This window comes from Cupriavidus sp. 05T41 (genome assembly GCF_056396525.1).
This window is the reverse complement of sequence record NZ_JBFTLQ010000002.1, coordinates 111,266-204,777: the sequence shown is the minus strand read 5'-3', so window position 1 is coordinate 204,777 and position 93,512 is coordinate 111,266. Positions and strand designations below refer to the sequence as shown.

At 66.8% G+C, this 93,512-nt stretch carries 79 protein-coding genes and 1 tRNA gene (1 of these 80 cut by a window edge); 51 read left to right on the top strand and 29 right to left on the bottom strand.

The window, feature by feature from the left end:
* Both AC1DKV_RS02250 and bamE read left to right on the top strand, forming a co-directional pair.
* A partial coding sequence (locus tag AC1DKV_RS02250) for a translocation/assembly module TamB domain-containing protein (RefSeq protein ID WP_477137356.1) occupies window positions 1-3,088 on the top strand: 3,088 nt, incomplete at its 5' end.
* A gap of 52 nt (window positions 3,089-3,140) precedes the next feature.
* Window positions 3,141-3,689, top strand: a complete 549-nt coding sequence (gene bamE, locus AC1DKV_RS02245) for an outer membrane protein assembly factor BamE domain-containing protein (protein ID WP_441613316.1) — start codon at window positions 3,141-3,143, stop codon at window positions 3,687-3,689.
* A 27-nt stretch (window positions 3,690-3,716) separates the two neighbouring features.
* Here bamE and metG read toward each other — a convergent pair whose 3' ends face one another.
* Entirely contained in the window at window positions 3,717-5,786 is a 2,070-nt protein-coding gene (gene metG / locus AC1DKV_RS02240; protein WP_441613315.1) for a methionine--tRNA ligase, read from the bottom strand.
* Window positions 5,787-6,122: 336 nt separating this feature from the next.
* Window positions 6,123-6,755 carry a YiaD family glycine zipper/OmpA-like lipoprotein gene (locus AC1DKV_RS02235; RefSeq protein ID WP_441613314.1) on the bottom strand — a complete coding sequence of 211 codons (633 nt, stop codon included), beginning with the start codon at window positions 6,753-6,755 and terminating at the stop codon, window positions 6,123-6,125.
* A 309-nt stretch (window positions 6,756-7,064) separates the two neighbouring features.
* Between AC1DKV_RS02235 and apbC the strand changes: the two genes are divergently transcribed.
* The 6 genes from apbC (at window position 7,065) to AC1DKV_RS02205 (ending at window position 14,012) form a co-directional block, all read left to right on the top strand.
* A complete protein-coding gene (gene apbC / locus AC1DKV_RS02230) occupies window positions 7,065-8,153 on the top strand; it encodes an iron-sulfur cluster carrier protein ApbC (RefSeq protein WP_441613313.1) in 1,089 nt (362 codons plus the stop codon).
* Between the two features lie 50 nt (window positions 8,154-8,203).
* Window positions 8,204-8,854: a TorD/DmsD family molecular chaperone gene (locus AC1DKV_RS02225; protein WP_441613312.1), complete on the top strand. Its 651-nt coding sequence runs from the start codon at window positions 8,204-8,206 to the stop codon at window positions 8,852-8,854.
* A 131-nt stretch (window positions 8,855-8,985) separates the two neighbouring features.
* The gene (locus tag AC1DKV_RS02220) at window positions 8,986-9,525 is read left to right on the top strand and encodes a superoxide dismutase family protein (protein WP_441613311.1); all 540 of its coding nucleotides are present in this window, start codon (window positions 8,986-8,988) and stop codon (window positions 9,523-9,525) included.
* Window positions 9,526-9,907: 382 nt separating this feature from the next.
* Entirely contained in the window at window positions 9,908-10,474 is a 567-nt protein-coding gene (gene dcd, locus AC1DKV_RS02215) for a dCTP deaminase (protein ID WP_441613310.1), read from the top strand.
* A 153-nt stretch (window positions 10,475-10,627) separates the two neighbouring features.
* On the top strand, window positions 10,628-12,892 hold the full coding sequence (locus AC1DKV_RS02210; protein WP_441613309.1) for an Orn/Lys/Arg family decarboxylase: 2,265 nt from the start codon (window positions 10,628-10,630) through the stop codon (window positions 12,890-12,892).
* Between the two features lie 139 nt (window positions 12,893-13,031).
* Window positions 13,032-14,012 (top strand): quinone oxidoreductase family protein, encoded by a 981-nt coding sequence (locus tag AC1DKV_RS02205; protein WP_441613308.1) that lies wholly within the window; start codon window positions 13,032-13,034, stop codon window positions 14,010-14,012.
* A 72-nt stretch (window positions 14,013-14,084) separates the two neighbouring features.
* On the opposite strand, the gene AC1DKV_RS02200 is transcribed toward AC1DKV_RS02205, so the two are convergent.
* From AC1DKV_RS02200 to AC1DKV_RS02180, 5 genes are all read right to left on the bottom strand, one after another.
* A complete protein-coding gene (locus AC1DKV_RS02200) occupies window positions 14,085-15,827 on the bottom strand; it encodes a TRAP transporter large permease (RefSeq protein WP_441613307.1) in 1,743 nt (580 codons plus the stop codon).
* Window positions 15,824-16,366, bottom strand: coding sequence for a TRAP transporter small permease subunit (locus tag AC1DKV_RS02195; protein ID WP_441613305.1), 543 nt, complete (start codon window positions 16,364-16,366; stop codon window positions 15,824-15,826). The genes AC1DKV_RS02200 and AC1DKV_RS02195 overlap by 4 nt, the downstream gene beginning before the upstream one ends.
* 187 nt (window positions 16,367-16,553) lie before the next feature.
* Entirely contained in the window at window positions 16,554-17,963 is a 1,410-nt protein-coding gene (gene argH, locus AC1DKV_RS02190) for an argininosuccinate lyase (RefSeq protein ID WP_441613304.1), read from the bottom strand.
* A 107-nt stretch (window positions 17,964-18,070) separates the two neighbouring features.
* A complete protein-coding gene (locus AC1DKV_RS02185; protein ID WP_441613303.1) occupies window positions 18,071-18,811 on the bottom strand; it encodes an anti-sigma factor in 741 nt (246 codons plus the stop codon).
* A complete protein-coding gene (locus AC1DKV_RS02180; protein WP_441613326.1) occupies window positions 18,808-19,329 on the bottom strand; it encodes a sigma-70 family RNA polymerase sigma factor in 522 nt (173 codons plus the stop codon). The genes AC1DKV_RS02185 and AC1DKV_RS02180 overlap by 4 nt, the downstream gene beginning before the upstream one ends.
* Window positions 19,330-19,634: 305 nt before the next feature.
* Between AC1DKV_RS02180 and AC1DKV_RS02175 the strand changes: the two genes are divergently transcribed.
* Window positions 19,635-20,261: a ferritin-like domain-containing protein gene (locus tag AC1DKV_RS02175; protein ID WP_441613325.1), complete on the top strand. Its 627-nt coding sequence runs from the start codon at window positions 19,635-19,637 to the stop codon at window positions 20,259-20,261.
* 110 nt (window positions 20,262-20,371) lie between these two features.
* Here the strand turns inward: AC1DKV_RS02175 and ppc are convergent, their stop codons facing one another.
* Window positions 20,372-23,416: a phosphoenolpyruvate carboxylase gene (gene ppc, locus AC1DKV_RS02170; protein ID WP_441643198.1), complete on the bottom strand. Its 3,045-nt coding sequence runs from the start codon at window positions 23,414-23,416 to the stop codon at window positions 20,372-20,374.
* Window positions 23,417-23,487: 71 nt separating this feature from the next.
* Here ppc and hemC point away from each other — a divergent pair, with 71 nt between their 5' ends.
* The 3 genes from hemC to AC1DKV_RS02155 are packed head-to-tail and all read left to right on the top strand — an operon-like array spanning window position 23,488 to window position 27,978.
* Window positions 23,488-24,489 carry a hydroxymethylbilane synthase gene (gene hemC / locus AC1DKV_RS02165; RefSeq protein ID WP_441649657.1) on the top strand — a complete coding sequence of 334 codons (1,002 nt, stop codon included), beginning with the start codon at window positions 23,488-23,490 and terminating at the stop codon, window positions 24,487-24,489.
* A gap of 9 nt (window positions 24,490-24,498) precedes the next feature.
* The gene (hemDX, locus tag AC1DKV_RS02160) at window positions 24,499-26,784 is read left to right on the top strand and encodes a fused uroporphyrinogen-III synthase HemD/membrane protein HemX (RefSeq protein WP_441613300.1); all 2,286 of its coding nucleotides are present in this window, start codon (window positions 24,499-24,501) and stop codon (window positions 26,782-26,784) included.
* Window positions 26,785-26,787: 3 nt separating this feature from the next.
* Window positions 26,788-27,978 carry a heme biosynthesis protein HemY gene (locus tag AC1DKV_RS02155; protein WP_441613299.1) on the top strand — a complete coding sequence of 397 codons (1,191 nt, stop codon included), beginning with the start codon at window positions 26,788-26,790 and terminating at the stop codon, window positions 27,976-27,978.
* Window positions 27,979-28,042: 64 nt separating this feature from the next.
* Here the strand turns inward: AC1DKV_RS02155 and AC1DKV_RS02150 are convergent, their stop codons facing one another.
* On the bottom strand, window positions 28,043-29,590 hold the full coding sequence (locus AC1DKV_RS02150) for a cryptochrome/photolyase family protein (protein ID WP_441613298.1): 1,548 nt from the start codon (window positions 29,588-29,590) through the stop codon (window positions 28,043-28,045).
* Window positions 29,591-29,735: 145 nt separating this feature from the next.
* Between AC1DKV_RS02150 and AC1DKV_RS02145 the strand changes: the two genes are divergently transcribed.
* The 7 genes from AC1DKV_RS02145 to AC1DKV_RS02115 all read left to right on the top strand — a co-directional run bounded on the left by AC1DKV_RS02145 (window position 29,736) and on the right by AC1DKV_RS02115 (window position 35,410).
* Window positions 29,736-30,449: a 16S rRNA pseudouridine(516) synthase gene (locus AC1DKV_RS02145; protein WP_441613297.1), complete on the top strand. Its 714-nt coding sequence runs from the start codon at window positions 29,736-29,738 to the stop codon at window positions 30,447-30,449.
* Between the two features lie 111 nt (window positions 30,450-30,560).
* Complete coding sequence (locus AC1DKV_RS02140) at window positions 30,561-31,133, top strand: YqgE/AlgH family protein (protein ID WP_035863791.1); 573 nt, start codon at window positions 30,561-30,563, stop codon at window positions 31,131-31,133.
* A complete protein-coding gene (gene ruvX / locus AC1DKV_RS02135) occupies window positions 31,126-31,563 on the top strand; it encodes a Holliday junction resolvase RuvX (RefSeq protein ID WP_441613296.1) in 438 nt (145 codons plus the stop codon). Before AC1DKV_RS02140 ends, ruvX begins: the two co-directional genes overlap by 8 nt.
* A complete protein-coding gene (gene pyrR, locus AC1DKV_RS02130; RefSeq protein ID WP_441613295.1) occupies window positions 31,560-32,087 on the top strand; it encodes a bifunctional pyr operon transcriptional regulator/uracil phosphoribosyltransferase PyrR in 528 nt (175 codons plus the stop codon). The genes ruvX and pyrR overlap by 4 nt, the downstream gene beginning before the upstream one ends.
* Window positions 32,088-32,211: 124 nt before the next feature.
* Window positions 32,212-33,183, top strand: coding sequence for an aspartate carbamoyltransferase catalytic subunit (locus AC1DKV_RS02125; protein ID WP_441613294.1), 972 nt, complete (start codon window positions 32,212-32,214; stop codon window positions 33,181-33,183).
* Between the two features lie 64 nt (window positions 33,184-33,247).
* Entirely contained in the window at window positions 33,248-34,522 is a 1,275-nt protein-coding gene (locus AC1DKV_RS02120; protein ID WP_441613293.1) for a dihydroorotase, read from the top strand.
* 21 nt (window positions 34,523-34,543) lie between these two features.
* Window positions 34,544-35,410: a lysophospholipid acyltransferase family protein gene (locus tag AC1DKV_RS02115; RefSeq protein ID WP_441613292.1), complete on the top strand. Its 867-nt coding sequence runs from the start codon at window positions 34,544-34,546 to the stop codon at window positions 35,408-35,410.
* 22 nt (window positions 35,411-35,432) lie between these two features.
* On the opposite strand, the gene AC1DKV_RS02110 is transcribed toward AC1DKV_RS02115, so the two are convergent.
* Window positions 35,433-36,287, bottom strand: a complete 855-nt coding sequence (locus tag AC1DKV_RS02110; protein ID WP_441613291.1) for a symmetrical bis(5'-nucleosyl)-tetraphosphatase — start codon at window positions 36,285-36,287, stop codon at window positions 35,433-35,435.
* 211 nt (window positions 36,288-36,498) lie between these two features.
* Here AC1DKV_RS02110 and rfbB point away from each other — a divergent pair, with 211 nt between their 5' ends.
* The 23 genes from rfbB (at window position 36,499) to AC1DKV_RS01995 (ending at window position 61,920) form a co-directional block, all read left to right on the top strand.
* Window positions 36,499-37,548 carry a dTDP-glucose 4,6-dehydratase gene (gene rfbB, locus AC1DKV_RS02105; protein WP_441613290.1) on the top strand — a complete coding sequence of 350 codons (1,050 nt, stop codon included), beginning with the start codon at window positions 36,499-36,501 and terminating at the stop codon, window positions 37,546-37,548.
* Window positions 37,545-38,486, top strand: coding sequence for a dTDP-4-dehydrorhamnose reductase (gene rfbD / locus AC1DKV_RS02100; protein ID WP_441613289.1), 942 nt, complete (start codon window positions 37,545-37,547; stop codon window positions 38,484-38,486). Before rfbB ends, rfbD begins: the two co-directional genes overlap by 4 nt.
* Window positions 38,483-39,034 carry a dTDP-4-dehydrorhamnose 3,5-epimerase gene (gene rfbC, locus AC1DKV_RS02095; protein ID WP_441613288.1) on the top strand — a complete coding sequence of 184 codons (552 nt, stop codon included), beginning with the start codon at window positions 38,483-38,485 and terminating at the stop codon, window positions 39,032-39,034. The genes rfbD and rfbC overlap by 4 nt, the downstream gene beginning before the upstream one ends.
* A gap of 68 nt (window positions 39,035-39,102) precedes the next feature.
* A complete protein-coding gene (locus AC1DKV_RS02090) occupies window positions 39,103-41,022 on the top strand; it encodes a polysaccharide biosynthesis protein (RefSeq protein ID WP_441613287.1) in 1,920 nt (639 codons plus the stop codon).
* Window positions 41,023-41,465: 443 nt separating this feature from the next.
* Window positions 41,466-42,827, top strand: a complete 1,362-nt coding sequence (locus AC1DKV_RS02085) for a UDP-glucose dehydrogenase family protein (RefSeq protein ID WP_441613286.1) — start codon at window positions 41,466-41,468, stop codon at window positions 42,825-42,827.
* A 15-nt stretch (window positions 42,828-42,842) separates the two neighbouring features.
* Window positions 42,843-43,793 carry a UDP-glucuronic acid decarboxylase family protein gene (locus AC1DKV_RS02080; protein ID WP_441613285.1) on the top strand — a complete coding sequence of 317 codons (951 nt, stop codon included), beginning with the start codon at window positions 42,843-42,845 and terminating at the stop codon, window positions 43,791-43,793.
* A gap of 32 nt (window positions 43,794-43,825) precedes the next feature.
* The gene (pseB, locus tag AC1DKV_RS02075) at window positions 43,826-44,827 is read left to right on the top strand and encodes a UDP-N-acetylglucosamine 4,6-dehydratase (inverting) (RefSeq protein WP_441613284.1); all 1,002 of its coding nucleotides are present in this window, start codon (window positions 43,826-43,828) and stop codon (window positions 44,825-44,827) included.
* Window positions 44,824-45,972, top strand: a complete 1,149-nt coding sequence (pseC, locus tag AC1DKV_RS02070; RefSeq protein WP_441613282.1) for a UDP-4-amino-4,6-dideoxy-N-acetyl-beta-L-altrosamine transaminase — start codon at window positions 44,824-44,826, stop codon at window positions 45,970-45,972. The genes pseB and pseC overlap by 4 nt, the downstream gene beginning before the upstream one ends.
* A complete protein-coding gene (locus AC1DKV_RS02065) occupies window positions 45,969-46,865 on the top strand; it encodes an aldo/keto reductase (protein ID WP_441613281.1) in 897 nt (298 codons plus the stop codon). Before pseC ends, AC1DKV_RS02065 begins: the two co-directional genes overlap by 4 nt.
* Window positions 46,862-47,632, top strand: coding sequence for a cytidylyltransferase domain-containing protein (locus tag AC1DKV_RS02060; protein WP_441613280.1), 771 nt, complete (start codon window positions 46,862-46,864; stop codon window positions 47,630-47,632). The genes AC1DKV_RS02065 and AC1DKV_RS02060 overlap by 4 nt, the downstream gene beginning before the upstream one ends.
* Before the next feature lie 5 nt (window positions 47,633-47,637).
* On the top strand, window positions 47,638-48,927 hold the full coding sequence (locus AC1DKV_RS02055) for an aminotransferase class III-fold pyridoxal phosphate-dependent enzyme (RefSeq protein ID WP_441613279.1): 1,290 nt from the start codon (window positions 47,638-47,640) through the stop codon (window positions 48,925-48,927).
* Between the two features lie 5 nt (window positions 48,928-48,932).
* Window positions 48,933-50,021 (top strand): UDP-2,4-diacetamido-2,4,6-trideoxy-beta-L-altropyranose hydrolase, encoded by a 1,089-nt coding sequence (gene pseG / locus AC1DKV_RS02050; RefSeq protein WP_441613278.1) that lies wholly within the window; start codon window positions 48,933-48,935, stop codon window positions 50,019-50,021.
* The gene (pseH, locus tag AC1DKV_RS02045; RefSeq protein WP_441613277.1) at window positions 50,014-50,580 is read left to right on the top strand and encodes a UDP-4-amino-4,6-dideoxy-N-acetyl-beta-L-altrosamine N-acetyltransferase; all 567 of its coding nucleotides are present in this window, start codon (window positions 50,014-50,016) and stop codon (window positions 50,578-50,580) included. The genes pseG and pseH overlap by 8 nt, the downstream gene beginning before the upstream one ends.
* On the top strand, window positions 50,577-51,626 hold the full coding sequence (gene pseI / locus AC1DKV_RS02040) for a pseudaminic acid synthase (protein ID WP_441613276.1): 1,050 nt from the start codon (window positions 50,577-50,579) through the stop codon (window positions 51,624-51,626). Before pseH ends, pseI begins: the two co-directional genes overlap by 4 nt.
* 58 nt (window positions 51,627-51,684) lie before the next feature.
* Window positions 51,685-53,244: a hypothetical protein gene (locus AC1DKV_RS02035; protein WP_441613275.1), complete on the top strand. Its 1,560-nt coding sequence runs from the start codon at window positions 51,685-51,687 to the stop codon at window positions 53,242-53,244.
* A 324-nt stretch (window positions 53,245-53,568) separates the two neighbouring features.
* Window positions 53,569-54,744: a lipopolysaccharide biosynthesis protein gene (locus AC1DKV_RS02030; RefSeq protein ID WP_441649656.1), complete on the top strand. Its 1,176-nt coding sequence runs from the start codon at window positions 53,569-53,571 to the stop codon at window positions 54,742-54,744.
* Window positions 54,745-54,886: 142 nt separating this feature from the next.
* Window positions 54,887-56,116, top strand: coding sequence for a hypothetical protein (locus AC1DKV_RS02025; RefSeq protein ID WP_441613273.1), 1,230 nt, complete (start codon window positions 54,887-54,889; stop codon window positions 56,114-56,116).
* The gene (locus AC1DKV_RS02020; protein WP_441613272.1) at window positions 56,113-57,348 is read left to right on the top strand and encodes a glycosyltransferase family 4 protein; all 1,236 of its coding nucleotides are present in this window, start codon (window positions 56,113-56,115) and stop codon (window positions 57,346-57,348) included. Before AC1DKV_RS02025 ends, AC1DKV_RS02020 begins: the two co-directional genes overlap by 4 nt.
* Window positions 57,349-57,357: 9 nt before the next feature.
* Entirely contained in the window at window positions 57,358-58,002 is a 645-nt protein-coding gene (locus AC1DKV_RS02015; protein WP_441613271.1) for an acyltransferase, read from the top strand.
* 86 nt (window positions 58,003-58,088) lie between these two features.
* The gene (locus tag AC1DKV_RS02010; RefSeq protein ID WP_441613270.1) at window positions 58,089-59,243 is read left to right on the top strand and encodes a DegT/DnrJ/EryC1/StrS family aminotransferase; all 1,155 of its coding nucleotides are present in this window, start codon (window positions 58,089-58,091) and stop codon (window positions 59,241-59,243) included.
* 2 nt (window positions 59,244-59,245) lie between these two features.
* A complete protein-coding gene (locus tag AC1DKV_RS02005) occupies window positions 59,246-59,839 on the top strand; it encodes a sugar transferase (RefSeq protein ID WP_441613324.1) in 594 nt (197 codons plus the stop codon).
* 33 nt (window positions 59,840-59,872) lie between these two features.
* A complete protein-coding gene (locus tag AC1DKV_RS02000; RefSeq protein WP_441613269.1) occupies window positions 59,873-61,003 on the top strand; it encodes an acyltransferase family protein in 1,131 nt (376 codons plus the stop codon).
* 248 nt (window positions 61,004-61,251) lie between these two features.
* Window positions 61,252-61,920, top strand: a complete 669-nt coding sequence (locus AC1DKV_RS01995) for a class I SAM-dependent methyltransferase (RefSeq protein WP_441613268.1) — start codon at window positions 61,252-61,254, stop codon at window positions 61,918-61,920.
* Window positions 61,921-62,019: 99 nt separating this feature from the next.
* On the opposite strand, the gene AC1DKV_RS01990 is transcribed toward AC1DKV_RS01995, so the two are convergent.
* The 6 genes from AC1DKV_RS01990 to AC1DKV_RS01965 form a co-directional block, all read right to left on the bottom strand.
* Window positions 62,020-62,868: a Wzz/FepE/Etk N-terminal domain-containing protein gene (locus AC1DKV_RS01990; protein ID WP_441613267.1), complete on the bottom strand. Its 849-nt coding sequence runs from the start codon at window positions 62,866-62,868 to the stop codon at window positions 62,020-62,022.
* Between the two features lie 110 nt (window positions 62,869-62,978).
* Window positions 62,979-64,088: a glycosyltransferase family 4 protein gene (locus AC1DKV_RS01985; protein ID WP_441613266.1), complete on the bottom strand. Its 1,110-nt coding sequence runs from the start codon at window positions 64,086-64,088 to the stop codon at window positions 62,979-62,981.
* Window positions 64,085-65,335 (bottom strand): lipopolysaccharide biosynthesis protein, encoded by a 1,251-nt coding sequence (locus AC1DKV_RS01980; protein WP_441613265.1) that lies wholly within the window; start codon window positions 65,333-65,335, stop codon window positions 64,085-64,087. The genes AC1DKV_RS01985 and AC1DKV_RS01980 overlap by 4 nt, the downstream gene beginning before the upstream one ends.
* Entirely contained in the window at window positions 65,335-66,459 is a 1,125-nt protein-coding gene (locus AC1DKV_RS01975; RefSeq protein ID WP_441613264.1) for a glycosyltransferase, read from the bottom strand. The genes AC1DKV_RS01980 and AC1DKV_RS01975 overlap by 1 nt, the downstream gene beginning before the upstream one ends.
* 35 nt (window positions 66,460-66,494) lie before the next feature.
* Entirely contained in the window at window positions 66,495-67,811 is a 1,317-nt protein-coding gene (locus AC1DKV_RS01970; protein ID WP_441613263.1) for a sugar transferase, read from the bottom strand.
* The gene (locus AC1DKV_RS01965; protein ID WP_441613262.1) at window positions 67,808-68,965 is read right to left on the bottom strand and encodes a glycosyltransferase family 4 protein; all 1,158 of its coding nucleotides are present in this window, start codon (window positions 68,963-68,965) and stop codon (window positions 67,808-67,810) included. Before AC1DKV_RS01965 ends, AC1DKV_RS01970 begins: the two co-directional genes overlap by 4 nt.
* 215 nt (window positions 68,966-69,180) lie before the next feature.
* Here AC1DKV_RS01965 and AC1DKV_RS01960 point away from each other — a divergent pair, with 215 nt between their 5' ends.
* The 4 genes from AC1DKV_RS01960 to AC1DKV_RS01945 all read left to right on the top strand — a co-directional run bounded on the left by AC1DKV_RS01960 (window position 69,181) and on the right by AC1DKV_RS01945 (window position 74,008).
* The gene (locus AC1DKV_RS01960; RefSeq protein ID WP_441613261.1) at window positions 69,181-70,566 is read left to right on the top strand and encodes a phosphomannomutase/phosphoglucomutase; all 1,386 of its coding nucleotides are present in this window, start codon (window positions 69,181-69,183) and stop codon (window positions 70,564-70,566) included.
* Window positions 70,567-70,570: 4 nt separating this feature from the next.
* On the top strand, window positions 70,571-71,656 hold the full coding sequence (waaC, locus tag AC1DKV_RS01955; RefSeq protein ID WP_441613260.1) for a lipopolysaccharide heptosyltransferase I: 1,086 nt from the start codon (window positions 70,571-70,573) through the stop codon (window positions 71,654-71,656).
* A complete protein-coding gene (waaA, locus tag AC1DKV_RS01950) occupies window positions 71,656-72,981 on the top strand; it encodes a lipid IV(A) 3-deoxy-D-manno-octulosonic acid transferase (protein WP_441613259.1) in 1,326 nt (441 codons plus the stop codon). Before waaC ends, waaA begins: the two co-directional genes overlap by 1 nt.
* Before the next feature lie 184 nt (window positions 72,982-73,165).
* A complete protein-coding gene (locus AC1DKV_RS01945) occupies window positions 73,166-74,008 on the top strand; it encodes an META and DUF4377 domain-containing protein (RefSeq protein ID WP_441613258.1) in 843 nt (280 codons plus the stop codon).
* Between the two features lie 97 nt (window positions 74,009-74,105).
* Here AC1DKV_RS01945 and AC1DKV_RS01940 read toward each other — a convergent pair whose 3' ends face one another.
* From AC1DKV_RS01940 to AC1DKV_RS01915, 6 genes are all read right to left on the bottom strand, one after another.
* The gene (locus AC1DKV_RS01940; RefSeq protein ID WP_441643194.1) at window positions 74,106-75,602 is read right to left on the bottom strand and encodes a TolC family outer membrane protein; all 1,497 of its coding nucleotides are present in this window, start codon (window positions 75,600-75,602) and stop codon (window positions 74,106-74,108) included.
* 210 nt (window positions 75,603-75,812) lie between these two features.
* On the bottom strand, window positions 75,813-76,136 hold the full coding sequence (locus tag AC1DKV_RS01935; RefSeq protein ID WP_441613256.1) for a rhodanese-like domain-containing protein: 324 nt from the start codon (window positions 76,134-76,136) through the stop codon (window positions 75,813-75,815).
* Between the two features lie 14 nt (window positions 76,137-76,150).
* The gene (locus AC1DKV_RS01930) at window positions 76,151-76,804 is read right to left on the bottom strand and encodes a protein-L-isoaspartate O-methyltransferase family protein (protein ID WP_441613255.1); all 654 of its coding nucleotides are present in this window, start codon (window positions 76,802-76,804) and stop codon (window positions 76,151-76,153) included.
* A gap of 209 nt (window positions 76,805-77,013) precedes the next feature.
* Window positions 77,014-80,208: an efflux RND transporter permease subunit gene (locus AC1DKV_RS01925; RefSeq protein WP_441613254.1), complete on the bottom strand. Its 3,195-nt coding sequence runs from the start codon at window positions 80,206-80,208 to the stop codon at window positions 77,014-77,016.
* A 10-nt stretch (window positions 80,209-80,218) separates the two neighbouring features.
* Window positions 80,219-81,352: an efflux RND transporter periplasmic adaptor subunit gene (locus AC1DKV_RS01920; RefSeq protein ID WP_441613253.1), complete on the bottom strand. Its 1,134-nt coding sequence runs from the start codon at window positions 81,350-81,352 to the stop codon at window positions 80,219-80,221.
* A complete protein-coding gene (locus tag AC1DKV_RS01915; protein ID WP_441613252.1) occupies window positions 81,349-82,143 on the bottom strand; it encodes a TetR/AcrR family transcriptional regulator in 795 nt (264 codons plus the stop codon). Before AC1DKV_RS01915 ends, AC1DKV_RS01920 begins: the two co-directional genes overlap by 4 nt.
* Window positions 82,144-82,322: 179 nt before the next feature.
* Between AC1DKV_RS01915 and AC1DKV_RS01910 the strand changes: the two genes are divergently transcribed.
* The 3 genes from AC1DKV_RS01910 (at window position 82,323) to AC1DKV_RS01900 (ending at window position 84,176) form a co-directional block, all read left to right on the top strand.
* Window positions 82,323-82,616: a YkgJ family cysteine cluster protein gene (locus AC1DKV_RS01910; RefSeq protein ID WP_441613251.1), complete on the top strand. Its 294-nt coding sequence runs from the start codon at window positions 82,323-82,325 to the stop codon at window positions 82,614-82,616.
* A 20-nt stretch (window positions 82,617-82,636) separates the two neighbouring features.
* The gene (locus tag AC1DKV_RS01905; RefSeq protein ID WP_441613250.1) at window positions 82,637-83,197 is read left to right on the top strand and encodes a DUF1439 domain-containing protein; all 561 of its coding nucleotides are present in this window, start codon (window positions 82,637-82,639) and stop codon (window positions 83,195-83,197) included.
* Between the two features lie 97 nt (window positions 83,198-83,294).
* Window positions 83,295-84,176, top strand: a complete 882-nt coding sequence (locus tag AC1DKV_RS01900; protein WP_441613249.1) for an undecaprenyl-diphosphate phosphatase — start codon at window positions 83,295-83,297, stop codon at window positions 84,174-84,176.
* A gap of 105 nt (window positions 84,177-84,281) precedes the next feature.
* On the opposite strand, the gene trmB is transcribed toward AC1DKV_RS01900, so the two are convergent.
* The 5 genes from trmB to AC1DKV_RS01875 form a co-directional block, all read right to left on the bottom strand.
* Entirely contained in the window at window positions 84,282-85,040 is a 759-nt protein-coding gene (gene trmB, locus AC1DKV_RS01895; protein ID WP_441613248.1) for a tRNA (guanosine(46)-N7)-methyltransferase TrmB, read from the bottom strand.
* Between the two features lie 76 nt (window positions 85,041-85,116).
* A tRNA-Gly gene (locus tag AC1DKV_RS01890) sits at window positions 85,117-85,191 on the bottom strand.
* A gap of 480 nt (window positions 85,192-85,671) precedes the next feature.
* Window positions 85,672-86,154, bottom strand: coding sequence for a hypothetical protein (locus tag AC1DKV_RS01885; RefSeq protein ID WP_441613247.1), 483 nt, complete (start codon window positions 86,152-86,154; stop codon window positions 85,672-85,674).
* A gap of 520 nt (window positions 86,155-86,674) precedes the next feature.
* On the bottom strand, window positions 86,675-88,300 hold the full coding sequence (locus AC1DKV_RS01880) for a methyl-accepting chemotaxis protein (protein ID WP_441613246.1): 1,626 nt from the start codon (window positions 88,298-88,300) through the stop codon (window positions 86,675-86,677).
* A gap of 169 nt (window positions 88,301-88,469) precedes the next feature.
* The gene (locus AC1DKV_RS01875; protein WP_441613245.1) at window positions 88,470-89,414 is read right to left on the bottom strand and encodes an aldose epimerase family protein; all 945 of its coding nucleotides are present in this window, start codon (window positions 89,412-89,414) and stop codon (window positions 88,470-88,472) included.
* Between the two features lie 273 nt (window positions 89,415-89,687).
* Here AC1DKV_RS01875 and AC1DKV_RS01870 point away from each other — a divergent pair, with 273 nt between their 5' ends.
* Window positions 89,688-90,176 (top strand): cupin domain-containing protein, encoded by a 489-nt coding sequence (locus tag AC1DKV_RS01870; RefSeq protein WP_441613244.1) that lies wholly within the window; start codon window positions 89,688-89,690, stop codon window positions 90,174-90,176.
* Between the two features lie 16 nt (window positions 90,177-90,192).
* On the opposite strand, the gene AC1DKV_RS01865 is transcribed toward AC1DKV_RS01870, so the two are convergent.
* Window positions 90,193-91,407 (bottom strand): polyhydroxyalkanoate depolymerase, encoded by a 1,215-nt coding sequence (locus AC1DKV_RS01865; protein WP_441613243.1) that lies wholly within the window; start codon window positions 91,405-91,407, stop codon window positions 90,193-90,195.
* A 434-nt stretch (window positions 91,408-91,841) separates the two neighbouring features.
* On the opposite strand from AC1DKV_RS01865, the gene AC1DKV_RS01860 reads away from it, so the two are divergent.
* Complete coding sequence (locus tag AC1DKV_RS01860) at window positions 91,842-92,495, top strand: glutathione S-transferase family protein (RefSeq protein ID WP_441613242.1); 654 nt, start codon at window positions 91,842-91,844, stop codon at window positions 92,493-92,495.
* 70 nt (window positions 92,496-92,565) lie between these two features.
* On the opposite strand, the gene AC1DKV_RS01855 is transcribed toward AC1DKV_RS01860, so the two are convergent.
* Window positions 92,566-93,512: the final stretch of an acetoacetate--CoA ligase gene (locus AC1DKV_RS01855; protein ID WP_441613241.1), read on the bottom strand. 1,075 nt of this gene lie beyond the right edge of the window; only the last 947 of its 2,022 coding nucleotides appear in the window; its start codon lies off the right edge, out of view; the stop codon is at window positions 92,566-92,568.

Sequence of the window (93,512 nt, the reverse complement as noted above, 5' to 3'; positions counted from 1 at the left end):
GCGCGTGGCCTGCGAGGTACGCGTGGTCAACCACGAGGCCGGGCCGATCGACGCGCAGCGCCTGCCGGTGGAGTCGGTGCAGGCGCGCGTGGAGGTCAGCGAGGCCGCGCAGATCGTGCGCGACCTGCGCGTGGCGCTGCCGGGCCGCGGCGAGATCCGCGGCAGCGGCGCGCTGCGCGACGGCCGCGGCGGCTTCGACCTGGATGTGCGCGACCTGGACCCGAAGGCCTTGCACGGCAGCCTGCACCGCGTGCGGCTGTCGGGGCCCGTGATCCTGCGGCTCGAGCCGGGCCGGCAGAGCGTGGCGGTGGACCTGTCCGGCGGCGGGCTCAAGCTGTTCGCCGATGCGCACCTGGATGCGGATGCGGTGACGCTGACCGCGCTGCGCGCGGGCATCGGCACCGGCTCGCTCAATGCCGAAGGCAAGCTCTCGCTCAAGGACGGCCAGCCGTTCAGCTTCAAGGGCAAGCTCGCCAATTTCGACCCTGCGCGGCTGGCCGAAGTGGCGCCCGGGAGCATCAATGCCGATTTCACCACCAGCGGTACGCTCGCGCCCGAGCGGCGCATATCGATCGAATTCGCGGTGCGCGACAGTGTCTATGCCGGCCTGCCGATGCGCGGCGAGGGCAAGCTGCGGCTGGCCGGCGAACGCCTGCTGCCGAGCCAGGCCACGCTCGACATGGCCGGCAACCAGGCGCAGCTCAGCGGCAGCTTCGGCGCGCGTGGCGACCGCCTCAGGCTGCATGTGGATGCGCCCCAGCTCGACCGGCTCAAGTTCGGCGTGGCCGGCGTGCTCAAGCTCGACGCCGACATCACCGGCACGCTGGCCAGGCCCGAGGTGGTGGGCAGCTACAACGCCCAGTCGCTGGTGGTGGGCCCGCACCATGTGGCCAGCGCCAGCGGCACCGCGGAGTTGCGCGGCGGCCTGAACGGCACGCTGGCGCTGCAGCTCAATGTGCGTGACTACCGCGGGCCGGCCGCCTCGCTGCGCACGCTGGACGCCACGCTCAGCGGCACGCAGGCCAGCCACACCTTCGACCTGAAGGCGGCCGGCGCGATGCACGACCGGCCGCTGCAGCTGACCCTGGCCGGCCAGGGCGCCTGGCAGGGCCAGCAGGGCTGGAGCGGCACGATCCGCACGCTGGACGAGCGCGGCACCGTCAACGTCCGGCTGGTGGCGCCCACGCAGCTGCAGGTGGCGGACCAGCGCGTCAAGCTGGGCGCGGCCGGCTTGCAGTTCGAGCAGGCGCGCGTGAACGTGGACAGCTTCGAGTTCGACCACGGGCGCATCCGCACCCAGGGCAAGCTCGACGGGCTTCAGGTGGCCAACCTGCTGCGCCTGGCCGAAGCCCTCACCGGCGAGGCGCCGCCGGTGCGCTCGGACCTGGTGCTCGACGGCAGCTGGAACATCACGCTGGCGGAGACCGTGGCCGGCTTTGCCGAACTGCGCCGGCGCAGCGGCGACGTCTCGGTGAGCGCGGGCCGCGGCATCACGACGCTGGGGCTTGGCGAGAGCGCGCTGCGTGCCGACTTGTCCGGCAACCACATCAGCGTGCGCGGCGGCGTCACTGCCTCGCGGCTGGGCAAGCTGGTGGTGGACGCCTCGGCCGGCCTGGTGCTGGAGCAGGGCCTGATGACGGTGACGCCGGCCTCGCCGCTGGCGGGCAAGGTGTCGATGGACGTCCCGCGGCTCAAGACGCTGGAGGCGCTGACCGGGCCGCAATATGCGTTCGACGGCAAGCTGGCGGCCACCATGCAGCTGGCGGGCACGGTGGGCCAGCCGCTGCTGACCGGCACCATCGACGGCGACGGCATCGCCATCACGATGTACGACGAAGGCATCCGCCTGACCGACGGCATCGTGCGCGTGGCGCTGGACCAGAACACCATCGAGCTCAAGCAGGTCGAGTTCCACGGCGGTGACGGCAAGATCGTCGCCACCGGCAATGTGAAGCTGGGCGAGACCGATCCCAACCTGAGCGGCAGGATCGTCGCCGACAAGCTGCAGATCTTCGCCAGCCCGGAACGCACCCTGATCATCTCGGGCGATGCCAATATCCTCAACGAGAACCGCCAGATCGTGATCCGCGGCAAGTTCCGCGTGGACCGCGGCCTGTTCGACCTGCCCAAGGCCGGCGCGCCGGTGCTGGGCGACGATGTGGTGGTGGTACGACGGCGTGACCAGCGCGAAGTGAAGACCGCCGCGACGCCCGCGCCGGAAGCCAAGCCGGCCAGCCGCTTCAGCCCGCTGATCGACCTGACCCTGGATCTGGGCGATAACTTCCGCTTCCGCGGGGCCGGCGCCGACCTCAGGCTGGCGGGCCAGCTGGGCGTGCGCAGCGCGCCGCTCACGCCGGTGCGCGCCACCGGCACCATCCGCGTTACCGACGGCACCTACGAGGCGTTCGGGCGCAAGCTAAACATCGAGCGCGGCATCGTCAACTTCAACGGCCCGGTGGACAATCCCAACCTGAACATCCGCGCCATGCGGCGCAACCAGGAGGTCGAGGCCGGCGTGGAAGTCACCGGCACGGTGCGCCTGCCGCGCGTCAGGCTGGTCTCGGAACCCAATGTGCCGGATGAGGATAAGCTGTCATGGCTGATGTTCGGCTACGGCGCGGAGAGCAATACCACCGGCCAGTCGCAGCAGCTCAATGCGGGCGCCCTGGGTGGCGCGGCGCTGGGCATGCTGGGCGGACGCGCCGGCAAGGGCATCGTGCAGCATCTGGGTATCGACGAGTTCTCGATCGGGCCGAGCACGGCGGGCCTGAACGAACAGCAGGTGGTGAGCGTGGGCAAGGCGGTGACCGAGCAGATCTCGGTAGGCTACGAACAGAGCCTGACCAGCTCTTCCAACGTGGTCAAGCTGACCTGGGCCTTCTCGCGGCGCTGGTCGCTGATTGCCAAGGGTGGTTCGATCAACGGGCTTTCGCTGCTGTTCAACCGCCGCTTCAACAACTGGGGCAACCTGTTCAGCGGTGCCTCGAGCGCAAGGAGCCAGACCGATGCCAGCCAGCAGGCCGACAGTGACAGAAGCCCGGCGCCGGGCAATCCCGCCTCGGATGCGGCGGCGCCCGCGCGGCCCTGACGCCCATGGGCGCCTTCCATCCACGATTGCGCCGTACCGGCGCCTTGCCGCCATGGGACTGATTTCCTCCGTGCTCGCCCTGCTCGGGTGCGACCAGCAGAAGGTCGACGAAGCCATGAAGAAGGCGGGCGATACCGCGCGCGCGACCTGGAACTCGGTCAAGCCCGACAGCCAGCTGTTCAAGGGCATCGTGGTCGGCGAGTCGGGCGAGGAGGACGTGCGGCGCCAGGCCGGGCGCCCGGAGATCGTGTGGGAGGAAGACGCGGGCGGGCGCCGGCTCGAATATCCGCGCGGCCCGGAAGGCGCCACCACGTGGATGGTGACGATCGGCGCCGACGGCAAGGTCCGGGCCATCGAGCAGGTGCTGAACGCGGAGAACTTCGCCCGCGTGCGCGCCGGCATGAGCCGCGACGACATCCGCCGCCTGCTCGGCAAGCCCACCAAGGTGGAAGCCTTCGCGCTGAAGAAGGAAGAAGTGTGGGGCTACCGCTGGTGGGAGACCTCGCAGGACAAGGCCTTCTTCAATGTGCACTTCGACGCCGCCGGCAAGGTGACGCACACCTCGCGCAGCGATGATCCTTCGAAGGTGCAGGGCGGCTGATCCTGTCCTGCCGCCCCGGCGATCCGCCTAGCGGATGCGCATGCCCGGGACCGCGCCTTCGTGCGGCTCCAGGATCCACAGGCCCGGCGTGGCCTTCTCGTCAGCGGCGGAGGCGGCCAGCACCATGCCTTCGGACAGGCCGAACTTCATCTTGCGCGGCGCCAGGTTGGCCACCATCACCGTGAGCTTGCCCACCAGCTGCTCCGGCGTGTAGGCAGACTGGATGCCGGAGAAGACGTTGCGGGTCTTGCCTTCGCCCAGGTCCAGCGTGAGCTGCAGCAGCTTGTTCGAACCTTCCACCTTCTGGCAGGCCACGATCTTGGCCACGCGCAGGTCCACCTTGGCGAAGTCGTCGATGGTGATGGTCTCGGCGATCGGCTCGATGGTGGCGGTGCCGGTGCCCGCTTCGGCGGCTGGCGCGGTGGCCTGCAGCGAATCGCGGTTGGCGGCCAGCAGCGCGTCGACCTGCTTGGCGTCCACGCGCGTCATCAGGTGCGAGTACGGCTGCACGGGGCGCGCCGCGCTGAGCTGCCGGTCGATGGCACGCCAGTCCAGCGGCTCGATATTGAGGAAGCGCTCCACGCCGGCGGCCATCAGCGGCACTACCGGCTTGAGGTAGACGGTGAGCAGGCGGAAGGCTTCCAGCGAGACCGAGCAGGCCGCGTGCAGGGCCGCGCGCTTGCTCTCGTCACGCGCCAGCTCCCAGGGCTTCTCGGTGTCGACGAAGGCGTTGACGGCGTCGGTCAGCTCCATCACCAGGCGCAGCGCCTTGCTGTATTCGCGGCTCTCGTAGAGATGCGCGACTTGCGGCGCGGCTTCGCGCAGCTGCTCGAGCAGCGGGTGCGCGAGCGCGGCTTCGTCCACCACGCCGTCGAAGCGCTTGACCAGGAAGCCGGCGGCGCGGCTGGCAATATTGACATACTTGCCGATCAGGTCGCTGTTCACGCGCGCGATGAAGTCCTCGAGGTTGAGGTCGAGGTCTTCCATGCTGGCGTTGAGCTTGGCGGCGAAGTAGTAGCGCAGCCATTCCGGGTTCATGCCGGTGTCGATATAGCTCTGCGCGGTGATGAAGGTGCCGCGCGACTTGCTCATCTTGGCGCCGTCCACGGTCAGGAAGCCATGGGCGAACACGTTGGTCGGCGTGCGGTAGCCCGAGAAGCGCAGCATGGCCGGCCAGAACAGCGTGTGGAAGTAGAGGATGTCCTTGCCGATGAAGTGATACTGCTCGGCGGTCGAATGCGGGCCCACCCAGGCATCGAAGTCGATGCCCTTCTTTTCCGCCAGGTTCTTGAAGCTGGCGTAGTAGCCGATCGGCGCGTCCAGCCACACGTAGAAATACTTGCCGGGCGCGCCCGGGATCTCGAAGCCGAAGTAGGGCGCGTCGCGCGAGATGTCCCAGTCAGACAGGGTCGAGGCCTCGCCTTCGCCGCCCAGCCATTCCTGCATCTTGTTGGCGGCTTCCGGCTGGGCCAGGTCGGCCACCCACTCGCGCAGGAAGCTCTCGCAGCGCGGGTCGGACAGCTTGAAGAAGTAATGCGCGGACGACTTGCGCACGGGCGTGGCGCCTGAGACCACCGAGTACGGGTTCTTCAGGTCGGTGGGCACGTAGGTGGTGCCGCACACCTCGCAGGAGTCGCCGTACTGGTCCTTGGCGCCGCACTTCGGGCACTCGCCCTTGATGAAGCGGTCCGGCAGGAACATGTTCTTGACCGGGTCGTAGAACTGCTCGACGTCGCGCTCGGCGATCAGGTCTTCGGCCTTCAGCGACAGGTAGATCTTGTCGGAGAGCTGCTTGTTCTCTTCCGAATCGGTGCTGTAGTAGTTGTCGAACGACACCTGGAAGCTGTCGAAATCGCGCTTGTGCTCGGTCCACACGCGGTCGATCAGTTGCTTGGGGGTGATCCCTTCCTTCTCCGCGCGCAGCATCACGGGCGTGCCGTGCGTGTCGTCCGCGCCCACGTAGTAGACCTCGTTGCCCATCATGCGCTGGAAGCGCACCCAGATGTCGGTCTGGATGTACTCCACCAGATGGCCGATATGGATCTGGCCGTTGGCGTATGGCAGGGCAGAAGTGACGAGGATGCGACGTGCGGTCATGGAAGAATTGCCGGTCAGGGGGTAAACAAAGTGGCGGGCGGGCGCCGGAGCATGCGTCAGGGCGCGCGCCGCAAGACGGCTATTCTAACAAGCGGTGTGGCCAGCGCGCGCGGGCACGGGGCCCGCGCCGCCGGGCGGGACAGGCCCGGCGGGAATTCGGTGCCTTCTCGTGTGATCCAGGGATAACTCGAAATCATCGGGACAAAAAAAGCGCCGGTCAGAGCCGGCGCAGCTTTCCACAACGGAAAAGGAGGAGAAATCAGGTACCGCCCGGGAGGTCAGTCACCCATCGCGAGCCAGCAACGGTGACAAGCGGTACCTGTTTCTATGACTCCATCATCCTTGAATTGGTTTCAAAAAAATTTCGACGCGGCGATTTTGTGCGCGGCCCGCCTCGGTGGCGTTATCCGCCACCGGCTGCGTCTGCCCGCGTCCTTCGGCTGCCAGGCGGTTGCGCGAGACGCCGCGGTCACCCAGGTAGCCGGCCACGCTCTGCGCGCGGCGCTGCGACAACTGCATGTTGTAGCTGGGGTTGCCGGTGCTGTCCGTATGCCCCACCACGGTCGCCGTTACGTCCTGGTGCTGGCCAAGGGTCTGCGCGACCTGGTCCAGCACCGAGCGGAACGACGGCTTGATGCTGGAGCTGTCCGTATCGAAGGTCACCTGGCTGGGGATGTTCACCTTCAGCGAGCCGTCCGGCTGTTCGGTGATCTGCGTGCCCGTGCCCGCTGTGTCCTTGTTCAGCTTGCCGCGGATGGTGTTCCAGTTGTAGCCGGTGGCCCCGCCCAGGGCACCGCCCACCGCCGCCCCCACCAGCGTGCCGGTGGTATTGCCGCCAATCAAGTTGCCCAGGCCCGCGCCGACCGCAGCGCCCACGCCGGTGCCGACCGCAGTCTGGGTGCCCTGTTCGGTGGCGCAACCGGCGGCGAGCGCGGCGACGATGGCAAGGCTGACGAACTTGAGTTTCATGCTTTCTCCTTCAGGACGAATCTTTCTGGCTGGATTTGATTTGACGGGGTGCGTACAACACCGCTAGAAATAACGCGGACGGCACGTGAATACAAGTGCCCGGCGGCATTACGCCGGGGCAGGCGTTTCTGGCGCACTACAATAAAGACATGGTGCCGGCTGCACAAGCATGCGCCTGTGACAGTTGTAAGTGCGTGTAAATCCATGTGCGATGCAGGGACTTGTCGCCCCCGCACCACCCTCGACCAGCGCGTGGTCCATACTTTGATACAGTACGCGGCTTCCCCATATTCAGTAGCGGAGATTGTCTTGAGCCTCACCATCGACCAGGTTACCGAAGTCCTGCGCACCGTGATCGACCCGAACACGGGCCGGGATCTGGTGTCCACCCGTTCCGCCCGCAACGTGCGGGTCGATGGCGGCGATGTGTCGCTGGAGGTCGAGCTGGGCTATCCCGGCAAGAGCCAGCTGGAGCCGATGCGCAAGGCGGTCGTTGCCGCGTTGCAGCAGCTGCCCGGCCTGACCAATGCCAGCGTGGCCGTCACCACCAAGATCGTTTCGCATGCGGTGCAGCGGGGCGTCAAGCTGCTGCCGGGCGTCAAGAACGTGATCGCGGTGGCCTCCGGCAAGGGCGGCGTGGGCAAGTCCACCACCGCCGTCAACCTGGCGCTGGCCTTGTCCGCCGAAGGTGCACGTGTCGGCATGCTGGATGCCGACATCTACGGGCCCAGCCTGCCGATGATGCTCGGCATCGCCGGCCGCCCCGAGTCATCGGACGGCCAGACCATGGAGCCGCTCGAAGGCCACGGCCTGCAGGCCAACTCGATCGGCTTTCTGATCGAACAGGACAACCCGATGGTGTGGCGCGGCCCGATGGTGACCTCGGCGCTGGAGCAGTTGCTGCGCCAGACCAACTGGCATGACCTCGACTACCTGATCGTCGATATGCCGCCGGGCACCGGCGACATCCAGCTGACGCTGTCGCAGAAGGTGCCGGTGACAGGTGCCGTGATCGTCACCACGCCGCAGGACATCGCGCTGCTCGATGCCAAGAAGGGCCTGAAGATGTTCGAGAAGGTCGGCATCCCCATCCTTGGCATCGTCGAGAACATGGCGGTCTACTGCTGCCCGAACTGCGGGCACGTAGAGCATATCTTCGGTGAAGGCGGCGGCGAGAAGATGTGCGCGGACTACGGCGTGGAACTGCTGGGCAGCCTGCCGCTGAACCGCTCGATCCGCGAGCAGGCCGACACCGGGCGCCCCACGGTCGTGGCCGATCCCGACAGCCCCGTCGCCGAGCTGTACCGCGCCATGGCGCGCAAGGTGGCGGTGAAGGTGGCGGACCGCGCGCGCGACATGACCAGCAAGTTCCCCAGCATCGTGGTGCAGAACACCTGAGCACCATTGGGCCGGGCGGCTGCGGCCGCCCGCGCCAGCCAACACCCCATATGACGGATTTCCAGCCGATCCAGTTGATCCCGCCGGCGGCAGACGCTGCCGCCGATTTCACCGCTGATTTCGCCGCCGATGCCGAGCAAGCGGCACGCGCCGACTTGTACGGCCTGCTGGCCACGCTGTTGTACCGTGCGCCCGATGCCGTGCTGCTCCACCATATCGCCGCGAACCGTGCCCATGGCGACGATGCCGCGACGGCGCTGGGTGAAGCGTGGAACCGTTTGTGCGATGCGGCGTCCGCCACCACCGTCGCCGAGGCCGCGGGCGAGTACCAGGCCATGTTCGGTGGCGCTCCCACTCCCGCCGTCTCGCCGCAGGGCGCCCGCTATGCGCGGGCCTGCCCGCTGCCGGCGCTGCGCGACGAGCTGGCGCGCCATGGCCTCGTCCGGCGCGAAGGGGTCGGCGAGAGCGAGGATCATATCGGCACGCTGTGCGAGGTGATGCGTGTGCTGGTGGCGGGCGGGCAGGCCGGCGCCGGCGGCCTTGCGGCCCAGCAGCATTTTTTCGCGAGCTACCTGCGGCCATGGGTGGGCGACTTCGCCGATGCCGTGGCGGCGCACCCTCAAGCGCGTTTCTACGCGCGCGTGGTGCGGCTGCTTTCGGCATTCATGGCGGTCGAGTCCATCGCGCTCGAACCCGCCTGACGCCGGCGCGGCCGCCCGGCGGCTTGCCGCCCGATGTCGGTCACGGCGCGCCAACTGGCAGCAAACTCACCACAGCGCGTCACATTGGAGCGGTACAATCAGCCGCACAACACCGTGAGAGGAGGTTCGGCATGAAGCATGTACGCGTACTTTTCGGTCTGGCGCTAGTGGGCACCCTGGTGGGCACCCTGGCGGGCTGCGGCGGCATGGGGACAAACGGCGGGGACAGCGCCGTCGCCAGCCTGGACGCCAAGAGCGGCACCGCCACGCAGGGCACCGTGACCTTCACCCAGCGCGGTGACCGCGTGCTGGTCAAGGCCGACGTGACCGGCCTCCCGCCCAACACCGAGCACGGCTTCCACGTACACGAGAAGGGCGACTGCTCGAGCCCCGACGCCATGAGCGCAGGCGGCCATTTCAACCCGACCGGCAAGCCGCACGGCTCGATGTCGATGCCCGACCACCATGCAGGCGACATCAACAACCTCCGAGCCGATGCCAGCGGCCGTGCCCAGGCCAGCTTCGAGCTGAGCGGCGTGACCGTCAGCCCCGGCCCCACCAGCGTGGTGGGCCATGCCGTGGTCGTGCACAAGGACCCGGACGACTACCGTACGCAGCCGACCGGCAATTCCGGCGGCCGCATCGCCTGCGGCGTCGTCGCCAAGTCCTGACGAGCGGGCGCGGGGCGGGCCGCCGCCCTTGCTTGCCCGCGCGGTCGCTGCGGCCGACGGGCGCCGCGTCCCGCGCGCAACGGGCACAACGGGCGCAACGGGCACGCGCGACATCGGCGCCGCATTCCCGATCCTCCCTTGCGCACCGCGTTTCCCGCGCTGCACCGGCCCCGGCCGCCCGGATTCCCCGCTGCGGCGGGCTGTCCCGCCTGAAGCCGGGAGCACCGGCAATTGGTTGTACAATGCGGCCCATCGCGAGGCCCCGGCAGGTCCGGCGTGCCGTGAGCAAATGCGAGCAGCGTTCCCCGGCTGCCCGGCGCGGCAAGGCCGCCGCCCGGCCGCGCCCCCGAGCCTGCCCTCATTTGTTCATCCCGGTACCCTTATGAGCATCAAATCCGATAAGTGGATCCGCCGCATGGCGGAACAACACGCCATGATCGAGCCGTTCGAGCCCGGTCAGGTGCGGGAGTCCGACGGCCGCAAGATCGTTTCGTACGGCACCTCGAGCTACGGCTACGACATCCGCTGCGCCGACGAATTCAAGATCTTCACCAATATCAACAGCACCATCGTCGATCCCAAGAACTTCGACGAGAAGTCCTTCGTCGACTTCAGGGGCGATGTCTGCATCATCCCGCCCAATTCCTTCGCGCTGGCCCGTACGATGGAGTATTTCCGCATCCCGCGCAGCGTGCTGACCATCTGCCTGGGCAAGAGCACCTACGCGCGCTGCGGCATCATCGTCAACGTGACGCCGTTCGAACCGGAATGGGAAGGCTACGTGACCCTGGAGTTTTCCAACACCACGCCGCTGCCCGCCAAGATCTACGCCGGCGAAGGCTGCGCCCAGGTGCTGTTCTTCGAGAGCGACGAGATCTGCGAGACTTCCTACCGCGACCGCGGCGGGAAGTACCAGGGCCAGCACGGTGTCACACTGCCGAAGACCTGATCCCTTTACAATGCGCGCGTCGCGGCGCGGCCGGCTCCACGGGGAGCATCGACCAGCCGCACGCCAAGCCTGAACGCCGAGCCACATGCAGCCCAGGGGAGTGCGTCCCCGGGCCATGTGGCTCAAGTCCTTCTTGCCGCCCAAGGATGCCCTATGAAATTCCGCTTTCCCGTCATCATCATCGATGAAGACTTCCGCTCCGAGAACATTTCCGGCTCGGGCATCCGTGCGCTAGCGCAGGCCATCGAGCAGGAAGGCATGGAGGTCATGGGCCTCACCAGCTACGGCGACCTGACTTCGTTCGCGCAGCAGTCCAGCCGGGCGTCCTCGTTCATCGTGTCGATCGACGACGACGAGTTCGTCAGCGAGGACGACCGCCCCGAAGCGGCGGCCATCGAGAAGCTGCGCGCCTTCGTCAATGAAGTGCGCCGCCGCAATACCGACCTGCCGATCTTCCTGTATGGGGAGACCCGTACCTCGCGCCATATCCCCAACGATATCCTGCGCGAGCTGCACGGCTTCATCCACATGTTCGAGGACACGCCGGAGTTCGTGGCGCGCCACATCATCCGCGAAGCGAAGGTCTATCTCGACTCGCTGGCGCCGCCGTTCTTCAAGGCGCTGATCGCCTACGCGCAGGACAGCTCCTACTCGTGGCACTGCCCCGGCCACTCCGGCGGCGTGGCCTTCCTGAAGAGCCCGGTCGGCCAGGTGTTCCACCAGTTCTTCGGCGAGAACATGCTGCGCGCCGACGTCTGCAACGCCGTGGACGAACTCGGCCAGCTGCTCGACCACACCGGCCCGGTGGCGGCCTCGGAGCGCAATGCCGCGCGCATCTTCAACTCCGACCACATGTACTTCGTCACCAACGGCACCTCCACCTCGAACAAGATGGTGTGGCATGCCAACGTGGCGCCGGGCGACATCGTGGTGGTGGACCGCAACTGCCACAAGTCGATCCTGCACGCGATCATGATGACCGGGGCGATCCCCGTCTTCCTGATGCCCACGCGCAATCACTACGGCATCATCGGCCCGATCCCCAAGAGCGAGTTCGATCCGGAGACCATCCGCCGCAAGATCGCCGCGCACCCGTTCGCCAGCCAGGCCAAGAACCAGAAGCCGCGCATCCTGACCATCACCCAGGGCACTTACGACGGCGTGCTGTACAACGCCGAACAGATCAAGGAAATGCTGGCGAGCGAGATCGACACGCTGCATTTCGATGAAGCCTGGCTGCCGCACGCGGCATTCCACGAGTTCTATCACAACATGCACGCGATCGGCAAAGGCCGCCCGCGCAGCAAGGACGCGCTGGTGTTCGCCACGCAATCCACGCACAAGCTGCTGGCCGGCCTGTCGCAGGCCTCGCAGATCCTTGTGCAGGATTCGGACACGCGCAAGCTGGACCGCTACCGCTTCAACGAGGCGTACCTGATGCACACCTCGACCAGCCCGCAATACTCGATCATTGCCTCCTGCGACGTGGCGGCGGCGATGATGGAAGCCCCCGGCGGCACCGCGCTGGTGGAAGAAAGCATCCAGGAAGCCATCGATTTCCGCCGCGCCATGCGCAAGGTGGAAGGCGACTACGATGCCGGCAATAACGGCGACTGGTGGTTCAAGGTATGGGGCCCCGACGCGCTGGTCGAGGACGGCATCGGCGACCGCGAGGAATGGATGCTCAAGGCCAACGAGCGCTGGCACGGCTTCGGCGACCTGGCCGACGGCTTCAACCTGCTCGACCCGATCAAGGCCACCATCATCACCCCGGGCCTCGACGTGGACGGCGAGTTCAGCGAGCGCGGCATCCCGGCCGCCATCGTCACCAAGTACCTGGCCGAGCACGGCATCATCATCGAGAAGACCGGGCTGTACTCGTTCTTCATCATGTTCACCATCGGCATCACCAAGGGCCGCTGGAACTCGCTGGTGACCGAGCTGCAGCAGTTCAAGGACGACTACGACCAGAACCAGCCGCTGTGGCGCGTGCTGCCCGAGTTCGTGGCCAAGCACCCGCAATACGAGCGCATGGGCCTGCGCGACTTGTGCGATGCCATCCACAGCGTCTACAAGGCCAACGACGTGGCCCGCGTGACCACCGAGATGTACCTGTCGGACATGGAACCGGCGATGAAGCCGTCGGACGCGTGGGCCATGATGGCGCACCGGGAGATCGAGCGCGTCGCGGTGGACGAGCTGGAAGGCCGCGTCACCGCCATCCTGCTCACGCCGTATCCGCCGGGCATTCCGCTGCTGATCCCGGGCGAGCGTTTCAATCGGATCATCGTGCAGTACCTGAAGTTCGCGCGCGATTTCAACAAGCTGTTCCCCGGCTTCGAGACGGACATCCACGGGCTGGTGGAGGAAGAGGTCGAGGGCGGCGGCAGGGCGTATTTCGTCGATTGCGTGAAGTAAAGCGGGCTGAAGCGGGCTGAAGCGGGCCGCAGCGAAGCCAGGCGAGGGGCTGAAGCCGCCGCAGCGGCACACGACGCCGTTTCCGGGAATCCGTTAGAGTTGCCTTCGTAGCGATCCATGCAACCTTGACGGAGAGAACATGACTTCAGCGCGTGCGGTGGAACTCACCGAATTCGGCGGCCCGGAGGTGATGCGGCTGGTCACGACCGATTTGCCGGCGCCGGCGGCCGGCCAGGTGCAACTGCGCCAGACCGCCATCGGCTTCAACTACCTCGACGTGTACCAGCGCTCGGGCAAGTATCCCTTGCCCAGCCCGACCGGGCTCGGCCATGAAGCGGCCGGCGTGGTCGAGGCGGTGGGCGAGGGGGTGACCAGCCTGCGCGCGGGCGACCGCGTGGTCTACATGCATGCCGGCATCGGCGCCTACGCCGACCGCCGCAACGTACCCGCCGACAAGCTCGTCAAGCTGCCCGACGGCATCGACGACGTGGCCGCCGCCGCGGTCTTCTTCAAGGCCATGACCGCGCAGTACCTGGTCAGGAAAACCCACCGCGTGGAGCCTGGCGACATCGTGCTCGTGCATGCCGCCGCCGGTGGCGTGGGCCAGATCCTCAGCAGCTGGGCCAAGGCCCTCGGCGCCACCGTGGTCGGCACGGCGGGCTCGGCGGCCAAGTGCGAGATCGCGCTGGCGGCCGGCTGCGATATCGCCGTCGACTACTCGCAGGCGGACTGGGTGCGGCAGGTGATCGACGCCACCGGCGGGCGCAAGGCGCGCGTGGTCTACGACTCGGTGGGCAAGCACACTTTCCTCGGTTCGCTGGACTGCACGGCGCCGTTCGGGCTGGTGGCGCTATATGGCGCGGCGTCCGGTCCCGTGGCGGCCATCGAGCCGGAACTGCTCAACAAGAAGGGCTGCCTGTTCCTGACGCGGCCCTCGGTGTTTCCGCACAACGCCGATGCGCAGACTTTCCGCGCCAACGCGGCCGATGTGTTCCAGGCGCTCGGGCAGGGTGCGATCCGCGCCGCCATCGGCGCGCGCTATGCGCTGGAGCAGGTCGCCGAAGCGCACCGCGCCGCCGAGGCGCGCGCCACGACCGGCGCCATCGTGCTGTTGCCGTAGGCGCGCGGCTCGCGCCGCAAAAGAAAAAGGTCCCGCATGCGGGACCTTTTTTCATGGCGGCTGCCAGCCGGTTCAGTTCTTCTTGTCGAACTCGAACTGCGGCGCGGCCGGTTCGCTCTGCGGTGCCGAGGGCAGTTCGAGCGTGCCCGGGCTGCTGGCCCCGCCCGCACCGCCCGCTGGCGGCGCCGAGGCCCCCCCGCTGTCGCCGAGCGGGATCGTGACCTCCGCCGAGTTGCTATGGTGCAGCGAGCCCTTGTCGAGGAACATGGTGACCATGCCCGGCCAGAACATCACCATCACCACCATGATCATCTGCAGGCCCACCCAGGGAAGGGCGCCCCAGTAGATGTCCGAGCTCTTCACTTCCTTGGGGGCGATCCCGCGCAGGTAGAACAGCGCGAAACCGAACGGCGGGTGCATGAACGAGGTCTGCATGTTCACGCACAGCATCACGCCGAACCACACCAGCGCCGCCGTGGCCGCCGCTTCCGGGTTGCCGCCCATCGAGGCCGCCACCACCGGCGTCAGCACCTTGACCGCAACCGGCGCCAGCATCGGCACCACGATGAAGGCGATCTCGAAGAAGTCGAGGAAGAACGCCAGGAAGAAGATGAACAGGTTCACCACCAGCAGGAAGCCGATCCAGCCGCCCGGCAGCGAGGTGAACATATGCTCAACCCACGCGCCGCCGTCCACGCCCTGGAACACCACCGAGAAGCAGGTGGAGCCGATCAGGATGAACACCACCATGGCGGTGATGCGGGCCGTGGACTGGTAGGCCTCGACGATCAGCCCGCGCAGGTCGGTCAGTTGCCCGGCGCGCAGGATCAGCCAGGCGATCACCAGGTAGACCACCGCCAGCGGGATGCGGAAGGCGTGCGAGCCGAAGGCGAAGAAGCCGGCGACGATGGCGACGCCGGTAGCGACGATGCCGGTGCGATAGAGCGTGCGGTCCAGCTTGCCGAAGCCGGGGTCGCGCAGCACCGCCAGCACCAGCGCGCCGACCGCGCCCATGGCGCCGGACTCGGTGGGGGTGGCAATGCCCAGCATGATGGTGCCCAGCACCAGGAAGATCAGCACCGCGCAGGGGATGATGCCGCGCAGGCATTTGCGCCACAGCGGCCAGCCGCGCAGCGTGCGTTCTTCCGGCGGCACCGGCGGCAGCCAGTCAGGCTTGATGCGCGCCAGCACGAAGGTGTAGAGCGCGAACAGCGCGATCTGGACCAGCGACGGGCCCCAGGCGCCCAGGTACATGCTGCCCACGTCGGCGCTGCCCATCGGCGTCTTGAGCTGGTCGGCCAGCACCACCAGCACCAGCGAAGGCGGCACCAGCTGCGTGATGGTGCCCGATGCCGCGAGCACGCCGGTGGCGTACTTCATGTTGTAGCGGTAGCGCATCATCACCGGCAGCGAGATCATCGCCATGGCGATCACCTGGGCCGCCACCGTGCCCGTGATGGCGCCGAGGATGAAGCCGACGATGATCACCGAATAGCCCAGGCCGCCGCGCACCGGGCCGAACAGCTGGCCCATGGAGTCGAGCATGTCCTCGGCCAGCCCGCACTTCTCCAGGATCGCGCCCATGAAGGTGAAGAACGGGATCGCCAGCAACAGCTCGTTGGCCAGCACGCTGCCGAACACGCGGCTGGGCACCGCCTGCAGGAAGCTGACCGGGAAAAAGCCGAACTGGATGGACAGGATGCCGAAGGCCAGGCCCACGGCAGACAGCGAAAATGCGACCGGGAAGCCGATCAGCATGAATACCACCAGGCCGCCGAACATGAGCGGCGGCATGAATTCCAAAGGAATCGTCATTGCACCGGCCTCTCGTATTTCGATTCGATGCGCACCAGGCCCTGGAGGGCGGCAATGCGCTTGATCAGCTCGGACACGCCCTGCAAGCCAAGCAGGGCGAAACCGAGGGGCACCACCAGCTTGATCGGATAACGCGGCAGGCCGCCGGAATTACCCGATTGCTCGAGGATGCGCCACGAGGGCAGGAAGAGGGATTCCCACGACAGCCAGGCGAACAGCACGCACGAAGGCAGCAGGAAGAAAATGATGCCGAAGATGTCGATCCAGTGCTGCGCGCGTTCCGATACGTTGCCGTAGATCAGGTCCACGCGCACGTGCTCGTTGCGCTGGAAGGTGTATGACGTGCCGAACATCACGGCAATGGCAAACATATACCACTGCAATTCGAGCGGCCAGTTATCGCTAAGGTTGAAGCCGTAACGCAGCAGGGCGTTGCCTGCGCTGATCAGACACGAAAGCAGGATCATGATGTTTGCAAGCCTGCCCGTATGCTGATTCAACCTGTCGATCTGTCGTGACAGACCAAGCAAGTAATACATGGGTTGTCTCCCCGGTTTTTGCGGCGATTAGTTTATCTGTAACAAAATGCATCGGCGCTTGGGGCTAATACCTACCGCATTGCGCAAAAATCGCGGATAAAGAAAAAAAGCCGCCAGGACGCATGCCCTGGCGGCTTTTCTCTACTGCGGAACTTACGTGAAACTTACGGCTGCGTGCGGCGCTTGCTCAAAGGGCCGCGCGCGCGGCGGCGATCGCCGCGCGCACCTGCGCCGGCGCGGTGCCGCCGATATGGTTGCGCGCCGCGACCGAGCCTTCCAGCGTCAGCACTGCATGCACGTCGTCGCCGATCAGCGCGGCCTTGTCGCCGAGGCCGGTGGCGTCGCGCAGCTCGGCCACGGTGAGGTCGGCCAGGTCGCAGCGGCGGTCGTCGCAGGCGCGCACGGCGTGGGCCACGGCTTCGTGGGCGTCGCGGAAGGGCAGGCCGCGCTTGACCAGGTAGTCGGCCAGGTCGGTCGCGGTGGCGTAGCCCTGCAGCGCGGCGGCGCGCATGGCTTCGGGCTTGACGGAGATGCCCGGCACCATGTCCGCGAAGATGCGCAGCGTGTCGGCCACGGTATCCACCGTGTCGAACAGCGGCTCCTTGTCTTCCTGGTTGTCCTTGTTGTAGGCCAGCGGCTGGCCCTTCATCAGGGTCAGCAGGCCGACCAGGTGGCCGTTGACGCGGCCGGTCTTGCCGCGCGCCAGTTCGGGCACGTCCGGGTTCTTCTTCTGCGGCATGATCGAGCTGCCGGTGCAGAAGCGGTCGGCGATGTCGATGAAGCCCACGCGCGGGCTCATCCAGATCACCAGTTCTTCCGAGAAGCGCGAGACATGGGTCATCACCAGCGCCGAGGCGGCGCAGAACTCGATGGCGAAGTCACGGTCGGAGACGGCGTCGAGCGAGTTGCGGCACACGCCGTCGAAGCCGAGCTGCTGCGCCACGAACTCGCGGTCGATCGGGTAGCTGGTGCCGGCCAGCGCGGCCGCGCCCAGCGGCAGGCGGTTGACGCGGCGGCGGCAGTCAGCCATGCGCTCGGCGTCGCGCGTGAACATTTCCACGTAAGCCAGCAGGTGATGGCCGAAGGTGACCGGCTGGGCCACCTGCAAGTGGGTGAAGCCCGGCAGGATGGTGTCGGCGTTCTTCTCGGCCAGGTCCAGCAGCGCGCCGCGCAGCGCGCCCAGCAGGCCGATGATGGTGTCGATCTCGCTGCGCAGCCACAGGCGGATGTCGGTGGCCACCTGGTCGTTGCGCGAGCGGCCGGTGTGCAGGCGCTTGCCGGCGTCGCCCACCAGCGCGGTCAGGCGCGCCTCGATGTTCAGGTGGACGTCTTCCAGGTCGAGCTTCCACTCGAAGCTGCCCGCTTCGATCTCGCCGCGGATCTGCGTCATGCCGCGTTCGATCTCGGCGCGGTCGGCCTCGGCGATGATTCCCTGCTTGGCCAGCATGGCGGCGTGCGCGAGCGAACCCTGGATGTCGAACAGCGCCAGGCGCTTGTCGAAGAACACCGAAGCGGTGTAGCGCTTCACCAGGTCGGACATCGGTTCGGAGAAGCGGGCGGACCAGGCTTCGCCTTTCTTGGCAAGTTGGGAGGTCATGGGCGGTAAGGCTGGGTTGGCTCGCAGGCCGGCGGCAGCACCGCGGCGCGAGCGGAAAAATCGGGGAAACAACGATTATATCGCTGCCGCCGCCTTCCCAGCCGGGTCTACAGGGTGTTGTCGATGACCCGGCCCTTGAACACCACGGGCCCGGTCGGCCCGTTGGGGTCCGGCGAGCCGCCGCGCGGCTCCACGCTGATGGCCAGCGCCGGCACCTTGCCGAGCTGCTGGGCGACCGTCAGGCGCAGCTGTCGCTGGTGGCCGAGCACGCCCAGCGATTGCGGCTTGCCGCCCGCCGGCAGCGCCCACAGCTGGAGCGCCTGCGCATCGGTCAGTGCCAGGTGATCCAGGCGACGCAATGTCAGCGCCTGCGAACGTGCGTCCCACGTCACCAACACAGCCGCCTCGGCGCGGTCGTCGTTGAGCACCGCCACGGCGTTGACCAGCGGCGCGGTATCCAGCTCGCGGGCCATCCGCACATTGAGGGCGATGGCGGCCACGGCCAGCGCCCCCGCGGCCAGCGTGGCGCCGCGCCAGAAGCCGGCCGCGCCCCACAGGCGTTGCCACCAGCCGGCGGCGGCCTGGCCCGGCGCTGCCGCGGCTGCGGGAGCCGGCTGCCAGCCCAGGCGCTGCTCGATGCCGCACCAGAGCTTGTCCACCGGCTCGGAGCCTGCCTGCACCTCGGCGATGCCCGCCAGGCGCGCCTGCCACTGGCCGATGGCGGCGCGGATGGCGGGTTCCTGCCGCGCCAGCTGCTCGAAGCGGCGGCGCGCGCCGCCGCGCAGCACGCCCAGCGCGTACTGGGCGGCCAGGCGATCGATCAGGTCGGGGTGGCGGCCGAGGTTCATGACAGGCTTTCCAGGCACGTGCGCAGGCGTTCCAGGCCGCGGCGTATCCATGATTTGATGGTCCCGAGCGGCACCCGCAGCTGCTCGGAAAGTTCGCTATGGCTCATGTCGCGCAGGTAGGCCAGCGCGATGGCCTGCCGCTGGGGCTGTTCCAGCCGCTGCAGGCACCGGTTCAGCGCCTGGGCCTGCTCGCTGGCCAGCGCCAGTTCGGCCGGGCCGGCCGCGTCGTCGGCGAGCCATTCGCCGAGGCTGTCGTCCAGTTCCACGGACTGGCTGGCGCGCGCGGCTGCCTGCCGGCGCAGGCAGTCGAGCGCGCGGTTGCGCACGATGGCTGTCATCCACGTCATCGGGGCGGCCAGGTGCGGCCGGTAGTCGCCGGCGTGATGCCAGATGCTGACAAAACTCTCCTGCACGACATCCTCCGCCCAGTCACGCCTGCTGGTGATACGCAGCGCGAGGCCAAACAGTTTCGTTGCCGTCTGGTCGTAGAGCTGGCGCAGGGCGTGCCGGTCGCCCATGGCCGTGCCCTGCAGCAGCGCGGCGAGCCGGTCGGCGTCGGCCGGCCTGGGGGCGAAGGTGGAATCGTCGGGGGAGGACACCGGGGGCGGAACTCGCAAGTGACGTTGCCGGATTATAGGCACGGCTTGCGCGTTTCATGGGTGCGGCACACCGCCAATCGCCGCATCCCGCTGCATCCGATCGGCAGGGCGCTGCGTAGATGGGTCAGGTGCCCGGGTTGTACCCGCCGCAGCCCGAGCGGGCGCGCGGCAGAACGAGCAGGGCACCACCTACCCCCAAGAGACAGGAGAAGACCATGGAACGCATGCAGTCGAAGCCCGGGCAGGCGTCGCGCCTTGCCGGCGAGGACACGCAGGACCGCATCCTTGTGGCACCGGATGCGCGCCGGCGCGGCCTGCTCAAAGTGCCCGGGCTGTTCGCGCTGGGCTCGCTGGCGGTGATGAGCCTGGGCGAGTCGATGCCGGCATGGGCGCAGGCCCAGTCCGGCAGCACCAAGGACGATATCGCCATCCTCAACGTTGCCCTCGGGCTGGAATACCAGGCCATCGCCGCCTATCAGGTGGGCGCCGAGAGCGGCCTGCTGCAAAAGCCGCTGCTGGACACCGCGGTGCGCTTCCAGACGCACCACAAGGCCCATGCGCAGGTGCTGGCAAGCACGGTGTCCAAGCTGGGCGGCAGTCCCGTCATGACCAAGAAGCCGGGCGAATACGGCTTCCCCGCCGACCAGCTCAAGACCCAGGCGGATGTGCTGCGCTTCGCCGCGGGACTGGAGAAGGGCGCCACCGCGGCTTACCTGGGCGTGCTGCCGAATTTCCACAACCGCGAGCTGACCAAGGCCGCCGGCAGCATCCTGGGCGACGAAGCCATGCATTGGGCGGTGCTGCTGTCCGCGCTCGGCGAAGACCCGGTCCCCGGCGCCTTCGTCGGCTGAGCGCCTCCCTCTGCGCCGTCCGGCCTGCGGGCCGGGCGGGTTTCCGCCGCCATGGTCAACCACCATGGCGGCTTTTTTACGCCGGCATGCGGCCGCCGGCGCCTGCTGCCTCAGCCGCTGTTGCGCAGTCCCGCCGCCACCCCGTTGATGGTGAGGTGGATGCCGCGGCGCACGCGGATGTCGTCGCCGTCCTTGCCCGAGCGGTAGCGCTTGAGCAGCTCCACCTGCAAGTGGTTGAGCGGGTCGAGGTAGGCGAAGCGGTTCTTGATCGAACGCGCCAGCAGCGGGTTGTCGGCCAGGCGTTCCTGGCGCCCGGTGATCAGCGCCAGCATCTCGCTGGTCAGGTGCCACTCCGCGCTGATGCGCGAGAACACGGTCTTGCGCAGCGCCGCGTCCTCGCACAGCCCGGCGTAGCGCGATGCCACCGCCAGGTCGGTCTTGGCCAGCACCATGTCCATATTGGACAGCAGCGTGGAGAAGAACGGCCAGTTCCTGACCATGCGGCGCAGGGTGGCTTCGACCGCCTTGCGGGCCTTGTCGTCCGGCGCCGCGTCCAGCACCGCCTTGACCGCGCTGCCGAAGCCGTACCAGCCCGGCAGCAGCAGCCGGCACTGGCCCCACGAGAAGCCCCAGGGAATCGCGCGCAGGTCTTCGATGCGGCGGTGCTTCTTGTCCATCAGCTTGCGCGAGGCCGGTCGCGAACCGAGGTTCAGGTCGGCGATCTCGGTGATCGGCGTGGTGGCGAAGAAGTAGTCCTTGAAGCCCGGCGTGTCGTAGACCAGGTGGCGGTAGGAGGAGAAGGCGCGGTCCGAGAGCTGCTGCATCATCGCCTCGAACGCGGCCAGCTCCTTCGGCGCGTTCTGCGTGGGCAGCAGCGAGGCCTCCAGCGTGGCGGCGATCACCGTCTCCAGGTTGCGCCGGCCGATCTCGGCGTTGGCGAACTTGCTGTTGATGATCTCGCCCTGTTCGGTCAGGCGGATCTGCCCGTTGACCGTGCCCGGCGGCTGCGACAGGATGGCCTGGTAGGTCGGGCCGCCGCCGCGCCCGACGGTGCCGCCGCGCCCGTGGAACAGGCGCAGCTTGACGCGGCGCTGCTCGAACAGCTGCACCAGCGCCAGCTCGGCCTTGTACAGTTCCCAGTTCGAGGTCAGGAAGCCGCCGTCCTTGTTGGAGTCCGAGTAGCCCAGCATGACCTCCTGCTCGCCGCCGTGGTGGGCGATCACCGAGGCGAAGCCCGGCAGCTCCAGCAGCGACTGCATGATGCCGGCGGCGTTGCGCAAGTCCTCGATGGTCTCGAACAGCGGGATCACCATCAGCTCCATGCGGGCCGGATCGGCCTTGCTGCCCAGCGTGCCGCGCAGCATGCCGGCTTCCTTCTGCAGCAGCATCACCTCGACCAGGTCGGAGAGCGTCTCGGTGTGCGAGATGATGTAGTTGCGCGCCACGCGCGCGCCGTAGCGTGCCCGCAGCTTGCGCGCCATCTCCAGGATGGCCAGTTCGCTGCGGGTCTGCTCGGAATAGGTGTGCCACGGCAGGGTCAGCAGGCGCGGCTGGCGCAGCTCGGCCAGCAGCAGCTCCAGCTTGCGCGGCTCCGGCAGGCTGGCGTAGTCGGCCTCCACGCCGGCGGCGGCGAACAGCTCCGCGATGACCGCCTCGTGCACGTCGGAGACCTGGCGCATGTCGATCGACGCCAGGTGGAAGCCGAACACGGCGATGGCCTTGGCCAGCGCATCGACGCGGGTGCGCGCCAGCGCCGCGCCGTGGTGGGCGCGCAGCGAGTCGATCACCACCTGTACATCGGCGCCGAACGACTGCGCATCGGCATAAGGCGCGGCGTCGGCCACCGCATGGCGCGGCGCGGCCTGCCCGGTCACCGCCAGGCAGGTTGCCGCCAGGCGCGCGTAGATGCCGATCAGGGCGCGGCGATAGGGCTCGTCGGCGCGGTGGTCGGAGTGGTCGGGCGAGGCTTCGGCCAGGGCCAGCAACTCGGGGCTGGCCTCCACCATCAGGCTCGACATCGACAGCTCGGCGCCGAGCGCGTGCACCTCGTCCAGGTACCACTCGAGGATCAGCGACGATTGCTTGCTGGCGGCCTGCTCCAGCGTATCCGCGGTGACGTTGGGATTGCCGTCGCGGTCGCCGCCGATCCACGAGCCCATCTGGAAGAAGGGCGCGAGCTGCGTGCCGCCGGCGGCCGGCGCGCCCTTGTTCTTGCGCGAGGCGGGGAACACCGCGGCGATGTCCTCCTCCAGCTCGCTCATCAGTTGCGGGATGCCGTGCAGGAAGCAGGTGCGGTAGTAAGAGAGCGCGTTCTCGATCTCGTCCACCACCATCAGGCGCGTGTTGCGCAGCATGCGGGTCTGCCACAGCGTGGTGACGCGCGCGCGCAGCAGTGCGGTGTTGTGGTCGCGCTCGCGCGCGGTCATGGGCAGGTCGCGCTCGGCCAGCAGGCGCGCGATCTCGCGCTCGGCGTCCAGGATGCTCTTGCGCTGCACCTCGGTGGGGTGGGCGGTGAGCACCGGCACGATCAGCGCTTCGTCGAAGAACTTGCGCAACGTCTTGCCGGTCACGCCGGCGGCGTCGATCGCCTCCAGCGCGCGCGCCAGGCTGCCCGGCTGCGGCGGCGAGCCCGCCAGCGCGTGCACGCGGCGGCGGCGGTTGTGGTGCTGGTCCTCGGCGATATTGGCCAGGTGCGAGAAATAGCTGAAGGCGCGCACCACCCAGTTGGTCTGGTCGCGCGACAGGCGCTTGAGCAGGCGGTCCAGCTCCGCGCCGGCGGCGCGGTCGTTCTCGCGGCGAAAGCGCACCGCGGTCTGGCGGATGGTCTCGACCAGCTCGAAGGCGGCTTCGCCTTCTTGCTCGCGCACGCACTCGCCCAGCAGGCGGCCCAGGAAGCGGATGTCCTCGCGCAGCGGCAGGTCCTTGTCGCTGGCGCGGCGCGCCGGCGCGCCGGCCAGCGGGATGGCGGCAGCCGCGGGCGCTGCGGCCCGCGTGCTTGCCCGGCCTTTTGCCCGGGCTGTCTTGGCGGCTTTGGTGGCGGGCGCGTCGGGGGTGCTTGCGGGAGCCGGGGCCAGGGCCAGGGCGGCGTCGGGGGCGTCAGCCCGGGCGGCGGTGGGCTTGCGCCGGCCGGCAGGGCGCGCAGCTTGCTGCGTCATGCAATCTCCTGTTGTCTCATATCTCTTATTCGTGGCCTGGAGTGGCTTGGGGTGCGTGCTAACATGCGCGGATGCAAGCATCCGTCCCCCCGACTCCTTCCAGCGGCTCGCCGCGCAAGCTCGTCATCGCCTCCCGCGAGAGCCGTCTGGCCATGTGGCAGGCCGAGCATGTGCGTGCTGCGTTGCAACAATACTATCCCGCGTGCGATGTGTCCATCCTCGGCATGACGACGCGCGGAGACCAGATTCTAGACCGTACGCTGTCGAAAGTCGGCGGCAAAGGGCTGTTCGTCAAGGAGCTGGAGATCGCGATGGCCGAGGGCCGCGCCGATCTCGCCGTGCACTCGCTCAAGGATGTGCCGATGGAGCTACCCGAGGGTTTCCTGCTCGCCGCCGTGATGGAGCGCGAGGACCCGCGCGACGCGCTGGTCTCGAGCCAGTTCGGCTCGCTCGACGAGATGCCCGCCGGCACCGTGGTGGGCACCTCCAGCCTGCGTCGCGAAGCCGCCCTGCGCACGCGCTACCCGCACCTGGAGATCCGTCCGCTGCGGGGCAATCTCGATACCCGCCTGGGCAAGCTGGACCGCGGCGACTACGCCGCCATCATCCTGGCCGCGGCCGGGCTCAAGCGCCTGGGCCTGGCCAGCCGCATCCGCGCCGTGCTGGATCCCGTCAGTTCGCTGCCGGCCGCGGGGCAGGGCGCGCTGGGCATCGAGATTCCCGCTGGCCGCCCTGAACTGGCCGCCTGGATCGCCCCGCTCAACCATGCGCCGAGTGCGCTGGCCGTGACCGCCGAGCGCGCCGTGTCGCGCATGCTGGGCGGCTCGTGCCAGGTGCCCTTGGCCGCGCATGCGCAGTGGGACGGCACCCGGTTGAGCATCGACGCCTTCGTGGCGCTACCGGACGGCACGCGCGGCGTGCGCGCCAGCTCGGCGGCCGTCGTGGCGGGTGCCGACGCAGCCGCCCAGGCCGAGGCGCTCGGCAAGGCCGTCGCGCAGGACTTGCTGGACCAGGGCGCAGCGGGGATCCTGGCTGCGCTGGCCGATCCGGCTTCTCCGCAAGCCCCCGCCTGAGGCCGGCCCATGCCCCGCCCGACCGTCGTTGTGACACGACCCGCCGGGCAGTCCCGGCAGCTGACCGAGGCGCTCTCGGCAGCCGGCCTGGACGTGCTCGGCTTTCCCCTGCTGGCGATCGGTCCCGCGGCCGACGAAGGCCCCCTGCGCGCCGCGCTGGCGCGGCTGGCGGACTTTGCGCTGGTGGTCTTCGTCAGCCCCAATGCGGTGGCCTTTGCACTCGACGCGCTGGCCCAGGTGCAGGACAAGCCCGCGCCGCAGTGGCCGCCATCCGTGCCGCTCGCGCTGGTGGGGCCCGCCAGCGTGGGTGCCCTGGCCGAGCGCGGGATCGCCTCGCCCGACTACCGGGTGATCGCGCCGGCGGGCAGCCATGCGCATGAAGCGGATGGCGCCAACGGGGGCGCAGACAGCAACGACATTCCCGATAGCGCGGATAGCATCGACAACGGCGATGCGCGCTTCGATTCCGAGGCCCTTTGGCAGCAGATCGAAAGCCGGCTTGGCATGCAGACGCTGGCCGGGCGCCAGGTCCTGATCATCCGCGGCAACGGCGGGCGCGACTGGCTGGCCGAGCGCCTGCGTGGCGCCGGCGCAGAGGTGAGCGCAGTCGAGGCTTACCAGCGCTCCGTGCCGACGCCCGGCAGCATGCAATGGCAAGCCGTGCGCGATGGCCTGAAGCCGGGTGCATCCCCGCAGGCGTGGCTGCTGACCAGCTCCGAAGCGGTGCGCAATCTCGACCGCATGGCCCGCGAGGCACTTAGCCCGCAGGAGCTGGCCGGCCTGCGCCAGGTGCAGTGCATTGCCCCCCATGCGAGAATCGCCGAACAGGCCGCCGCACTGGGCTTCGCCCATGTGCGGCGCGCCGCACCGGGCGACGGAGGGCTGCTCGCCGCGTGCCGCCGGTGGGCCCAGGCGCACGCCGGACCACCGGCGCCGATGCCGGCGGCGCCCCCGCTGGCCGTGGCCACGGCTGCGGTGGTGCCGGGGCCCGGGGCAACAGTGGCATTCGCGGCATCCGCGGCGTCTGCGGCGTCTGCCGCGGCAGCGGCGCCGGCCGCACCAGCCGCGCTGCCGACACCGGCGGCGCCCGAGCCCGGGCAAGACAATCGATCACCCGCAACATCGTCATCAACGTCAACGAAGGCCGATCGCGTGACGCAAGAACATACCGCTCCTCCCGCCGCCAGCCCGCCGTCCGCGGCCCCGGTGATGCCCGTCCGCGGCGCGTCGCGTTTCAATCCGTGGTGGCTGCTGCTCGCGCTGCTGATCCTCGCCATCGGCGGGGGCTTCTGGTGGCTGCAGCACCGTGTCGAGCACCTGACCCAGGAGCTGGCGCGGCGCCAGCAGAACAACGATGCGCTGGTGCAGGAGACGCGCGTGCTGTCGCGCAATGCGCAGGACACCGTCAAGGAACTGCAGGCCAAGGTCGGCGCGCTCGACGGCCAGGTCGGCGAGGCGCGCGACAAGCAATCCGCGCTGGAACAGGTCTACCAGGACCTGATGCGCAACCGCGACGACTGGGAGATCGCCGAGATCCAGCAGTTGCTCACCAACGCGGGCCAGCAGCTCCAGCTGACCGGCAATGTGCAGGTGGCGCTGGCCGCGCTGCAAAGTGCCGACACGCGCCTGGCGCGTACCGACAAGCCGCAGTACAACCTGCTGCGGCGGGCCATCGCGCGCGATGTCGCGCGCATGAAGGCGGTGCCCGATACCGACCTGACCGGCGCCGCCATCAAGCTCGACGAGGCCATCAACCAGATCGACGTGTTGCCGCTGCTGTCGAGCGAGCGCATGCTCGAGCGCAGCGAAGCCGATGCGCGCAAGGCCGACATCAAGGCTGACGTCAAGGCCGATCCCAGGACGGAGAAGGGCGCCACCGGCGCCAGGAACGGCGCGCGCGCCGATGCCGCGCCCCAGGCGGGCAACGCCATCGTCAACTGGTTCGGCGGGCTGTGGGGCAGCGTGCGCGACGAGCTGATGCAGGTCATCCGCATCCGCCGCGTCGACGATGCGCAGGCGCTGCTGCTGACCGGCGACCAGGGCTGGTTCCTGCGCGAGAACGTCAAGCTGCGCCTGCTCAATGCGCGCCTCGCGCTGCTGTCGCGCAACGAGCCGGTGTTCCGCAACGACCTGGCTGCCGCGCAAGCCATGATCGGCCGCTACTTCGATACCAAGTCGCGCCGCGTGCAGGCGGTGCTGACGCTGCTCAAGCAGGCCCAGGCCGGCGCCGTGTCAGTCCAGCTGCCGACCATGGCGGAAAGCCTCGGCGCGCTGCAGGCGCTCAAGAAGGAGTAGCGCATGCGGCTTCTGTTCTGGGTGGCGATCCTTTTTGGCGGCGCGGTCGGGCTGGCGCTGTTTACGCAATTCAATCAAAGCAACGTGGTGCTGTTCTACCCGCCGTACCGGGTCGAACTCTCGCTGAACCTGGCGCTGGCCCTGCTGCTGCTGGCGTTCTTCGTGGTCTGGACCATCCTCACCACCGTGCGGCATCTGTCGGAAATGCCGGGCCGCGCGGCGGCCTATCGCGAGCGCAGCCGCATGAACCGCGCGCAGGCCGCGTTGCGCGAGGCGATCGAGAACCTGTTCGCCGGCCGCTTCGCCCGGGCCGAGCGCACCGCGCGCGAAGCCCAGGCCTGGCCCGACCAGGCCCAGACCGCGGCGCTGATCGGTGCGCGCGCCGCCCACCGCATGCAGGAGATGGAGCGCCGCGACGCCTGGATGGCACAGGTCACCGGCGCCGAGCGCGAACAGGCGCGGCTGGTGTCGATGGCCGAGATGCTGGTCGACGCCCGCGACGCGGAAGGCGCGCTCGACACCATCGCGCAGCTGCAATCGCAGGGCTCCCGCCAGATCCACGTGCAGCGTATCGCGCTGCGCGCCCACCAGCACCTGAAGAACTGGTCCGAAGTGCTGCGCCTGGCGCGCTCGCTGGAAAAGCGCAATGCCCTGCATCCCGTGCTGGCGCTGCGCCTCAAGCAACTGGCCTGCGAGGCCCTGCTGGAAGAATGCCGCCACGACAGCGAGGCACTGCATGACCTGTGGCGCTCGCTGTCCTCCGACGAGCGCCGTGCCGCGCGCATCGCCGAGCCAGCCGCGCGCTACTTCGCGGCGCTGGGACGCCAGGACGAGGCGCGCAAGATCGTGGAAGACGCGCTCAAGGTCAACTGGGACAGCCGCCTGGTGCTGCGCTATGCCGAATGCGCCGAACCCGGCCACGCGCTGCCGCAGATCCAGCAGGCCGAGAAATGGCTGGCGCAGCATCCTGTCGATGCCGACCTGTATTTCGCGCTGGGCACGCTGTGCCTGGGCGAGAAGCTATGGGGCAAGGCCCAGTCGAGCTTCGAGCGGGCGCTCAAGTATGCCGACGACGAATCACAGCGCAGGCTGCGGGTGCGCGCGCACCTGGCGCTGGGCCGCCTCTACGAGGAGACCGAGCGGCCCGAGGAAGCGCAGAAGCACTATCGGGAAAGCGCCATGCTGGCAGCGTGAAGGCTGGCGCCGCGGGCTGCAAGGCGCGCGGTGCCGTGCGCCGGCGAACCTCATCGGGCGAACCTCATTCCTCCCCGCCCTGACCGGATTCCGTCCGGTTCTCCTTCACCACCGCATACCGCGCCAGCGTTTCCTTGCGTGCCACATCGTGCTGCACGAGCGGGCGTGGATAGTCCTCGCCGAGCGTCACCCCGGCGCCCGCCAGGACATCGTCGGGTGCCGTCCAGGGTGCGTGGATGTACTTGTCGGGCAGGCGCGCCAGTTGCGGCAGGTACTTGCGGATGAAGCGCCCCTGCGGGTCGAACTTCTCCGACTGCGTCACCGGATTGAAGATGCGGAAATACGGCTGCGCATCGCAGCCGGTGGAGGCGGCCCATTGCCAGCCGCCGTTGTTGGCGGAGAAATCGAAATCGTTGAGCTGGTCGGCGAAATACTGCTCGCCGCGCCGCCAGTCCACGCCCAGGTCCTTGACCAGGAAGCTGGCCACCACCATGCGCAGGCGGTTGTGCATATAGCCGCTCTGACGGATCTGCAGCATGGCCGCATCCACCAGCGGGTAGCCGGTGCGGGCGTCGCGCCAAGCCTCGAAGTAGCGCTCGCCGGTGGCGCCGGCCGCCCAGCGGATGGCATCGTAGGCCGGATGGAAGGCATGCCCGGCGGCCACGCGCGGATGGTGATGCAGGATCATGAAATAGAAATCGCGCCAGATCAGCTCGGACAGCCAGGTGGCTGCGCCCGCGCTGTCGGCGCCGCCGCGCAGCGTGGCGGCGTGTGCGGCGCGGGCCAGCGTGCGGATCGACAGCGTGCCGAAGCGCAGGTGCACAGACAGGTAGCTCGGGCCGCGCAGGGCGGGAAAGTCGCGCCGCCGCGCGTAGTCGCCCATGCGTTCGCAGAACTCCTCGAACAGGGCGTGGGCGCCTTCGCTCCCCGTCGGCATGGCGATCTCGGCCAGGTTGGACGGCGCGAAGCCCAGCGCCTGCAGCGTGGGCAACGCCCGCGCATGGGCCTTGGGCACCGGGGCGAGCGCCGAAAGCCAAGGCTCGACCGGATAGGGCCGCAGGTCGAACGGCAGCAGCGCCTTGAGCCAGGCGTTCTTGTACGGTGTGAACACCGAGAACGGCTTGCCCTGGCCGGTCAGGATCTCGTCGCGCTCGAAGATCACCTGGTCCTTGAAGGTGAAGAAGACGCGGGACGCATCGGCCAGGGCTTGCCTGACATGGGTGTCGCGAGCCTGCGCGGCGGGTTCGTAGTCGTGGTTGACGAAGACGGCCTGGGCATCCAGTTCGGCGGCCAGCGCGGGGATCGCCGCGCGCGCCGTGGCATTGAGCACGATCAAGCCGCCGCCGGCTGCCTTCAGGGTGGCCTCCAGCGAGGCCAGCGAGGCCAGGATGAACGCCACCCGGCGGTCGGCGGCCAGGCCGCGCGCGAGCAGCGGATCGAGGATCTCGCGGTCGAATACGAACACGCACCACACCCGGCGGCAGTGCTTGAGGGCATAATGCAGCGCCGCGTGATCGTCGGCGCGCAGGTCGCGCCGGAACCAGACCAGGCCGCGCTCGAACTGCCTGTCGATCCGGTAGGGCTGGCGCGCGCCGGCAGGGGAGAGGGGCAAGATCGGACGCTCCGCGGGATGAAGCCTGCTACCCTACCATACGGATGCGTGCAGGCGGCCGAGGCGCCGCATTGCCGCAATGCGCTGTGACGGACGCGTCCGAATTTCCAGTTTTCCAAGATTTCCAGATAGCAAGAAGCAAGACATGGCCACCACACTCGACCGCATCCTCCAATCGCAAGGCTTCGGCACCCGCCGCTACTGCGGCGACCTGATCGGCGCTGGCCTGGTCGAAGTCGACGGCGTGTTGTGCGAGGACCCGCGCGCGCAGTTCGAGGTCGAAGGGCTGCGCCTGACCGTGGACGGCGAGGCGTGGATCGGCCACGCCAAGGCCTACCTGATGCTCAACAAGCCGGTCGGCTACGAGTGCTCGCAGCGCCCGCGCCACCATCCCAGCGTCTACAACCTGCTGCCGGTGCCGCTGCGCCAGCGCGAGGTGCAGGCGGTGGGCCGGCTGGACCAGGACACCACCGGGCTGCTGCTGCTGTCGGACGACGGCCAGTTCATCCACGCGCAGACCTCGCCCAAGAAAAAGGTGCCCAAGGTCTATGAGGTGACGACGGCCGAGCCGGTCACGCAGGCCCAGGTCGACGCGCTGGTGGCCGGCGTGCAGCTGGAAGACGAACCCGCGCCGATCGCCGCGGTGGCTTGCGAGGCCACCGGCGAGCGCAGCCTGCGCCTGACGCTGTCGGAGGGCAAGTACCACCAGGTCAAGCGCATGGTGGTCGCGGCCGGCAACCACGTGGACGCGCTGCACCGCAGCGCCATCGGCGGGCTGGTGCTGGAAGCGGCGCTGGCGCTGGGCGAATGGCGCTGGCTGACGCCGGACGACCTGGCCGCGCTGAAGCGCATGGAATAGGGTGCGCGCGGCGACGCGCACCGGGGACCGGAGCGGAAGCGCCGGCATGCTGCGATGCGGCATGGGCGAATCTTTTCCGGACGGACGGCTTTGATTTGATAAAATGCAGGGATGGCGACGCTGGAAGCCCCAATCAATCTCACCAATCAGTTCCTGATTGCCATGCCCGGCATGGCAGACCCGACCTTTTCGGGTTCCGTCGTCTACTTGTGCGAGCACAACGACCGCGGCGCGCTGGGCCTGGTGATCAATCGGCCTATCGACATCGATATGGCCACGCTGTTCGACAAGATCGACCTCAAGCTCGAGATCCAGCCGGTGGCGCAGCAGCCCGTGTACTTCGGCGGGCCGGTGCAGACCGAGCGTGGCTTCGTGCTGCATGATCCGGTCGGCATCTACGTCTCTTCGCTGGCGGTGCCTGGCGGACTCGAGATGACCACCTCCAAGGACGTGCTGGAAGCCGTGGCCAACGGCAGCGGCCCGCATCGCTTCCTGCTCACGCTGGGCTATGCCGGCTGGGGCGCGGGGCAGCTCGAGGAGGAGCTCAGCCGCAACGGCTGGCTGACAGTCCAGGCTGACCCCGAGATCATCTTCAGCGTGCCTCCCGAAGAGCGCTTCGCCGCCGCCATCCGCCTGCTGGGCATCGACTTCACCATGCTCTCGGGCGAGGCCGGGCATGCCTGAGGGCGCAGCGGCGCACGTGCCGCGCCCGCTGCCCACCGACGGCACCGTCCTGGCATTCGATTACGGCGAAAAGAAGATCGGCGTCGCGCTTGGCAATTTCATCACGCGCGAGGCGCGGCCCCTCACCATCCTGCCCAATCCCACCGTGGAAGCCCGCTTCGAGGCGGTGACGGCGCTGATCAAGGAATGGGCGCCGGTCCAGCTGGTGGTGGGCATGCCCATCAAGCCGGATGGCGGCGAGCAGCCTTCCATGCGCCTTGCGCGCCGCTTTGGCAACCAGCTCAACGGCCGCTTCGGCTTGCCGGTGGAATGGGTGGACGAGCGCTACACCTCGCGGCTGGCCCAGATGGCCGGTTATCGCCCGGGCGAGCTCGACGCGGAAGCCGCCCGCCTTATCCTGCAACAGTACTTCGACCAGCATCCCCTATGACCCAGACTTCCTCTCCAGACGCCGAGGCGCTCTACCGAACGCTGCGTGACCAGGTGCAGGCAGCGCTGCCTGCGGCCGAGCGCGCGCAATGGTCGGTGGCCGGCATTTATTCCGGTGGCGCCTGGATTGCCGAGCGGCTGGCCGCCGACCTGCAACTGGCCGGCCACGGGGTCATCAACGTCGCCTTTCACCGCGACGACTATGCCAAGAAGGGCCTGCACAGCCAGGCCCAGCCCACCACGCTGCCGTTCGACGTGCAGGACCGCAAGATCCTGCTGATCGACGACGTGCTCGCCACCGGCCGCACCATCCGCGCCGCCGTCAACGAACTGTTCGACTACGGCCGCCCGGCCCGCGTGGCGCTGGCGGTGCTGGCGGACCGCGGCGGGCGCGAACTGCCGGCCGCCGCCGATTTCGTCGCCGCGCATATCGAGCTGCCGCCCGGCACCACGCTGGTGCTGTCGCACCAGGGCGCCGGCGCCGACATGCGCTTCGCCTTCGCCGTCGAGGCCACCGGCAACTGAGGCCGCCCGCTGCCGGGCTGGCGCGCGGGGATCCACCCCGGCACGCCAGCCTGGCTTGCAAGCTCAGCAACACAAGTCCGCTCCAGACCAGCCAATCGCCGCCGCCCGGCCCTCTCCAACTGCCATGATCAAGACGTTCCGCAACCCGCAACTGACCAAGAACGGCGAGCTCAAGCACCTGCTGTCGATCGAAGGCCTGTCGCGCGAGATGATCGCGCACATCCTCGACACCGCCAGCCAGTTCGTCTCGCTGTCCGACTCCGACCGCGACGTGAAGAAGGTGCCGTTGCTACGCGGCAAAAGCGTGTTCAACCTGTTCTTCGAGAACTCCACGCGCACCCGCACCACCTTCGAGATCGCCGCCAAGCGGCTCTCGGCGGACGTGCTCAACCTGAACATCAACGCCTCGTCCACCAGCAAGGGCGAGTCGCTGCTCGACACCATCAACAACCTGTCGGCGATGTCGGCCGACATGTTCGTGGTGCGCCATGCCAGCTCCGGCGCGCCCTACCTGATCGCCGAGCATGTCGCGCCGCATGTCCACGTGATCAACGCCGGCGACGGCCGCCACGCGCACCCCACGCAGGGGCTGCTCGACATGTACACGATCCGCCATTACAAGCAGGACTTCACCAAGCTCACGGTGGCCATCGTGGGCGACATCCTGCACTCGCGCGTGGCGCGCTCCGACATCCACGCGCTGACCACGCTGGGCGTGCCCGAAGTGCGCGCCATCGGCCCGCGCACGCTGCTGCCGTCCGGACTGGAACAGATGGGCGTGCGCGTCTTCCATAACATGGAAGAAGGGATGAAGGGCGTCGACGTGGTGATCATGCTGCGCCTGCAGAACGAGCGCATGAGCGGCGCGCTGCTGCCGTCGGCGCAGGAATACTTCAAGGCCTATGGCCTGACGCCCGAGCGGCTGGCGCTGGCCAGGCCCGACGCCATCGTGATGCACCCGGGTCCGATGAACCGCGGCGTGGAGATCGACTCCGCCGTGGCCGACGGCCCGCAATCCGTGATCCTCAACCAGGTGACCTTCGGCATCGCCGTGCGCATGGCGGTGATGGGGATCGTGGCCGGAAACCACGACTGAATCGCGCCGTAGCCGCACCATTGCGTCCCAGCCAGAACAACCGAAACAAGCCAAGCGACACGATATGAAGATCCACATCAAGGGCGGCCGCCTGATCGACCCGGCCGCGAACATCGATGCGCAGCAAGACCTTTACATCGCCGCCGGCAAGGTCGTCGGCGTCGGCAGCGCGCCGGCGGACTTCCATGCCAACAAGACCATCGACGCCAGCGGGCTGGTCGTCTGCCCGGGCCTGGTCGACCTGTCCGCGCGCCTGCGCGAGCCCGGCTACGAATACAAGGCCACGCTGGAGTCCGAAGTGGCCGCCGCCACCGCCGGCGGCGTGACCAGCCTGGTCTGCCCGCCCGACACCGACCCGGTGCTCGACGAGCCCGGCCTGGTGGAAATGCTCAAGTTCCGCGCGCGCACGCTCAACCAGACCCACGTCTATCCGCTCGGCGCGCTCACGCTCGGCCTCAAGGGCACGACCCTGACCGAGATGTCGCAGCTCACCGAAGCTGGCTGCATCGGCTTCTCGCAGGCCGAGGCCCCGATCCACAACACCCAGGTGCTGCTGCGCGCGCTGCAATACGCGCAGACCTTCGGCTTCACGGTGTGGCTGCGCCCCGAGGACCCCTACCTTGGCGGCGGCGTGGCCGCCAGCGGCGCGGTGGCGTCGCGCCTGGGGCTGTCCGGCGTCTCGGTGATCGCCGAAACCGTGCGCCTGCACACCATCTTCGAACTGATGCGCAGCACCGGCGTGCGCGTGCACCTGTGCCGCCTGTCGTCCGCCGCCGGTATCGAACTGGTGCGCCAGGCCAAGCGCGAAGGCCTCGCCGTCACCTGCGACGTCAATATCCATCACGTCTCGCTGACCGACATGGACATCGGCTACTTCAACTCGCAGATGCGCTTCTCGCCGCCGCTGCGCAGCGGCCGTGACCGCGACGCCATCATCGCCGGCCTGGCCGACGGCACCATCGATGCCCTGTGCTCCGACCACACCCCGGTGGACGACGACGAAAAGCTGCTGCCCTTCGCCGAAGCCTCGCCCGGCGCCACCGGCCTCGAACTGCTGCTGCCGCTGACGCTGCGCTGGGCCGCGGAACACAAGGTCCCCCTGGCCAAGGCGCTCGCCCGCATCACCGCCGAACCCGCCCGCGTGCTCGGCCTGCCGGCCGGCACCCTGACCAGCGGCAGCACCGCGGATATCTGCATCTTCCATCCCGAACAGGAATGGAAGGTCGAGCGGCGCGCGCTCAAGAGCCAGGGCAAGAACTCGCCATGGCTCGGCTATGACATGCGCGGCCGCGTACGCACCACGCTGGTCAGCGGCCACGTGGTCTACGAACTGCACTGACGTCATGCCGGAGAGCCTTGCATGATCTGGCTGCGCAAGACCGCGCTCATCCTGCACCTGCTGCGCGGCCTGCTCACGTGCGCGCTGCTGTTCCCGTGGCTGGGCACCGAATCGCGTCAATGGCATATCCGGCGCTGGTCGCGCCGGCTGCTGCGCATCTGCGGGATCACGGTCGAAGTGCAAGGGCTCAAGCCGGGAGAAGCGCCGCCGCGCGGCGCCATGGTGGTGTCCAACCATATTTCCTGGCTCGACATCTACGTCATCAACACCTGGCAGCCGGTGCGCTTCGTCGCAAAATCAGAGATCCGTGACTGGCCCGTGATTGGCTGGCTGTGCGCCCAGACCGGCACCATCTTCATCGAACGGGCCCGCAAGCGTGACGCACACCGCGTTTTGCACGCCATCACCGACGTGATGCTGCAGGGCGACCTGGTATGCGTGTTCCCGGAAGGCACCACCACCGACGGCACCAGCGTGCTGCCGTTCCACGCCAACCTGATGCAGGCGCCGATTTCGGGCGGGCTGCCGGTGCAACCGGTCGGGCTGGCTTACCTGGACACCGCCACCGGGCAGCCCACCCTGGCACCGGCGTATATCGGGGACCTGAGCTTGCTCGATACGCTCGATGCGGTGCTGCGGGCGAGGCCGATCACGGCACGGCTGTGCTTTGCTCCGGCCATCGCCGCGGCCAGTGCCAGCCGGCGGGAGCTGGCGCAGGCGGCGTGGGAGGTGGTGGGGCATCTGAGCCAGGGGGCGCAGCACCATGCGCTGGAGGTGGTGGGGCGGGTCAATGGCGGCGTGACTCCGCCTGCCACCGACCTTCCCGGCCTTCCCGGCCTTCCCGAACTCACGGACGAAGGCACGCCCGCGCCAGCCACCTCGCAGTAGGCGGCAAGCCGCCCGGATGGCATTACGCCAGAGGGTCGCAATACTGCGGGCACTCGACCTGCACCAAGGTCCGCTCGGCCGGATCCGCCGCCAGCCGCGCGGCCGTCAGCTTGCCGCCCCAGACGCAGCCCGTATCCAGCGCCATCAGGTTCGGCCGCATTACCAGCCCGAGGGTCGACCAGTGCCCGCACACCACGGTGGTGCCCTCCGTCCGGCGGCCGGGGATGTCGAACCAGGGCATGTAACCCGCCGGCGAGCCGCCCGGGCCTTCCTTGGTCTTGAGGTCCATCACGCCGTCCGTACGACAGAAGCGCAGGCGGGTGAGGGCGTTGACAACGACCCGGTGGCGGTCGATGCCGCGCAGGCTGTCGTCCCAGTGGTCCGCGGCGTTGCCGAAAACATCGGCCAGGAAGGTTTTCCAGTCGGGGCCCTGCAGCTCGCGCTCGACTTCCCGGGCCAGCTCCATGGTCTGGTCGGCGCTCCACTGGGGTAGCACGCCGGCGTGGACCAGGAGAAAGCCGTTTTCATGGATGGCCATCGGGCGGTGGCGCAGCCATGTGATTAATTCATCGCAATCCGGCGCGCCAAGAAGATCGTCCAGCGTATCGCTGCGCCCGCGCTTGCGCACGCCCGCGGCCACCGCCAGGAAATGGATGTCGTGGTTGCCGAGGACGGATTCGGCGCGGGCGCCGAGTTCGCGCACGGTGCGCAGGGTACGCAGCGAGGCGGGGCCGCGGTTGATGAGGTCGCCGACAAAGCGCAGGGCGCTGTCCTGGGGCAGGCGAGCGACCAGTTCGTCCAGCGAACCGGCACAGCCCTGGAGGTCGCCGATGGCGAAATGATGTTTTTGGGTCACAAATAGGGGCCGGTTAAGCATTGCGCCAGGTCTTCACCCGGTTGGCATTTGGTGGCACGGATACGTTACAACACGCTACAAAAAAAAGGGGGAGCATCTCAAGCAGGGGGGGTCTGTCGGATAGAATACCGCCACTTCTGCAAATACTTAACATGACGCCGCCCGTTTCGGGCCCGGCGGAGACTTGGCATTCGCCGTGTTCTCGAATATCAGATAGCAGGGAGCCCTGGTCTTGTCCCAAATACTTGTCACTGGTGGCGCCGGTTTCATCGGTGCCAATTTCGTTCTTGACTGGCTGCGCGATGACAGCGCGGACGCGGTTGTCAACGTGGACAAGCTGACGTATGCGGGCAACCTGGAATCCCTGGCATCGCTGCAGGGCAATAGCCGCCACACCTTCTCCCGCACCGACGTCTGCGACCGGGCGGCGCTGGACCGGCTCTTCGACAGGCACCGGCCCCGCGCCGTGATCCACTTTGCCGCCGAAAGCCACGTCGACCGCTCGATCGAAGGACCGGGCGCATTCATCCAGACCAATGTTGTCGGCACGTTCACCTTGCTGGAGGCCGCGCGCGCCTATTGGCAAAGCCTTCCGGTCCCGGAGCGCGAGGCTTTCCGCTTCCTGCACGTCTCCACGGACGAGGTATTCGGTTCCCTGAAAGATAGTGATCCTGCCTTCACGGAGACCACGGCCTACACTCCGAATAGTCCGTATTCGGCATCCAAGGCCGGTGCTGACCACCTGGTGCGGGCTTATCACCATACCTATGGCTTGCCGGTCCTGACCACGAACGGTTCAAATAGCTATGGCCCCTATCACTTTCCCGAGAAGCTGATCCCGCTGGTCATTACCCGGGCCCTGGCTGGCGAGCCGTTACCGGTCTACGGCGACGGACTTAACGTAAGGGACTGGCTCTACATTGCGGATCATTGCGCTGCTATCCGCGCGGTGCTGGCCCATGGGCGGCCTGGGGAGACCTACAACGTCGGGAGCGGAAACGAGAAGGCCAACCTCGACGTGGTCGGGGCCCTGTGCGATCTCCTCGACGAACTGCGGCCGAAGGCCAGCGGTTCCTATCGCAGCCAGATCACCTTCGTTGCCGACCGTCCCGGCCACGACCGGCGCTATGCGGTCGATTCGCACAAGCTCCGGACAGAACTAGGCTGGATCTGCGAGGAGACCTTCGAGTCGGGACTGCGCAAGACGGTTCAGTGGTATCTGGACAATCCGCAGTGGATCGAGCGCATGACCTCCGGAGAGTATCGGAAGGCGCGAGAATGACCGATGTGCGCAATAATCCATCTCACGTGCCGACGCTTCTTGTAACAGGAAGCAACGGCCAGGTGGGGTTCGAATTGCGGCGTGCCCTGATGCCACTCGGGCGCGTGATCGCGCTCGACCGCGCTGCCTGCGACCTGGCGCGTGCCGACAGTATCCGCCATGCCGTGCAGGAATATCGCCCCGACGTCATCGTCAATGCCGCGGCCTGCACTAGCATGGATAAGGCCGAAGTCGACGCGGAGGGCGCATTTGCCGTGAATGCCACCGCCGTCGGTATTCTTGCCGAGGAAGCGAAGCGGCTCGGCAGCCTCTTCGTGCACTATTCAACGGATTGTGTTTTCGATGGGCGGCAAGACGTTCCTTATACGGAAACGGATGCGGTGAATCCCATTTCCGTCTATGGGCGGAGTAAGCTGGCAGGGGAGCAGGCCATCGCAGACGTGGAGCCAGCCGCACTTGTTTTGCGAACAAGCTGGGTGGCTGGCGCGCACGGCCGCAATTTTGCCAAGACCATGCTGCGCTTCGGCCGCGAACAGGCCTCGATCCGAGTGATCCGGGACCGTTTCGGCGCACCCACGGGCGCCGCCCTGATTGCCGACGTGACGGCGCAGATCGTGGCGCGGCAATGGCTGTTCGGCGACCGGCAGGCGTTCCCGCACGGTATCTACCATCTTGCCGCGGCGGGTGAAACCAGTCCTTATGGCTATGCCAGCGAAGTGCTGCAGTATGCGGCGGACAAAGGTCTGGCGCTGAAGACCGGCCCCGCGCAGCTGCAGGCGATTCCAGCAAGCGAATACCCGTTGCCGGCGGCCCGGCTGGCCAGCGCCCGGCTCGATACCGGCAAGCTGCGCGCTACCTTCGGCATTCATTTGCCGGACTGGCGCGAAGGCGTGCATCACCTGCTCGATCAGATCCTGCCGGAGGTGGGCCAGCCATGAACCTGAAAGCGACGCCTACGGCCCTGCCGGAAGTGCTGATACTTGAACCGAGGGTGTTTGCCGACGATCGCGGGCATTTTTTCGAAAGCTTCAATGCGCGCGAGTTCGAAAATGCAACGGGTTTTAGCGGTGTTTTTGTGCAGGATAATCACAGCCTGTCGGCAAGAAATGTGATTCGTGGCCTGCATTACCAGATCGGGCGCCCGCAAGGAAAACTGGTCCGGGTTGTGGCGGGGGAAATTTTCGACGTGGCGGTGGATCTGCGGCGTCAGTCGCCGCGCTTCGGGCAATGGGTAGGAATGACGCTGTCACGAAGGAGCGGCCAGCAATTGTGGGTCCCACCGGGTTTTGCGCACGGCTTCCTGGTTTTATCGGACACGGCGGAAGTGATTTATAAGACAACAGAATACTGGAGCCAGAGCCATGAACGGACCATCGCGTGGGACGAACCGCAGTTGGGCATTTCCTGGCCTCTCGAGGGGCGGCCGATTCTGTCGGAGAAGGATCGCCACGGCGCTCTCCTTGCCGAGGCGGATGTCTTTGCCTGAAGCCAGCGCGGCCACAGTGCCGGCGCGTGTGCCGGCAGTCCGTTGTGACGACTAATTCAAGAACAATCATGCTGCTCAAGAAAATCTCGGAGATGTCGCGTCAGAAGAAGATTCTGCTGATGCTGGTGCTCGATTTCTTTTTACTGCCGCTGTCGCTCTGGTCGGCGGTCGGATTGCGCACGGATCATTGGCAGGTCAGCTCGCAATACCCCATCGGCCTGTACTTCGTCACCTCCCTCGTTGCGATTCCGGTCTTTATCAAGCTGGGCTTGTACCGGTCGGTGGTGCGGTATATGGAGGACCGGGCCATTCTGACCATCGTGGCCGCAGTCACCATTTCGATCGGTATATTCGGGTCGCTGATTTTCTTCCTGGGCCTGTCCAACGTGCCGCGCGGGGCATTGCTGATCTACTGGCTGCTTGCCATCGTCTATATCGTCTGCAGTCGGTTCTTCGTGCGGGCGGCGTTCAGGATGCTGCCATCGTTCGGGCACCAGGGGCAGAAGGTCGTGATCTATGGCGCCGGCGACGCCGGCCGGCAGCTTGCCGTCGCGCTGGGCGTCGGCACGGAGTACGAGCCCGTGGCGTTCGTTGACGACGACGTGGCCAAGCGCGGGCTGAGCATCGCCGGGATCAAGGTCCACGGCGCGGACGAACTGCCGGCGCTGGTCAGGCGGCTCGCGGTCCAGCAGGTGCTGATCGCCATCCCGTCGGCATCGCGCAGCAGGCGTATCGAGATCGTCAACGCGCTCGAGCCGCTGGCTGTCGAGGTGCGCGCCGTGCCCGGCATGGCCGAGATGGTTTCCGGCGAGGTGCGCCTGGACGACGTGCGCGAGGTCGAGATCGACGAATTGCTGGGGCGCGACGTGGTGGCGCCCAACAAGAAGCTGTTGATGGGCAATATCGACGGCAAGAGCGTCATGGTGACCGGCGCGGGCGGCTCCATCGGTTCCGAGCTCTGCCGGCAGATCATCAAGAACAATCCGTTGCGGCTGGTCCTGTATGAGCAGTCCGAGTTTGCCTTGTACGCGCTCGAATACGAGTTGCAGCAGACCATCCTGGCGAAGGGGCTGTCGATCGAACTGGTGCCGGTGCTCGGCTCGGTGCAGAACGGCGAGCGGGTGTACGGGATCATGTCCCGCTACGGCGTGCAGACGATCTACCATGCGGCGGCCTACAAGCACGTGCCGATCGTCGAGTTCAACATGACCGAGGGCATCCTGAACAACACCGTTGGCACGCGGGTCACGGCGGAGGCGGCGATCCGTGCCAACGTCGAAGCGTTCGTGCTGATCTCGACCGACAAGGCGGTGCGCCCGACCAATGTCATGGGGGCAAGCAAGCGCATGGCCGAGCTCTGCCTGCAGGCCTTTGCGCAGGAGCCGCACGTGCGCACCCGCTTCAGCATCGTCCGCTTCGGCAACGTGCTCGGGTCGAGCGGGTCGGTGGTGCCGCTGTTCCGGACGCAGATCGCGAGCGGCGGTCCGGTGACCGTCACCCACCCGGACATCATCCGTTATTTCATGACGATCCCGGAGGCGGCCCAGCTTGTTATCCAGGCCGGCGCGATGGGGGGCGACGGCGAGGTATTCGTGCTCGATATGGGCCAGCCGGTGAAAATCGTCGACCTGGCCCGTCGCATGATTCACCTGAGCGGATTCCAGGTGCGCGACGAAAACAATCCGGATGGGGATATCGAGATTGAATTTACCGGCCTGCGCCCGGGCGAGAAGCTTTACGAGGAACTGCTGATCGGCGACGCCGTCAGCGGCACGGGCCATCCGCGCATCATGAAAGCGGACGAGTCCTGCCTGAGCCGCGAGAAACTCGACGAAGAAATGCGCAGCCTTATCGCGGCCTGCGATTGCAACGACTGCGAGGCGATCCGCACCATTCTCCTCGAATGCGTATCGGGTTTCCGTCCCGACCGCGACATCAAGGACCACCTGCATGAAGAGCCGGCACCCCGTATCCGCCTGCTGCGCTAAGGCCGGAACGTTGATCCGGCCGCAAGGCGCAGGCATGCGCGGGCGGGCGCACCCCGTGTGCCGGCAACGCCGCGCCACGGCGCCATTTCGTTTCGGAGCACTGAAACTATGGCAAAATGCCGGGAGTTTTTGTCCTGTGCCAGCCATTGGGCAAGTGGGCAAGAGACGGAGGCAGGACGCAGTCTTGCGTCCCGTCGCAATCGCTCGCGCCGCCTTCCCCCTCGTCTTCCTCACCTGGCCCGCAGATTCCTGCATGCCAGGCTGCAACGCCCCAATCGTGTCATGAGCCGTCAATGCCCGATTGCGCATCGGAAGATGCCTGTATTTAGAAATGTGAAGATATGTAAGGCGACGGCGGATTATTTTCGGGAATGCGGAGTCATGGCGACGGAGCAGAGTTTTTTCCGGCCGCCGCTTTGTGTAAGCAAATATTGGCTTGAGAAATGAGAATTACTATTATCGGAACCGGCTATGTGGGGCTTGTGACAGGTACCTGCCTGGCCGAATTGGGAAACAATGTTTTCTGCCTTGACGTAGACGCCAAGAAAATCGATTTGCTGAACGGTGGCGGGGTGCCCATCTACGAACCGGGTCTCAAGGCCCTGATCGACCGGAACCGCGCGGCAGGCCGACTCAAATTCTCGACGGACGTGGCCGCCAGCGTGGCCCATGGCGAAATCCAGTTCATCGCCGTCGGCACGCCGCCGGACGAAGACGGCTCGGCCGACCTGAAATACGTCATCGAGGCCGCCCGCAATATCGGCCGCCACATGGACGCGTTCAAGGTGATCGTCGACAAGTCGACGGTGCCGGTCGGTACCGCCGACAAGGTCAAGGCCGCGATCGCGGAAGAGCTGGCGAAGCGCGAAGCGTCCCATCTCGGCTGCGCGGTCGTCTCCAATCCGGAGTTCCTGAAGGAAGGCGCGGCCGTCGAGGACTTCATGCGTCCCGACCGTATCGTGGTTGGCGTGTCGGCCGACGAGGCCGGCGACAAGGCAAAGGCGATGATGCGTACGCTGTATGCCCCGTTCAACCGGAACCATGAACGCATGTATTTCATGGACGTGCGTTCGGCGGAGTTCACCAAGTATGCGGCCAACGCCATGCTGGCCACCCGCATCAGCTTCATGAACGAGCTGGCGAATCTCGCCGACCGCGTCGGCGCGGACATCGAACTGGTGCGCCAGGGCATCGGCTCCGACCCCCGCATCGGCTATAGCTTCCTGTACGCCGGCATCGGCTACGGCGGCTCGTGTTTCCCGAAGGACGTGCAGGCGCTGGCGAGGACGGCGGCGCAGTTCGGCCAGTCGATGCATGTGCTGGACGCCGTCGAGCAGGTCAACGAGGCGCAGAAGCGCGTGCTGATCGACAAGATCCTGGCGCGTTTCGGCAACGATCTCGCGGGCAAGCGCTTTGCCATCTGGGGCCTGGCGTTCAAGCCGGAAACCGACGACATGCGCGAGGCGCCGAGCCGCATCATCATCCGGGAACTGCTCGAGCGCGGCGCCGTGGTGCACGCGCACGACCCGGTGGCCACCGAGGAGGCGCGCCGCGTGCTGGCCCAGGACCTGGCCGATATGCCGGAGGCCTTGCCGCACCTGCATTTCGCCGACCAGCCCGAGGCCGCCCTGGACGGCGTCGATGCGCTGGTGATCGTCACCGAGTGGAAGGCGTTCCGCAGCCCCGACTTCGAGGCCATGCGCAGCGAAATGAAGACCCCCCTGATTTTCGATGGCCGCAATCTGTTCGACCCGACTTCGATGAAGAAACAGGGCTTCGAATATTTCGGTATCGGCCGCTCCTAGAACAAAGTCTTGAACATGCGAAATTACAATTCCCGCCAGCGTATCCTGGTGACCGGTGGCGCCGGCTTCCTCGGCTCGCATCTTTGCGATCGGCTGATCGAGCAGGGCAACGAAGTGCTGTGCGTCGACAACCTGTTCACGGGCGCCAAGCAGAACATCGAACACCTGCTCGGCAATCCGCGCTTCGAGTTCATGCGCCACGACGTGACCTTCCCGCTGTTCGTGGAAGTGGACCAGATCTACAACCTGGCTTGCCCGGCCTCGCCCGTGCATTACCAGCACGATCCGGTGCAGACCACCAAGACCTCGGTCCACGGCGCCATCAACATGCTGGGCCTGGCCAAGCGGCTCGGTGCCAAGATCTTCCAGGCCTCCACCAGCGAGGTCTACGGCGACCCGGTCGTGCATCCGCAACCCGAGGCATACTGGGGCAATGTGAACCCCATCGGCATCCGCTCCTGCTACGACGAAGGCAAGCGCTGCGCCGAAACCCTGTTCTTCGACTACTACCGCCAGCACGGCCTGGAGATCAAGGTCGCGCGGATCTTCAATACCTACGGCCCGCGCATGCACCAGAACGATGGCCGCGTGGTGTCGAACTTCATCATGCAGGCCTTGCGTGGCGAGCCGATCACCGTGTTCGGCGAAGGCAAGCAAACGCGTTCGTTCTGTTTCGTCGATGACCTGATCGACGGCTTCGTCGCCATGATGGACACGCCGAAGGAATTCACTGGCCCGATGAACCTGGGCAACCCGCACGAGATGACGATGCTCGAGCTGGCGACCCACGTAATCGAGCTGACCGGCTCTCGCTCGACCATCGAGTTCAAGCCGCTGCCGGCCGACGATCCCACGCAACGCCGCCCCGACACCCGCCTTGCCGAGGAAGTGATCGGCTGGAATCCTTCGGTGCATTTCCGCGACGGACTTGCCAAGACGGTCGATTACTTCAAGCGCTTTGTTTAAGCGCCCCAGATCATATTCGGAAGAGATACGCAATGTTTGATAACAAGTCTATTTTGATCACGGGCGGTACGGGCTCGTTTGGCAAGAAGTACGCGCGCACCATTCTCGGTCGCTACAAGCCCAAGCGCCTGGTGATTTATTCGCGCGACGAACTCAAGCAGTTCGAGATGCAGCAGGAGATCGACGCGCCGCCGATGCGCTACTTCATCGGTGACGTTCGCGATGGCGAGCGCCTCTCGCAGGCCATGCGCGGGATCGACTACGTCATTCACGCCGCCGCGCTCAAGCAGGTGCCGGCCGCGGAATACAACCCGCTCGAGTGCATCAAGACCAATATCCACGGCGCCGAGAACGTCATCAACGCGGCGATCGCCAATAACGTCCACAAGGTGATCGCGCTGTCGACCGACAAGGCCGCCAACCCGATCAACCTCTACGGCGCGACCAAGCTGGCGTCGGACAAGCTGTTCGTCGCGGCCAACAATATGGTCGGTGCCAACCAGACCTCGTTCGCGGTGGTGCGCTACGGCAACGTGGTTGGCTCGCGCGGCTCGGTGGTTCCGTTCTTCGAGCAACTGCTGGCCAAGGGCGAGAAGGAATTGCCGATCACGCACGCGGACATGACCCGCTTCTGGATCAGCCTGCAGGACGGCGTCGATTTCGTGCTGAAGAATTTCGAGCGCATGCATGGCGGCGAGATCTTCGTGCCGAAGATCCCTTCGATCCGCATTACCGACCTGGCCGAAGCGGTTGCGCCTGGCGTGGCCACCCGCGTGATCGGCATCCGCCCCGGCGAGAAGCTGCACGAGATCATGTGCCCGGCCGACGACTCCCACCTGACGCTCGAGTTCAAGGACCACTATGTCCTGCGCCCGACCATCAAGTTCCATCACTCGGACATCGACTACACCGTCAATGCGCTGGGCGAGACGGGCACGCGCGTCAGCCAGGGCTTCGAGTACAACTCCGGCAACAACCCGCATTTCCTCACCCCGGAGGAAATCCGCGACTTCAACGCCAAGGCGATGGCATGATTCCCTACGGCCGGCAAGACATCTCGGCAGACGACATCGAGGCGGTGGTTGCCGTCCTGAAGTCCGATTTCCTGACGCAGGGCCCGGCGGTGCCGGCTTTCGAGGCTGCTGTCGCGGCCTATGTCGGCGGCGGGCACGCGGTCGCCGTCAACAGCGCGACTTCCGCCTTGCACATCGCCTGCATGGCGCTTGGCGTGGGACCCGGCGACACGGTCTGGACTACGCCGAATACCTTTGTCGCGTCGGCCAACTGCGCGCGCTACTGCGGTGCCTGTGTCGACTTCGTCGACATCGATGCGCGCACCTATAACATGTGCGCCGATGCGCTCGCGGCCAAGCTCAAGGAGGCCGCGGCGCGCGACGCCCTGCCCAAGGTGGTGATCCCTGTCGCCTTCGCCGGCCAGTCCTGCGACATGAAGGCTATCCGCGCGCTGGGCGACGAGTATGGCTTCGCCATCATCGAGGATGCTTCCCACGCCATCGGCGGGCGCTACCTGGACAAGCCGATCGGATGTGGCGACTACGCCGACATCACCGTCTTCAGCTTCCATCCGGTCAAGGTCATCACGACCGCCGAAGGCGGCCTGTGCATGACCCGCCGGGCCGACCTGGCCGAGGCGATGCGCAAGGCGCGTTCGCACGGCATCACGCGCGATCCGGCCGAGATGACGGGGCCTGCCGACGGCGCGTGGTACTACCAGCAGATCGCGCTGGGCTACAACTACCGCATGACCGACATGCAGGCGGCGCTCGGTGTCAGCCAGATGCATCGCCTGGACGCCTTCGTGGCGCGGCGCCACCAGATCGCGCACCGCTACGGCGAGCTGCTGGCCGGGGCGGCGCTGACCGTGCCCTTCCAGCATCCCGACGGCCTGTCCGGCCTGCACCTGTACCCCGTGGTGCTGCACGACGCCACGCGCCGCAAGGCCGTGTTCGACGCGCTGCGGGCCGCCGGCATCCACGTCAACGTGCACTACATCCCGGTCCATACGCAGCCGTACTACCGCGAGCTTGGTTTCAAGCCGGGCGATTTTCCCAAGGCCGAGGCGTACTACGCCGGCGCGATCAGCCTGCCGATGTTCCCGGGGCTGAGCGACCAGCAACAAGAGTACGTCACCTCCACCCTGCGCGGGATCCTTGCATGAAGCTGGCACTGGGAACCGTGCAGTTCGGGTTGCCCTACGGCATCACGAATACCGCGGGGCAGGTCTCCGAAGACGAGGTGGTACGCATCCTGCGCCGCGCCCGCGAGCTTGGGCTGGCGGTGCTGGATACGGCAGCGGCATACGGCCAGAGCGAAAGCGTGCTGGGCCGCCGCGGCGGCGAGGCGCACGCCTTCCGGCTCTATACCAAGACGCTGCCGCTCGGCGGGGCGGCGGCGGATGCTGCCGCGGTCCGGCGCGTGGTGCAGGGCGTGCACGATTCCCTGCGCAATCTCGGCGTCGGTCGCCTGGACGGCCTGCTGGTGCATCACGCCGGCGACCTGCTGGGCGAGGGCGGGCAGGACCTGTACACCGCGCTGCAGGCGCTCAAGGCGCAAGGGCTGGTCGAGCGTCTTGGCGTATCGGTCTACAGCGTCGAAGAAGCGCGCGCCGCGACGCAGCGTTTCGGCATCGACGCCATGCAGTTGCCGCTCAATGTCCTTGACCAGTCTTTCACCGCCTCCGGCGAACTGACGCGCCTCAAGGCAGCCGGCGTGGAGATCCACACGCGCTCGGCGTTCCTCCAGGGAGTCCTGTTGTCCGAGCAGCTGCCGGCATTCCTGCAAGCGCTGGCGCCTGGCTTTGACCGCTTCCGGGCAATATGCAGGGAGGCTGGCGCGAGCCAGCTCGAAGGCAGCCTCGCGTTCCTGCGCCAGCAAGGCGCGATCGACCACGTCGTGGTCGGCGTGCTCGACCAGGGTCAGCTCGAACAGATCGCCGCGGCATGGGAGCGTAGCGCGGCCTGTCTCTCCCTTGATTTCGCAGAATGCAATATGGCGCCGTCGGCGGCTGTCACGCCGTCGAACTGGCCCGCGCTGAAGAAGGAGCACCAATGACCGTGATGGCACTGCTGCAAGCGCGCACGAGCTCGACGCGCCTGCCGGGCAAGGTCCTGAAGCCGTTGCTCGGCGAGCCGATGATCCTGCGCCAGATCGAACGCCTGCGGCGCGCCCGCACCATCGACCGGCTGATGGTAGTCACCAGCGACAGCCCCTCCGACGACGCGCTCGCTGCTTGCTGCGCCGAGGCCGGCGTGGATGTGTTCCGCGGCAGCCTCGACGATGTGCTGGACCGCTTCTACTCGGCGGTGAAGAACATCCGGCCCGAGCACGTGGTGCGGCTGACCGCCGACTGCCCGCTGACCGACCATGAAGTGATCGACGCGGTTGTCGATTTCTATCGCGACGGCGGCTACGACTACGCCAGCAACGTTTTGCCCCCCACCTATCCCGACGGGCTGGATGTGGAGGTGTTCCGCTTCAGCGTGCTCGAGACGATCTGGCGCGAAGCCAGCCTGCCTTCGCAGCGCGAGCATGTGACCTCCTTCATCTACCAGCATCCGGAGCGCTTCCGGCTGGGCGGCCTCACGCGCGAAAAGGATCTGTCGTCGCTGCGCTGGACCGTGGACGAGCCCGCCGACCTGGTATTCGTCGAGGCGGTCTACGAGGCGCTGTACCGTGACACCCCCGGCTTCCTGATGGCCGACGTGCTGCAACTGATGGCGCGGCGGCCCGAGCTGCTGGAGATCAACTCCGGCCAGGTCCGCAACGCGGGCTACCTGAAATCTCTTGTGCAAGACGACCAACAACCTCGAAGGGTCTGAACATCATGTCGCAACGCTACCAACAGTCCGAAGCCTTGCTCGAGCGCGCCTTGCGCACCATTCCGCTCGGCTCGCAGACGTTCAGCAAGAGCCGCACGCAATACCCGTTCGGCGTTTCGCCGTATTTCATCGAACGCGGCCGCGGCAGCCACGTGTGGGACGTCGACGGCAACGAGTACGTCGACATGATCAGTGGCCTGTGCGCGTTGACGCTGGGCTACAGCGACCCTGACGTCGACGCCGCGGTCAAGGCCCAGCTGGAGGACGGCATCATCTTCTCGCTGCCGCACCGCCTCGAGATGGAAGTCGCCGAGCAACTGGTGTCGATGGTCCCCTGCGCGGAGAAGGTCCGCTTCGGCAAGAACGGTTCCGACGCCACCGCCGGCGCCGTGCGCGTGGCGCGCGCTTTCACCGGCCGCGATCACGTGGCGGTGTGCGGCTATCACGGCTGGCAGGACTGGTATATCGGCACCACCGCGCGCAACCGCGGCGTGCCGCAGGCCACGCGCGACCTGTCGCATTCCTGGGCATACAACGACATCGCCAGCCTCGACGCCATCTTCAAGGCGCATCCGGACCAGGTTGCCGCCGTCATCCTCGAGCCGATGAACGTGGTCGAGCCGGCCCCGGGTTTCCTGCAGGCAGTCAAGGAACTGGCGCACAAGCACGGCGCGTTGCTGGTGTTCGACGAAACCATCACGGGTTTCCGCTATGCCAACGGCGGTGCCCAGCAGCTGTTCGGCGTGACCCCCGACCTGGCCACCTTCGGCAAGGGCCTGGCCAATGGCTACCCGGTTTCCGCCGTCGCGGGCCGCGCCGATGTCATGCAGTTGATGGAGGAGATCTTCTTCTCGTTCACGTTCGGCGGCGAAACGCTGTCGCTGGCGGCAGCACTTGCCACCATGAAGAAGCTCGAGCGCGAGCCGGTCACCGCCACCCTGGCCCGCCAGGGACAGGTCGTGATCGACGGCCTGCGCCAGCGCATCGCCGCGCTGGGCGCCGACGATTTCCTCTCGGTTTCCGGGCATCCGAGCTGGAGCTTCCTGCTGATCAAGGACACTGCGCGCTACCCGATGTGGCACCTCAAGACCCTGTTCATGCAGGAGATGCTGGCCCAGGGCGTCCTCACCTTCGGCACGCACAACATTGGCTACAAGCATACCGACGCGGACATCGCCAAGCTGTTCTCCGCCTACGACCATACCCTGCCGATGCTGGTCCAGGCAGTGCGCGATGGCGGCATCGAGCAGATGCTGAAGTGCGCTCCGCTCGAGCCGCTGTTCAAGGTGCGCTGATTGCCATGAAGGTTGCGATTCGCGCCGACGCTTCCGTGCAGATCGGGTCGGGCCACGCCATGCGTTGCCTGACGCTTGCCGATGTCCTGCGCGCGCGCGGGGCCGAAGTGCGTTTCGTCAGCCGTGCGCACCAGGGCGGCGCGCAAGCACTGCTCGAACAGCGCGGCTACGCATGCCATGTGCTGCCTCCGGCAACGCTGGCGGCGCCGGCCGGCGACCTGGCCCACAGCGCGTGGCTGGGCGTCGCCTGGGAAACGGATCTCGAGCAAAGCGCCGCGGCCCTGGCGGGCTGGTCGCCCGACTGGCTGGTGGTTGACCACTATGGCATCGACTGGCGCTGGGAGCAGGCGATGCGCAGCCATGCGCCGCGCATCATGGCCATCGATGACGTCGCCGACCGGCGCCACGATTGCGACCTCCTGCTCGACCAGAATTACTACAGCGACATGGACCAGCGCTACGCCGCGCTGGTGCCGCCGCACTGCACCTGCCTGCTGGGCCCCGGCTACGCCCTGCTGCGGCCGGAATTCACCGCCGCGGCCAGCGCGCTGCACCGCGAGGAAGGCCCCGTCAGGCGCATCCTGCTCTTCATGGGCGGGATGGACCAGGACAACGCCACCGGCACCGCGCTGCTCGGCCTGCAAGACGCCGCGCGCGATGGTGTCGCCATCGATGTGGTGCTGGGCGCGGCCGCTCCGCACCGCGAACAGGTTCGGGCCCTGTGTGGCAGCATGCCGAACACGCACTTGCATGTGCAGGTGGACAATATGGCCGAGCTGATGGCACGGGCAGACTTGGCTATCGGCGCCTGCGGCTCCGCCACCTGGGAGCGCTGTTTGCTCGGCCTGCCGACGATCGCCATCGTGCTGGCCGACAACCAGCGCAAATCGGCCGGCGACCTGGCGGCGGCAGGCTACATCGTCAGCCTGGGCGACGTCGCGTCAGTCACGCCGGAAGCCGTCGGCCAGGCGGTGGCGGCACTGAGCGCGGATGCGGCCGCCCGCATGGGCTTGTCCCGCCGCAGCCGCGAACTGGCCGGGCGCCATCCCAAGACCGCGGCCGACCTGATCTGCGAAGGCATGCCCCATGCATAGATTCGAGGACTGCGAGCTGCGCCCGATCCGTCCGGGCGACAAGGATATCTTGCTGGCCTGGCGCAACAGCGAGCCGGTGCGCAGCAATATGTACACGGACCACCTGATCAGGCCCGAGGAGCATGAGCGCTGGTTCGCCTCGGCGCTGCAGCATCCGAGCGCATCGTTCATGGTGTTCGCGCTGCAAGGCGTGCCGGTCGGGTTCAGCTCGTTTACCGGCATCAGCCGCGAACACCAGCGCTGCACCTGGGGCTTCTACCTGGGCGAGCAGAACCTGCCGAAAGGCACCGGCTCGGCGCTCGGCTATCTGTCGCTGGCCCATGCGTTCGACACGCTGGGCATGTACAAGCTGGCCTCGGAGGCGTTCGCCTTCAACCAGGGTTCGGTGGGCCTGCATCGCAAGCTCGGCTTCCGGGAAGAGGGCCACCTCGTCGAGCACTACGTGAAACAAGGCCGGCGCGAGGACATCCTCTGCTTCGCCAAATTCAGCAATCAATGGGAGAGTGACCGGCAGACGCTGCGCGCGCTGTGTTTCTCGCCCGAAGGAGCATCGAAATGACGATCAATATCGGCGGACGCCTCATCGGCCGCGAGCACGAGCCATTCCTGATCGCGGAAATGTCCGGCAACCATAACCAGTCGCTCGACCGCGCACTGGAAATCGTCGATGCCGCGGCTGCGTCCGGCGCGCATGCGCTGAAGATCCAGACCTACACGGCCGACACCATGACGCTGGATATCCGGGAGCGCGAGTTCTTCATCTCGGATCCCAAGAGCCTGTGGAAGGGCAAGTCCCTCTATGAGCTGTACCACGAGGCGCATACGCCGTGGGAATGGCACAAGGCCATCTTCGAGCGCGCGCGCGGGCACGGCATGATTCCGTTCAGCACGCCGTTCGACGACAGCGCGGTCGATTTCCTCGAAGGGCTCGATGCCGCCGTCTACAAGATCGCATCGTTCGAGAACACCGACATTCCGCTGATCCGCAAGGTGGCGCGGACCGGCAAGCCGATGATCATCTCCATCGGCATGGCCAGCATCGCCGAGCTCGACCTGAGCGTGCGCGCGGCGCGCGAGGCGGGCTGCAAGGAACTGATCCTGCTGAAGTGCACCAGCACCTATCCGGCCTCGCCGGAGAATACGAATATCCGCACGATTCCCCATATGCGGGAGCTGTTCGGCTGCGAGGTGGGACTGTCGGACCACACCATGGGCGTGGGCGTGTCGGTGGCGAGCATCGCCATGGGCGCAGCCGTGATCGAGAAGCACTTCACGCTGGATCGCGCCGACGGCGGCGTGGATTCGACGTTCTCGCTCGAGCCTGCCGAATTCAAGTCGCTGGTGGTGGAAACGCGCCGTGCGTGGCAAGCCCTTGGCGGCGTCAGCTACGGCCCCACCGAAGCGGAGCAGAAATCGCTGGTGTTCCGCCGCTCGCTCTACATCACGCGCGATCTCAAGGCCGGCGACGTACTCGATGTGTCCAGCGTGCGTGCCATCCGCCCGGGCTTCGGCCTCGCGCCGCGGCACCTCGACCAGGTGCTCGGCCGTGCCGTGAAGCGGGACATCAGCCGCGGGACGCCGCTTGCATGGGACCTGCTCGCCTGAGCCCGGTCCTTCCCTGTCTTGCCGAGCCTGTCTCGTTTGGCCCCATAACTATTACTATATGCGTCTCGGTTTCGCCACAATTTACGCTTATCGCCCGCACGTCGAGCACGTCTACTTTCTCTCGTCGATGATGCAGGCGCGCGGGCACGAGGTGTTCTACCTCAGTTGCGACAGCGCGCTGTCGGAGTGCTACACGCGCGAGCTGCGCGACGATTCCAGCGCGGCCAAGGAATGCCTGAAATGCACGATGGGCGGGATTCGCTCGTTTGCACCCGGGGTCGATTCGATGCGCCGTTATCGTGATCCCGCGGGTGCCGCGGCAGCCGCGGCGCCCGCCCAGCAGTGGGGTTTTTCGGGTGCTTGCACCATCTTGCGTACCGAAAGCCAGTCCGACAAGCAGACCGGGGAATTCCACGCGCTGCACCAGCGGCTCGCCACCGGCTCGGCCGAAGCCTTCGCCGCGGCCTGCCGCTGGATCGAGGAGCGCAAGCTCGACGGGATCATCTGCTTCAACGGCCGCATGGAAGGGCCGCGCGCGTTGCTGGAAGCCGCCAAGGCCAAGGGCATTCCGTTCATCTCGGTGGAACGCACCTGGTTCGGCGACGGGCTCCTGCTGATCCCTGACCAGAATTGCCTGGCGCTCGACGAAGTGGGCCGCGTGGTTGCCGCGTACAAGGACAAGCCGCTCACCGAGCCGCAGGCGCGCGTCGTGGCTTCGCTGCTCGCGGCCCGCTTCCTGCGCACCAATACGCTGGAGTGGCGCGCCTACAACCGGAATGCCGAAGACCTCGCATGGCCGGCGCAACGCAAGGGCCTGAAGCTGCTGATCACACCCAGCAGCCTGAACGAGTTCGACGGGCATCCCGACTGGCGCACCAAATGGCCCAACCAGATCGCCGCGCTGGATTTCCTGTTCGACCATCTCGAAGTGGATCCGGCCAGCTGCATCTTGCGCTGCCACCCGAACTGGGGCGAGAAGATCGGCCTGCGGGACGGCGGCCTTGCCGAGCGCATGTACACCGAGTGGGCGCAGCGGCGCGGCGTGCATATCATCGGCAGCAAGGAGCGGGCGAACACCCTCGGCCTGATCGCCCAGGCCGATGCCGTGGTGGTCAACGGCGGCAGCGCCGCCTTCGAGGCCGGCGCGCTGGGCAAGCAGGTCATCGCGCTCGGCACTTCGATCTACCAGACCGCCGGCTTCCAGATCCAGCTCTATGGTCCTGAAGATGCGCCCAATCTGGCCATGGTCGGGCAGCAGACGCCGGACGAGATCGCGCGGCAGGTTCTGCGCTTTGCCTACACGTTCAATTTCCGCTTCAACCAGTACGTGGACGACATCCGCGCCAGGACGACCACGCAGTATGCGTACAATCCGGAACCGGACGCCACGCGGCTCGAGCGCCTGCTGCGCACCCGCCGCATCGAGGCGGACGATGCGCAAGTCGCATCGGATACCATCGGCGAGGACCGTGTTCTCAAACTGCTGCACGAGCGGCGCTGGGAGGAATTGCGCGAAGCGCAGAAGCCGATTCCGCAGAACTACCGTGCGGTGCATCGCCGCGGCGTGTTCCGCTACCTGGACGCGATCCGCGAGCGCATGCCGATCGGCGATAGATAAGCCCGGCCGGAGCTACCGCGGAAAGTATGCGAGATGCGTTGGTTTCGCATTTTCATATGCTCCTTGGCCGGGTTACCGGCGGAGGGATAAATGGAAGTGTGGCAGCAGCGAAGAGTAATTCACGGCGAACCCGGCGAATTTCCCTGGGACTGTTTCGGAGTGCCCCAGTACGGCTGAGTCGTCTTGGGGAGCATTACCTGCCCGATCTAAGTATGGCCCTGGTTGCCTGCGAGGGAGTCAATATCGTGACATCTCATGAGCCATAAGCGAAATCTCGGAACCACGTGCCTGAACGGATTTGCGGCCGTATTGATGATGTGTCGCATGTTCGCGTACGCCAAAGTGCTCGATGTGGAGCAGTTTGGCGTTCTCAGCATCGGTTTGCTGATTTCCGCTTCGCTCGGCATGGTCAATGCGTTCGGCCTCTATTTGCTGATGCAAAGGGACATGCCGCGATTGTTCGCCGCTGGTCGTGTCACCCGCGGCATGGTGCTGATGGGGAAAGTCTCGCTCGTTACCATCGCTTCGGCCATCCCGCTCATTGCTCTGAGTTGGACGGGCGTCTCTCTCGCGGGAGGCGCCGGGATGTTGTTGGCCCTTGCGACGCTCCATGGTTTGAGTAATCAGCTGTTTGGCGTGATCTCTACGGAAAGCAAGAGCCGTTTGCGGCAAGTCGAGTTTGCCGTCACATTGTTCGGCCGCAGCTGCCTCGTCTCGATAGCGGGTTTCTGCGCCGCGTTGATGTGGGATAGCGCAGAGGCGGTCCTGGCGGCGGAACTGGGGCTCACTGCCGTTGTAGTGGCAATTGCTTCGGTGCAGGCCGCGGCGAGGTTCCGGCAGAAGTTCCGTCTGTTGCCAATGCTGGCCGTTCGCCATCTGCGCCGCTCGGAATGGCGGGTGGCGAGTGGATTGCTTGTCAGTGTGATTCTCGCCTTTCTGATTCAGAATATTGATCGCTGGTTGGCAGTCGACGCATTGGACAAGCGGGTTTTTGCGCAGTTTGCATTCGGCTGGACGTTGCTTTCGATGGCATCCACTTTTCAGGCGACCATCAATGCAAACCTGTTTCCCGGACTCGCGGCGCGCATCTACCATGATGGGCCCGGGGCGGTGCTTGCGCAGACTCGCAGGGTGTCGCTTGGCATGTTCGGGATCTTGGCGGCGTGCGCCGTGCCCGGCTTTTATATCATTAAGTGGGGTATCGAGGCATATTACCCGCAGTACATCGAGGTGATAAGTTATATACCGCTGTTCCTTGCTGCGGCGGCGCTCCGTGCTTCCGATTTTTGGTCGAATTATCTGATCATTTCGAGAAAAACACGCCTGTTATTCATAAGTCAGGGTGCGGTCCTGTTTGGTGCGATTTTTCTCTGGTTTATTGCGACCCGCTATACTGCTTCACTTTCGATGCTGTTCAAACTGTCATTGCTGACGTTCATGCTCTCGTGCCTGTCGTTCGTCTTTGGTTTCGCTGCATTGAGGATCGGAGGTGCCAAGTGATTTCGGGCGTGCCGGCTTTAGTCGCATGTGCTTCTTCTGTCGCGGTCATCGGCGCGCAGCCACTGCCTTCGATGAGGGAATGTCGCCCGTGCACGTGCTACGCCCCATTTCTTACAAGTAATGTCTTGTCGGTGAGTTTGTTGTGAAAATCCTGAAGAGCTTCCTTGTTGCCTGGATCTTCTATTGGCTGCTGCAGGTGATCCTGCCTGTGCGGCCAATGGGGGAGTCCGTGCTCGTGGGATTGATGATCCAGATGTCCTTCGTGCTGACGGTGGTCTTCAGCTATCTGATGGTGGAACGCTGGCCGGTCGGCCCGGCTGCTGCCCGGGAGTGGGGTGTCGACAGCCGGCTGGTTCTGTTCGCCCTGGCCCTTTCGGCCTTGGGCACCGCGGCGCTTGCCTACGACAAGATTGTGGTTCAGGGTATCGATTACTCGGCCGGCCTGGCCGTGGCGCGGGAGCAATGGCGGGAACTCGGAGCGGAGCGCGAGGGGGCGATCTCATCGCCGGCGAGCGCGCTCGGGTATCTCCTGAGTTCGTGCTACATCGTAGCGATCGTCATGTTCCCGCGGGCCGACCTTGGCAGGAGAATGTTCGCCTACGGAGCATTCGCGGGCCTTCTTGCCTTTGCGAACACCATGCTGACTGGGGGGCGATCCACGCTGATCCTGACGCTGCTGTTTTATATTGCCGCGCGGATCCTGGCCGGCAAGGGCATGCCCGCCGGTCGCACGATCAGCCGGAGATCGCTGAGTTTGATGCTGGTGCTCATATTCGTCAGCGGTTTGTATTTCGTGTTCATTTTCCTCCAGCGTGCGGATGCAGCTGGAATATCGATAACGGACTATTCCAGCGGGGTTATCCAGGACCTGGGCTTGCTTCCCAACGCCTGGCTGGAAGATCTGGATCCGCGGAATCCCATCACCAGCCTGCTTAACCTGTTGGTGATGTCGGTTTCCTACTTTTCGCATAGTTTCGCAACTACAGTCGCGATTGCCGACTATGGGCATGAGAACAATTTTGCGACGGTAGTCTTTATCACGGCCCTGGGTCTGGCTGCAAAGCTGCATATCATCCAGGCTCCGGATACCGATTGGTTCCTCGCAGGCGCATTTCCCTCGTTGCCTGGCGCACTGTACCTGCAGGGCGGATGGGTTATGCTGATTCTGACGGGCGCGGCGCTCGGCATGCTCGCCGCTTTGTGCCAGAGCTGGTATCGCAGCGTGCCGTCGATACTGTCTCTCGGGTGCCTGACCGCGTTGATGTGCGTGCTGCTGGCCAGCCCGATTCTCTTTGTGGCAGACGTGATGATGTTTCCCTTCGTCATGTTCCAGTTCGGCCTTATTTACTTGATTGCAAAATTCATCAAATGAAAGTCTGGATTGTCAATCCCTACGGAAGCTTGCCTGGCGAAGCCTGGCGCGAATACCGCAGTTCCATGCTGGCGGAAGCCTACGCGCGTGCCGGGCACGAGGTGACCTGGTGGCTCTCGAACTTCGAGCACCGCTCCAAGAAATTCCGCAGCGAGGGCTACAGCGAGCAGCGGCTGGAGACCGGCGTCAACGTCCGTATCGTGCCGACCACCCCGTACAGCAGCCACGTCTCGATGGCGCGCATCCGCAGCGAGCGCAACTTCGCCAGGAACGTTGCGCAGCGGGTGAAGGCCAATCCCCAGGACAAGGCCGACCTGATCGTCCTGGCGGAACCTTCGATCTTCTACGGCAAGTACGTGGTCGACATGGCGCGCAGCATCGGTGCCAGGCTGGTGGCGGACATCATCGACATCTGGCCGGAAGTGTTCGCCATGATCCTGCCCAAGCCGCTGCGGCCGTTCGAGCGTCTGCTGCTGGCGCCACTCTACATGCGGCGGGCGGCGATCCTGCGCGCGTGCGACGGCATCGTCGGCGTGTCCGAGGACTACCGCGACGTGGGCGTGCGCTCGGCGCCGTCGGTGCCGTCCGATGTCTCATACTGGGGCGTGGACGTCGCGCAGATGCGCAACGCCATGGCCGAGGAGAACGGCGGTGTCCTGCGCAAGCTCGGTCTCGAGCAGAAGAAGCCGGACGAAGTCTGGGTGATCTACGCCGGCACGCTCGGCGCGGGCTATGACATGGAGTCGATCCTGAAGGCGGCCCGCTCTGAGCGGTTGCGCGGCAAGCCGGTCAAGTTCCTGTTTGCCGGTGACGGCCCGCAGCGCGGCTTGCTCGAATCCGCCTGCGCCGAGCCCGGTGGCAACGTGGTCTACCTGGGCCGGCTCGACCCGAACGACCTCAACCTGATGTACAAGTATTGCGATATCGGGCTGAGCACGTACCTGGCGCATTCGACTGTGTCGATGCCGATCAAGTTCTACGATTACCTGGCGGCCGGGGTGGCCACCGTGAATTCGCTCGAGCGCGAGATCCAGCGCCTGATCGCCGGCCAGCAACTCGGGCGGCAGTACACGCCCGGCGATGCCGACTCGCTGGCCGCGGCCATCGAGGCCCTGGTGGCGGACCGCAAGCTGCTCGACGCCTGCAAGGCCAACTCCGCCGCGCTGGCTCCGCGCTTCGACCAGTATGTGCAGCACGACGCGTTCGTGCGCTTTACCGAAACGCTGCGTTGAGGAAACGCCATGTTCCGTAGGCTCTATCTCTCTCCTGCCGGCTACGCGATATCGGCCGTGCTGAATTTCCTGGGCATGTTGTTGCGCCCGTTCATGGTCTACGGATATTTTTCCCGGCGAGACGGCAGGTTCCTGCGTTTCACGCGGGTCAGCTCCAGCGCCAAGATCCTGTCGGAGCGCGACCTGGTCATCGGCGACCACTGCTGGATCGGGCCACATTGCCTGATCGACGCCAGCGGCGGCGTGGAGATAGGGGAGGGCGTGCAGATCAGCTCGCTCAACGCCGTGTTGTCGCACAGCAGCCACGTGTCGATTCGCTTGCTGGGCAGGCACTTCATCTCCACGCCGACCCCGCAGCGCGCCGGTTTCATCCAGTCGCCGGTGGTGATCGGAGCCTTTACATTTGTCGGGAGCGGCGCGATTATTCTGCCGGGCACGAAGATAGGCAAGGGCTGCGTCATCGGCGCCGGGAGCGTGGTACGGGGCGAGATTCCGGATCACTCCGTGGTGGTCGGCAATCCTGGCCGCATCGTCGGCACCACGGAAAAATACGATCTCGAGTTCGTCCGCAACGGCGGGCTCGACGACACCTATTTCGACCCCGACAGGCTGGCGGAGCTGCACCGCGCGGCCCAGCCTGGCGCCGGATCATAAGCGCTGCCGCGCTGCCTCACGGCGCTGTCCGGCGGGTCGGCGCGCGGCCCATTTTCGATGCAATCAAGCCAAGGGATGGCTTTACCATGAACACTAATTTCCTTCCATTCGCACAGCCGGAGATCGGCGAAGAAGAGATCGCTGAAGTCGTGGCAACGCTGCGCTCCGGCTGGGTGACCACGGGGCCGAAGACCAAGCAGTTCGAGAGCGATTTCTCGGCGTTCCTGGGCGGCGGCGTGGAATCCATCGCCGTGAACTCGGCCACGGCCGGCCTGCACCTCGCGCTGGAAGCCGTGGGCGTCGGCCCCGGCGACGAAGTCATCACGACCACCCATACCTTCACGGCCACGGCCGAGGTCATCCGCTACCTGGGTGCCCACCCGGTGTTCGTCGATGTCAGCGCCGAAACGCTGTGCATCGACGCGGACGCGATCGAGCGGGCCATCACTCCGCGCACGCGCGCCATCATGCCGGTGCACTTCGGCGGCCGCGCGGCGGACATGGGGAAGATCATCGCGATCGCGAAGAAGCATGGCCTGCGCGTGGTGGAAGACGCGGCGCACTCGCTGCCCGCGACCAGCGGCGGCAAGCTGGTTGGCACGCTCGACACCGACGCCACCGTATTCAGCTTCTACGCCAACAAGACGATCACCACCGGCGAAGGCGGCATGGTGGTCACGCGCGACCCGGAGATCGCCAAGCGTGCCAAGGTCATGCGCCTGCACGGCATCAGCCGCGACGCGTTCGACCGCTTCGTGTCGACCGCGCCGAGCTGGTACTACGAGATCGTGGCGCCCGGCTTCAAGTACAACATGACCGACGTCGCTTCCGCGATCGGCATCCATCAGCTCAAGAAGGCGGACGCATTCCACAAGCGCCGTGCCGCGATCGCCGCCCGCTATGACGAAGCACTGTCCGACCTGCCGCTGGTCCTGCCTCCGCACGCAGCCGAAGGCGACATCCATTCCTGGCACCTCTATGTGATCCAGCTCGCCGAAGGCGCGCCGCGCACGCGTGATGCGCTGATCGACTACCTGTTCAAGCAGGGCATCGGCTGCAGCGTCCACTACATCCCGCTGCACCTGCAGCCGTACTGGCGCGACACCTACAAGCTCACGCCCGAGATGTTCCCGGTCAGCCAGCGCATCTATGAGCGCACGCTCACGCTGCCGCTCTACACGCGCATGCGCGACGAAGACGTCGAGCGCGTCGTCCGGACCGTTCGGAGCGCGTTCAACTAATGCTGATCAAGAGGCTCTTCGACCTGGTCGCCAGCGCGGCCGGCCTGCTCGTGATGGCGCCGGTGTTTGCCGCCATTGCCATCGCCATCAAGCGCGAGTCGCCCGGCCCGGTGTTCTTCCGCCAGGAGCGCGTGGGCCTGCACGGGCGTACGTTCCACATCCACAAGTTCCGCACCATGGTCGTGTCGGGCGAGGGGAAGGGGCCGCTGATCACGATCGGCGCGGATCGCCGCATCACCGCCAGCGGTGCATTCCTGCGCAAGTACAAGCTCGATGAACTGGCCCAGCTGATCGACGTGTTCACCGGCGAGATGAGCCTGGTCGGGCCGCGGCCGGAAGTGCCCAAATATGTAGCGCTGTACCCGGCCGACGTGCGCGAGACCGTGCTGAGCGTAAGGCCGGGCATCACCGACCTGGCTTCGATCGAGTACAAGGACGAGAATGCGCTGCTCGGCAAGAGCGCGGATCCGGAGCGCACCTATGTCGAGGAAGTGATGCCGGCCAAGCTGCGGTACTGCGTGGAGTATGTGCGGAACCGGTCGCTCTGGCTCGATCTGCGCATCATTTATCGCACTGTCGTGGCTGTGCTCACGTAATGTACGGACAGCAAGCGGGAGCCTAGGTATCACATGACGTTCAGACCCCTCACTGGTGCAGAATCCGACCAGCTTGACTCGCTGCGGGGGATGTCGGCGTTTGCCGTGGTCGTCGGGCACGCGAATCAGATCCTGGTTGCGCCAGCGTCCGACAAACTCAGCCCGCTAATGGGGCTGCTGGCCCAGAGCGCGGTCATGGTGTTCTTTGTTTTGAGCGGCTTCCTGATCGGCAAGTCCGTGTCAGGCAATGTGGCCCGGCACGGTGGCACGTTTTCGCTGGCGAGGTATCTCGGCGATCGCATCATCCGGATCTGGCCGCCGCTGTTGGTTTCCCTGCTGCTCATCTTCTGTCTGTTCAAGCTTGCGCCGCTGCTGTTTCCAAGCGGAACCAACGCATTCTTGCCGGCGCCCGGACATGCGCTGGCCCGGTCCGCCTTTATCAGCGACAACACCCAACTGCTTGGCTCGGCGCTGATGCTCAATGGTTTTGTTACCGACACGCCGAACGCCAACGGTCCTCTGTGGAGCCTTTCCATCGAGGTCTGGTACTACGTTCTGGCAGCGCTTCTTGCCGTGCCGCGAGGATGGTGGAAACTGCTGGCACTACCGCTGATCGGCACCGTGATCTGGCATGGCGCGAACAACGAACAATTCCTCTATTACCTTCCTGTATGGTGGGCAGGGTACCTGCTTGCTGTGCTGCACGACGACGGGCTCTTGCGTCGCGCAAAGTTGTGGTGGTGTGCGGTGGCGGTTTTCTTTGCGGCGGCGCTATGGTTCGGGCTGCGTTTCCTGTGGGCAAGCTATGCTCACGATCCTGTCGCGGACCAGCTGATCACCATAGCGCGATTCAACATTGCCATAGGTTTTGGTGTCTTTGCGCTGCTTGCATTGATGCTGCAGGGCCGTATCCGGGTTCGCGCCTTTGCTCGCAAGGCGGCCAGGTACTCCTACACCTTGTATATCATTCACGCACCGCTTCTTCTTTTTGCGTTCGGCGTCCTGCAACCGCATGTGCAAGATTCGATCGGCCGCAGTGTCCTGGCCTCGGTCATTGCTATCCTCGGCGTCAGCCTTCTCTCTATAGCCGTCTCGCGGGTTGTTGAGAACCGCGCGCTGCTCGTGTCATTGTTCTTCTCCTGGCGAACCCAGGCGCAACGCTAGTCGCCTGTCGATCGTCACCGGAAAATGTTCTCCGCGCAACGCACGGCGGACCTTGCCGGCTGATTCTTCCTGGGCGGTTGCATTCTGGTGAACCCGCGAGCCCTTCCACGCTTTGCATTGTTCTGGTACGCTCATTTGTCAGGCCTGTAACATGTCTGCTATAAAAGACATGGGTGTTGCGCTGGGCGCATAGCCTCCCGGCAACCCCTTCGATCGGCCTTCGCATGACCACACCGGAGCATTCCTCAATGGCTGCAAGACAGAGCGAAATTTTTTCGACAGGCGGGGAAGGTGACCGCTACTTCCAGCGCAACCGCGCGTTCTATTCAGACAAACGCTCGGCCGACGAATTGAGCGCGGCCGCGGTGCTCTACAGCAAGTACATCAAGCCAGATGATCTGGTGCTGGAAGTCGGAAGTTCGACGGGCGTCAATCTTGCAGCGATCTGCCAGGAGACTCGGTGCCGCGGCGTCGGCATTGACCCTTCGGCCGACGCAGTCGGCAAGGGCCAGCAACTGTTTCCCCATCTGGACCTGCGCGTCGGGACTGCCGACCGGCTGGATTTTGCCGACCATTCCCTCGACTTCATCCTGTTTGGATTTTGTCTTTACCTGGTTGACCGCGAGCACATCACACGCGTCGTGGCGGAGGCAGATCGTTGCCTGCGCGACGGCGGCTGGATCGGCATCACGGATTTCATGCCGGACGTGCCGACCGCGCGGCCCTATGCGCACCGCGCCGGGATTACCTCGTACAAGCTGGACTACAGCCGACTGTTCACGGCGTTTCCACATTTCCAACTGGTGGAGTCGTCCTGCTTCAATCACACTGACAACCGTTATTCCTCGGATCCGCAGGAACGGCTCTCGGCGCAGGTGATCCACAAGCAGACGAGCGGAGGATATCAGCGGATCTAGATGGCCGCCGCCGGGCCGAGGCCATCTGGCCCACAACGGGCGGATCCATGGCCACGCCCCGGGCTCTATTCTGCTATGGGGCTCGCGTCGGAGTAACGCCTACGAACGACGCGAATTGCGCGCCAGCGCGATCAAGAGGCCGGCCATCAGCCCGATGGCCGCACCGGCTACCGCGTACAGCAACTTACCGGGCGAGGAGGGACGCTGGGGAGCGTAGTATTCGCCCAGCACCCGTGTCGGGTAGGTCCTCAGGGTCGCAAGGCCGTCTTCTAGTTGTATCTTTTGCTGCCCCAGGGCCAAAACCCGCGCGCTGACGACGGCTAGGATATTGGTAGTGAAAAGATCTTGCGTGGTCGTTCGGCTCTCGCTTGACTTCAACGCCGTGTAGGTACGCTGATAGTCCTGTTCCGCTACGGCAAGCTTTGTCAACGAGTTGGCGAGATCGGCTTTCATACGCTCCACTGCAGGTGCGTATACCTTCTCATGTTCCGCGGACAGCGTCTTGAATGAGACATCAAGCGCACGAATGGCCTGCTCGCGGGAATATCCGGAGACCTGGACGTTGATCAGGTCGATGCTTTTCGCTGGCGCTGAGCGCAGCGAATCAAACAGCAGCGCCGATTCCGGGGAATTGGCATCCGGTGCGGGCAAACCCATGTTCTTGAGCACGTCCAGGCGAAAGCTTGGCAGGTTATAACGGTCGGATGCCGTCAGCTGTGCCTCGATGAGCTTGCTGATATTGCTCCCGCCCGAACTGGGAGTCGTCACTTGGCCGATCTGGACAGTCATCTTGGCAGTCCACTGAGGTGGCTGGAAGAAGGAATATCCGATCGCGCCGGCAACACCAATGACGGTGGTTGCTAGCAGGAGCTTTGCTGATTTCGCAAAAAACAGTTGCAATGCTTTCGATGAGAGGTTCTCGGGCGAGTTTTCTGGTGTCAACGGCATGGGGGGGACAAGCCTAAGAAGCTTTGTACGTATGAGTCATTGATTGTAACGCGGATCACAACAACGCCCTGATTTGATGCGCATTTCCTACTTTTGTTGGTGCAAGCTTGCTAGACGGTGCTGATTCGGGATGTGCGCCCCGCCATGGCAAGCAGTGACTGCCAGTTTTTGGAGATCGTGTCGACCCCGAAGGGGGTGGCAAACTGTCTGGCTTCTCGGGCAAGCGACTCTTGCAGAGATACGTCGCCCATCAGTAGTGAGAGTTTTTCTCCTAACGATCCAGAATTCTCGGGGTGCGCAACCAGCCCGTTCTCCCCATCCCGTACCAGTTCCCTCGGTCCTGTCTCGCAATCGGTCGACACCACGGGCAACCCGAACGCCATCGCCTCCAGCAACACCAGTCCGAAGCCCTCATAGCGCGAACTCAGGCAGAAGATCGCCGCGCTCCGGTAGCACGATTCCATGTCCGCGCGCGTTCCCGGCATGCTGACCGAGCCGGCGATATCCAACTCGCCGGCCAGTGCTTCGAGCGCTTCACGCTCTTCACCTTCGCCGATGATCTCGAGTCGCCAGTCGGGGTGGCCAGCTGCTACCCGCGCCCAGGCGTTCAGCAGGACATCGAAGCCCTTGGCGCGCACGAGGCGGCCGACCGCGAGGACCGTCTTCGACTCCCGGCTGGCGGGCATCTCGGGGAACGGGAACGGCAATGGGTTGGAAATGACCTCGATGCGGCTGCGCGGCGTCAAGGCAGTCTGCCACCGCCGCTTGTCGCGCTCCGTCAATACCACCACCGCTTCGCAGGTCCGGGCGGCGAGCCGCCGCGCAATCCGTCGCGCGCGCTTCCCGAGATCTTCATCGAAATGACAATGCTCCCACGCAATCCTGCGTACGTTCAGCCCCAGCGTCGCCGGCAGTGTGAACAAGGTCAGCATGGTGTCGACTTCGATCAGTACGTCGATGCCCTGTTGCGTGACAAAGCGCCGGATGCCGAGCACCGTTGAGAAGTAGGCCCGCTTGAATGAGGGCCGCTGCGCGAACAGGGCGTGGTGCCTGACGGCGGGATGGAGCGTGAAGCAACTGCGCTCGTCCCACAGGCTCAGTATGCTGACCGGATAGCCGCGCTCGGCGAGCGCGTTGGCGATGACCGCGGTCATCCGCTCTGCGCCGGCAAAGGCATTGAGCGTGCCGGTCAGGAAGCAGATCGTCGGAAGTGATGTCATGTCGTTGCCAGCGCCGGCGCCTTCCTGCTGCGCCACCAGAGGAACACGCCAAAGGCAACCGCGATGGCGTTGCCAACCGTATAGCCGCCGACCGCGCCCCAGGCGCCATAGGTGGGCACGGTGGCCAGGTCGAACACGAGCGTGACGCCAAGCACGCCCGCCCACTTGATGGCGATCCAATCCGGCCGGCGCAGGTAGACCGGCAACAGGGTCAGGCCCACGTCGGCGAAGATGAGCGTGGAGGAGACGGCCGCGGCGCGCAGCAGCGACGCGGTGGGCGCGAACGCGTGACCGTACAGGAGTTGCACGATCCAAGGTGCGCCGACGGCGATCAGGATTGCGCCGCACAGGCCGGTCGCCGTCATGCCCAGCACAATGCGGGCAATGTTCGCACGCGCGATTGCCAGCTCGGCCTTGCCGTACACATACATCGGCGCGACGCCTGCCGCCAGGATGGTGGCCACGACCGTGTAGTTGTCCAGTATCTGCATGCAGGCCGCGTATGCGCCGAAGTCGGCGAGCGGCACCGCGGGCTGCAGCACGAGCTGGTCGATCCGGCGCGCGCCCATCATCAGCATGAAGCTGACCCAGAACAGCGCGCCGCTGCTCATCAGCTCGCGCGTGACGCGGTAGTCGTACTGCACGCTGCCGCGCTGTGCGTGCGTGTAGTAGTGGATTGCCAGCAGGCAGGCCATGATGACGGCTTCGATTGCGAAGGCGCCGGCATACAAGGGCACGCTGTGCTTGCCCGCGACGAACAGGGCTGCCACGAGGCCGGCCTTGACGGCCAGCGATGCCAGGCTGAACAGCGTGTTGGGCCGGTTATTGGTGTGCGCCTGCATCCAGGCCACCACGATGCCGAACGGCTCGCGTAGCAGGATGGCGATGCCGAGCAGCAGGGCAGCGGTCCAGGTCTCCTGTGCCGGATGTTGCAGCAGCAGGTAACCGCACATCAGCAGGTAGCCAAGGATGGCGCCGCCGAGGCGCAGCGAGAAGGCGTGCGCGAGCAGGCGGTGCTGGGCCTGCGGCAGGGTGGTGGCGACCAGGCGGGGCACAATGACTTCGCCGCCGCAGATGAGCGCCACCGAGGCGGCGATCAGCACGACGGCCTGCGCGTACTGGAAGTGGGCGAAGCCCTCTGGGCCCAGCGCGCGCGCAAGCATGGCGACGATGCCGATGCCGGCGGCGACCTGGATGCCGCGTTCGGCCAGCATCCAGAGCAGGTTCCCGGCGACGCGGCGCCGCATCAGGCGGGCTCCGCGCAGCTTGCGGCGCCGGCGGTGGCGAGCCTGGCGTAGCAGGCCAGCCATTGGCGGGCAACGGCTTCGATGCCGAAGCGCGCGGCGATGCGCTGGCGGCGCGCGGCTTGTGCCGCGGGGGAGCCGGTGCCGGCGGCCAGCGCGGTGCGGATCGCGGCTGCCAGCGCGGCGGCGTCGCCCCGCGGTACGACCTGCCCCGCATCGCCGAGCATGTCGGCGACGCCTGGCGCATCGGTGGAGACGACCGGGCATCCGCATGCCAGCGCTTCGGCAATCGCCAGCGGCATGCCTTCGATCTGCGAAGACAGGACGAAGAGGTCGGCAGCGTTCAGTAGCGCGGGGATATCGCGGCGCATGCCGAGCAGCGATGCGCGCTCGGCCAGGCCGCGCCGGCCGATGTCATCGGCCAGCGCCGCGCGGGCCGGACCGTCGCCGGCAATCATGAGCCGCGGGCTCGCCTGCGCATTGTCTTCGAGGCGGCTGAACGCATCCAGGAGCAGGTCCTGTGCCTTCTCCGGCACCAGCCGGCCGACATTGAGCACAAGTGCCGTGCCCGGCGGCACGCCGAGGGCGCTGCGCGTAGCCTGCCGCAGCCCGGGCTGGGGGCGGAAGCGCTCGATGTCGATGCCGTTCGGCACCACGACGATGCGACCGGGCGGCACCGCGCCGGCATCGATCATGCCTTGCCGGCCGTCGGCACTGACGTGGGTGGTGAGCGTGGCCCAGCGGTCGGTCAGCCGGTACGCGAGCATGCGCAGCCGGCCGCCTTCGCGATAGCTGTGCGCGGTGCAGACCACGGGCGGCGTGCGCGAAACCCGCGTCAACACCCGCGCGAACACATTGGCATGGATCATGTGCGCGTGGATGACATCCGGCCGCCAGTCGCGCACGAAGCCGCGCACGCGCCACAGCGCGCGTGCCATCGACCACGGTGTCTTGCGCATGTCCACGCAGAACAGCGTTGCCGCTTCGGGCAGGTCGACCTCGCGCCCGGGCGCGAGGCTGACTACGGCCACGGCGTGGCCGAGCGCGATGAACTGCCGCGCGAGCGCGGCTACCTGCTGTTCGGCGCCGCCGATCCTGAGGCCGGTGCTAAGCAGCAGGATGCGCATTGGGGGGGGAGGATGGCCGGGACGGAGTGGCTGGTTCACCGTGCCCCATACCCCGTCAACAACGTCCGCAAGGTCTTCACCGCGATCAGCAGGTCCAGCGCGAACGAGCAGTGCTTGACGTAGTACAGGTCGTAGCTGAGCTTGGTCACGGTTTCTTCGTGCGTGCCGACGTAGCCCTGCTGCACCTGCGCCCAGCCGGACAGGCCCGGCCGCACCAGGTGACGGTAGGGATAGTAAGCGATGGTGCGGGCGAACTCTTCGACCATCGGCACTTGCTCGGGGCGGGGGCCGATGAGGCTCATGTCGCCAACCAGCACGTTCCAGAGCTGCGGGATTTCGTCGAGGCGGTACTTGCGGATGATGCGGCCCACGCGGGTCACGCGCGGATCGCGGCGGGCGGCGAACTGGGCGGGGGCGCCGATGTCGTATCCCATGCTGCGGAACTTGAACATGGTGAAGGGTTTGCCGAACAGGCCGACACGGGCCTGGCGGAACAGCGCCGGGCCGGGCGACTCGAGGCGGATCGCGGCGCCCACGGCCAGGCCCACGGGCAGCGCGAACGGCGCCAGGCACAGCACGGCGGCCAGGTCGATCATGCGCTTGGCGAAGCTGTAGAAGTAGTGGGCGGCGTAGTCGTCGAGGAAATTCTCGTCGATGTGGGCCAGGCCGACGCGCCCGGTCAGCATCTCGCCGATCCGCTCCACGGAGTACATGCGCACGTGGCTGAGCTTGAACTGGGCGAGAAGGCGGGTGCGTTCGGGGTCCGCGGTGGCGTTGCGCTCGAGCATGAGGCCGTCGCAGTGCACGGCTTCGTCGAGCGAGCTGATGGCCTGGAAGCGGGTGGGGCTGGCCGGCGCGGCGCCGGGCATGGCGAGGATCTGTTCGAGCTGCGCGAGCGTGGCGGGATCGGAGTAGCCGAATACGGGCACGTAGTTGCGCACGTAGCGCCGGTAGCCGAACCAGATCCAGCCCAGCGTGGTGAGGTAGCTGAGCAGCAGCGCGCCGCGCGAGTATTCGAGGTGGAAGGCGGCGAAGACGAACAGCAGCGCGGCGAAGGGCAGGGTGGTGGCGAGGCCGACCAGGCTGTTGCCTTCCATCGCGGGCAGGTGCAGCGAGCGGTGCAGCAGCACGAAGGCGAACAGGTAGGGCAGCACCGACCACAGCAGCGTGCGGGTGAACACGTAGGTGACCAGTCCGGCGTGGTGGGCCAGTTCGGCCAGCGCGGTATTGAGGGCGAACAGCAACAGGCCGAACAGCGCCCAGGCCAGCATGCGGCTGGCGCGGCGGACGGTTTCGGAGCCCTGGGCGCGGCTGAGTTGCGCCGGGCGGGCGACGCTGTGGGTCTTGTTCATTGTCCGCTCGCTGAGCTGCTGGCCGCGGTGCGGACGGCCGGGCGCCTGCTGGCCAGCGCCTGTTGGTAGACCTCCCAGGTGGCCTCGGCCATCGGCGCCAGGCCGAACTCGCGCGCCCAGCGCGCGCGGGCGGCTTGTCCGAGGTCCTCGCGCAGCCCGGCATCGCTTGCCAGCCGGGTGAGCGCCGCGCTCCAGGCGTGTTCGTCGTTGCCGGGCACCAGCAGGCCGCAGGCGCCGTCGCCGAGCTGCTCCCGGATGCCGGGGAGATCGCTGGCGACGACCGGCAGGCCGGCGCGCATGGCTTCGAGCACCGAGAGCGGGAAGCCTTCGTGGTCCGATGCCAGCGCGAAGGCCTGGGCGGACGCCAGCAGCGCCGGCACATCGCTGACCGCGCCGGCGAAGCGGACCCGGGCGGGCGCCTCGGTGTCGGCCAGGGCACGCAGGGCGTCGGCCTGCGGGCCAACGCCGGCCAGCACCAGTTCGCAGTCAGGCAGGGCGGCGCGCGCGAACGCGCGGATGATCAGGTCCGCGCGCTTGGGCGCGGCCAGGCGCGCCACCATGACGATGCGCCGCAGGGGCGCGCCGGGCGTGGCACGGGCCGGCGTGTCGGCAATGCCGTTGCGGATCACGCTGATGCGCGATGCGGCCATCGGCAGCGTCGCGGCAAGCGTGCGTTCGGCCCGGGCCACGCAGATCAGCCGCGCGGTGAGCGGGGCTAGCAGCCATTCGGTCGCGCGCGCAGCCAGGCGCTGGCGCGCCGGGGCGGCCGCCTTGAAGGCGAAACCGTGCACCGTATAGACCACCGGCACGCCCAGCAGCCAGCCCGCGACCCGGCCCAGCGCGCCGGCCTTGGCACTGTGCGCGTGGATCAGGTCGGGCGCGGTGGCGCGCAGCGCCCCCAGCAGCTGGCGCAAGGCGGCCAGCGCGCGCAGCGGCGACAGCGCGTTGTCCAGCAGGGTCAGGCGCTCGGTGCGCGCGCCCAGGGCCCGCGCATGGTCCAGCAGCGGGCCGGTGCCGCCGGCCAGCAGCACCGGCTCGACCCTGTCGCGCAGCGCCGTCAGCAGGTCTGCCACGTGCGTCTGCGCTCCCCCGATCTCGGAGTTCGTGATCAGGTAGGCAATGCGAGGACGGGTAGCGGGCAGGGGAGAAGACACGGGTGGCACGGGGCAAGGACGGACTACCGGCAACGGCGGCCGGGACGGTACGCGGCGCCATTTTCAAGCATAGCCAGTCGATTATAACTGGCGCGCCCTGCGCATTCCGGCAAAATACGGTCTTTGGCGCGATTGCCCGCCGCTCGGCCCGCCGCGGCCGGCAATGGCGACCCGCAAGATGGCAAAACCTACCGATTACCCAGAGGATGTGACCCATGCAAGTTGATCCCTCCATTTTCAAGGCCTACGATATCCGTGGCATCGTCGACAAGACCCTGACGCGCGAAGTGGCGCGTGCGATCGGCCTGTCCTTCGGCTCTGCCGCGGCCGAACAGGGCGAACGCGCGGTGGTGGTCGGGCGCGACGGGCGCCTGTCGGGGCCCGACCTGCTGGGCGGCCTGGTCGAAGGCCTGCGCGCGGCGGGCATGGATGTGATCGATCTCGGCATGGTCGCCACGCCGATGGTCTATTTCGGCACCAATGTCGAACTGGCGGGCCGCCGGGCCGCCTCGGGCATCATGGTGACCGGCAGCCACAATCCGCCGGACTACAACGGCTTCAAGATGGTGCTGGGCGGCAAGGCGATCTACGGCGAGCAGATCCAGGCCCTGCGCCAGCGCATTGAATCCGGCAAGTTCGCAAGCGGCGCCGGCGGCTACCAGCAGGTCGACATCCGCCAGCAGTACCTGGACCGCATCGTCGGCGACGTCAGGCTGGCGCGCCCGATGAAGATCGCGCTCGATGCCGGCAACGGCGTGGCCGGCGCCTTCGTCGGCGACCTGTTCCGCGCGCTCGGCTGCGAGGTCACCGAGCTGTTCTGCGAGGTCGACGGCAACTTCCCCAATCACCATCCCGATCCCGCCCATGTGGAAAACCTGCAGGACCTGATGCAGTGCCTGCGCGAGACCGACTGCGAGCTGGGCCTGGCCTTCGACGGCGACGGCGACCGCCTCGGCGTGGTGACCAAGGACGGCCAGGTGATCTTCCCCGACCGCCAGCTGATGCTGTTCGCCGAGGAGATCCTGGCCCGCAACCCGGGCCAGCAGATCATCTACGACGTCAAGTGCACCGGCAAGCTGGCGCCGTGGATCCGCCAGCATGGCGGCCAGCCGCTGATGTGGAAGACCGGCCACTCGCTGGTCAAGGCCAAGCTCAAGGAAACCGGCGCGCCGCTGGCCGGCGAGATGAGCGGCCACGTGTTCTTCAAGGACCGCTGGTACGGTTTCGACGATGGCCTGTACACCGGCGCGCGCCTGCTCGAGATCCTCTCGAAGGAGGCCGACCCGAGCGCGGTGCTCAACGCCTTGCCCAACTCGAACTGCACGCCCGAGCTGCAGCTCAAGTGCGCGGAAGGCGAGGCCTTCACGCTGCTGGACAAGATCCGCGCCAATGCGAAGTTCGATGGCGCGCGCGAGGTCATCACCATCGACGGTGTGCGCGTGGAGTATGCCGACGGCTTCGGCCTGGCGCGCCCTTCCAACACCACGCCGGTGGTGGTGATGCGCTTCGAGGCCGACAGCGATGCCGCGCTGGCCCGCATCCAGGCCGAGTTCAAACGCGTGATCCTGGCCGAAAAGCCGGACGCGCAACTGCCGTTCTGAGCGGATGCCGTTGACCGCGCCCACGAAGGGCGGAACGGGTGGCGTGGGTGAAACGGGCGTGGCCGCGCCGCCGCATGCGCTGCCGGCTCGCCCGCGCATCCTGGTGGTCAAGGTTTCTTCGCTGGGTGACGTGGTGCATAACATGCCGCTGGTGCATGACCTGCGCGCGCGCTGGCCGGAGTGCGAGATCGACTGGGTGGTGGAAGAGGGTTATGCCGAGCTGGTGCGCCTGCTGCCCGAAGTGCGCAAGGTGATCCCGTTCGCCCTGCGGCGCTGGCGCAAGCGGGTCTACCAGGGCGCCGCGTGGCGCGAGATCGGTGCCTTCCGGCGAGCGCTGCGCGAACAGGCCTACGATGCCGTGATCGAAACCCAGGGCCTGCTCAAGACCGCCGTGGTGGCGCGCGTGGCGCGCCGCCGCCCGGGCGCGCCGGTGATCGGACTGGGCAACGCCACGCAGGGCTCGGGCTACGAGCCGGCCGCGCGGCTGTTCTACACCGAGCCGGTGGCGGTGCCGCTGCAGACCCATTCGGTGCGGCGCTCGCGCTTGCTTGGCGCGGCGCTGACCGGCATCGCGCCGCCCGAACCGCCGCAGTTCTTCGGGCCGCAGGCGCGCAGCCTGCATGTCGACGATCCGTTGTGGTCGGGCTTGCCCGGACGCTATGCGGTGTGCTTCCACGCCACCGCGGGCGCGAAGAAACGCTGGCCGCTGGCCAGCTGGCATGAACTCGGCCGCCGCCTGGTGGCCGAAGGCCTGGACATGCTGCTGCCGTGGGGCAGCGAGGCCGAGCGGCGCGCGGCCGAGGAGATCGCCGCCGGCGTGCCGGGCGCGCAGGTGCTGCCGCGTTTCAGCGTGATGCAGGGCTTCGGCCTGATCAACCGCGCCGAGGTAGTGATCGGCGTCGATACGGGCCTGGTCCATATCGCCGCCGCGCTGTGCCGTCCTACCGTGGAAATCTATACCGCCACCTGGCGCTGGAAGACCGAAGGCTATTGGTCGGACAGCATCGCCAACGTGGGCGACGACGGCGTGGTGCCGCCGCCCGGCGAGGTCTACGCGGCCGCGCGGCGCGTGCGCGGGCTGGGGCGCTGATGCTGCGCGCCCTCTACAACCTGCTATGGCTGATCGCGCTGCCGGTGGCCCTGTTGCGCCTGGTCTGGCGCGCGCGCAAAGAGCCGGGCTATGTGCAGCACGTCGGCGAGCGCCTCGGTGCGTACGGCCGGCTGCCCGCGGCCGGCCCCTGGCTGTGGGTCCATGCGGTGTCGGTCGGCGAGACGCGCGCGGCGCAGCCGCTGATCGAGGCGCTGCTGGCAGGGTATCCGTCTCACCGTCTCCTGCTCACGCACATGACGCCGACCGGCCGCCAGACCGGCGCCCAGCTGTTCGGCAACCAGCCGCGCGTGACGCAGTGCTACCTGCCCTACGACCTGCCCTGGCTGGTCCGGCGTTTCCTGCGCCATTTCCGTCCCGCGGCGGGCATGCTGATGGAAACCGAGGTGTGGCCGAGCCTGGTGCGCGGCGCGCGGTTGGAGGGCGTGCCGCTGTTGCTGGTCAACGCCCGGCTGTCGCCGCGCAGCTATCGGCGCACGGCCCGCTTCGGGCAGGCCGCCACCGCCATGTATCGCGACTTCACCGCGGTGCTGGCGCAGACCCAGGGCGATGCCGAACGCTTCCGCGCGCTCGGCCTGCCCTCCGTGCAGGTCACCGGCAACCTCAAGTTCGACATGCAGCTGCCCGAGGCCGGCCTGCGGCGCGGCCGCCTGCTGCGCCAGGGGTTTGGCGAGCGCGCCGTGTTCGCCGCCACCAGCACGCGCGAAGGCGAGGAGGCGCTGGTGCTGGCGGCATTCGCACGCTGGCAGGCGCTGGCCGCGACGGCACCGGTGCCCGTGCCGCGCCCGGCGCTGCTGCTGGTGCCGCGCCATCCGCAGCGCTTCGATGAAGTAGCGGGGCTGGTCGCGCGCAACGGCTTCTCGCTGGTTCGCCGCAGCGCTCTCGGCGATGCCGCGGCATGGGAGCAGGCGGGCCTGCCGGAGCCGGTCGCGGCGGATGTGCTGCTGGGCGATTCGATGGGCGAGATGGCGCTGTACTTCGCGGCCTCGGACATTGCGTTCATCGGTGGCAGCCTGCTGCCGCTGGGCGGGCAGAACCTGATCGAGGCGTGCGCCGCAGGCACGCCGGTGCTGATCGGCCCGCACACCTTCAACTTCGCGCAGGCGACCGAAGACGCCATTGCCGCAGGTGCCTGCCGGCGCGTGGCCGATGCCGACGAACTGATGCGCACCGCAGCGGCGGTGCTGGGCGATGCGCCCGGGCTGGCCGCCATGCGCGATGCCGCGCGCGAGTTCTCGGTGCTCCATCGTGGCGCCACGCAGCGGACCATGGCCGCTCTCGCCCAGGTGATCGGCGCGGCGCATTAGGCCTGCAGGGGGACGCGGATGGCACGGGCTGCCTTCATGTAGGCGCGCGCCCGATGGGCCGCTCCCGCGCGGTTCGCTACACTATTCGGCGTGAGGGCCCGTCTGGCGGCCCCACCAGGCCCGCAAGCCGCCGTCGAGCAGCGCGGGCCGGCCAAGCCGCGCGCCCCCTACCAGGAGCTTCCAGATGCAGAAAACCTCTCGTGATCACTCCCGCATGCCCGCCGCGTGGGCGGTGCGTGCCGCCTGCGCCGCGCTGCTCTGCGCCGCCGTGGGTGCCTGCGCCACCGGCCCCGCGCCCGACTCCCCGGGTGCAAGCCCCAGCCTGAACCAGGCGCAGAGCGGCGGCCCCAGCCGCTGGGAACTGACGCGCTGGCAGCAGCCGGACGGCACGCTCAGGCAGATCCCGCATGGCGACAACGGCCAGCCGATCATCTTCGAGTTCAATAGCGGCATCGACTCGGCGCAAGGCACGGTCAGCGGCTACAGCGGCTGCAACCGCTTCACCGGCGGCTACGGCAAGACGGCTACCGGCATGCGCTTCGACAGGATGGCCGGCACGCGCATGGCCTGCGTGCCGCCGCGCGGCGAGCTGGAGGCCGCGCTGCTCAAGGCCATGCAGTCGCCGTTCACCACCGTGGGCACGCAGCCGTCGGCGGGGTCGACGGGGCGCCAGATTATCTGGAAGACCGTCGATGGCGACCTGCTGCAGTTCGTCGAGCGCGAGGGGGTGGGCAGGCGCGGCGAGAAGATGGATGCGCAGCAGGCCGGCGGCGTGGAGAAGATCGTCTACGTGGATTCACAGCGCGTGGAATGCAGTGGCGTCGGCAAGCAGACCTGCTATCGCGTGCGCGAGAATCCCGATGCGCCGTGGTCGCTCTGGTACGGCCCGATCGAAGGGCTCGATTTCGAGCCGGGCATGGCGTACAAGCTGCGCGTGCGCGAGACGCGAGTGGACAATCCCCCCGCGGATGCTTCGTCGGTCCGCTGGCAGCTGCTGGGGGTGGAGTCGCGTACGCGGGTCAACTGAGCGCTTCAACTGAGCGCTGCAGGCGCCACTGGCGCCCGCCAGGAAAAAACGCCGCGGTGGTAGCCGCGGCGTTTTTGTTTTCTGCCGGCGCGGGCGATCAGCTGCGCGGCGCGGGCGTGCCGGCGATGGCTTCCCGGCGCTGCGCGGCGCGCTTGCCTGCCGGCGCGCTTGCCGGCGTGGTGCCCGGCGCCGTGCCCAGCTTCAGCCTCTCCGGCAGCTTGTACATCGAGCCCGGCGACGAGGTCAGCAGGGTGTTGATCTGCAACACGTCTTCCTCGACCAGCGCGCCGGTGGCGGCCTTCAGGCGCAAGCCGTTCATGATGGTGTCGTAACGCGCCTTGGCGAGATCGCGGCGCGTGGAGAACAGCTGCGCCTCGGCGTTCAGCACGTCGATATTGATGCGCACGCCCACCTCGTAGCCGAGCTGGTTGGATTCCACCGCGCTTTGCGCCGAACGCTCGGCGGCTTCCAGCGCCTTGACCTGGGCCAGGCCGTTGAACACGCCGGAATAGGTCTGGCGCGCACTCTGGGCGGCGGTGCGGCGGGCGAACTCGAGGTCGCTGGCGGCCTTGTCCGCCAGCGCGGCGGTCTCGCGCACGCGCGACTGGACCTGGCCACCGCTGTAGATCGGCACATTCAGCTGCACGCCGATCTGGGCGCTGTTGTAGCGGCTGGAAATATTGACCTGCTGCGCCGCGCTGCCGGTGGAGTTGACGAAGCCGTACGATGCCACGAGATCGACCGAGGGCAGGTGTCCGGCTCGCGCCTTGTTGTATTCGCGCTGTGCGGTGTCGAGGTTGTAGCGGGCCAGGCCGACTTGCGGATTGGTGTTCTCGGCCTGGCTGGCCCAGGTATTGACGTCGGCCGGAAGCGGGCCGGGGAGCTCGGCGGCGGTGCGCAATCCCGGCAGTTCGTCGACCGGCTTGCCGGTGATCTGCTGCAGGTTGGCGCGCTTGATTTCGAGGTCGCTCTGCGCCGCGATCTCGGTCGAAATGGCCAGGTCGTAGCGCGCCTGCGCATCATTGGCGTCGGTAATGGTGGCGGTACCGACCTCGAAGTTGCGCTTGGCCTGCGCCAGCTGCTCGGCGATGGCCTTCTTCTGCGCGCCGGCCAGGTAGAGGTTGTCCTGCGAGGCCAGCACGTCGAAGTAGGCCTGCGAGGTGCGCGTGATCAGGTCGAGCTGCGCCTGGCTGAACGTGACTTCGCCCGCCAGCGCGGCCAGCTCGCCCTGCTTGTAGGTTTCCCAGCGATCCCAGCGGAACAGCGGCTGGACCAGTTGCAGCGACCAGTTGTTGTTGTTGAGAAAGCGGTCCGCCACGATCGGGACCGTCTGGTCCACATTGGTGCGCGTGGCGCCGAGCGTGCCGTTGATCTGCGGCAACAGGCCGGAGCGTCCTTGCGGCAGCTTTTCCTGGCTGGCCACCAGCTGCGCGCGCGCGCTGGCGAACTGTGCATCGTTGGCCTGGGCGTCGCGATAGACCTGGAGCAGGTCGGCGCCATGCGCGGCCGGCAGGTGCAGCAGCGCGAGCAGCGAGCCCGTCAGTGCCAGGCGCGTCGTGGGCAGGCCCCGCGCAGGGAACAGCGCAAACCTCATGACATCTCCAGTCGGCCGGGCAGCAGTCGCCAGGCTTACGTTTTTCGATCAGCGTTCAGGGGGAGCCGGCGCCGCCAGCCTGCCGGCGCCGTGCAAGGGGCTACTGCTCAATGCTTGCTGGTACTGCTGGTACTGCTGGTCCTGCCGGTACTGCTGGAAATACTGGTGCTGCTGGTACTTTCCGGTGCTGCCTGGTGCTTTCCTGGGCCGTCAATACTTCGGCATGGCCGGGTCCACCTGGCTGGCCCAGGCGTCCACGCCGCCGGTCAGGTTGTAGACCTTGGCGAAGCCCTGGCGCTCGAGGAAGCCCGCCACCTGCATGCTGCGCATGCCGTGATGGCAGATGCAGACGATGTCCGCGTCTTCGTCGAGTTCGGCGGCGCGCGCCGGGATCTGGCCCATCGGGATGTGGGTGATGCCGGGCATGGCGCAGGTCTGCACCTCCCAGCCTTCGCGCACGTCGAGCAGCACCGGTTGCGGGCGGCCGGCATCGGCCAGCCACTGCGCGAGTTCGGGAGCGTTGATGACCTGCATGTGGCTCGCCCCGTTCAGAAGTGGAAGCGCGAGGGCTGCTCGGCACCGCTCAGCGGCGTGACAGCGGTCTCGAACAGGTTGACGGTCTTGTACTCGGTCTCGCTCACGCGCGTGATGATCTGCGCTTCCATCGCGGGCAGCGCGCCCACGAAGGCGGCGATGCGGCCGCCGACCTTGACCTGCGACAGGATCGACGAGGGTACCGAGGGCAGGGCGCCGGAGATGCAGATCACATCGTAGGGTGCGCTGGCGGCCCAGCCGGCGGCGGCGTTGCCTTCGGCCACGTCGACATTGGTCACGCCGGCATCGGCCAGGTTCTTGCGGGCAAGCGCAGCCAGTTCCGGCAGGATGTCCACGGTCACCACGTGGCGCGCGCGGTGGGCCAGCAGGGCGGCCATGTAGCCGGAGCCGGCGCCGATCTCGAGCACCTGCTCGTGCTTGCGCACCGCCAGGTCCTGCAGGATGCGGGCCTCGACGCGCGGCGCCAGCATGTTCTGGCCGCCGGGCAGCGGGATTTCCATGTCGACGAAGGCCAGCGCGGCGTAAGCCTGCGGTACGAACTGTTCCCGCTTGACCACGGCCAGCAGGTCCAGGATTTCCTGGTCCAGCACATCCCACGGGCGGATTTGCTGTTCGATCATATTGAATCGGGCTTTCTCGAGATCCATCTTGCCATTCCTTCCAGTGCCAACCGCTTGTTCAGTTCTGAGTCCGGCCGCGCGGTGCCAGGGGCCGGGGAAATCCGTGAAACCTGCCATTTTAACCCCTTGCCAAGGCAGTTGCCGAAGCGCGTGACAGGAATTGTCGCCTCCATGCCGCAATCCGGCCCGGGAAGCGGCATTGCGGGCGACCGGCGGGGGCCGGGCCGTGGCCGCTGTCATTCGGCGCTGGCCGGCTCGCGCACCGGCACGTGGGGGCTATCCGCCGCCTGCGCGGCGGGCTTGCCGCGCCAGCGCCGCCCCAGCCAGGCGCTGAAATCGTCCAGGTAGGTGTAGATCACCGGCACCACCACCAGCGTCAGGATCGACGAGGTGATGATCCCGCCGATCACCGTCTGCCCCATCGGCGCGCGCTGCTCGGCGCCTTCGCCCAGGCTGAAGGCCAGTGGCACCATGCCGAAGATCATGGCCAGCGTGGTCATCAGGATGGGGCGCAGGCGCACGCGCGCGGCGGCCACCAGCGCGGCTTCGCGCGACATCGGCGGCTGGCCGTCGGCGCCACGCCGGGCCTGGTTGGCGAAGTCGACCAGCAGGATGGCGTTCTTGGTCACCAGCCCCATCAGCATGATGAAGCCGATGATGGAGAACATGTTCAGCGTGGAGCGGAACAGCAGCAGCGCCGCGAACACGCCGACCAGCGTGAGCGGCAGCGAGGTCATGATGGCGATCGGCTGGAAGAAGCTGGCGAACTGCGAGGCCAGGATCATGTAGATGAAGATCACCGCCAGCGCCAGCGCCGACACGGCGAAGCCGAACGATTCGTTCATCGACTTGGTGGAGCCGCCGAAGCGGTATTTGTAGCCCACCGGCCAGTTCATGCCGTCCAGCGCGGCCTTGACCTCGCGCGCCACTTCTCCCTGCGAGCGGCCCGCGGTGTTGGCGGTCAGTTCCACCTCGCGGCTGAGGTCGCGCCGGCTGATCTGGTTGGCCCCGGTGGTGGGCACCAGTTCGGCGATCTGGCGCAGCGGCACCATGCGTGGCGAGCCGTCGCTGCCCACCTGGCTGCTGGCGATCATCAGCCCGCTGAGGTCGGCCATGCCGGTGCGGGCGTCCTTGGGCAGGCGCACGCGCACGTCGTAGTTCTGGTCGTCGGGCGCGCGCCACGAGCTGATGGCGTCGCCGGCCAGCAACGGGCGCAGCGCATTGCCGATCTGCACGATGCCCACGCCGAGGTCCGACGCCAGCTCGCGGCGGATGCGGACCTCCACGGTAGGGCGGTCGTCCTTCATGCTGGAATCGAGGTCGGCCAGGCCGCGGACGGCATTCATGCGGCGGCTGGCCTCCAGCGAGAGGCGGCGCAGCGTCTCGAGATCGTCGCCCTGGATCGACACCTGCAGCGCCTTCTGCCCGCCCGCGCCATCGGGCATGCCGACCATGGTCAGGGTGATGCCGGCGATGCCCGCGAGCCGCTCGCGGATCATCGGGTTGAGCTGGGTGGTGGTGAGCTTGCGCATGCGCCGCTCGGTCAGCCGCACCGACACCAGCGCGTTGTTGCGGCCCGAGGTGTTGCCCGAGTTGATGGTGGCATAGGTATAGGCCACTTCCGGGAACGCCTTGAGCGCGGCCTCCACCTGCCTGACCTTGGCCTCGGTGACGGCGATCGACGTGCCCACCGGCGTGGTGAAGCCGACCTGGGTTTCGCCGAGGTCGGCGGCGGGCACGAACTCGGTGCCGATCAGCGGCACCAGCGCGAAGCTGCCGAAGAAGGTCGCCGCGGCGATGATGGCGGTGGCGAGGCGGTGCTTCAGTGCCCAGCCCAGCATGCTGCCATAGCCGTGGCCGAGCGCGTCCATGCGCGCCGAGAACCAGTCCAGCAGGCGGCCCACGGTGCGGCCGTACAGGCTCTTCTTGTTGCCCGTGCCGTGCAGGTCGGGGTCATGCCAGACCGACGACAGCATCGGGTCGAGCGTGAACGACACGAACATCGAGATCAGCACGGCCGCCACCACGGTGACGCCGAACTGATGGAAGAAGCGGCCGATGATGCCGCCCATGAAGCCCACCGGCAGAAACACCGCGACAATGGAGAAGGTGGTCGCCAGTACCGCCAGGCCGATCTCGTTGGTGCCGTCCAGCGCCGCCGCGCGATGGTCCTTGCCCATGAGGTTGTGGCGCACGATGTTCTCGCGCACCACGATGGCGTCGTCGATCAGCAGGCCCACGCACAGCGACAGCGCCATCAGCGTGATCACGTTGAGCGTGAAGCCGAACATGTACATCACGCCGAAGGTGCCGATCAGCGCGATCGGCAGCGTCAGCCCCGTGATCACCGTGCTGCGCCAGGAGCCGAGGAACAGGAAGACGATGGCCACGGTCAGCATGGCGCCTTCAAGCAGCGTCGAGCGGACTTCCTTGACGCTGCTGCGGATGCCGCGCGCGGCATCGTTGACCACGGTGAGCTGCACGCCCGCGGGCACCAGCTTGCGCACTTCGTTGGTCATCCTGATCAGGCCGTCGACGGTGTCCACGGTGTTCTGGCCCTGCGCCTTCACCACCGCGAGGAACAGCGCGCGCTTGCCGTCGAGCATGGCCAGGCTTTCCTGCTCTTCTTCGCCGTCGCGTACGTCGGCCACCTGCTCCAGCGTGACCGGCTGGCCGGCGCGGCGCGCCACGATGATCTTGCGGAAGGCGTCCGGCGTGAGCATGCGGCCCTTGATCTGCACCACCGTCTCGGTGGAGGTCGAGCGCAGTTCGCCAGCCGGCAGCTCCTGGTTCTCGTTGCGGATCGCGTCCATCACCTGGTTCACGCCGATGCCGAGTGCTTCGAGCTGGGCCGGGCGGATGCGGATCTCGACTTCGCGCTTGGTGCCGCCGACGAGGCTGATGGCGCCCACGCCGCGCACGGTTTCCAGGCGCTTGCGCACGATCTGGTCGGCGATCGTGGTCAACTCCCGCTGCGTGCGCTCGGCGCCCGGCGCGTTGGACACCGACAGGTAGAACACCGGCGCGTCGGACGGGTCGTAGCGCAGCACGCGCGGGTCCTTCACCTCGTCGCGGAACTGCGGGCGGATCAGCGCGATCTTGTCGCGCACGTCCTGCGCGGCCTGGCCGACGTCGACAGAGAGATCGAACTTGATCACCACCACCGAGGTGCCCTGGTAGGAGTGCGAAAAGATCTCGTCGATGCCGGAGATGGTGTTGACGATCTCCTCGATCTTGCGGGTGACGTCCGACTCCACCGATTCGGGCGCGGCGCCGGGATACTCGGTCTGCACCACCACGATGGGAAAGGTGATGTCCGGAAACTGGTCGACCGACAGCCGCTGGTAGGAGAACAGCCCCACCACGACGAAGGCCATCATCATCATGGTGGCCAGCACCGGGTTATGGATTGACAGGCGAGTGAACCACATGGCGGGCGCCCTATGCCTTGACCAGCTTGACGCGGCTGCCCGCGCGCAAGGTGCCGAGGTTGTTGCGCACCACCTGTGCGCCGGCCGACAGGCCGCCGGCGATCTCTACCAGCCCGCGCTCGTCGTCGCGGATGCCGGGCTTGACCTCTCGCTCGGCCAGCATGCCGTTCTCCACGGTGTAGACGAAGGCGCGCTCGCCGTCGCTGCGGATCGCGGTGGCCGGCACCGCCACCACGCCCGCGTGCTGGCCCAGCACCAGCGCGCCCTGCGCGAACATGCCGGCGCGCAGGCGGGCGCCGGGATTGTCCACGCGCACATAGACCATGATGCTGCGCGAGCCGGGCACGGCCGAGGGATTGATGCGCACCAGCCTGCCTTCGAAGCGGCCGCTGCCTTCCACGTCGAGCCGCACGGCCTGGCCGATGGCGGCGCGCGCCACGTCGGCGGTCGGGATCGGCGCCTCCAGCTCCAGCGAGCGCAGGTCGACGATGTCGACCAGGCGCGTATCCGGCGAGACCTTCTCGCCCGGCTGCACCGCGCGCGCCGCCACCAGGCCGTCCAGCGGCGCCTTGACCACGGTATCGGCCAGCGCCTTCTGCGCGACGTCGAGCCCACCCTGGGCGGCATCGAGGTTGGCGCGCGCCACGTCGAGATTGCTCTGGTAGTTGTCGAATGCCGTCTTGGAGATGAAACCCTTGGCAACCAGCTCGCGGTTGCGCTCGAAGGTCTGCTTAGAGTTCTCGTACTGGCCGCGCGCCGCCAGCATCTGGCCGCGCGCCTGGGCTACCTTGGCCTGGTATTCGGTGGCGTCGATGCGCACGATGACCTGGCCGGCGCGTACGGCCTCGCCCTCGCGCACCAGCACTTGCTGCACCTCGCCCGAGACCTTGGCCTTGACCGAGGCCTGGTTGAGCGCGCGCAGCCCGCCCGACAGCGGCAGTGCAACGCGGAGATCCTGCGTGGCGGCTTCGGCCAGGTCGGAGTGGAGGAATTCCACCAGGCCTGGCGCGGCCGGCTGCACGGCCGCCGGGGCCGTGGCCGGCTTGCCGGTGCCGTTCTTGCGCACGGCCGCGGTGGCGCTGAGCACCGCGATCACGGCCACCGCGGCGAACGTGCCAATCAGTATCTTTGTGCGTCGGGTCATGCTGTCTCCGGCGGCCGCGCCGGAGAGTCCGCCGCGTCCTGCTGCGCTTGCGCTCGTGCGAGCGCTTCTAGTTGTTCTTGCCGTATCCGCTCCCAGACGTAGGGGCCGACCTTCGGCGGCAGCGGCGTATCGCGCGCGGCGCCGGTGGTGAGCCCGAACAGCAGCATCTGGAGCAGGTTGTCGATAAAGGCCTCGGGGTCGATCACGATGCTCGACGAAGCCCCGAAGCCGCGTTGCCACAACACCAGGAACACCAGCGGCGCGCAGATCAGCGCGCTGTTGGGGTTGGCCGGCACCGCGCGCAACTCCCCGCGTGCCGCGCCTCGCGCCAGCACGCGCGCGAACAGCTCGTCGCCCGGTACCGTCACCTCCTCGTGGTAGAAACGGGCGATGTCGGGGAAGTGATTCGCCTCCGCCAGGACCAGCCTGGTCAGGCCTGCCACCGAGGTGGCGCCGATCAGGCCCCACCAGCCGCGCAGCAGTTCGCGCAGCAGCTCGGCGGTGGTGCCTTCGAAGGTCTCCACCAGGTCGACGCCCCGGGCCAGCGCCGGCCCCAGGTTCTCCCGCACCACGGTCTTGAACAGCTCTTCCTTGTTGGCAAAGTACAAATACACCGTGCCCTTGGACACACCTGCGGCGGCCGCGACATCTTCCAGGCGGGTGGCCGCATAGCCTCGCTCGACAAACAGTTCGAGCGCCGCGGCCACCAGTTCCTGCGGGCGCGCGGCCTTGCGGCGGGCCCAACGCTTGGGATTCGCCTCGGCCTTGTTCTGGTCTTGGGACTTGTTCACTGGGGCGCTGCGCACCTATGCCGGTGCGTTCTCCGCGGATTTTGCCAATAAATAACTCTTGGGTCAGTAATGTAGTGGAGTGGATTGGGGCGGTCAAGCTGGGGCATTCACGGTCTGGCGCCGCGGGCATGGGGCACAATACGGCCTGCCGGACGCCCGTCCGCGCCTGAACCTTTGCCATGTCCGTCCAGTCTGAACTTTCCTGCCGCCCGGATTGTGGCGCTTGTTGCACTGCGCCCTCCATTACGTCACCCATTCCGGGCATGCCGCACGGCAAGCCCGCCGGCGTGCCGTGCGTGCAGCTGCTGCCGGATCGCCGCTGCGCGATCTTCGGGCAGCCTTCGCGGCCGGCGTTCTGCGCCGGCCTCAAGCCCGCCGCCGACATGTGCGGCGACTCGCGGGGGCAGGCGCTGGCATGGCTGGCGCGGCTGGAGGCCGCCACGGCGCCCGCGCCGGCTGCCATTGCCCGCTGAACCGCAAAGGAAACCAACCCATGGTCATGATGAATCGCCGGCGCTGGCTGGCAGCAAGCGGTGCTCTCGCGTTCGCCGCGGCACTGGCGGGCTGCGCCATGTTCGGCAACGACTACACCTTCTCGCAAAGCCAGCTGCAGGCAGCGCTGGAGCGCAAGTTCCCATTCAACAAGCGCTATATGGAGCTGTTCGACATCCAGCTCGCCAACCCGCGGCTCACGCTCGACCCGGAGCGCAACCGCGTGAACGTGCAGTTCGATGCGACCATCGACAACCGCCTGTTCTTCGGCCAGCCGCTGACAGGGCGCTTCGCGCTCGATAGCGGCCTGCGCTACGACCCGCCCAGCCGCTCGCTGGTGCTGCAGGATCCGCAGGTCCAGCAGTTCGACATCGGCGGCCTGCCGGCGCAGTTCACGCGCCAGCTCAATGCGCTGGGCGGCATCCTCGCCGAGCAGCTATTGCAGGGCTATCCGCTCTATACCTTCCGTCCGGATCAGCTGCGCCTTGCCGGCTCCAGTGTCGAGCCCGGTACAATCACCGTTTTGCCCAACGGGATCAACGTCAAGATCAACCGTCCGTGAGTGCGCGTGCGCGCATGACGGGCGCGCGGCCAACGGTGGTCCGTACCCTGCGGCTTCCTTTTTTCCTTTTTCGTTTTCCTTCGCCCCACCAATCAGCATGGATATTGCGCTCGCCCTGAAAGCCGTGATCCTCGGCATCGTCGAAGGACTGACCGAGTTCCTGCCCATCTCCAGCACCGGCCACCTGATCCTGGCTGGCCAGTTGCTCGACTTCAACGACGAAAAAGGCAAGATCTTCGAAATCGTGATCCAGTTCGGCGCCATCCTGGCGGTGTGCTGGGAATTCCGCCGCCGCATCACCACCGTGGTGGGCGGCCTGGCCACCGACGAGAAGGCGCGACGCTTCGCCGTCAACGTGATCGTCGCCACGGTGCCGGCGATCGTGCTGGCGCTGGTGTTCGGCAAATGGATCAAGGCGCATCTGTTCAACCCGGTCACCGTGGCCACCGCCTTTATCGTCGGCGGCGTGGTGATCCTGTGGGCCGAATGGCGCGAGGCGCATCGCGGCCGGGTCTCCCACCCCGCAGGCAATGCCCTGCTGGAGGCCGCCAAGGCCGGCGCGCCGCGCATCGAGTCGGTGGATGACCTCAACTGGCGCGACGCCATCAAGGTGGGCCTGGCGCAATGTTTCGCGCTGATCCCCGGCACCTCGCGCTCCGGCGCCACCATCATCGGCGGCATGCTGTTCGGGCTGTCGCGCCAGGTGGCGACCGAGTTCTCGTTCTTCCTGGCGATCCCGGTGATCTTCGGCGCCACGGTGTACGAGCTTTACAAGGCGCGCGCGCTGCTGTCCGCCGACGATCTCGGTGTGTTCGGCGTCGGCTTCGTGTTTGCCTTCCTGTCGGCCTTCCTGTGCGTGCGGTGGCTGCTGCGCTTCGTGGCCACCCATGACTTCAAGCCGTTCGCCTGGTACCGGATCGTCTTCGGCGTGATCGTGCTGGTGACCGCCTACACGGGACTGATCGCCTGGCACGCCTGATCGCGCCAAGCCGCGGCCGCGCCTGGCCGTTCACGCGGGGCGCGACGCAAACAAGAAAGGCGTGGCCACTGGCCACGCCTTTTCTATTGGGCAAGCGGCCAGGCCTCAGGCCCGCTTGCGGAATACCACGTCCCACACGCCATGGCCGAGCCGCACGCCGCGGCGTTCGAACTTGGTGACGGGGCGGTAGTCAGGCCGCGGCGCAAAGCCGCCGGCCGCATCCGACGTGTTCTCCAGCGCCGGTTCGCCCGACAGCACTTCCACCATCTGGTGGGCATATTCTTCCCAGTCGGTCGCGCAGTGCAGGTAGCCGCCCGGCTTGAGCCGGCTGGCCAGCACCTTCACCAGGGGCGCCTGCACCAGGCGGCGCTTGTTGTGGCGCTTCTTGTGCCAGGGGTCGGGGAAGAAGATATGGATGCCATCCAGGCAGCCGTCGGTCAGCATATGCGCGATGACCTCGACCGCATCGTGCGGCATGATCCGCACATTCCCGATGCCGCGCTCGCCGATCAGCTTGAGCAGGGCGCCCACGCCGGGCTCGTGCACCTCGCAGCCCAGGAAGTTGTCCTGCGGCCGCAACTGCGCGATATGCGCGGTGGTTTCGCCCATGCCGAAACCGATTTCCAGGATCGCCGGCGCGACGCGCCCGAAGGTGGCTTCCCAGTCCAGCGGCTGCGGCGCGTAGGGCAGGATAAAGCGCGGGCCGAGGTCATCGATGGCGCGCTGCTGCCCGGTGGAGGTCCGCCCGGCGCGGCGCACGAAGGAGCGGATGCGGCGCGGATGCGCCACGGCGGCGGCCTGGTCGGGCGCGTTGCCGGCCTCGTCGGCTGGCGTGGGGTCGGAACTGGGGTCTTGGGGAAGCATGGCAACAAAAAAGCCGCCGGGCGAAGCCTGATCGGTCAGTGACCAGGTGGCGAAGGCGGCTCGTATCAATCCGAGGTGGAGCGGGCGATGGGAATCGAACCCACGTCTTTAGCTTGGGAAGCTAAGGTAATGGCCATTATACGACGCCCGCAAGAGCCGGGATTTTACGCGGGATTCAGGCGGGAGCGCAAGCGGTGGAAGTGGGCGCGGCATGCGAAAGTGGATGCACTGCAACTCGGCTTGCTGGGTGCGCTGGCATCATTTTGGGCGGCGATGGAGGGCGGAATCCGGCATGCGTGTGCATGGCAATGTCCGCACCCTGTCCTTGCGATCGTAAGGCTGCGGAGAGGGAACTCCCATCTTTGTAGAGATGGTTCGGCATTTGAGGCTCGGCCGTAGAGGCCGACTATGCCTTTTCTATCGCGACCCACCACCTGGCAATCTGCTTCCCGGTGCGAATGGGTACTTTCGACCCGAAACGGGCGTCAACTCTGCTACCGGCGAATGGCCGCTGTTGCCATGCGTGCCCAGTTACTAGGCCTGGCCGTCCGGCCGACCGCTGACGGTCTGGTACGGGCCATCTGTTCCATCATCATTCGGTCAAGCACGAGGGTTTTTCGGAAAGCCCCTCCTATTCTCCATCGGGTGCGCGCTCCTTGAGGGTGGCTAGGGCGTCCATCAATCGCTTGGCATTCAGTTCATCCTCGACATAGATCTGCGCCAATGTCCGGCCGCCGGATGATCGAGGCTCGACCACGAACCAGTTACGCTTGCTGAACAGGCGCGTTTCAGCAATCGATCGGTAATATAGCCTGGTGGCTTTCCGAATGGACGTGGTAGTAACAGATGTCAAGCCAGGAGCGGACACAGCTCTGGCGCCGCTCCCGAACTCCACATACCGGTCCGTGACCTGGACTGACTCCGGACGCTTCTTGTCTGGCTGCTCGTACAGCACGCGCTCCACAATGACCTGAGGATTGCTGACGGTGGCGGGTTGGTAATCAATGCGGGTAGCACAGGCAGCCAACAGTAGGATCGGAACGAGTAAGCAGGTTCTCATAGCAGTGAGCGGAAGTTCGGGCGCAATTCTGAGTGGATTCTTGCGGGTTGTCACGCTTGTTAGGCGAGCAACTCCAGCATCCGCGTCTTTTACAATTGGAAGCGGCTATATCCAGCAGCCAAGAGCGCGGCACCTGCTTGCGACGAGTCGCGGTGGCGTGCGAGCCGCGCCTAACCCGTCGGGGAAAGCGGCCATTCGACACGGATGACGGTATGACTGTTCCTGGCCCGGACTCGGCTGCGAATGGCGACCGGCTCAGACCGCCCCGCTTCTGCCTCTGTGCGCCTCGGTAACCCTCCCATTTCTAGCAGTCTCTGGAAGTTGAGGCTAGGCCACGATGGCCGATCGTTGTTTCGGGTCATGCCGCCGAGCGCCATGTTCGGGCGCTCGTGATTGTAAGACCATAGCCATTTGGTGGCGTAATCCTGGAAGTCGCGGGCTGTCTCAAACAGTTAGTGCGCCAAGATGTACGGCGGCAATCCATGTACCCTGAGGGACACTCTTCCCGGATTTTTCCGGGACGTTACCCTGGCACCTTCTTCAGGTAGGCGGGTGCGTGGGGCGGGAGTCGGGATCACGCGGCGTGAACCGCCATGCGCGCCGCTACCGGTGCCGCCCCCTGCGCCCGCGGCTCCCGGGCGCCGTCGCCGATCCGGAACACGGCCACCGCCGCCGACAGCCTGCGTGCCTGCTCTTCCAGCGACCCGGCGGCCGCTGCGGCCTGTTCGACCAGCGCCGCATTCTGCTGGGTGACCTCATCCATCTGGGTGACCGCGACGTTGACCTGGTCGATGCCGGAGCTCTGTTCGGCGGCGGCGGCGGCGATCTCGTTCATGATGCCGCTGACGCGGGCGATGGCGCTGACGATCTCGGCCATGGTGGCGCCGGAGCGCTCGACCAGTCCGGCGCCCGCTTCCACGCGTGCGGTGGAGGCGTCGATCAGGCCCTTGATCTCTTTGGCGGCGCCGGCGCTGCGCTGCGCGAGCGAGCGCACCTCGCTGGCGACCACCGCGAAGCCGCGGCCCTGTTCGCCGGCACGGGCGGCTTCGACCGCGGCGTTCAGGGCCAGGATATTGGTCTGGAAGGCGATGCTCTCGATCACGCCGACGATCTCTCCGATCTTGCGCGAGTCGCCGACGATATGCTGCATGGTGCCGACCACCTGCTGCGTGAGTTCGCCGCCCTGGGCGGCCAGCCCCGAGGCGCCTTGCGCGAGATGGCTGGCCTGCCTGGCGTTCTCGGCGGTCTGTTTCACGGTGGAAGTGAGTTCTTCCATGCTGGCGGCGGTCTGTTCCAGCGATGCGGCTTGTTCTTCGGTGCGTTGGGAGAGATCGGTGTTGCCGGCGGAGATCTCGCGCACGCCGACGTTGATTGATTCGGTGCCGCCGCGCACGGTGCCGACCGTTTCGATCAGCGACGCCTGCATCTTCTGCAGGCCGGCGCTGAGCTTGCCCATCTCATTGTCGCTGTCGACCGGGACATGGCCGGTCAGGTCCCCGCTGGCGATGCGATTGAACTGCGCGATGGCGGCGTTGACCGGATCGACGATGGCGCGCATCAGCGCGGCACGCCCGAGCCACGACAGCAGCAGCGCGGCGGCGAGGCCGATGGCCACTGCCATGCTGACCGCCTTGAAGCGTTCCTGCGCCTCCTGGTAGCGCTGCGCGCCGCGCTCGAGCTGGAGCTTCTCCAGTGCCAGCATGGCCTTCTCATACGCACTGTAGAGCGGCGGCAGCTTGTGCGCCTGCTGCTGCAGGAAGGCTGGCTTGTCGCCTGCCTTGAGCGCCGCGAGCGCCGGCTCGACGCCTTCGCCGAGGAACCTGGCGCGCTTGTCCTGCATGTCCTTGATCAGGCGTTGCTCCTCGTCGCCGTTGCCGGCGCCGGCAAGGTAGTGCGCCTGGCGTTCGTTGGAGGCCTTCAGGTATTGGTCGGAGCGCTTGAGCACGGCGCTGGCGCCTTCCTGGTCGTTGAGCTCGGTGAGCGAGGCGTAGGTCGCGAGCGCCAGGCGCAGGCGCAGCAACTGCCCGGCGCTGCCTTCCAGGTCTGCCACCGCGGGCGTGTCGACGGTGTACATCTGCTTGAGCGATTCATTGCCCGCGCGCATGGACAAGAGTCCCGCCGCGGCCCCGACCACCAGGGCGAAACCGAAAAAGGCGACCATGAGGCTGAGATAGCCTCGGATGGACAGGTGCTTCAGCATTGTCTTCCTCTCGTTGAGTATGGCACTCGGCTTCCGTGTCGCCTGCACATGCGCCGGCGCATAGCACGGAGAACGCCTCTGATCATGGGGCGCTATTTCGGTCAACGGCGGGCCGGCGGAAAACTTGAAGCGGGAGGGCGTTGCCTCGTGCCGACGATGCGGAAGGCGGTCAGGCCACGATGCGCAGGCGGCAGGTCGCGGTTTCTTCCTGGCCGGGCGCGAGCCAGCGCAGGCCGGTGCCATGATGGATGGCATCGGGCAGGCCCAGCCATGGTTCCACGCAATAGAAGTCGGAATCGGCGTGCTCGGACCACGTGGTGACCGCGAACCAGGGGGCCGTCGCCGGAGCGGCGGCGACGTCAAGCTCGATCGCCAGCTTGCGCCCGCGCGGCGCCGTGGCGTCGGGCGGGATGGCAAGGGTGCAGGCGCGCGGCGCCGTGTGCGGCTCGCGCAGGACGTGGAAGGCGTCCTGCAGGCGGGAATCGTCGAGCCGATAGGCCGGAGCGCCGGGGCCGAGGTCCTCGGGCGAGCCGTCGGCGCGCTGGCGCATGCGCCGCGCGTCGGGCATATCCAGCACGGTGGCGCCGCGCACTTCGTGGGCGACGGCAAAATAGAAATGGTGGCCCGCGTAATACGGCAGCGGCTGCGCACCGGTATTGCGTGTGCGCAGCGTGGCCTCGATGCCGTCCTCGAGCAGGCGGTAGCCGGCCTCGAACGCGAATTCGAACGGATAGCCCGCGCGCGTCGCGTCGCAGGCTTGCAGTGTCATCGCGATGCGCCGGTCTGCCTCGTATTGCGAGACCGCGAACGGCAGGTCGCGAGCGAAACCGTGATTGGGCAGGGCGCGCACTTCGCCGCCGGCATCGCGCCACGCGCCCGGCACGCCATCGACAAAGTGCCGGGCAATGAACGGAAACAGCAATGGATTGCCGCCGCGCACGCGGGAAGGCTGGGACCAGTCGGCGCCGTCCGGCCAGAACAGGATGTCTTCGCCGCGATGCACCCAGCGCACCAGGCGTGCGCCCGCGTGCGGCGCGAGCAGCAGGTAATCATCCTGCCCGCCTACGCGGACCAGGTCCTGACCTTGGAAATTCGTGAGTGCGACGGCTTGCATGCGGTGTATCGTGTCCGGTGAGGGGACGACGAGAATGACGAGGGCAACGGCGCATCATAACCGGCATGGCACCGGCACCGCACCGGTGCCGGCTCCCGGCGAGCCGGGACGTTGCACGCCCTGCGCGAGTGCATGCGGCGGATTGCGCAAGGCAACCGCGGCGGGCACGGAGCCGGGCGCTTCACATTCGTCGCCGCGTTCGACCTTTGCCGCGCTGGCGCGGATGTTGCGTCGCCACGCAGCGCGTTCTCTCCCTAGCGAAAGGAGCTTGTCATGGCCGAGTCCACCAGCAAGTCCGGCAGCGCAACCGCCGGCGAGCCCGCCGCGGATTTTTCTCCCACGCGCTTCTCCCATGTGCGTCCGCAGGATACGGCCTTCGTCGACCAGGGCCTGCGCGACTTCTTCCTCTACCGCGACCTCGGCGTGGCCGATGCCACCGGCGGCAAGCTGCTGGTACAGCTCGTCAAGGCCAACCTCCCGCCCGAGCAGGGCACCGGCTGGCACCGGCACCAGGCGGCGTTCCATGTGGTGCTGATGCTCAAGGGCTGGGCGCGCTTCATGTACGAAGACAAGGAAACGCTGGTAGCCGCCGGCGACTGCGTGCACCAGCGTCCCGGCATCACGCACTACCTGTTCGACTATTCGCCCGACATGGAATACCTGGAGATCGTGGGGCCGGCCGACTTCGGCACGGTCGATGCCGAGGGTCCGTGCGCGGTGCCGCCGGTGACGCCATGGCCGGCGGACCGCACCGCCGCCTAGGAAGGAAGGGGCCCCTTCACCCGCTCATGTGCACGGTGTTGCGCACCAGCGGATAGACCTGCGCATCCCAGCGCTTGCCGTTGAACACGCCGTAGTGGCCGACACCGGTCTGCACATGATGCATGCGCATATAGGGCCGCAGGCTTTCGCACAGGTCCTGCGCGGCCATGGTCTGCCCGATGGCGCAGATATCGTCGCGCTCGCCTTCCACGGTCAGCAGTACCGTACGGTGGATGGCGCGCGCGTTCACGCGGCGGCCGGCCACGTCGAGCAGCCCCTGCGCCAGCAGGAAGCGCTGGAACACCATGCTCACGGTCTCGAGATAGAACTCGGCGCTGAGGTCCATGGTGGCGAAGTATTCCTCGTAGAACGTCTGGATCGCGTCGGCGCGCTTGTGCTCGCCGTTGGCGCGCAGGTCGTAGAGATCGCGGAAGGCTTGCTGGTGGCGCTCGCTGTTCATGCTCATGAAGGCCATGAGCTGCACGAAGCCGGGGTAGACCCGGCGCATCGCGCCGGCGAAGCGTAGCGGCACATGGCTGGTGAGCGAATTCTCGAACCACTCGATCGGCTGGCTGGTGGCCAGTTCGTTGACCTTGGTCGGGTTGATGCGCGCGTCGATCGGGCCAGCCATCAGGGTCAGGCTGGGCGGCTGCGCCGGGTCGTTGTCTTCCGCCATCAGGGCCACCGCCGCCAGCGCCGCCACGGTGGGCTGGCACACCGCCATCAGGTGCGTGCCGCCGCCGAGCACGTGCAGGAAGTCGATCAGGTGCTGGACGAATTCGTCAAAGCCGAAACGGCCGTGCATCAGGGAGATATCGCGCGGGTTGTGCCAGTCCGTGATGTAGACGTCATGGTCGCGCAACATGGTCTGCACCGTGCCGCGCAGCAGCGTGGCAAAGTGGCCAGACATCGGCGCGACCAGCAGCACGCGCGGCTGCCTGCTCACGCCGTGCTTGCGAAAACGCAGCAGTGAACAGAACGGCGTGCGCGCGGTGACTTCTTCCGTGACCTGCATCGGCACGCCATCCACGGTGACGCTGTCGATGCCGAAGGGCGGGCGGTGGTGCGTCAGCCGGCTCAACGCCAGCACCTCGCAGGCTGCGCGCGTGGCACGCATGGGATCGCAGCCAGCCATGCGTGGATTGGCGGCCAGCGACACCGCAATCATGTCGGCCAGGCCGCAGGCAGGCTGCATGAGGTCCGCGTAGCTCTGGTACACCTGATACAGCATGGCCGCCCCCCTTGTTATGCATTGACTTCATTCGCCGCAATATGCGTGCCACGGCGTATTGTTGGCATGAGGCTTGCGGGCTTGGGCCTGTGGAATGGCGGGTGACCTGTTCTGGTTCGTTTGCGGCGTGCACGCCGCGTGCGGCAAAGGCCCGCATCGCTGCTGCACCAGCGTGGCTTCATGCTGGTGCGGCCAGGCGCACCGCGCAGGTGCGGCGTCTTTTGTAGCGTATCCGGCGCGCGCGCAAGCAGGCGGACCGTGCCGCGATGCTCGCACCCGCGATGTACTACAACGTCATAGTAGAAGCAGCGGCCCGCGGCACATAGCAAGACATTGCAGCGGCATTGCATGGCGATACGCGGGGCGTGATTTGCACCAGAGGCAAACGAGCCGGCCCGCTGCGCAACGGCTCATCGGACTGGCAAGGAGGCGCGATGGCAAAGACGACCCTCACCATCAGCAGCAAGACATATTCGTCGTGGTCCCTGCGCGGCTGGCTGCTCGCGCGTTTCGCGGGGCTCGAGTTCGAAGAAGTGCTGGTGCCGCCGGACGACGCCGCGGCGCGCGCGGAAATCCTGCTGCTGTCGCCGTCGATCCTCGTGCCCCGCCTGTTCCACCAGGGCGTGACGGTGTGGGACACGCTGGCCATTGCCGAGTATCTCAACGAGATCAGCCCCAAGGCCGGGCTGCTGCCCGACGATCGCGCCGCGCGCGCGCACTGCCGCGCCATCTGCGGCGAGATGCATTCCGGCTTTGCCGCCATGCGCTCGGCCTTGCCGATGAACCTCAAAGGCCATTTTCCCGGCTTCAAGGTGTGGTCGCGCGCGCAGGCGGACATCGATCGCATCACGCAGATCTGGACCGAGTGCCTGACGCAATACGGCGGCCCCTTCCTGTTCGGCAAGCGCACCATGGCCGATGCGATGTACGCGCCGGTGGTGACGCGTTTCCTGACCTACGGCGTCGAGCTCGATCCGCAGCCGGTAGCCTACTGCAAGGAGATCCTCGCCATGCCCGAACTGCAGGAGTGGATCGCGCAGGCGCGCAAGGAACCGGACGAAATCAGCGAGCTTGAAGTGGAATTCTGAACGAGCGCTCTGCGCGCGCCGCAAAGCAAGGCGCCGGGCCGCAGCGACTGCGGCCCGGCGCCTCGCGCTTTCAGGCCGCCGCGGATGTGCCGGCGCGCGCGGCCAGGAAGCCTTCGGCGTAGGCGAAGTACCAGTCGAGCGTGTCCGGGTTGGCCATGGCGTCGCGATTGGCGATCTTGTCCGGGGCATGGCCAAGCAGCAGCTTCTTGATCGGCACTTCCATCTTCTTGCCCGACAGCGTGCGCGGCACGCCCGGCACCTGCAGGATCTCGTTGGGCACATGGCGCGACGACAAGGCGCTGCGGATGCGTGCGCGCATGGTCTCGCGCAGCGTTTCGTCCAGCACCAGCCCTTCGCGCAGCACCACGAACAACGGCATATAGGAATCGCGGCCGAGGTATTCGAGGTCCACCACCATGCTGTCGAGCACTTCCGGCAAGTCTTCCACCACGCGGTACAGCTCGCTGGTACCCATGCGGATGCCGTGCCGGTTGATGGTGGCGTCCGAGCGGCCATAGATGATGGCGCCGCCGTGCGCGGTGATCTTGATCCAGTCGCCGTGGCGCCACACGCCGGGGTAGGTGTCGAAGTAGCTGTCGCGGTAACGCTTGCCGTCGGCGTCGCCCCACAGGAACAGCGGCATCGACGGCATCGGCGCGGTGCAGACCAGCTCGCCGACTTCATCGATCAGCGCATGCCCGGCTTCGTCGAATGCTTCCACGCGCGCGCCCAGGCAGCGGCATTGCATCTCGCCAGAGTACACCGGCAGGATCGGGCACCCGGCCACGAAGGAGCCGGCGAAATCGGTGCCGCCGCTCATCGGCGCCAGCCAGATGTCGCTGCGCACATGGCGGTAGATCCAGTCGTAGGCCTCGGCCGGCAGCGGCGAGCCGGTCGAGCCGAGCGCGCGCAGCCGTGACAGGTCCGCCACGCGCGCGGGCTCGATGCCAGCCTTCATGCCGGCCGTGAAGAAGGCCGCACCCGCGCCGAAGGCAGTAACGCCCGCGGCCTCCACGA

What these genes read in the sequence shown, in the direction of transcription:
- bamE (WP_441613316.1), top strand. Translation starts at nt 3,141, where the DNA reads ATGGGACTGATTTCCTCCGTGCTCGCCCTGCTCGGGTGCGACCAGCAG.
- metG (WP_441613315.1), bottom strand. Translation starts at nt 5,786, where the DNA reads ATGACCGCACGTCGCATCCTCGTCACTTCTGCCCTGCCATACGCCAAC.
- AC1DKV_RS02235 (WP_441613314.1), bottom strand. Translation starts at nt 6,755, where the DNA reads ATGAAACTCAAGTTCGTCAGCCTTGCCATCGTCGCCGCGCTCGCCGCC.
- AC1DKV_RS02225 (WP_441613312.1), top strand. Translation starts at nt 8,204, where the DNA reads ATGACGGATTTCCAGCCGATCCAGTTGATCCCGCCGGCGGCAGACGCT.
- AC1DKV_RS02220 (WP_441613311.1), top strand. Translation starts at nt 8,986, where the DNA reads ATGAAGCATGTACGCGTACTTTTCGGTCTGGCGCTAGTGGGCACCCTG.
- dcd (WP_441613310.1), top strand. Translation starts at nt 9,908, where the DNA reads ATGAGCATCAAATCCGATAAGTGGATCCGCCGCATGGCGGAACAACAC.
- AC1DKV_RS02210 (WP_441613309.1), top strand. Translation starts at nt 10,628, where the DNA reads ATGAAATTCCGCTTTCCCGTCATCATCATCGATGAAGACTTCCGCTCC.
- AC1DKV_RS02205 (WP_441613308.1), top strand. Translation starts at nt 13,032, where the DNA reads ATGACTTCAGCGCGTGCGGTGGAACTCACCGAATTCGGCGGCCCGGAG.
- AC1DKV_RS02200 (WP_441613307.1), bottom strand. Translation starts at nt 15,827, where the DNA reads ATGACGATTCCTTTGGAATTCATGCCGCCGCTCATGTTCGGCGGCCTG.
- AC1DKV_RS02195 (WP_441613305.1), bottom strand. Translation starts at nt 16,366, where the DNA reads ATGTATTACTTGCTTGGTCTGTCACGACAGATCGACAGGTTGAATCAG.
- argH (WP_441613304.1), bottom strand. Translation starts at nt 17,963, where the DNA reads ATGACCTCCCAACTTGCCAAGAAAGGCGAAGCCTGGTCCGCCCGCTTC.
- AC1DKV_RS02185 (WP_441613303.1), bottom strand. Translation starts at nt 18,811, where the DNA reads ATGAACCTCGGCCGCCACCCCGACCTGATCGATCGCCTGGCCGCCCAG.
- AC1DKV_RS02180 (WP_441613326.1), bottom strand. Translation starts at nt 19,329, where the DNA reads ATGGGCGACCGGCACGCCCTGCGCCAGCTCTACGACCAGACGGCAACG.
- AC1DKV_RS02175 (WP_441613325.1), top strand. Translation starts at nt 19,635, where the DNA reads ATGCAGTCGAAGCCCGGGCAGGCGTCGCGCCTTGCCGGCGAGGACACG.
- ppc (WP_441643198.1), bottom strand. Translation starts at nt 23,416, where the DNA reads ATGACGCAGCAAGCTGCGCGCCCTGCCGGCCGGCGCAAGCCCACCGCC.
- hemC (WP_441649657.1), top strand. Translation starts at nt 23,488, where the DNA reads ATGCAAGCATCCGTCCCCCCGACTCCTTCCAGCGGCTCGCCGCGCAAG.
- hemDX (WP_441613300.1), top strand. Translation starts at nt 24,499, where the DNA reads ATGCCCCGCCCGACCGTCGTTGTGACACGACCCGCCGGGCAGTCCCGG.
- AC1DKV_RS02155 (WP_441613299.1), top strand. Translation starts at nt 26,788, where the DNA reads ATGCGGCTTCTGTTCTGGGTGGCGATCCTTTTTGGCGGCGCGGTCGGG.
- AC1DKV_RS02145 (WP_441613297.1), top strand. Translation starts at nt 29,736, where the DNA reads ATGGCCACCACACTCGACCGCATCCTCCAATCGCAAGGCTTCGGCACC.
- AC1DKV_RS02140 (WP_035863791.1), top strand. Translation starts at nt 30,561, where the DNA reads ATGGCGACGCTGGAAGCCCCAATCAATCTCACCAATCAGTTCCTGATT.
- ruvX (WP_441613296.1), top strand. Translation starts at nt 31,126, where the DNA reads ATGCCTGAGGGCGCAGCGGCGCACGTGCCGCGCCCGCTGCCCACCGAC.
- pyrR (WP_441613295.1), top strand. Translation starts at nt 31,560, where the DNA reads ATGACCCAGACTTCCTCTCCAGACGCCGAGGCGCTCTACCGAACGCTG.
- AC1DKV_RS02125 (WP_441613294.1), top strand. Translation starts at nt 32,212, where the DNA reads ATGATCAAGACGTTCCGCAACCCGCAACTGACCAAGAACGGCGAGCTC.
- AC1DKV_RS02120 (WP_441613293.1), top strand. Translation starts at nt 33,248, where the DNA reads ATGAAGATCCACATCAAGGGCGGCCGCCTGATCGACCCGGCCGCGAAC.
- AC1DKV_RS02115 (WP_441613292.1), top strand. Translation starts at nt 34,544, where the DNA reads ATGATCTGGCTGCGCAAGACCGCGCTCATCCTGCACCTGCTGCGCGGC.
- AC1DKV_RS02110 (WP_441613291.1), bottom strand. Translation starts at nt 36,287, where the DNA reads ATGCTTAACCGGCCCCTATTTGTGACCCAAAAACATCATTTCGCCATC.
- rfbD (WP_441613289.1), top strand. Translation starts at nt 37,545, where the DNA reads ATGACCGATGTGCGCAATAATCCATCTCACGTGCCGACGCTTCTTGTA.
- rfbC (WP_441613288.1), top strand. Translation starts at nt 38,483, where the DNA reads ATGAACCTGAAAGCGACGCCTACGGCCCTGCCGGAAGTGCTGATACTT.
- AC1DKV_RS02090 (WP_441613287.1), top strand. Translation starts at nt 39,103, where the DNA reads ATGCTGCTCAAGAAAATCTCGGAGATGTCGCGTCAGAAGAAGATTCTG.
- AC1DKV_RS02085 (WP_441613286.1), top strand. Translation starts at nt 41,466, where the DNA reads ATGAGAATTACTATTATCGGAACCGGCTATGTGGGGCTTGTGACAGGT.
- AC1DKV_RS02080 (WP_441613285.1), top strand. Translation starts at nt 42,843, where the DNA reads ATGCGAAATTACAATTCCCGCCAGCGTATCCTGGTGACCGGTGGCGCC.
- pseB (WP_441613284.1), top strand. Translation starts at nt 43,826, where the DNA reads ATGTTTGATAACAAGTCTATTTTGATCACGGGCGGTACGGGCTCGTTT.
- pseC (WP_441613282.1), top strand. Translation starts at nt 44,824, where the DNA reads ATGATTCCCTACGGCCGGCAAGACATCTCGGCAGACGACATCGAGGCG.
- AC1DKV_RS02065 (WP_441613281.1), top strand. Translation starts at nt 45,969, where the DNA reads ATGAAGCTGGCACTGGGAACCGTGCAGTTCGGGTTGCCCTACGGCATC.
- AC1DKV_RS02060 (WP_441613280.1), top strand. Translation starts at nt 46,862, where the DNA reads ATGACCGTGATGGCACTGCTGCAAGCGCGCACGAGCTCGACGCGCCTG.
- AC1DKV_RS02055 (WP_441613279.1), top strand. Translation starts at nt 47,638, where the DNA reads ATGTCGCAACGCTACCAACAGTCCGAAGCCTTGCTCGAGCGCGCCTTG.
- pseG (WP_441613278.1), top strand. Translation starts at nt 48,933, where the DNA reads ATGAAGGTTGCGATTCGCGCCGACGCTTCCGTGCAGATCGGGTCGGGC.
- pseH (WP_441613277.1), top strand. Translation starts at nt 50,014, where the DNA reads ATGCATAGATTCGAGGACTGCGAGCTGCGCCCGATCCGTCCGGGCGAC.
- pseI (WP_441613276.1), top strand. Translation starts at nt 50,577, where the DNA reads ATGACGATCAATATCGGCGGACGCCTCATCGGCCGCGAGCACGAGCCA.
- AC1DKV_RS02035 (WP_441613275.1), top strand. Translation starts at nt 51,685, where the DNA reads ATGCGTCTCGGTTTCGCCACAATTTACGCTTATCGCCCGCACGTCGAG.
- AC1DKV_RS02030 (WP_441649656.1), top strand. Translation starts at nt 53,569, where the DNA reads ATGTTCGCGTACGCCAAAGTGCTCGATGTGGAGCAGTTTGGCGTTCTC.
- AC1DKV_RS02020 (WP_441613272.1), top strand. Translation starts at nt 56,113, where the DNA reads ATGAAAGTCTGGATTGTCAATCCCTACGGAAGCTTGCCTGGCGAAGCC.
- AC1DKV_RS02015 (WP_441613271.1), top strand. Translation starts at nt 57,358, where the DNA reads ATGTTCCGTAGGCTCTATCTCTCTCCTGCCGGCTACGCGATATCGGCC.
- AC1DKV_RS02010 (WP_441613270.1), top strand. Translation starts at nt 58,089, where the DNA reads ATGAACACTAATTTCCTTCCATTCGCACAGCCGGAGATCGGCGAAGAA.
- AC1DKV_RS02000 (WP_441613269.1), top strand. Translation starts at nt 59,873, where the DNA reads ATGACGTTCAGACCCCTCACTGGTGCAGAATCCGACCAGCTTGACTCG.
- AC1DKV_RS01995 (WP_441613268.1), top strand. Translation starts at nt 61,252, where the DNA reads ATGGCTGCAAGACAGAGCGAAATTTTTTCGACAGGCGGGGAAGGTGAC.
- AC1DKV_RS01990 (WP_441613267.1), bottom strand. Translation starts at nt 62,868, where the DNA reads ATGCCGTTGACACCAGAAAACTCGCCCGAGAACCTCTCATCGAAAGCA.
- AC1DKV_RS01985 (WP_441613266.1), bottom strand. Translation starts at nt 64,088, where the DNA reads ATGACATCACTTCCGACGATCTGCTTCCTGACCGGCACGCTCAATGCC.
- AC1DKV_RS01980 (WP_441613265.1), bottom strand. Translation starts at nt 65,335, where the DNA reads ATGCGGCGCCGCGTCGCCGGGAACCTGCTCTGGATGCTGGCCGAACGC.
- AC1DKV_RS01975 (WP_441613264.1), bottom strand. Translation starts at nt 66,459, where the DNA reads ATGCGCATCCTGCTGCTTAGCACCGGCCTCAGGATCGGCGGCGCCGAA.
- AC1DKV_RS01970 (WP_441613263.1), bottom strand. Translation starts at nt 67,811, where the DNA reads ATGAACAAGACCCACAGCGTCGCCCGCCCGGCGCAACTCAGCCGCGCC.
- AC1DKV_RS01960 (WP_441613261.1), top strand. Translation starts at nt 69,181, where the DNA reads ATGCAAGTTGATCCCTCCATTTTCAAGGCCTACGATATCCGTGGCATC.
- waaC (WP_441613260.1), top strand. Translation starts at nt 70,571, where the DNA reads ATGCCGTTGACCGCGCCCACGAAGGGCGGAACGGGTGGCGTGGGTGAA.
- waaA (WP_441613259.1), top strand. Translation starts at nt 71,656, where the DNA reads ATGCTGCGCGCCCTCTACAACCTGCTATGGCTGATCGCGCTGCCGGTG.
- AC1DKV_RS01945 (WP_441613258.1), top strand. Translation starts at nt 73,166, where the DNA reads ATGCAGAAAACCTCTCGTGATCACTCCCGCATGCCCGCCGCGTGGGCG.
- AC1DKV_RS01940 (WP_441643194.1), bottom strand. Translation starts at nt 75,602, where the DNA reads ATGAGGTTTGCGCTGTTCCCTGCGCGGGGCCTGCCCACGACGCGCCTG.
- AC1DKV_RS01935 (WP_441613256.1), bottom strand. Translation starts at nt 76,136, where the DNA reads ATGCAGGTCATCAACGCTCCCGAACTCGCGCAGTGGCTGGCCGATGCC.
- AC1DKV_RS01930 (WP_441613255.1), bottom strand. Translation starts at nt 76,804, where the DNA reads ATGGATCTCGAGAAAGCCCGATTCAATATGATCGAACAGCAAATCCGC.
- AC1DKV_RS01925 (WP_441613254.1), bottom strand. Translation starts at nt 80,208, where the DNA reads ATGTGGTTCACTCGCCTGTCAATCCATAACCCGGTGCTGGCCACCATG.
- AC1DKV_RS01920 (WP_441613253.1), bottom strand. Translation starts at nt 81,352, where the DNA reads ATGACCCGACGCACAAAGATACTGATTGGCACGTTCGCCGCGGTGGCC.
- AC1DKV_RS01910 (WP_441613251.1), top strand. Translation starts at nt 82,323, where the DNA reads ATGTCCGTCCAGTCTGAACTTTCCTGCCGCCCGGATTGTGGCGCTTGT.
- AC1DKV_RS01905 (WP_441613250.1), top strand. Translation starts at nt 82,637, where the DNA reads ATGGTCATGATGAATCGCCGGCGCTGGCTGGCAGCAAGCGGTGCTCTC.
- AC1DKV_RS01900 (WP_441613249.1), top strand. Translation starts at nt 83,295, where the DNA reads ATGGATATTGCGCTCGCCCTGAAAGCCGTGATCCTCGGCATCGTCGAA.
- trmB (WP_441613248.1), bottom strand. Translation starts at nt 85,040, where the DNA reads ATGCTTCCCCAAGACCCCAGTTCCGACCCCACGCCAGCCGACGAGGCC.
- AC1DKV_RS01880 (WP_441613246.1), bottom strand. Translation starts at nt 88,300, where the DNA reads ATGCTGAAGCACCTGTCCATCCGAGGCTATCTCAGCCTCATGGTCGCC.
- AC1DKV_RS01875 (WP_441613245.1), bottom strand. Translation starts at nt 89,414, where the DNA reads ATGCAAGCCGTCGCACTCACGAATTTCCAAGGTCAGGACCTGGTCCGC.
- AC1DKV_RS01870 (WP_441613244.1), top strand. Translation starts at nt 89,688, where the DNA reads ATGGCCGAGTCCACCAGCAAGTCCGGCAGCGCAACCGCCGGCGAGCCC.
- AC1DKV_RS01865 (WP_441613243.1), bottom strand. Translation starts at nt 91,407, where the DNA reads ATGCTGTATCAGGTGTACCAGAGCTACGCGGACCTCATGCAGCCTGCC.
- AC1DKV_RS01860 (WP_441613242.1), top strand. Translation starts at nt 91,842, where the DNA reads ATGGCAAAGACGACCCTCACCATCAGCAGCAAGACATATTCGTCGTGG.